The 112285-nt window shown below is 70.7% G+C and carries 101 protein-coding genes, 1 tRNA gene and 5 pseudogenes (2 of these 107 running past the window's edge); 58 read left to right on the top strand and 49 right to left on the bottom strand.

What is annotated here, in order from left to right; translation table 11 throughout:
- From ACQEV8_RS11210 to qcrB, 3 genes are all read left to right on the top strand, one after another.
- A protein-coding gene (locus ACQEV8_RS11210) for an ABC transporter ATP-binding protein (protein WP_432959437.1) crosses the window boundary here: on the top strand, positions 1-20 show its final stretch. It extends 712 nt beyond the left edge of the window; the window shows 20 of its 732 coding nt (coding positions 713-732); the start codon falls outside the window, past its left edge; it ends in the stop codon at positions 18-20.
- Between the two features lie 31 nt (positions 21-51).
- Positions 52-777 carry a vWA domain-containing protein gene (locus ACQEV8_RS11205; protein ID WP_432959436.1) on the top strand — a complete coding sequence of 242 codons (726 nt, stop codon included), beginning with the start codon at positions 52-54 and terminating at the stop codon, positions 775-777.
- A 121-nt stretch (positions 778-898) separates the two neighbouring features.
- Positions 899-2557, top strand: a complete 1659-nt coding sequence (qcrB, locus tag ACQEV8_RS11200) for a cytochrome bc1 complex cytochrome b subunit (protein ID WP_432959435.1) — start codon at positions 899-901, stop codon at positions 2555-2557.
- On the opposite strand, the gene ACQEV8_RS11195 is transcribed toward qcrB, so the two are convergent.
- Both ACQEV8_RS11195 and ACQEV8_RS11190 read right to left on the bottom strand, forming a co-directional pair.
- Positions 2529-3623: an acyl-CoA dehydrogenase family protein gene (locus ACQEV8_RS11195; protein WP_432959434.1), complete on the bottom strand. Its 1095-nt coding sequence runs from the start codon at positions 3621-3623 to the stop codon at positions 2529-2531. The two genes, qcrB and ACQEV8_RS11195, sit on opposite strands and share 29 nt — an antisense overlap.
- Positions 3624-3754: 131 nt before the next feature.
- Entirely contained in the window at positions 3755-4894 is a 1140-nt protein-coding gene (locus ACQEV8_RS11190) for an acyl-CoA dehydrogenase family protein (RefSeq protein WP_432959433.1), read from the bottom strand.
- 47 nt (positions 4895-4941) lie between these two features.
- Between ACQEV8_RS11190 and ACQEV8_RS11185 the strand changes: the two genes are divergently transcribed.
- From ACQEV8_RS11185 to ACQEV8_RS11175, 3 genes and pseudogenes are all read left to right on the top strand, one after another.
- The gene (locus ACQEV8_RS11185) at positions 4942-5730 is read left to right on the top strand and encodes an SDR family oxidoreductase (protein WP_432959432.1); all 789 of its coding nucleotides are present in this window, start codon (positions 4942-4944) and stop codon (positions 5728-5730) included.
- Positions 5731-5745: 15 nt separating this feature from the next.
- Positions 5746-6383: pseudogene (locus ACQEV8_RS11180) on the top strand (TetR/AcrR family transcriptional regulator).
- Positions 6384-6406: 23 nt separating this feature from the next.
- Positions 6407-7564: an acetyl-CoA C-acetyltransferase gene (locus ACQEV8_RS11175; RefSeq protein WP_432959430.1), complete on the top strand. Its 1158-nt coding sequence runs from the start codon at positions 6407-6409 to the stop codon at positions 7562-7564.
- 4 nt (positions 7565-7568) lie between these two features.
- On the opposite strand, the gene ACQEV8_RS11170 is transcribed toward ACQEV8_RS11175, so the two are convergent.
- The 4 genes from ACQEV8_RS11170 to ACQEV8_RS11155 are packed head-to-tail and all read right to left on the bottom strand — an operon-like array spanning position 7569 to position 10958.
- On the bottom strand, positions 7569-8621 hold the full coding sequence (locus ACQEV8_RS11170) for an NAD(P)H-dependent flavin oxidoreductase (protein WP_432959428.1): 1053 nt from the start codon (positions 8619-8621) through the stop codon (positions 7569-7571).
- A complete protein-coding gene (locus ACQEV8_RS11165; RefSeq protein WP_432959427.1) occupies positions 8618-9337 on the bottom strand; it encodes a CoA-transferase subunit beta in 720 nt (239 codons plus the stop codon). The genes ACQEV8_RS11170 and ACQEV8_RS11165 overlap by 4 nt, the downstream gene beginning before the upstream one ends.
- A complete protein-coding gene (locus tag ACQEV8_RS11160) occupies positions 9334-10188 on the bottom strand; it encodes a CoA transferase subunit A (RefSeq protein WP_432959425.1) in 855 nt (284 codons plus the stop codon). Before ACQEV8_RS11160 ends, ACQEV8_RS11165 begins: the two co-directional genes overlap by 4 nt.
- Positions 10185-10958, bottom strand: coding sequence for an enoyl-CoA hydratase family protein (locus ACQEV8_RS11155; protein ID WP_432959424.1), 774 nt, complete (start codon positions 10956-10958; stop codon positions 10185-10187). Before ACQEV8_RS11155 ends, ACQEV8_RS11160 begins: the two co-directional genes overlap by 4 nt.
- A gap of 55 nt (positions 10959-11013) precedes the next feature.
- Here ACQEV8_RS11155 and ACQEV8_RS11150 point away from each other — a divergent pair, with 55 nt between their 5' ends.
- Entirely contained in the window at positions 11014-11754 is a 741-nt protein-coding gene (locus ACQEV8_RS11150) for an SDR family oxidoreductase (protein ID WP_432959423.1), read from the top strand.
- 1 nt (position 11755) lies between these two features.
- The gene (locus tag ACQEV8_RS11145) at positions 11756-12679 is read left to right on the top strand and encodes an SDR family oxidoreductase (protein WP_432959422.1); all 924 of its coding nucleotides are present in this window, start codon (positions 11756-11758) and stop codon (positions 12677-12679) included.
- A 97-nt stretch (positions 12680-12776) separates the two neighbouring features.
- On the opposite strand, the gene ACQEV8_RS11140 is transcribed toward ACQEV8_RS11145, so the two are convergent.
- Positions 12777-13667 carry a hypothetical protein gene (locus tag ACQEV8_RS11140; protein ID WP_432959420.1) on the bottom strand — a complete coding sequence of 297 codons (891 nt, stop codon included), beginning with the start codon at positions 13665-13667 and terminating at the stop codon, positions 12777-12779.
- A 142-nt stretch (positions 13668-13809) separates the two neighbouring features.
- Between ACQEV8_RS11140 and ACQEV8_RS11135 the strand changes: the two genes are divergently transcribed.
- From ACQEV8_RS11135 to ACQEV8_RS11110, 6 genes are all read left to right on the top strand, one after another.
- A complete protein-coding gene (locus ACQEV8_RS11135) occupies positions 13810-14262 on the top strand; it encodes a GNAT family N-acetyltransferase (protein ID WP_432959419.1) in 453 nt (150 codons plus the stop codon).
- A 45-nt stretch (positions 14263-14307) separates the two neighbouring features.
- Positions 14308-14658 (top strand): chorismate mutase, encoded by a 351-nt coding sequence (locus ACQEV8_RS11130; RefSeq protein ID WP_432959418.1) that lies wholly within the window; start codon positions 14308-14310, stop codon positions 14656-14658.
- A gap of 165 nt (positions 14659-14823) precedes the next feature.
- Positions 14824-15375 (top strand): response regulator, encoded by a 552-nt coding sequence (locus tag ACQEV8_RS11125; protein ID WP_432959417.1) that lies wholly within the window; start codon positions 14824-14826, stop codon positions 15373-15375.
- Between the two features lie 67 nt (positions 15376-15442).
- Positions 15443-17935, top strand: coding sequence for an aminopeptidase N (gene pepN / locus ACQEV8_RS11120; protein ID WP_432959416.1), 2493 nt, complete (start codon positions 15443-15445; stop codon positions 17933-17935).
- Between the two features lie 152 nt (positions 17936-18087).
- Positions 18088-19500, top strand: a complete 1413-nt coding sequence (locus ACQEV8_RS11115) for a pyridoxal phosphate-dependent decarboxylase family protein (RefSeq protein ID WP_432959415.1) — start codon at positions 18088-18090, stop codon at positions 19498-19500.
- The gene (locus ACQEV8_RS11110) at positions 19497-20930 is read left to right on the top strand and encodes a lysine N(6)-hydroxylase/L-ornithine N(5)-oxygenase family protein (RefSeq protein WP_432959414.1); all 1434 of its coding nucleotides are present in this window, start codon (positions 19497-19499) and stop codon (positions 20928-20930) included. The genes ACQEV8_RS11115 and ACQEV8_RS11110 overlap by 4 nt, the downstream gene beginning before the upstream one ends.
- A gap of 15 nt (positions 20931-20945) precedes the next feature.
- On the opposite strand, the gene ACQEV8_RS11105 is transcribed toward ACQEV8_RS11110, so the two are convergent.
- Positions 20946-22754: a bifunctional metallophosphatase/5'-nucleotidase gene (locus tag ACQEV8_RS11105; protein ID WP_432959413.1), complete on the bottom strand. Its 1809-nt coding sequence runs from the start codon at positions 22752-22754 to the stop codon at positions 20946-20948.
- 163 nt (positions 22755-22917) lie between these two features.
- Between ACQEV8_RS11105 and ACQEV8_RS11100 the strand changes: the two genes are divergently transcribed.
- Together ACQEV8_RS11100 and pyk are read left to right on the top strand one after the other, a co-directional pair.
- Positions 22918-23637, top strand: a complete 720-nt coding sequence (locus ACQEV8_RS11100; RefSeq protein WP_432959412.1) for an SIMPL domain-containing protein — start codon at positions 22918-22920, stop codon at positions 23635-23637.
- A gap of 174 nt (positions 23638-23811) precedes the next feature.
- Positions 23812-25233 carry a pyruvate kinase gene (gene pyk / locus ACQEV8_RS11095; protein ID WP_432959411.1) on the top strand — a complete coding sequence of 474 codons (1422 nt, stop codon included), beginning with the start codon at positions 23812-23814 and terminating at the stop codon, positions 25231-25233.
- Positions 25234-25236: 3 nt separating this feature from the next.
- Here the strand turns inward: pyk and ACQEV8_RS11090 are convergent.
- From ACQEV8_RS11090 to ACQEV8_RS11080, 3 genes and pseudogenes are all read right to left on the bottom strand, one after another.
- Positions 25237-25985: pseudogene (locus ACQEV8_RS11090) on the bottom strand (transcriptional regulator).
- A protein-coding gene (locus ACQEV8_RS11085; RefSeq protein ID WP_432959410.1) for an IS5 family transposase occupies positions 25943-26874 on the bottom strand; the annotation gives its coding sequence in 2 pieces (ribosomal slippage) (positions 25943-26467 and positions 26470-26874; 930 coding nt in all). The pseudogene ACQEV8_RS11090 and the gene ACQEV8_RS11085 overlap by 43 nt, the downstream one beginning before the upstream one ends.
- 208 nt (positions 26875-27082) lie before the next feature.
- Positions 27083-27157, bottom strand: a tRNA-Leu gene (locus ACQEV8_RS11080).
- Between the two features lie 103 nt (positions 27158-27260).
- Here ACQEV8_RS11080 and ACQEV8_RS11075 point away from each other — a divergent pair.
- Positions 27261-27917, top strand: coding sequence for an ANTAR domain-containing response regulator (locus tag ACQEV8_RS11075; RefSeq protein ID WP_189728894.1), 657 nt, complete (start codon positions 27261-27263; stop codon positions 27915-27917).
- A gap of 66 nt (positions 27918-27983) precedes the next feature.
- Here ACQEV8_RS11075 and ACQEV8_RS11070 read toward each other — a convergent pair whose 3' ends face one another.
- The 7 genes from ACQEV8_RS11070 to ACQEV8_RS11040 all read right to left on the bottom strand — a co-directional run bounded on the left by ACQEV8_RS11070 (position 27984) and on the right by ACQEV8_RS11040 (position 37095).
- On the bottom strand, positions 27984-28700 hold the full coding sequence (locus ACQEV8_RS11070; RefSeq protein WP_432959409.1) for an ABC transporter ATP-binding protein: 717 nt from the start codon (positions 28698-28700) through the stop codon (positions 27984-27986).
- On the bottom strand, positions 28697-29563 hold the full coding sequence (locus ACQEV8_RS11065; protein ID WP_432959408.1) for an ABC transporter ATP-binding protein: 867 nt from the start codon (positions 29561-29563) through the stop codon (positions 28697-28699). The genes ACQEV8_RS11070 and ACQEV8_RS11065 overlap by 4 nt, the downstream gene beginning before the upstream one ends.
- A gap of 4 nt (positions 29564-29567) precedes the next feature.
- Entirely contained in the window at positions 29568-31379 is a 1812-nt protein-coding gene (locus tag ACQEV8_RS11060; protein ID WP_432959407.1) for a branched-chain amino acid ABC transporter permease, read from the bottom strand.
- Positions 31380-31383: 4 nt separating this feature from the next.
- Positions 31384-32313: a branched-chain amino acid ABC transporter permease gene (locus tag ACQEV8_RS11055; protein ID WP_432959406.1), complete on the bottom strand. Its 930-nt coding sequence runs from the start codon at positions 32311-32313 to the stop codon at positions 31384-31386.
- 137 nt (positions 32314-32450) lie between these two features.
- Positions 32451-33677: a branched-chain amino acid ABC transporter substrate-binding protein gene (locus tag ACQEV8_RS11050; protein ID WP_432972607.1), complete on the bottom strand. Its 1227-nt coding sequence runs from the start codon at positions 33675-33677 to the stop codon at positions 32451-32453.
- 592 nt (positions 33678-34269) lie between these two features.
- On the bottom strand, positions 34270-34758 hold the full coding sequence (locus ACQEV8_RS11045) for a PaaI family thioesterase (RefSeq protein ID WP_432959405.1): 489 nt from the start codon (positions 34756-34758) through the stop codon (positions 34270-34272).
- 57 nt (positions 34759-34815) lie between these two features.
- A complete protein-coding gene (locus ACQEV8_RS11040; protein WP_432959404.1) occupies positions 34816-37095 on the bottom strand; it encodes an FdhF/YdeP family oxidoreductase in 2280 nt (759 codons plus the stop codon).
- Between the two features lie 156 nt (positions 37096-37251).
- Here ACQEV8_RS11040 and polA point away from each other — a divergent pair, with 156 nt between their 5' ends.
- Positions 37252-39978 carry a DNA polymerase I gene (polA, locus tag ACQEV8_RS11035; RefSeq protein ID WP_432959403.1) on the top strand — a complete coding sequence of 909 codons (2727 nt, stop codon included), beginning with the start codon at positions 37252-37254 and terminating at the stop codon, positions 39976-39978.
- A gap of 277 nt (positions 39979-40255) precedes the next feature.
- Positions 40256-40735, top strand: a complete 480-nt coding sequence (locus tag ACQEV8_RS11030; protein ID WP_432959402.1) for a hypothetical protein — start codon at positions 40256-40258, stop codon at positions 40733-40735.
- On the opposite strand, the gene ACQEV8_RS11025 is transcribed toward ACQEV8_RS11030, so the two are convergent.
- Positions 40653-41510, bottom strand: a complete 858-nt coding sequence (locus ACQEV8_RS11025; RefSeq protein ID WP_432959401.1) for a DUF4184 family protein — start codon at positions 41508-41510, stop codon at positions 40653-40655. The genes ACQEV8_RS11030 and ACQEV8_RS11025 overlap by 83 nt on opposite strands.
- Positions 41511-41824: 314 nt before the next feature.
- Between ACQEV8_RS11025 and ACQEV8_RS11020 the strand changes: the two genes are divergently transcribed.
- The 3 genes from ACQEV8_RS11020 (at position 41825) to ACQEV8_RS11010 (ending at position 44864) form a co-directional block, all read left to right on the top strand.
- Positions 41825-43573, top strand: a complete 1749-nt coding sequence (locus ACQEV8_RS11020) for a lytic transglycosylase domain-containing protein (RefSeq protein ID WP_432959400.1) — start codon at positions 41825-41827, stop codon at positions 43571-43573.
- 138 nt (positions 43574-43711) lie between these two features.
- A complete protein-coding gene (locus tag ACQEV8_RS11015) occupies positions 43712-43846 on the top strand; it encodes an SPW_0924 family protein (RefSeq protein ID WP_279542307.1) in 135 nt (44 codons plus the stop codon).
- 25 nt (positions 43847-43871) lie between these two features.
- Positions 43872-44864: a DUF3068 domain-containing protein gene (locus tag ACQEV8_RS11010; protein ID WP_432959399.1), complete on the top strand. Its 993-nt coding sequence runs from the start codon at positions 43872-43874 to the stop codon at positions 44862-44864.
- On the opposite strand, the pseudogene hrpB reads toward ACQEV8_RS11010, so the two are convergent.
- A pseudogene (gene hrpB / locus ACQEV8_RS11005) lies at positions 44854-47414 on the bottom strand (ATP-dependent helicase HrpB). The gene ACQEV8_RS11010 and the pseudogene hrpB sit on opposite strands and share 11 nt — an antisense overlap.
- Positions 47415-47430: 16 nt before the next feature.
- Positions 47431-48285: a class I SAM-dependent methyltransferase gene (locus ACQEV8_RS11000; protein WP_432959398.1), complete on the bottom strand. Its 855-nt coding sequence runs from the start codon at positions 48283-48285 to the stop codon at positions 47431-47433.
- A gap of 359 nt (positions 48286-48644) precedes the next feature.
- Here ACQEV8_RS11000 and rpsA point away from each other — a divergent pair, with 359 nt between their 5' ends.
- From rpsA to ACQEV8_RS10980, 4 genes are all read left to right on the top strand, one after another.
- Positions 48645-50153: a 30S ribosomal protein S1 gene (rpsA, locus tag ACQEV8_RS10995; RefSeq protein WP_432959397.1), complete on the top strand. Its 1509-nt coding sequence runs from the start codon at positions 48645-48647 to the stop codon at positions 50151-50153.
- Positions 50154-50326: 173 nt separating this feature from the next.
- Positions 50327-51265 carry a PAC2 family protein gene (locus ACQEV8_RS10990; protein WP_432959395.1) on the top strand — a complete coding sequence of 313 codons (939 nt, stop codon included), beginning with the start codon at positions 50327-50329 and terminating at the stop codon, positions 51263-51265.
- Positions 51266-51382: 117 nt separating this feature from the next.
- Entirely contained in the window at positions 51383-52000 is a 618-nt protein-coding gene (coaE, locus tag ACQEV8_RS10985) for a dephospho-CoA kinase (RefSeq protein ID WP_432959394.1), read from the top strand.
- 125 nt (positions 52001-52125) lie between these two features.
- Positions 52126-52506: a tetratricopeptide repeat protein gene (locus ACQEV8_RS10980; protein WP_189728861.1), complete on the top strand. Its 381-nt coding sequence runs from the start codon at positions 52126-52128 to the stop codon at positions 52504-52506.
- A 46-nt stretch (positions 52507-52552) separates the two neighbouring features.
- Here the strand turns inward: ACQEV8_RS10980 and ACQEV8_RS10975 are convergent, their stop codons facing one another.
- Entirely contained in the window at positions 52553-52816 is a 264-nt protein-coding gene (locus ACQEV8_RS10975) for a DUF6343 family protein (protein WP_432959392.1), read from the bottom strand.
- Positions 52817-52956: 140 nt separating this feature from the next.
- Between ACQEV8_RS10975 and ACQEV8_RS10970 the strand changes: the two genes are divergently transcribed.
- From ACQEV8_RS10970 to ACQEV8_RS10960, 3 genes are all read left to right on the top strand, one after another.
- Positions 52957-53649 (top strand): class I SAM-dependent methyltransferase, encoded by a 693-nt coding sequence (locus tag ACQEV8_RS10970; RefSeq protein ID WP_432972604.1) that lies wholly within the window; start codon positions 52957-52959, stop codon positions 53647-53649.
- A gap of 9 nt (positions 53650-53658) precedes the next feature.
- Positions 53659-54720: a protein kinase family protein gene (locus ACQEV8_RS10965; protein WP_432959391.1), complete on the top strand. Its 1062-nt coding sequence runs from the start codon at positions 53659-53661 to the stop codon at positions 54718-54720.
- A 136-nt stretch (positions 54721-54856) separates the two neighbouring features.
- Entirely contained in the window at positions 54857-55318 is a 462-nt protein-coding gene (locus ACQEV8_RS10960) for a DoxX family protein (protein ID WP_432959390.1), read from the top strand.
- A gap of 178 nt (positions 55319-55496) precedes the next feature.
- On the opposite strand, the gene ACQEV8_RS10955 is transcribed toward ACQEV8_RS10960, so the two are convergent.
- Positions 55497-56048, bottom strand: coding sequence for an RNA-binding S4 domain-containing protein (locus tag ACQEV8_RS10955; RefSeq protein WP_432959388.1), 552 nt, complete (start codon positions 56046-56048; stop codon positions 55497-55499).
- A gap of 123 nt (positions 56049-56171) precedes the next feature.
- Between ACQEV8_RS10955 and ACQEV8_RS10950 the strand changes: the two genes are divergently transcribed.
- The 3 genes from ACQEV8_RS10950 to ACQEV8_RS10940 are packed head-to-tail and all read left to right on the top strand — an operon-like array spanning position 56172 to position 58926.
- Entirely contained in the window at positions 56172-56864 is a 693-nt protein-coding gene (locus tag ACQEV8_RS10950; protein ID WP_432959386.1) for a helix-turn-helix domain-containing protein, read from the top strand.
- Positions 56861-58225: an MFS transporter gene (locus tag ACQEV8_RS10945; RefSeq protein ID WP_432959384.1), complete on the top strand. Its 1365-nt coding sequence runs from the start codon at positions 56861-56863 to the stop codon at positions 58223-58225. The genes ACQEV8_RS10950 and ACQEV8_RS10945 overlap by 4 nt, the downstream gene beginning before the upstream one ends.
- The gene (locus tag ACQEV8_RS10940; RefSeq protein ID WP_432959383.1) at positions 58225-58926 is read left to right on the top strand and encodes a uracil-DNA glycosylase; all 702 of its coding nucleotides are present in this window, start codon (positions 58225-58227) and stop codon (positions 58924-58926) included. The genes ACQEV8_RS10945 and ACQEV8_RS10940 overlap by 1 nt, the downstream gene beginning before the upstream one ends.
- Before the next feature lie 28 nt (positions 58927-58954).
- Here ACQEV8_RS10940 and ACQEV8_RS10935 read toward each other — a convergent pair whose 3' ends face one another.
- Positions 58955-59608, bottom strand: a complete 654-nt coding sequence (locus ACQEV8_RS10935; RefSeq protein WP_432959381.1) for a GntR family transcriptional regulator — start codon at positions 59606-59608, stop codon at positions 58955-58957.
- Between the two features lie 179 nt (positions 59609-59787).
- Here ACQEV8_RS10935 and ACQEV8_RS10930 point away from each other — a divergent pair, with 179 nt between their 5' ends.
- Together ACQEV8_RS10930 and ACQEV8_RS10925 are read left to right on the top strand one after the other, a co-directional pair.
- Positions 59788-61263 (top strand): NCS1 family nucleobase:cation symporter-1, encoded by a 1476-nt coding sequence (locus ACQEV8_RS10930; RefSeq protein ID WP_432959380.1) that lies wholly within the window; start codon positions 59788-59790, stop codon positions 61261-61263.
- Between the two features lie 5 nt (positions 61264-61268).
- Positions 61269-61991: an aspartate/glutamate racemase family protein gene (locus tag ACQEV8_RS10925; RefSeq protein ID WP_432959379.1), complete on the top strand. Its 723-nt coding sequence runs from the start codon at positions 61269-61271 to the stop codon at positions 61989-61991.
- 1 nt (position 61992) lies between these two features.
- On the opposite strand, the gene ACQEV8_RS10920 is transcribed toward ACQEV8_RS10925, so the two are convergent.
- The gene (locus tag ACQEV8_RS10920; protein ID WP_432959377.1) at positions 61993-62598 is read right to left on the bottom strand and encodes a gamma carbonic anhydrase family protein; all 606 of its coding nucleotides are present in this window, start codon (positions 62596-62598) and stop codon (positions 61993-61995) included.
- A 9-nt stretch (positions 62599-62607) separates the two neighbouring features.
- Positions 62608-63021, bottom strand: coding sequence for a RidA family protein (locus ACQEV8_RS10915; RefSeq protein WP_432959375.1), 414 nt, complete (start codon positions 63019-63021; stop codon positions 62608-62610).
- Positions 63022-63161: 140 nt separating this feature from the next.
- On the opposite strand from ACQEV8_RS10915, the gene ACQEV8_RS10910 reads away from it, so the two are divergent.
- The 6 genes from ACQEV8_RS10910 to ACQEV8_RS10885 all read left to right on the top strand — a co-directional run bounded on the left by ACQEV8_RS10910 (position 63162) and on the right by ACQEV8_RS10885 (position 69689).
- A complete protein-coding gene (locus ACQEV8_RS10910; RefSeq protein WP_432959374.1) occupies positions 63162-63938 on the top strand; it encodes a nucleotidyltransferase domain-containing protein in 777 nt (258 codons plus the stop codon).
- Between the two features lie 154 nt (positions 63939-64092).
- Positions 64093-65991, top strand: coding sequence for an FUSC family protein (locus ACQEV8_RS10905; protein ID WP_432959372.1), 1899 nt, complete (start codon positions 64093-64095; stop codon positions 65989-65991).
- Positions 65992-66014: 23 nt separating this feature from the next.
- Positions 66015-67379 (top strand): amidohydrolase, encoded by a 1365-nt coding sequence (locus tag ACQEV8_RS10900; protein ID WP_432959370.1) that lies wholly within the window; start codon positions 66015-66017, stop codon positions 67377-67379.
- An 18-nt stretch (positions 67380-67397) separates the two neighbouring features.
- Positions 67398-68579, top strand: coding sequence for a cytochrome P450 family protein (locus ACQEV8_RS10895; RefSeq protein ID WP_432959368.1), 1182 nt, complete (start codon positions 67398-67400; stop codon positions 68577-68579).
- A gap of 79 nt (positions 68580-68658) precedes the next feature.
- Positions 68659-69348, top strand: coding sequence for a DUF899 domain-containing protein (locus ACQEV8_RS10890; protein ID WP_432959367.1), 690 nt, complete (start codon positions 68659-68661; stop codon positions 69346-69348).
- 158 nt (positions 69349-69506) lie between these two features.
- Positions 69507-69689, top strand: a complete 183-nt coding sequence (locus ACQEV8_RS10885) for a hypothetical protein (RefSeq protein ID WP_189728827.1) — start codon at positions 69507-69509, stop codon at positions 69687-69689.
- A 24-nt stretch (positions 69690-69713) separates the two neighbouring features.
- On the opposite strand, the gene ACQEV8_RS10880 is transcribed toward ACQEV8_RS10885, so the two are convergent.
- The 3 genes and pseudogenes from ACQEV8_RS10880 to ACQEV8_RS10870 form a co-directional block, all read right to left on the bottom strand.
- Complete coding sequence (locus ACQEV8_RS10880; RefSeq protein WP_432959365.1) at positions 69714-71696, bottom strand: ABC transporter ATP-binding protein; 1983 nt, start codon at positions 71694-71696, stop codon at positions 69714-69716.
- A gap of 442 nt (positions 71697-72138) precedes the next feature.
- Entirely contained in the window at positions 72139-72576 is a 438-nt protein-coding gene (locus ACQEV8_RS10875; protein WP_432959364.1) for a hypothetical protein, read from the bottom strand.
- Between the two features lie 4 nt (positions 72577-72580).
- A pseudogene (locus tag ACQEV8_RS10870) lies at positions 72581-73258 on the bottom strand (ATP-binding protein); the annotation flags it as partial.
- Positions 73259-73476: 218 nt separating this feature from the next.
- On the opposite strand from ACQEV8_RS10870, the gene ACQEV8_RS10865 reads away from it, so the two are divergent.
- The 3 genes from ACQEV8_RS10865 to ACQEV8_RS10855 all read left to right on the top strand — a co-directional run bounded on the left by ACQEV8_RS10865 (position 73477) and on the right by ACQEV8_RS10855 (position 75528).
- Positions 73477-74337 carry a helix-turn-helix domain-containing protein gene (locus tag ACQEV8_RS10865; protein ID WP_432959362.1) on the top strand — a complete coding sequence of 287 codons (861 nt, stop codon included), beginning with the start codon at positions 73477-73479 and terminating at the stop codon, positions 74335-74337.
- Positions 74338-74592 (top strand): DUF397 domain-containing protein, encoded by a 255-nt coding sequence (locus ACQEV8_RS10860; RefSeq protein WP_184596785.1) that lies wholly within the window; start codon positions 74338-74340, stop codon positions 74590-74592. It begins immediately after the preceding gene.
- 123 nt (positions 74593-74715) lie between these two features.
- Complete coding sequence (locus ACQEV8_RS10855) at positions 74716-75528, top strand: SAM-dependent methyltransferase (protein ID WP_432959360.1); 813 nt, start codon at positions 74716-74718, stop codon at positions 75526-75528.
- Positions 75529-75574: 46 nt separating this feature from the next.
- Here the strand turns inward: ACQEV8_RS10855 and ACQEV8_RS10850 are convergent, their stop codons facing one another.
- The 4 genes from ACQEV8_RS10850 to ACQEV8_RS10835 form a co-directional block, all read right to left on the bottom strand.
- Complete coding sequence (locus ACQEV8_RS10850) at positions 75575-75832, bottom strand: hypothetical protein (protein WP_432959358.1); 258 nt, start codon at positions 75830-75832, stop codon at positions 75575-75577.
- Complete coding sequence (locus tag ACQEV8_RS10845; protein ID WP_432959357.1) at positions 75825-76964, bottom strand: hypothetical protein; 1140 nt, start codon at positions 76962-76964, stop codon at positions 75825-75827. Before ACQEV8_RS10845 ends, ACQEV8_RS10850 begins: the two co-directional genes overlap by 8 nt.
- 16 nt (positions 76965-76980) lie before the next feature.
- Positions 76981-77910, bottom strand: a complete 930-nt coding sequence (locus tag ACQEV8_RS10840; protein WP_432959356.1) for a hypothetical protein — start codon at positions 77908-77910, stop codon at positions 76981-76983.
- Positions 77911-78435: 525 nt separating this feature from the next.
- Positions 78436-79869, bottom strand: a complete 1434-nt coding sequence (locus tag ACQEV8_RS10835) for a PLP-dependent aminotransferase family protein (RefSeq protein WP_432959355.1) — start codon at positions 79867-79869, stop codon at positions 78436-78438.
- A gap of 83 nt (positions 79870-79952) precedes the next feature.
- On the opposite strand from ACQEV8_RS10835, the gene ACQEV8_RS10830 reads away from it, so the two are divergent.
- Entirely contained in the window at positions 79953-80435 is a 483-nt protein-coding gene (locus ACQEV8_RS10830; protein WP_432972601.1) for a carboxymuconolactone decarboxylase family protein, read from the top strand.
- 47 nt (positions 80436-80482) lie between these two features.
- Here the strand turns inward: ACQEV8_RS10830 and ACQEV8_RS10825 are convergent.
- The 3 genes and pseudogenes from ACQEV8_RS10825 to ACQEV8_RS10815 form a co-directional block, all read right to left on the bottom strand.
- A pseudogene (locus ACQEV8_RS10825) lies at positions 80483-81972 on the bottom strand (glutamate synthase subunit beta).
- A gap of 118 nt (positions 81973-82090) precedes the next feature.
- A complete protein-coding gene (locus ACQEV8_RS10820; protein WP_432959354.1) occupies positions 82091-82570 on the bottom strand; it encodes a DUF1772 domain-containing protein in 480 nt (159 codons plus the stop codon).
- A 304-nt stretch (positions 82571-82874) separates the two neighbouring features.
- Complete coding sequence (locus ACQEV8_RS10815; protein WP_432959353.1) at positions 82875-83558, bottom strand: DUF2293 domain-containing protein; 684 nt, start codon at positions 83556-83558, stop codon at positions 82875-82877.
- Positions 83559-83720: 162 nt separating this feature from the next.
- Between ACQEV8_RS10815 and ACQEV8_RS10810 the strand changes: the two genes are divergently transcribed.
- Both ACQEV8_RS10810 and ACQEV8_RS10805 read left to right on the top strand, forming a co-directional pair.
- A complete protein-coding gene (locus ACQEV8_RS10810) occupies positions 83721-84362 on the top strand; it encodes a uridine kinase (RefSeq protein ID WP_432972598.1) in 642 nt (213 codons plus the stop codon).
- Between the two features lie 218 nt (positions 84363-84580).
- Positions 84581-85006 (top strand): CBS domain-containing protein, encoded by a 426-nt coding sequence (locus tag ACQEV8_RS10805; protein WP_432959352.1) that lies wholly within the window; start codon positions 84581-84583, stop codon positions 85004-85006.
- 34 nt (positions 85007-85040) lie between these two features.
- Here the strand turns inward: ACQEV8_RS10805 and ACQEV8_RS10800 are convergent, their stop codons facing one another.
- The gene (locus ACQEV8_RS10800) at positions 85041-86168 is read right to left on the bottom strand and encodes a magnesium and cobalt transport protein CorA (protein WP_432959351.1); all 1128 of its coding nucleotides are present in this window, start codon (positions 86166-86168) and stop codon (positions 85041-85043) included.
- Positions 86169-86410: 242 nt separating this feature from the next.
- Here ACQEV8_RS10800 and ACQEV8_RS10795 point away from each other — a divergent pair, with 242 nt between their 5' ends.
- Entirely contained in the window at positions 86411-87205 is a 795-nt protein-coding gene (locus ACQEV8_RS10795; protein ID WP_432959350.1) for a methyltransferase domain-containing protein, read from the top strand.
- Positions 87206-87316: 111 nt separating this feature from the next.
- On the opposite strand, the gene ACQEV8_RS10790 is transcribed toward ACQEV8_RS10795, so the two are convergent.
- Positions 87317-88222 (bottom strand): carbohydrate kinase family protein, encoded by a 906-nt coding sequence (locus ACQEV8_RS10790; protein ID WP_432972595.1) that lies wholly within the window; start codon positions 88220-88222, stop codon positions 87317-87319.
- 80 nt (positions 88223-88302) lie between these two features.
- Positions 88303-89208, bottom strand: coding sequence for a pseudouridine-5'-phosphate glycosidase (locus tag ACQEV8_RS10785; RefSeq protein WP_432972592.1), 906 nt, complete (start codon positions 89206-89208; stop codon positions 88303-88305).
- Positions 89209-89310: 102 nt separating this feature from the next.
- On the opposite strand from ACQEV8_RS10785, the gene ACQEV8_RS10780 reads away from it, so the two are divergent.
- On the top strand, positions 89311-89739 hold the full coding sequence (locus tag ACQEV8_RS10780; RefSeq protein WP_432959349.1) for a VOC family protein: 429 nt from the start codon (positions 89311-89313) through the stop codon (positions 89737-89739).
- A gap of 14 nt (positions 89740-89753) precedes the next feature.
- Here ACQEV8_RS10780 and ACQEV8_RS10775 read toward each other — a convergent pair whose 3' ends face one another.
- Entirely contained in the window at positions 89754-90308 is a 555-nt protein-coding gene (locus ACQEV8_RS10775) for a methylated-DNA--[protein]-cysteine S-methyltransferase (protein ID WP_432959348.1), read from the bottom strand.
- A gap of 97 nt (positions 90309-90405) precedes the next feature.
- Complete coding sequence (locus ACQEV8_RS10770) at positions 90406-91278, bottom strand: glycerophosphodiester phosphodiesterase (protein WP_432959347.1); 873 nt, start codon at positions 91276-91278, stop codon at positions 90406-90408.
- 287 nt (positions 91279-91565) lie between these two features.
- On the opposite strand from ACQEV8_RS10770, the gene ACQEV8_RS10765 reads away from it, so the two are divergent.
- The 7 genes from ACQEV8_RS10765 (at position 91566) to ACQEV8_RS10735 (ending at position 100260) form a co-directional block, all read left to right on the top strand.
- Positions 91566-92438: an MHYT domain-containing protein gene (locus ACQEV8_RS10765; protein ID WP_432959346.1), complete on the top strand. Its 873-nt coding sequence runs from the start codon at positions 91566-91568 to the stop codon at positions 92436-92438.
- A gap of 40 nt (positions 92439-92478) precedes the next feature.
- Positions 92479-94626 (top strand): excinuclease ABC subunit UvrB, encoded by a 2148-nt coding sequence (uvrB, locus tag ACQEV8_RS10760; RefSeq protein WP_432959345.1) that lies wholly within the window; start codon positions 92479-92481, stop codon positions 94624-94626.
- A gap of 139 nt (positions 94627-94765) precedes the next feature.
- On the top strand, positions 94766-95344 hold the full coding sequence (locus ACQEV8_RS10755) for a TerD family protein (protein ID WP_432959344.1): 579 nt from the start codon (positions 94766-94768) through the stop codon (positions 95342-95344).
- 77 nt (positions 95345-95421) lie between these two features.
- Positions 95422-97437 (top strand): TerD family protein, encoded by a 2016-nt coding sequence (locus tag ACQEV8_RS10750; protein WP_432959342.1) that lies wholly within the window; start codon positions 95422-95424, stop codon positions 97435-97437.
- A 224-nt stretch (positions 97438-97661) separates the two neighbouring features.
- Positions 97662-98663: a TerC/Alx family metal homeostasis membrane protein gene (locus tag ACQEV8_RS10745; RefSeq protein WP_432959340.1), complete on the top strand. Its 1002-nt coding sequence runs from the start codon at positions 97662-97664 to the stop codon at positions 98661-98663.
- Between the two features lie 130 nt (positions 98664-98793).
- The gene (locus ACQEV8_RS10740) at positions 98794-99096 is read left to right on the top strand and encodes a hypothetical protein (RefSeq protein WP_432959338.1); all 303 of its coding nucleotides are present in this window, start codon (positions 98794-98796) and stop codon (positions 99094-99096) included.
- Positions 99097-99159: 63 nt separating this feature from the next.
- The gene (locus tag ACQEV8_RS10735; RefSeq protein WP_432959336.1) at positions 99160-100260 is read left to right on the top strand and encodes a calcium:proton antiporter; all 1101 of its coding nucleotides are present in this window, start codon (positions 99160-99162) and stop codon (positions 100258-100260) included.
- On the opposite strand, the gene ACQEV8_RS10730 is transcribed toward ACQEV8_RS10735, so the two are convergent.
- The gene (locus tag ACQEV8_RS10730; RefSeq protein ID WP_432959334.1) at positions 100250-101548 is read right to left on the bottom strand and encodes an MFS transporter; all 1299 of its coding nucleotides are present in this window, start codon (positions 101546-101548) and stop codon (positions 100250-100252) included. The two genes, ACQEV8_RS10735 and ACQEV8_RS10730, sit on opposite strands and share 11 nt — an antisense overlap.
- Before the next feature lie 93 nt (positions 101549-101641).
- Complete coding sequence (locus ACQEV8_RS10725; RefSeq protein WP_432959332.1) at positions 101642-102688, bottom strand: S66 family peptidase; 1047 nt, start codon at positions 102686-102688, stop codon at positions 101642-101644.
- 103 nt (positions 102689-102791) lie between these two features.
- Here ACQEV8_RS10725 and aroQ point away from each other — a divergent pair, with 103 nt between their 5' ends.
- Positions 102792-103265, top strand: coding sequence for a type II 3-dehydroquinate dehydratase (gene aroQ / locus ACQEV8_RS10720; RefSeq protein WP_432959330.1), 474 nt, complete (start codon positions 102792-102794; stop codon positions 103263-103265).
- An 85-nt stretch (positions 103266-103350) separates the two neighbouring features.
- On the opposite strand, the gene ACQEV8_RS10715 is transcribed toward aroQ, so the two are convergent.
- The 5 genes from ACQEV8_RS10715 to ACQEV8_RS10695 form a co-directional block, all read right to left on the bottom strand.
- Entirely contained in the window at positions 103351-104103 is a 753-nt protein-coding gene (locus tag ACQEV8_RS10715; RefSeq protein ID WP_432959328.1) for an amino acid ABC transporter ATP-binding protein, read from the bottom strand.
- Entirely contained in the window at positions 104100-105005 is a 906-nt protein-coding gene (locus tag ACQEV8_RS10710; RefSeq protein ID WP_432959327.1) for an amino acid ABC transporter permease, read from the bottom strand. The genes ACQEV8_RS10715 and ACQEV8_RS10710 overlap by 4 nt, the downstream gene beginning before the upstream one ends.
- Positions 105002-105871: an ABC transporter substrate-binding protein gene (locus ACQEV8_RS10705; RefSeq protein WP_432959325.1), complete on the bottom strand. Its 870-nt coding sequence runs from the start codon at positions 105869-105871 to the stop codon at positions 105002-105004. The genes ACQEV8_RS10710 and ACQEV8_RS10705 overlap by 4 nt, the downstream gene beginning before the upstream one ends.
- 305 nt (positions 105872-106176) lie before the next feature.
- Positions 106177-106833: an MBL fold metallo-hydrolase gene (locus ACQEV8_RS10700; RefSeq protein ID WP_432959324.1), complete on the bottom strand. Its 657-nt coding sequence runs from the start codon at positions 106831-106833 to the stop codon at positions 106177-106179.
- Between the two features lie 35 nt (positions 106834-106868).
- Complete coding sequence (locus tag ACQEV8_RS10695) at positions 106869-107558, bottom strand: maleylpyruvate isomerase family mycothiol-dependent enzyme (RefSeq protein ID WP_432959322.1); 690 nt, start codon at positions 107556-107558, stop codon at positions 106869-106871.
- Between the two features lie 222 nt (positions 107559-107780).
- On the opposite strand from ACQEV8_RS10695, the gene uvrA reads away from it, so the two are divergent.
- On the top strand, positions 107781-110786 hold the full coding sequence (gene uvrA / locus ACQEV8_RS10690; RefSeq protein ID WP_432959320.1) for an excinuclease ABC subunit UvrA: 3006 nt from the start codon (positions 107781-107783) through the stop codon (positions 110784-110786).
- A gap of 85 nt (positions 110787-110871) precedes the next feature.
- Here the strand turns inward: uvrA and ACQEV8_RS10685 are convergent, their stop codons facing one another.
- Positions 110872-111435: a YceI family protein gene (locus ACQEV8_RS10685; protein ID WP_432959318.1), complete on the bottom strand. Its 564-nt coding sequence runs from the start codon at positions 111433-111435 to the stop codon at positions 110872-110874.
- Between the two features lie 101 nt (positions 111436-111536).
- Between ACQEV8_RS10685 and ACQEV8_RS10680 the strand changes: the two genes are divergently transcribed.
- Positions 111537-112285 carry the 5' portion of a helix-turn-helix domain-containing protein gene (locus tag ACQEV8_RS10680; protein ID WP_432959316.1) on the top strand. 115 nt of this gene lie beyond the right edge of the window, so only the first 749 of its 864 coding nucleotides appear in the window; the start codon lies at positions 111537-111539; the stop codon falls past the right edge of the window.

Here is a 112285-nt window from a genome sequence, read left to right as displayed (position 1 = left end):
GAGTGGTCGCCGAGGAGTGAGGCCTTCCGCCAGGAGTGGGAGGGTAGGGCCATGGTCGCGATCAGTCTGAGCAAGGTCCAGGAGACCGCTCCCGCGCTGGTGAACCTCTACAAGAGCGCCGGCGTGTCCCTCACGAAGCACGGTCTCGACGGGCTGCGCGCCGCGGTCTACCTCGTGGTGGACCACTCCGGCTCGATGAAGCCGTACTACAAGGACGGCAGTGTGCAGGCGCTCGCCGACCGGGTGCTCGGACTGTCGGCGCACCTGGACGACGACGGCACCGTGCCGGTCGTGTTCTTCTCCACCGACATCGACGCCGAGACAACGATCGACCTGGCCGGCCACCAGGGGCGGATCGAACGGATCGTGGCCGGGCTCGGGCACATGGGCAGGACCAGCTACCACCTGGCCATGGACGCCGTCATCGACCACTACCTCGACAGCGGCGCGACGGAGCCCGCCCTCGTGATCTTCCAGACCGACGGCGGCCCCATCAACAAGCTCGCCGCCGAGCGGTACCTGTGCAAGGCGGCGAGGCTTCCGCTGTTCTGGCAGTTCATCGGCTTCGGCGACCCGGACAGCAAGCAGTTCGACTTCCTGCGCAAGCTGGACGAGCTGGCCGTGCCGGGCAAGCGGAACGTCGACAACGCCGGGTTCTTCCACGCGGGTGAAAACCCACGCGGGGTTCCGGACGCCGAGCTGTACGACCGGCTGGTGGGCGAGTTCCCGAAGTGGCTGGTGGCCGCGCGGGCCCAGGGCATCGTGCGGCCGGCCTGAGGAGTTGCCGGCCCGGCCCGGTCACCCGCTCGTCCCCTTGGCCTATCCGTTATTACGCCCCATTTGCACCGCTGCGATGCCGTGCCACGCTGGGAAGGATCCGACGGGGAGGCGACGACGTATGGGCGACGACGGCGCACGACGGGTGTACGGGACGGCCTCCGCTCGCAGGAGACCACCCGCCGGCAAGGGCGAGCAGCTCGCCGACTGGGCGGACGGGCGGCTCGGGCTCTTCGGGCTGGCCAAGGCCAACATGCGCAAGGTCTTCCCCGACCACTGGTCCTTCATGCTGGGCGAGGTCACCCTCTACAGCTTCATCGTGCTGATCCTCACGGGCGTCTACCTCACCCTGTTCTTCGAGCCGAGCATGCAGGAGGTCGTCTACAACGGCTCCTACACCGAGCTCAACGGCGTGCTCATGTCCAGGGCCTTCGAGTCCACCCTGGACATCAGCTTCGACGTGCGCGGCGGGCTGCTGATCCGGCAGATCCACCACTGGGCGGCGCTGGTCTTCATCACCGGCATGCTGGTGCACATGATGCGGGTGTTCTTCACGGGCGCCTTCCGCAAGCCGCGCGAGCTCAACTGGCTCTTCGGCTGGACCCTGCTGATGCTCGGCATCATCACCGGCCTGACCGGCTACTCGCTCCCCGACGACCTGCTCTCCGGCACCGGCATCCGCTTCGCGCAGGGCGCGATCCTGTCGATCCCGATCGTCGGGACGTATCTGTCGTTCTTCCTCTTCGGCGGGGAGTTCCCGGGCGAGGACATCATCTCCAGGCTGTACCCGGTCCACATCCTGCTGCTGCCCGGAATCATGCTGGGCCTGGTCACCGCCCATCTGATCCTGGTCTTCTACCACAAGCACACCCAGTTCCCGGGCCCCGGACGCAAGGAGCGGTCGGTCGTAGGGATGCCCTTCCTGCCGGTCTACATGGCCAAGGCGGGCGGCTTCTTCTTCCTCGTCTTCGGCGTCCTGACGGTGATGGGCGCGATCGCCCAGATCAACCCCGTGTGGGCCTTCGGCCCCTACCGCCCCGACCTCGTCACCACGGGCGCCCAGCCCGACTGGTACCTCGGGTTCTCCGAGGGCCTGATCCGGGTGATGCCGGGATGGGAGATCAACCTCTGGGGGCACACGCTCGTCCTCGGCGTGTTCATCCCCTTCTCGCTCTTCCCGCTGATCCTGCTCGCCCTCGGCCTCTATCCCTTCATCGAGGCGTGGATCACCGGCGACAAGCGCGAGCACCACATCCTGGACCGGCCGCGCAACGCGCCCGTGCGCACCGGCCTGGGCGTGGCCTGGCTGACCCTGTACGCGGTGCTGCTGATCGGCGGCGGCAACGACATCGTGGCCACCCATCTGCATCTGTCCATCAACGTGATCACCTGGTTCGTGCGGATCGGCGTGTTCGTGCTGCCGGTCGTCGCCTTCATCGTCACGAAGAAGATCTGCATGGGCCTCCAGCGCCGCGACCGCGCCAAGGTGCTGCACGGCAGGGAGACGGGCACGATCAAACGGCTGACGAACGGCGAGTACATCGAGTTGCACGAGCCCCTCGCGCAGAGCGAGCTGTTCACCCTCACCCAGCACGAGCAGATCCCGCCGTACGAGATCGGGGCCGAGGTCGACGCCGGCGGGGTCCGCCGCAAGGTCAGACGGTCCGAGCGGCTGCGGGCCCGGCTCGCCAAGGCCATGTTCGGGCCCGACGCGCGGATCGAGAAGCCGACGGTGGAGGAGTACCGGGAGATCACCAGCGGCGATCACCGGCCGCACTGACGACCAGGGCCCGGCACTCCCCGGGGTCGCCCCAGGCGGTGCGCAGGGCCCGGGCCTTGGTCAGCCACAGCGACAGGTCGCACTCCGCCGTGTAGCCGATCGCGCCGTGCAACTGCAGCGCGGTACGGGCGGTGCCGTACGCCGCCTCGCACGCGGCGGCCTTGGCGGCGGCGACATCGGCCGGCCGCATGGTCAGCGCGGCGCCGAACACCAGCGGGCGCGCGAACTCCAGGGCGATCTTCGCGTCCGCCAGCCGGTGCCCGACCGCCTGGAACGAGCCGACGGGTACCCCGAACTGGCTGCGCTGCTTGACGTACGCGACGGTTCTGTCGAGGAGGGCGAGGCCTACGCCGAGGGCCTGGGCGGCGGTGGCGAGCCGGGCCCAGGGGAGGGCCTGGTCCGTGGCGGTGCCGATGACCTCGCCGCCAGGGGTGAGGGGGGTGAGGCGACGGGCGGGGTCGAGGGAGGGGCGGACGGGGCCGTGGCCGGGGGAGAGGCGGATGCCGTCGGGTCCCCAGGAGAGCCGGAGGGTGGCCGCGTCGCCGTCCAGGGCGTACGGGCCCTGCGGGGGCTGTGACCGGGGAGGCTTGTGAGGTTCATGCGACGCATGCGGTCCATGCCTGCGCTTCGGCTGGGGGTCGTGAGTCCCCTGCGGTCCGGGCTCGCCGTGCCGCCCTCGTGGCGCGCCCGGGCCGGGCGGGGCCACCGTCGCCATCGTCCCGCCGGACGCCAGTGCCGGCAGCAGCCGCTCGGCGGGGCCCGGGCCGGCTCCCGTGAGGAGTACCGCCGCCGTGATCGTCTCGACCAGCGGTCCCGGTACCGCGTGGCGGCCCAGCTCCACGAACGCGACGGCCAGTTCGACGGGGCGCGGCCCCAGCCCCTCGTGCGCCTCCGGGACCGCCAGTGCGAACACCCCCGCCTCCGCGACCCGGGACCACAGCGCCCGCCCGTTCGCATGGTCGCCCCGGCTCCAGTCCCGCACCACCGCCGGTGTGTCGGCGTGAGTGAGCAGGGCGTCCAGCGACGCGGCGAAGGCGCGTTGCTCGGGATCGAGGAGGAAGCGCACAGGAGCCCCTTCGGTGTCAGCCGGATCAGCGGAATCAGCCGGGTCAGCCGCTCCGGTAAAGGCTCGCGGCCCCTCCGGTGCCCTCGGCGTCGGCGTCGGCGCGGTCCTCGGCCCCGGCGGAGCCCCCGGCATCAGCGGCGCCCTTTCGGCAGGCCGAGCAGGCGCTCGGCGATGATGTCGCGCTGGATCTCGTTCGTGCCCGCGTAGATCGGCCCCGCGAGCGCGAAGACGTACCGCTCCGCCCAGTCGGTGTCCGCCATCTCGCCCTCCGGGCCGAGGAGATCGAGGGCCGTCTCCTGAAGCGCGATGTCCAGCTCGGACCAGAAGACCTTGTTGAGGCTCGACTCCGGGCCGACTGCCTCGCCGTCCAGGAAACGGGAGGCCGCCGCGTACGTGAAGAGCTGGTAGGCACGCGCGCCGATCAGGGCGTCGGCCACCCGGTCCCGCGCGGACACCGGGGCACCCCGCTCCCGCCACAGCCCGTCCAGCCGTCGCGCGGCGGCGAGGAAGCGGCCGGGGGAGCGGAGCATCAGCCCGCGTTCGTTGCCCGCCGTCGACATCGCGATCCGCCAGCCCTGGCCGGGGGCGCCGATCACGTCCTCGTCGGGCACGAAGACGTCGTCCAGGAACAGCTCCGCGAAGGCCGGCTTGCCGTCGAGCCGGGCGATCGGGCGGACCGTGACACCGGGGGCGCGCAGGCCGAACATGAGATACGTCAGGCCCTGGTGGGGTCTCGGGGCCTGTGGGTCGCTGCGGAACAGGCCGAACGCGCGGTCGGCGAACGCGGCGCGCGAGGACCAGGTCTTCTGCCCGCTCAGCAACCAGCCGCCGTCCGTGCGCACGGCCCTGGCCCGCAGCGACGCCAGGTCCGAACCGGCCTCGGGCTCCGACCAGGCCTGCGCCCAGATCACCTCGCCGGAGGCCATCGCGGGCAGCACCCGGGCCCGCTGCGCCTCGCTGCCGTGGTCGAGGAGGGTCGGGGCGAGCAGATGGATGCCGTTCTGACTGACGCGCCCGGGGGCGTCCGCCGCGTGGTACTCCTCCTCGAAGAGAAGCCACCGCAGCAGACCGGAGTCCCGGCCGCCGTACACCGACGGCCAGTTGACCACCGACCAGCGGTCCGCCGCCAGCTCCGCCTCCCACGCGCGGTGCGCGGCGAAACCCTCCGACGTCTCCAGCGAGGGCAGCGGCTCGCGCGGCACATGCGTGTGCAGCCACTCCCGCACCTCGCTGCGGAACTCCTCGTCCGCAGGGGGCAACGCGAGGTCCATGACCGCCCTCCTTCCCTAACAAGTGTTTGGTAGGTTAGCGTGAGCCCATGACAGACGTCGAGAGTCCGACGTACGTGCCCGGTCACGGCCTGCTGGCGGGCCGGACCGCCGTCGTCACCGCGGCGGCCGGCGCGGGGATCGGCGGGGCCACGGCACGGCGCCTCCTGGAGGAGGGCGCGCGCGTGCTGATCAGCGACGCGCACGTACGGCGGCTCAAGGAGCACGAGGCGGAGCTGGCCGCCGAGTTCGGCACCGCGTCGGTCGCCGCCGTGCCCTGCGACGTCACCGACGAGGCACAGGTGCGCGCGCTCTTCGAGACGGCCGTGCGGGCGCACGGGCGCCTCGACGTCGTGGTCAACAACGCCGGTCTCGGCGGGACCGCGCAGCTCGTCGACATGACCGACGACCAGTGGTCCCGCGTCCTGGACGTGACGCTGAACGGCACCTTCCGGTGCGTGCGGGCCGCCCTCCGCCATATGAGGGAGACCCAGGGCGGTGTGATCGTCAACAACGCCTCCGTCGTCGGCTGGCGCGCCCAGGCCGGACAGGCCCACTACGCCGCCGCCAAGGCCGGCGTGATGGCGCTGACCCGCTGCGCGGCGGTCGAGGCGGCCGGCTACGGGGTCCGGGTCAACGCCGTGGCACCCAGCCTCGCCCTGCATCCGCACCTGGTGAAGGTGACCACGCCCGAACTGCTCGCCGAACTGACCGCACGCGAGGCCTACGGGAGGTACGCCGAGCCCTGGGAGGTGGCCAACGTGATCGTGTTCCTGGCCTCCGGCTACTCCTCGTACATGACCGGAGAAGTGGTGTCCGTCAGCAGCCGGCACGCCTAGGACGACAATGGACCCGTGCCTCCTACGAAGAAGAAGCCCCAGGTGACCGCCGAAGAGCCCCCGCGACCGCCGCCGCTCGCGACCGCCGTGGCGAACTCCTCGGCACCGCCGCCGAGGTCTTCGCCGAGCAGGGCTACAACGCCACCACCGTCCGCAAGATCGCGGACCACGCGGGCATGCTCGCGGGCAGCCTCTACTACCACTTCGACTCCAAGGAGTCGATGCTGGAGGAGATCCTGCGCACCTTCCTCGACGAGCTCTGGTACGGCTACGACGCCGTCCTGGACGCCGGGCTCGGCCCCCGAGAGACGCTTCAGGCCCTGGTCACCGAGTCGTTCCGGGAGATCGACCGGCATCGCCCGGCCGTCGCGATCTACCAGAAGGAGAGCAAGCAGCTCGTGGCGCAGGAGCGGTTCGCGTTCCTCGCCGAGTCACAGCGCCGATTCGAGAAGGCGTGGCTGTCCACCCTGGAGCGCGGCGTCGCCGAGCGGGTCTTCCGCGCCGACCTCGACGTCCGGCTCGCCTACCGGTTCGTGCGCGACACGGTCTGGGTCGCCGCGTCCTGGTACCGCCCGGGCGGACAGCACAGCCCGGAGGAGATCGCCCGGCAGTACCTGTCGATGGTGCTGGACGGGATCGCCGTACGCGAATAGCCATTGTCTGTGAGGGAGTCATCATGGCCGAGGCCTACATCGTCGAAGCGGTGCGGACGCCCGTAGGGCGGCGCGGGGGAGGACTGAGCGCGGTCCACCCGGCCGACCTCGGCGCGCACGCCCTGGGGGAGCTGATGCGCCGCTCGGGCGTCGACCCGGCCGCCGTGGAGGACGTCGTCCTCGGCTGTCTGGACACCGTGGGGCCGCAGGCCGGGGACATCGCGCGGACCTGCTGGCTGGCGGCCGGGCTGCCCGAGGAGGTGCCGGGCGTGACCGTCGACCGGCAGTGCGGCTCCTCGCAGCAGGCCGTGCACTTCGCGGCACAGGCCGTGCTGTCCGGCACCCAGGACCTGGTGGTCGCCGGCGGTGTGCAGAACATGTCGATGATCCCCATCGCCTTCGCCACCCGGCAGGCGGCCGAGCCGTTGGGGCTGACTCAGGGGCCGTTCGCGGGCAGCGCGGGCTGGCGGGCGCGGTACGGGGACAAGCCCGTGAACCAGTTCGTGGGCGCCGAGATGATCGCCGCGAAGTGGGGGATCAGCAGGCGGGACCAGGAGGAGTTCGCGCTGCGGTCCCATCAGCGGGCGGCGCGGGCGATCGACGGGGGCCGCTTCGGCCGCGAGACCGTGCCGTACGGGGAGGTCACGGCCGACGAGGGGCCCCGTCGGGACACCTCTCTGGAGAAGATGGCCGGACTCAAGCCGGTTCTCGACGGCGGCACGGTCACCGCCGCCTGCTCCTCGCAGGTCTCCGACGGGGCGGCCGCGATGCTGCTGGCCTCCGAGCGGGCCGTGCGCGACCACGGGCTCACACCACGCGCGCGCGTGCACCATCTCTCGGTGCGTGGCGAGGACCCGATCCGGATGCTCACCGCCCCGATCCCGGCCACCGCGTACGCCCTGAAGAAGACCGGCATGGCGATCGACGACATCGACCTCGTCGAGATCAACGAGGCCTTCGCCCCGGTCGTCCTGGCCTGGCTCAAGGAGACCGGCGCGGACCCGGACAAGGTCAACGTCAACGGCGGTGCCATCGCCCTGGGGCATCCGCTGGGCGCCACGGGCGTGAAGCTGATGACCACCCTGCTGCACGAACTGGAGCGCACCGGCGGCCGGTTCGGCCTGCAGACCATGTGCGAGGGCGGCGGACAGGCCAACGTGACGATCATCGAGAGGCTGTGAGCCGTCATCGAGGGGTGGTGAGCCGTCGGCAGGCGTCCTCGGCCTCCTTCACGATCCGCTCCACCAGCTCCGCGCAGGACGGCAGGTCGTCGATCACCCCGGCGACCTGTCCCGACGCCATCACCCCCAGATCCGTACGGCCGTCCACCATGGACGCCTTGAGCAGCATCGGGGTGTTCGCGGCCAGCAGGACCTGGCCCCAGGTCAGCTCCTTGCCGTGCCGGAGCGCACGGCCGTCCCGGAGCATCCGGCGCCAGCTCGTGCCGGACAGCCTCCGGTAGCCCGCCGCTCTGCGGACCGCGTGGAAAGCACCCCGCACCCGGCCCGAGCGCTCCAGCGCGTCGACCAGTTCCGTCCGCAGCATGCGGTGCGGAAGCCCGTCCACGGCCCGGGTGACCGTCACATCCCGTACGGTCGCCGCCAGATACCGTGCCTTCACCGCGTCCGGCACGGTCGAGTCCGAGGTGAGCAGGAACCGCGTGCCCATCGCCACACCCGCCGCGCCATAGGCGAGGGCCGCGACCAGCCCGCGCCCGTCGAAGAACCCGCCCGCCGCCACCACCGGTATGTCCACGGCGTCGACCACCTGCGGCAGCAGCACCGTCGTCGCCACCTCCCCGGTGTGCCCGCCGCCCTCCGTGCCCTGCACGAGCACGGCGTCCGCGCCCCACGCCGCCACCTTCTCGGCGTGCCGCCGCGCCCCCACGGTCGGCATGACGACCACTCCGGCCTCCTTGAGCTCGCCGATCAGCTCCCGGGACGGGGCCAGGGCGAAGGAGGCGACCCGCACACCCTCCTCGACCAGGATCCGGACGCGGTCGCCCGCGTCCGCCGCGTCGGCGCGCAGGTTCACCCCGAACGGCGCGTCGGTACGGGCCCGGACCTCCCGTACGGCCGTGCGCAGCTGGTCGAGCGTCATCGTCGCGGAGGCCAGGATGCCGAGGGCACCCGCGTTCGCCGTGGCGCTGACCAGGCGCGGGCCCGCCACCCAGCCCATCCCGGTCTGCACGATCGGATGGCGGACGCCGGTCAGCCGGGTCAGTGCCGTCTCCCTCACGAGGCGACCTCCCGGGCGCGGGTGCCGGCCGGGTCGACGACCTCGCGGATCAGCCGCAGCTCCTCGGCGGTCGGTTCACGGGTCGGCGGCACCTCGTCCGGGACGGCCGGCTCGAAGCCCGTCGCCTCCCTGACCTCCTCCACCGTGACACCCGGGTGCAGCGAGGCCAGCCGCATCGAGCGGTCGGGGGTGGCGAAGTCGAAGACGCCCAGGTCGGAGACGACCCGTGGGATGCGGTGGTGCCGCGCTCCGGCCGCACGGTCGTACCCGACGCCGCAGACCATGTCGACCCGCTCGACGAAGACCCGCCGGGAGTGCCTCGGGATCCAGTAACTCGTCGGGTTGTTGAGCGTGTTGACCGGCGCGCCGCGCACCCCGAGCAGCTGCCGCCTCGGCCGCTGCCAGTCGCCGATGCAGGAGATGTTCTGGTTGCCGAACCGGTCGATCTGGCTCGCGCCCATCATCACGTGCCGCCGCCCGCCGGTGACCAGGGCCAGATGCTGCCGGTACGGCAACCAGCCCTCCGCCGTCCCGTCCGGGCGGACGAGCAGCGCCTCGCCGTCGGTCAGCAGCAGGTCGGGCGCGAAGGTGAGCCGGGCCAGCCGGGCGCCCACGGAGGGGATCAGCCCCATGGGGCTGGCGAGCACCTCGCCGTCGCCCCGCCAGGCCTCGGCGCAGGCGATCACGCAGTACTCGGCGCGGGTGACCTCCTTCATGCCCCCTCCTCTCCAGCCTCTACGGCCTCCACGGCCGACCGGTACGCCTGCTCGTCCCCGGCGAGGAAGCGGGCCGCGAACTCCGGCCAGGGTGTGGTCGCGTAGGTCTTCTGGAAGGCCTCGTCCCGGCCGTAGTCGGGCGCGCAGGAGGTGAAATGCGCGCCGTGCGGGGCCTCGACGACCCCGGTGACCGTGTGACGCTTGATCAGCAGGCTCTGAGGCGGGCCCGCCTTGGTCAGCTCGGCCGTGTCGACGATCCGTTCGCAGCTGACGTACGCCGTGTCGGCCGCCTCGCAGAACAGGTCGTCGAAGTAGGGGTCGGGGCCCAGGTACTGGCCGTTTCCCGACCGGTCCGCGCGGTTGACGTGCACCAGGGCCGAGTCCAACCGCAGGGCGGGCATCGCGACGAACGTCTCCCCGTCCTCGTACGGCGAAGTGACCGTCCGCAAGTCCGGGTTGACCCGCATCACGTCCGAACCGAGCCCGGCCCGCACCGGCAGGAACGGCAGCCGGTTCGCCGCCGCGCGCAGCCCCCACATGAACATCGCCTCGTCGACCTCCGCCAATTCGAAGGCCCCCCGCTCGCGGGCCGCCCGGTAGTGCGGCTCCAGGGGGATCGAGTCGAGGGTGACGAAGGCCGTGACCAGCTTTTGGATCCGCCCGGCGGCGGCCAGCACGCCCACGTCCGGGCCGCCGTACGAGACGACGGTGAGATCGGTGATCCCGGACCGCAGCAGCGCTCTGACCAGGGCCATCGGCTTGCGGCGCGAGCCCCAGCCGCCGATGCCGAGGGTCATGCCGCTGTGCAGACGGGAGACGACCTCGTCGGCGGTCATCGTCTTGTCGCTCACGGTGTCCCCTCCTTCCCGGTGTCCTTCCCGGCGCCTCCGAAGGCGCCGCGCACCCGCGCACTCACACCACTGAGGCCCGCCTCGAAGGTGAAGCCCTGCTCGAAGCGGTAGCTGCGGCGCACGTCGACGGGGTCGATGCCGTTGAGCGCGGCCTTGGCCAGGCGCAGCAGCCTTCCGTCCTTGGCGGCGATCTCCCGGGCCAGCTCCGACGCCGCCGCCCGCAGGGCGTCACGCGGCACCACCCGCCACACCGAGCCGTGTGCGTGCAGCTCGGCCGCGCTCGCCGTGCGCGAGGTGTAGTACAGGGCGCGCATCAGGTGCTGCGGGACCAGCCGGGCCAGATGCGTGGCCGCGCCCAGGGCGCCCCGGTCCAGCTCGGGCAGGCCGAACACCGCGTCCTCGCTCGCCACGATCGCGTCCGCGTTCCCCACGAGGCCGATGCCGCCGCCCAGGCAGAAGCCCTGTACGACCGCCACGACCGGTACCTCGCACTCGTACACCGCCGCGAAGGCCTCGGCGCAGCCGCTGTTCGCGCCGATCAGCGCCCCGTGCAGTTCGTCGTCCGCCTGCAACTCCTTGATGTCCACACCCGCGTTGAACCCCCGCCCCTCGGCCGTCAGCAGCACGCACCGGACTTCTGGGTCGCGCCCGGCCGCCCGCACCGCCTCGGCCAGCGCGAACCAGCCGGCCACCGGCAGGGCGTTCACCGGCGGGAAGTCGACCGTGACAACGGCTATGCCCTTTTCCGCGCACGAGGTGGAGACACCCATGGCCGCATCAGCTACCTTTCCACCAAACGTTTGTTAGGTGGAAAGGTAGCAGCGCATGGAGCTGGACGGGAAGGTCGCCGTCGTCACGGGTGGCACCCGGGGCGTCGGTGCCGGCGTCGCGCGTGCCTTCGTGCGGGCCGGTGCGAAGGTCGTGGTCTGTGCCCGCCGGGCCCCGGAAGTGCCGCAGCCCGGGACCGAGTTCGTGCCGCTGGACGTACGTGACCCCGAGGCGGTCCGCCGTGTTCTCGCCGGCCTGCCCCGGGTGGACGTCCTGGTCAACAACGCGGGCGGCGCACCGCACCGGTTGCTCACCGCGGCCGACGCCGAGCGGCACGCGCGCGTGGTGGAGCTCAACCTGGTGGCCCCCCTGACCGTGTCCCTCGCCGCGTACGACCACCTGCGGCGCGCCAAGGGCTCGATCGTCATGATCGGCAGTGTCAGCGGGAGCCGCCCCTCGCCCGGCACCGCCGCCTACGGTGCCGCCAAGGCGGGCCTGGAGAGCCTCGCCCGCTCGATGGCCGTGGAGTGGGCGCCCGGCATCCGGGTCAACACCCTCGTCGTCGGCATGGTCCGCACCGAGCTGTCCCACCTCCACTACGGCGACCGGGACGGCATCGCCGCCGTCTCCCGCACCGTCCCGCTCGGCCGTCTCGCCGAGCCGTCCGACGTCGGCGCGGCCGCGGTGTTCCTCGCCTCCGACGCGGCCGCCTACATCAGTGGGGCGAGCCTGCACGTCCACGGGGGCGGAGAGCACCCCGCGTTCCTGGACGCCGCGACCGCGAACAAGGAGCTGTGAGATGAACGCACTCTGCGACGGCCGGGTCGTCGTCGTCACCGGCGCCGGACGGGGACTCGGCCGCGCGCACGCCCTCGCGTTCGCCGCCGAGGGCGCCCGCCTCGTCGTCAACGACCTCGGCGTCGGCCTCGACGGCACCCCCGGAGCCGACGGCACACCCGGCCCCGGCAGCCCGGCCGCCCTGGTAGCCGAGGAGATCCGCGCGGCGGGCGGCGAGGCCGTGCCGCACGCCGGCGACATCGCCACGACCGAGGGCGCCGCCTCCTTGATCCGAACCGCCCTGGAGGCGTACGGCCGGCTCGACACCCTCGTCAACAACGCGGGCTTCCTGCGCGACCGGATGCTGGTCAACCTCGACGAGGACGACTTCGACGCCGTCATACGCGTCCACCTCAAGGGCCACTTCCTGCCCCTGAGGCACGCCGCCGCCCACTGGCGGGCCGAGGCCAAGGCGGGCCGCCGCCCCGAGGCCCGCATCGTCAACACCAGCAGCGGCGCCGGTCTGCTGGGCTCCGTCGGACAGGGCAACTACAGCGCCGCGAAGGCCGGGACCGTCGCCCTGACGCTGGTCGCGGCGGCCGAACTGCACCGCTACGGCGTCCAGGCCAACGCGATCGCCCCCGCCGCCCGGACCCGGATGACGGAGCGCACCTTCGCCGACACCATGACGGCACCCGACTCCGGCTTCGACACGATGGCCCCGGAGAACGTCTCCCCCCTGGTCGTCTGGCTCGGCTCAGCCGCGAGCGCCGGGGTGACGGGCCGCGTCTTCGAGGCGGAGGGCGGCCGGATCACGGTGATGGAGGGCTGGAGGCCGGGGCCCAGCGCGGACAAGGGCGGGCGGTGGAGCCCGGCCGAGGCGGGGGAGGCGGCACGGAAGCTGCTGGCAGCGGCGGGAGAGCCCGCGGCCGTCTACGGGGCGTAGGAAAGGCGAGGGTTCTTCTCGCCCAACCGATTCGGACGGCGGGTGGGCGTAGGCCCCAGGTCTGGGGGCGGAGCCCCCAGCGCACACCCGCGCACACCTACGTGTCGCACTCCAACACACTCCGGCACAACGCACACCGCGCCCGAACCCGCCCCCGCACCGGCACCCGAATCCGCTGATGACACGTAGGACACGGAAACGACACCCGCAACCTCCCACCCCCATCAGGAGAGAACCGGTACCGCACACCCGGCTGCGGCGGCGCCCCCGCCGGCGCGTGCCGCCGGTCCCGGGCGTACCGCCGCCGCCCCGCCCACCCCGCCGCCGTCAGCGGCGGCTGCTGCTCATCGCGCCGGGCCAGCTCCATGCCCTTCACATACGCCGTGTACGCCTGTGCGCTGGTGAACCACACCGACGGGTCCTCCCCGAAGACCAGCGCCCGCTTGGCCAGCACGTACCCGAACTCCTCGGGCGTCAGATACCCCAGCTTCTGAGACGACGCCCCGTCCTCCCGGAACGCGTCCAGCAGCAGCCAGCCCGCCCCCAGATACGTCGTCGCCGTGTCCGTCAGGATCTCGTTGTCCCTCACGCCCGGGAAGGACAGGTCCAGGCGGTGCAGGTACACATGCATCACCTCGTGCGCGAGCGCCGCCCCGATGTCCCGCCGATGCGTACGGAACCGGTCGTTCAGCTCCACGAAGTACTCCGGCCCGGCCGCTAGCTCGACGTTCGCCGCGTGCCGCATCTCCCGGAAGCTCACGATCAGCCGGGCGTCCGGGAGCCGGTAGTGCCGCACCAGCTCGTGCGCAACCCGCTGCGCCCCCAGATACAGGTCGTCGGTGTCGCAGAACGCCACATCGGCCGGGACCACGCTGGTCTCGAACGTCTGGATCGTGTCGTACGACAGACGCTTGTACAACGCCGTGATGGCGGCCCGCACCGTCTCCAGATGCGGGTAGCCGTGCTCGACCGGCCCGTCGTTCGCCACGCCTCACCCCCAAGACGCCCCACAACCAGGTTCCACTGTTCGAAAGCCGGTTCCACTGTACGAAAGTGTGACGCCCCGGGCCCGCCCCGCCGCCGCGAAAACCGGTCGTCCCGCCCGGACGCCGCCTGGCAGAATCCGGGCCGTGAGCAGCGAACAGCGCACCGTCGCCGCCGAGCTCCGGGTGGGCGGCCAGGACGACGACCTCGAAACACGGCTCGACGAGGAGCTGACCGCCTTCAACACCGCCGCCGCCGACGGGGCCGTCACAGAGCCCCTCTCCGTCCGCGTCACCGACGGGACCGGCGAGCTGATCGGCGGCCTCACCGCCTGGACCTGGGGCAGCCTGTGCTCCGTGGACATGCTCTGGGTGCGGGAGGACCAGCGGCACGCCGGCTGGGGCGGCCGGCTGATACGCGCGGCGGAGGCCGAAGCGGCCTGGCGCGGCTGCACCGACATGATCGTCTCCACATACAGCTTCCAGGCGCCCGGCTTCTACCCTCGGCTCGGCTACCGGGAACGGGCCCGCATCCAGGGCATGCCCGGCGGACACGAGGACGTCTACTTCCACAAGCGGCTCGACGCCGCCGAGGCATGAGACGGCGTGCGGCGGCTCAGCCTCCTCCCCGTAGGCTGACGCACCATGACCACCAGCAACACCGGAACCGGTGACGTCGACGCCGCCGTCCGCGAGGAGCTCGCCCGGCTGCGCGACAGCATCGACAACATCGACGCGGCCGTCGTCCACATGCTCGCCGAGCGCTTCAAGTGCACCCAGCAGGTCGGCCACCTCAAGGCCAGGCACCAGCTGCCGCCCGCCGACCCGGCCCGCGAGTCCCGCCAGATCGACCGGCTGCGCACACTCGCCGAGAACGCCAAACTGGACCCGGCCTTCGCTGAGAAGTTCCTGAACTTCATCGTCGCCGAGGTCATCCGCCACCACGAGCGCATCGCCGACGAGACCCTCAACGGCTCCGCCTCCGGCGGCAACTGACCTCGGACGACGTCCGGCGGCAACTGACCACGGACGACCGCTCCCAAAGGAGTGACACGGCGGCCCGCGCGGGGCATGCTGCGTGCACAGCATGTCAGCTGACGAGCACTGCGCGTCAGTGTCCCGGACTTACTCTGGTCCTCCACGAGGGAGGGGCGTCGGGCCATGCCGTCGGATACCAGGATCCTCATCGTCGACGACCACGAGGACACGCTCTACGCACTGGAAAGCGCCCTGGCCCCGCTGGGCTATCTCCTCGGCCGGGCCACCAGCGGCGACGAGGCGCTCAAGCAGGTGCTCCGCGGCCAGGTCGGCCTGCTGCTGCTCGACGTGCGCATGCCCGGCGTCAGCGGCCTCGAAGTGGTCCGCTACATGCGACGCGTCGAACAGACCCAGCACATCCCCGTGCTCCTGCTGACCGGCTTCGGCGCCGACCACGAACTGACCACCGCCGCCTTCCGCCTGGGCGTCGCCGACCTCGTCATGAAACCCGTGGACCCCTGGGCCCTGCGCACCAAGGTCCGCTACCTCTACGACGCCCAGCAGCGGCACCTCGCCCTGGAACGGGAAGTGCGCCGACTGCGCGCCCTCGTACGGGAGCACACCGAGGCCGCCGTACACCCCCCACGCCCCGCACTGCCACATCCTGACGCGCACGTACCGACCCAACGACCCTTGGGGGCGCACGCCGGGGAGCTGGAAAAGGACCGCACCTAGACCGGACATTGGGCACGTACCGATCCGCCCCTGTGCCTTGCCAGTGCCATCAGGCAGCATGTCACGCATGTCCGTACTGACGCGCGACGAAGCGCAGACCCGAGCAGAGCTCCTCGACGTGCACCGCTACACGATCGAACTCGACCTGACCACCGGCGACGAGACCTTCGACTCCCGCACCCTGATCAGGTTCAGCGCCCGCACCCACGGAGACAGCTTCGTCGAGGTCAGGCCGGACGAGCTGCGCTCCGTCACCCTCGACGGACACTCTCTGGACCCGGAAGCCCTGGACGGCAACCGGCTCCCGCTGAAGAACCTCACCCCCGGCGAGCACGAACTGCGCGTACACGCGCGCATGCGCTACTCCCGCACCGGCGAGGGCATGCACCGCTTCACCGACCCCACCGACGGCGAGACGTACGTCTACACCCAGCTGTTCCTCGACGACGTCCAGCGCGTCTTCGCCGCCTTCGACCAGCCCGACCTCAAGGCCGCCTTCGAGCTGTCCGTCCGGGCCCCCGAAGGCTGGACCGTCCTCGCCAACGGCATCACCGAACAGACCGACGGCGTATGGAAGGCGGCCCCCACACCGCTGATCTCCACCTACCTCGTCGCCGTCGCCGCCGGCCCCTGGCACTCCGTGCGCACCGAGCACCGAGGCCTGCCCTTCGGCCTGCACTGCCGCCGCTCCCTCGCCCCCTACCTGGACGCCGACGCCGACGAACTCCTCGACGTCACGCGCGCGTGCTACGACCGCTACCACGAGAAGTTCGACGAGCCCTACCCCTTCGACTCCTACGACCAGGCCTTCGTCCCCGAGTTCAACGCGGGAGCCATGGAGAACCCCGGCCTCGTCACCTTCCGCGACGAGTTCGTCTACCGCTCCGCCGTCACCGACACCGAACGCCAGACCCGCGCCATGGTCATCGCCCACGAGATGGCCCACATGTGGTTCGGCGACCTCGTCACCCTCAAGTGGTGGGACGACATCTGGCTGAACGAGTCCTTCGCCGAGTACATGGGCTACCAGACCCTCACCGAGGCCACACGCTTCACCGACACCTGGACCGACTTCGGCGTCAACCGCAAGGCCTGGGGCTACGACGCCGACCAGCGCCCCTCCACCCACCCCGTCGCCCCCGAGGCCGTCGACGACACCGCCTCCGCCCTGCTCAACTTCGACGGCATCTCCTACGCCAAGGGCGCCAGCGCCCTGCGGCAGCTGGTCGCCTGGCTCGGCGACAAGGACTTCCTCGCCGGCATCAACACCCACTTCGCCCGGCACAGGTTCGGCAACGCCACCCTCGCCGACTTCATCGACTCCCTCGCCGGCGCCACCGAACGCGACGTCCACGCCTGGGCCGACGCCTGGCTGCGCACCACCGGCGTCGACACCCTCACCCCCCAGATCGCCCCCGGCGACAACGGCACCTGCTCCCTCACCGTTGACCACGCCGGCAGCCGCCCGCACCACATCGCCGTCGGCCTGTACGACCGGGACCTCGGCGACGACGGCGGGCACCTCGCCCTGCGCGAACGCCTCCACCTGGACCTGCCGCGCAACGAAGCCCACCCCATCGGCAAACGCCCGGCCCTGCTCCTCCTCAACGACGGCGACCAGACCTACGCCAAGGTCCGCTTCGACCCCGAGTCCTTCGAGACCATCCGCAAGGAACTGTCCGGCCTTCCCGAACCACTCACCCGCGCAGTCGTCTGGAACGCCCTGCGCGACGCCGTCCGCGACGGCGAACTGGCCCCCGCCGCCTACCTGGAGACGGCCCGGGCCCACCTCCCGCTCGAGACGGACCTCGCCGTCGTCCAAGGCGTGCTCGCCTTCGCCTCCACCTACATCGCCGACCACTACCTCACCCCCGAGGAGCGGCCCGCCGCGCTCGCCACCCTCTCCGACCTGTGCCGCGACCTCATCCGCCGCACCGAGGACGGCGACAACCCCGGCCTGCGCCTGATCGCCGTACGCCACCGCATCGACGTCGCGGCCCACCCCGACACCATCGCCGCCTGGCTCGCCGACGGCACCGTCCCCGGCGGCCCCGAGCTCGACCCCGAGCTGCGCTGGCGCGTCCTCGCCCGGCTCGCCGTCCTCGGCGCCACCGACGAGGCCGCCATCGCCGCCGAGCTGGAACGCGACCCCAGCGCCACCGGCCAGGAGGGCGCCGCCCACTGCCGGGCCGCGCTGCCCGACCCGGAGGCCAAAGCCCGCGCCTGGCAGACGATGTTCGGCACCGACGACCTGTCCAACTACCTCTTCACCGCCACCGCCGCGGGCTTCTGGCAGCCCGAACAGGCCGATCTGGTACGCGCGTACGTGCCGCGCTACTACACCGACGCGGTGACCGTCGCCGGCCGCCGCGGCCCCGCCATCGCCACGGCCGTCGGCCGTTCGGCCTTCCCCGCCCACGCGGTCGACGCGGAGCACCTCCGCCTGGGCCAGGAGTCCCTGCGCGACGCCGAACCGATCCCGGCGCTGCACCGCAAGCTCGTCGACCAACTGGACGACCTGGCCCGGGCCTTGCGGGTGCGGCAGGTCCCGCGGACGTAGGGCCGTCGGCGCCGGGCACATCCCCGGCGCCCCACTCCTCCCAGGGCTGAGACGGCCGGACCCCAACAGGTTCTCCCCACACGGAAGTACCTCCACCCGGGTCCGGTCGTTGGGCATCCCGGGCGCGTCGCCCCGCTCCCCGGAGGACGCCCATGAGCACGCCGCCCCTCGCCTCAGGTCCCGAAGGCCCACGCGCCCTGCGGCCGTTGCTCGACACCGTGCTCGAAGCCCTGGACACCGGCGCCCGCGCGCGCGGCGGACCGCTGCCGGCGGGCGGCCCGGAGGCGGTCGCGGCCCGCGTGCGTGAGACAGCGGGAGAGATCCTCCCCGACCAGGGCGACCCACACGCCCTGCGCACCCTCGTCCACGCCATCGCCGAAGGCGCCGCCGACCCCGCACACCCCCTGTGCGCCGCCCACCTCCACTGCCCACCCCTGGCCGTAGCCACCGCCGCAGACCTGGCCGCCTCCGCCCTCAACCCCTCCCTCGACTCCTGGGACCAGGCCCCCGCGGCATCGGAACTGGAGACACTGGTCGCGAGGGCACTGGCCAGGGAGATCTACAGCGACGGCCGCCCGCACGAAGCGCCCGAAGACCCCGACTCCCTCGTCACCACCGGCGGTACCGAGTCCAACCAGCTCGCCCTCCTCCTCGCCCGGGAGGCGTACGGCGGAACCGTGCGGCTGGTGTGCGGAACCAACGCCCACCACTCACTCACCCGGGCCGCCTGGCTGCTCGGACTGCCCGAACCCGCAGTCGTGCCCGCCCCGGCCGGCACACTCGACCCCGCCGCGCTCGACGAAACCCTCACCCGCCTGCCCGGCCCGCTGCTCGTAGCCGCCACCGCCGGCACCACCGACGCCGGCCTCATCGACCCGCTGCCCGAGATCGCCGCCCGCTGCGCGGCCCACGGCGCCCGGCTGCACATCGACGCCGCCTACGGCGGAGGCCTCCTGTTCAGCACCCGCCACCGCGCCCAGCTCACCGGACTCCACGCCGCCGACACCGTCACCCTCGACCTGCACAAACTCGGCTGGCAGCCGATCGCCGCAGGCCTCCTCGCCGTCAAGGACCCCCGCGACCTCACCGCCCTGCGACAGCGCGCCGACTACCTCAATGCCACCGACGACACCGAGGCCGGCCTCCCGGACCTGCTCGGCCGGTCCCTGCGCACCACCCGCCGCCCCGACGCCCTCAAACTCGCCGTCACCCTCAAGACCCTCGGCCGCGCCGGCCTCGGCACACTCGTCGACCAGACCTGCGCCCGAGCCCGGGAGTTCGCCGCCCTCGTCCACGACCACCCCGGCTTCACACTCCACGCGCCGCCCGTCATCAGCACGGTGCTGTTCCGGCCCGAAGGCGCCACCGACGCCGACGTGGCCGCCGTACGCCGCGCGCTCCTCACCGACGGCCGCGCCGTCCTCGGCCGGACCCGTCTCGACGGCCGGCTCTGGCTCAAGGCCACCCTCCTCAACCCCGCCACCGGGCCCGACGACCTCGCCGCCCTGCTGCACCACGTGGCAACGCGCCGAGCCACACTCGTGGAAGGACACACCCCCCGATGAACCCCGCACCCACCCCCGACCCGACGCCCCACCCGCACCACCAGCCCGACGCCCCCCGCGACCTCGTCGGCATCGGCATCGGCCCCGCCAACCTCTCCCTCGCCGCCCTCGCCCACCCGCTCGGCGAACTCGACACCGTCTTCTACGACCAACGCCCCGCCTTCGGCTGGCACTCCGGCCTGCTCATCGAAGGCGCGACCATCCAAGTCCCCTTCCTCGCCGACCTGGTGAGCCTCGCCGACCCCACCAGCCCCTGGACCTTCCTCAACTACCTCAGGTCCCGCGAGCGGCTCTTCCCCTTCTACTTCGCCGAGCGCTTCCACATCCAGCGCGCCGAGTACGACGCCTACTGCCGCTGGGTCGGCGAGAGCCTCCCCGGCCTCCACCTCGGCCACCAGGTCGACGCCGTCCGCTGGAACCCCGAACGCGACCTCTTCGAAGTCGACTTCACCCAACTCGACGCCGACGGAGAAGCCGAAGCCCTCGGCCGCACCTACACCCGCAACGTCGTCCTCGGCATCGGCACCGAGCCCCACGTCCCCGAACCCCTCAAGCCTCTCGCCCAGGCACCCGGCGTCCCCGTCGTACACGCCGCCGACTACCTCGACCACCGGGCCACCCTCCTCGCCGCCGAGCACGTCACAGTCGTCGGCATCGGACAGTCCGGCGCCGAGATCTTCCTCGACCTGCTCCGGAACAGGCCGCCCGGCCAGGAGAAACTCCACTGGCTCGGCCGCACCGAAGCCTTCGCCCCCATGGAGTACTCCAAGCTCGGCCTGGAACACTTCACCCCCGACCACACCCGCTACTTCCACGCCCTGCCCGAAACCGCCCGCGACCGGCTCATCACCGGCCAGTGGCAACTCCACAAAGGCATCGACACCGCCACCGTCACCGCCATCCACGACGAGCTCTACCGCCGCACCCTGCACGGCGGCTGGCCCGACGCCGTCCTCACCCCCGGCGTCCACGTCCGCACCGCCGGCCGCGTCGCCACGACCAAAGTGGAACTCCACCTGGAGCACAGCACGCAGGACAGCCGCTCCCGGCTCACCACCGACGCCGTCGTCCTCGCCACCGGCTACCGCGAACGCCCCCTCGACCGCGTCCTCGCCGGCCTCGACCCCTACCTGCGCCGCGACAGCCGGGAACGCCCACGCATCGACGAGGAGTACCGCCTCGTCCTCGACCCGTCCGTCACCGGCACGGCATACGTCCAGAACGCCGAAACCCACACCCACGGCGTCGGCGCCCCCGACCTCGGCCTCGCCGCCTGGCGCAGCGCCATCATCCTCAACTCCCTGACGGGCAGGGAGGCGTACGCCCTGCCGCGCCGCACCGCCTTCACCACCTTCGGCCTCACACAACGCCAGCAGGTGCCGCCGCCCCGGGAAGCACCGGCACTGACCCCGCTCGTGGACCGAAGGTGATGACGCTCAAAGCGCTCAGAAGACGGGCGAGCCGTTCCGCGTGAGCTTCCAGTCCACCGCCGCGAACTCGGCCGGATCGACGGCCCCCTTCGCCTTCACCCAGGCGATCATGGTGTTGCGGATCTCGTCCGAGTTCGACCACAGCAGCTGCGAAGCGGCGACATGCGGGAAGTTCCCGCCGCCGTTGGCCCGGTAGTTGTTCACCGCGAACACGAACTTCGCGTCGTCCGCGAGCGGCTGCCCGCCGAACGTCACATTCGTCACCCGCGAACCGGCCGGCCTGGCGATGTCGATCTCATACGCCAGCCCGCTCACCACGTCGTAGTTGTAGTCCGGCGTGCCGTTCGCGTTCGTCAGCTTCGCCGGATCCACCTGCGCGTCCGGCGCCGTCTGCACGAAATAGTTCGCCGAGAACTCCAGATACGCCTTCATCTGCGCACCCGTCATCAGACGCGCCTCCAGCGTGTTCTCGAAGACATACAGACCCGCCACATCCCGGATCGTCACCTCACCCGCCGGGATCCGCGCACTGCGCGAGAAACACGCCGCCTGCGACAGCACCGGCAGCGAGGCGTGCGCCGTGCCCGCCAGCGCCTGCTTCACCGTGTCCGCCTGAATGTGGTTGATCAGGTCGATGATCGGCACATCCTTGTACGGCGCCTCCGCCGACGTCATCTCCGCCGCGTTCGTCCCGATGACCTGATTGACGTACGCCACGACCTTCTCGTGCTCGTCCGACAGCAGCCGCACGATCTTCCGGTCCTCCTCCACCGTGTTGGAGTTCAGGACCTTCGCGCCCACCTTCTCGACCTTCCAGCAGCCCTTCGCCCACACCAGCTCGAAGTCGAACAGCGTCAGCCGCTGCCCCCACTTCAGCGGCTCCGACAGCACGACCTGCTTGCCGGTCTTCTTGTTGGTCACGAAGTACTCGGCGATCTCCGTGTGCGCGTGCCCGACCAGGATCGCGTCGATCCCCGGCACCTGCTCCGCCACCAGACCCGCCGCGTTCTCGATGTACGGCAACTGGTCACCGTAGGACGACGTCCCCGACGAACCACTGTGCGCCGACACGATGACGACGTCCGCGCCCATCGACCGCAGCCTCGGCACCCACTTCGCCGCCTGCTCCTCCAGACCCGGGAACGTCATCTTCCCCTGCACGTTCGCCTTGTCCCAGATCGCGATCCCCGGGTTGGTCAGACCCAGCACCGCCACCTTCACATCCCGCCCGAACGGCGTACGCAGCCGGTGCATGCTGTACGGCGCGAAAGCCGGCCGCAGCGTCTTCGCGTCGAGCGCGTTCGCGCCCAGCAGCGGGAAACGGCACTGCTGCTCGAACTTCCGCAGCACCGGAATGCCGTAGTTGAACTCGTGGTTGCCCAGCGCCGCCGCGTCGTAGTCCATGGCGTTCATGGCCTGCGCCATCGGGTGCACCGGACCGCCCTTGGCGGTGATCGGGTCGACCTTGGCGTAGTAATACGACAACTGCGTGCCCTGGATCGTGTCGCCCGCGTCGATGAGCAGCGTGTTGCGGCGGCCCCTCTCCTCACGGATCCGGTTCACCAGAGTGGAGACCTTCGCCAGACCGATGTCGTTGTGGTCCTTGTCGTCGAACTCCTTGTCCGTGAAGTAGTCCCAGTTGAAGACGTTGCCGTGCAGGTCCGTCGTCCCCATCACGGTGAACGCGTACCGCTTCACGCCCCGCTTCGTCTCACCACGCGCCTCGGCCGCCTGCGCACCCGGCGCCGAGACCGCACCGGCCAGTGCCACCCCCGCCCCGGTCACGGCGGACTTCCCCAGGAACTTCCGGCGGTTCAACGGCATGTCTGGCTCCCCTTGCGGAATCTGTGAACGACGCGCGTAGATAACGCGCGTAGATTCTGACCCGCTCATGACCGGCCGCAACAGCCCCGGCAGGTTGCGATCTGATGACTCAGTCCACCGACTCCACGCCTCCGGCCAGCCACAACATGACAGAGTGGGGCGTATGACCGCGCCCACCGGAGACGCCTCCCAGCCCGCAGTCCCCTACGGAACACCCGACGCCCCCCGCATCGCCGTCCGCGGCGAGGCCCGCCTCGAAGTCGACCCGGAAATCGCCCGCATCGGCATCACCGTCGCCGCCCGAGGCCGCGACCGCCGCTCCGCCCTCGACGACCTCACCCGCCGCAACGCGGGCGTGCTCGACCTCGTCAAGTCCTACGGCGACGCCGTCGAACGCCTCGAGACCGGCGCCTTCTCCATCACACCCGAACTCACCAAACACGGGCGCGGCGAACGCATCCGCACCTACCACGGCCGCGTCCACGTCACCGCCGAACTCACCGACTTCACCGCCCTCGGCGAACTCACCACCCGCCTCGCCGACCTCGAACTCACCCGCGTCGACGGCCCCTGGTGGGCCCTGCGCCCCGACTCACCCGCCCACCGCGAAGCCAGGAAGAAGGCCGTACGAGAAGCCGTCCAACGCGCCCGCGAATACGCCGAAGCACTCGACACCACCCTCTCCGCCCTGGTCGAACTCGCCGACATCGGCGCGGAGGCCTCCCCACCGCCCTATCCCCAGGCCCCCGGCCGCATGCGCTCCGCGGCCTACGGCGGCGCCGCCGAGGACACCGCCGCGGCCCCCCTCGACCTCGAACCCCAACGCCAGCGGGTCCACGCCCAGATCAACGCCCGCTTCACGATGGTGCCGCCACGGCTGTAAGCCCCAGAAGCGCCAGGGGGCTATTTTCGAAAGCGCGACCGAATTTCTTCGACGTGCTCATCGGAGCACCCCTCCGCACAATTCAACACTTGTCAATAACGTTTCACGCAAAGTCTGTTGGACGGTCATGCTCGACCAATTCCCTACCAGCCGGTAACTCATAGGCTCACCCCTATGCGCCGAGCAAAGATCGTCTGCACACTGGGCCCCGCCACCGACTCGTACGACCAGATCAAAGACCTGGTCGACGCCGGAATGGACGTCGCCCGATTCAATCTCAGCCACGGCGACCACGCCGAACACGAGGAGCGCTACCACCGGGTACGGAAGGCCGCCGACGAGACCGGCCGCAGCGTCGGCGTCCTCGCCGACCTTCAAGGCCCGAAAATCCGGCTCGGCCGCTTCACCGAAGGCCCCGTACTCCTTGAACGCGGCGACACCTTCACCATCACCGTCGAAGACGGCGCCCAAGGCGACGGCCGCATGTGCGGCACCACCTACGCCGGCCTCGCCACCGACGTCACCCCCGGCGAACGCATCCTCGTCGACGACGGCAAAGTCTGCCTGGAAGTCACCGCAGTCGACGGCCCCCGCGTCCACACGAAAGTCCTCGAAGGCGGCGTGATCTCCGACCACAAAGGCCTCAACCTCCCCGGCGTCGCCGTCTCCGTCCCCGCCCTCTCCAAGAAGGACGAAGACGACCTCCGATGGGCCCTGCGCACCGGCGCCGACATCATCGCCCTCTCCTTCGTCCGCAGCGGCCGCGACATCCAGGACGTCCACCGCATCATGGACGAGGAAGGCCGCCGCCTCCCCGTCATCGCCAAGATCGAAAAACCGCAAGCCGTCGAGAACACCGAAGAAATCGTCGCGGCATTCGACGGCATCATGGTCGCCCGCGGAGACCTCGGCGTCGAAATGCCACTCGAACAGGTCCCCATCGTCCAGAAACGCGCGATCAAACTGGCCAAGCGCAACGCCAAACCCGTCATCGTCGCCACGCAAATGCTCGACTCGATGATCGACAACGCCCGCCCCACGCGTGCGGAGGCATCAGACGTCGCCAACGCCGTCATCGACGGCACCGACGCGGTGATGCTGTCCGGCGAAACGAGCGTCGGCAAGCACCCCGTCGAAACGGTCCGCACGATGGCCCGCATCGTCGAAGCGGCGGAGGAGGACATCCTGGCCAAAGGCCTCCCGCCGCTCACCGAACGCAACAAACCCCGCACCCAGGGCGGAGCGGTGGCCCGGGCGGCGGCGGAGATGGGCGACTTCCTCGGCGCCAAATTCCTCGTCGCCTTCACCCAGTCCGGCGACACCGCCCGCCGCCTCTCCCGCTACCGCTCCCCGATCCCCCTCCTCGCCTTCACCCCCGACCAGGCGACGCGTTCCCAGCTCAGCCTGACGTGGGGCGTGGAAACGTTCCTCGGCCCCTGCGTGGACTCCACGGACGCGATGGTCGACCAGGTCGACGAGTTGCTGCTGCGTTACGGCCGCTGCCGCAAGGGCGACACGGTCGTCATCACGGCAGGCTCCCCGCCCGGTGTCTCCGGCTCGACGAACCTGGTCCGGGTCCACCACATCGCCGAGTAACTCTCAGTACTTGGCCCCGACGTTGGCGTCCATGAGGGCTACGGAGGCTTTGCGGGCGACGGAGATGTTGCGCCTGTTTGCCATCTTCCATTCGACGCCCACGTAGTCGAGTGCTGCGGTGAAGAGGCGGATGATGTCAGACGAGAGGTTGGTGAGGAAGTACCGGGGATATTCGTAGCGCTTCTGCTCACCGGCAACGGTGCGGGTCGTCCAGTTGGTGATTCGGCAGCCGTCGGAGTGGATGAGACCGCGGATGAACTCCCAGGGGTGCGCATCGACGATGGCTTGCTGCCAGGGTTCGAGGGCGATCCGGCGTTCGTGCTTCTTGCCGGGCCCGTGCTGGGGAAGAGGTGTGGCCAGTGCCTGCTGTAGCTGACCACTGAGACGTATCCCTGCGCCTGAGTACGAGAGGCGCAGCCGGTCGGGTTGATGGCGCGCATGGCAATTTCGCACGCTTCGATCAGACCGGGCCATGAGTTTGCGCACGCGATTCTCAGGTAGTAGCCGGTGCCGCGCGGGTGGCCGCTGATGCAGCCATCGCCGAGATAAAGGCCCAGCAGGTAGGCGTACTTGCACTCGTCGGCGGGCGGTCCAGGGTTCGGGGGCGCCATACGGGGCAGTGGCTCAATTCGGCCCTGCCAAGAGCGGATCGCAGCCCGTGAGATGCCTGTCTCGCGGCTCACGGAATTCAGGCTGCGGCCCTGGGCCACTAGGCCGTTTCTGACGGCTCTTGGACGGTGTCTCGAAGCCAGATGACGATCGCGGTGACGGTGAGGGTGCCGTTGAAGATGTAGTCGCGTTTGTCGTACCGGGTGGCCACCGCGCGGAACTGTTTCCACTTGTTGATGCACCGCTCGACTGCGTTGCGGCTGCGGTACTGAGTTTTGTCGAAGGCTGGGGCCCGGCCACCAAAGCGTCCGCGGCGCTTCCGGTGGGCCCGCTGGTCATCGGGCTGCGCGATGGTGGCCTTGATCCCGCGCCGCCGCAGGTAGGCGCGGTTGTCGCGGCTGGAGTACGCCTTGTCGCCGCGCACCCGGTCCGGCCGGCTGCGCGGGCGGCCCATACCGCGCCGCTGGATGCGCAGGCCGTCCAGCACCGGGGCGAACATCGGGCTGTCACCCCGCTGACCGGGCGAGGTCAGCCAGTGCAGCGGGCGGGCCCGGTCGTCGGAGAGCAGATGGACCTTGCTGGTCAGCCCGCCCCGTGAGCGTCCCAACGCCTCCCGCCCATCTGCCTCCTCACGCGCCCCGCCCCCTTTTGCGGGTAGTCGGCCGGGGGCTTGCGCGGTGCCCCGGCTGCGTGCTGATGCGCCCGGCAGGAAGTCGAGTCGATGTTCACCGCCCACTCTTGTCGGGCAAGCGCCCCGTCCGGGTCGCCGGCATCCGCCTCGATCTGTAACTCGCGCAGGATCGCCCTCCAGGTGCCGTCGGCCGACCAGCGGCGATGACGCTCGTAGACGGTTTGCCAGGGACCGTACCGTTCCGGCAGGTCCGGCCAGGGCACCCCCGTCCGGGCCCGGAACAGCACCCCATTGATCACCCTGCGGTGATCCGCCCACTGCCCACCCGGCCTGCCGTTACCGGGCAGGAGAGCTTCGATCTTCCGCCACTGCGCGTCCGTGAGCTCGTGTCGCCGCACCATACGAGCGTCCTGCCCGGCTGACCACGAGATCCACCCAGCCAACAAGAGCCATCAGAAACGGCCTAGTGCGAGTGCTCGCTTGCGTGTGCTGAGGTCGTACATGGGGCCACTGTGGAACTGTGATCACGTCGCCACGCAGCAAAAAGCGGATGTTCACGAGAACGTGGACATCCGCTTCGAATTAGTGACCTTGGAAACCAAGGAAAAGTGCCCCGGGTCGGACTCGAACCGACACTGTATGGGTTTTGAATCCATTGCCTGCTGCCAATTGGGCTACCGGGGCCCGGTGAATCCAAGGTTGACCTCGACCCACTGCCTGACCACCATACCGCAGCTAGGTACGCTCTTGGGAGCAGTACCGGCCTGCCCCGTACCAAGGAGCCCACGTGAGCGCCCCCGAGTCGCCCCAGCCTGTTGACGTGCCCGATGACGACAAGTCGCACGTGCCTCCGCTGACGACCCGTGTCGTCATCGCCGAGGACGAGGCCCTGATCCGGCTCGATCTCAAGGAGATGCTGGAGGAGGAGGGCTACACCGTCGTCGGTGAGGCCGGTGACGGTGAGCAGGCCGTGGAGCTGGCCCGTGAGCACCGGCCGGACCTCGTGATTCTCGATGTGAAGATGCCGAAGATGGACGGCATCTCCGCCGCTGAGAAGATCGCCGAGGAGAGCATCGCGCCGGTGCTGATGCTGACCGCCTTCTCGCAGCGGGACCTGGTGGAGCGTGCGCGGGACGCCGGTGCCATGGCCTACCTGGTGAAGCCGTTCAGCAAGACAGACGTAGTACCGGCGATCGAGATGGCCGTGTCTCGCTTCACGGAGCTGAAGGAGCTGGAGAAGGAGGTCGCGGACCTCACGCTGCGGCTGGAGACGCGGAAGCTGGTGGACCGGGCGAAGTCGATTCTTCAGACGGAGTACGGGCTGACGGAGCCGAACGCGTTCCGGTGGATCCAGAAGACGTCGATGGACCGGCGGATGTCGATGCAGCAGGTCGCGGAGGCGGTCATCGAGGACGCCGAGGAGAAGAAGTCCAACAAGGGCTGATCACCACATATGACGAGGCCCGCGCCCCGACAGGGGGAGCGGGCCTCGTCGTGTGACCAGCCTGTGTCAGTCCTCGCCGAGGTAGGCCTTGCGGACGGACTCGTCGTGCAGCAGGTCCTGTCCCGTGCCGGAGAGGACGATGTTGCCGACCTCCATGACGTGGCCGTGGTCGGCCAGGGAGAGTGCCGCCTGGGCGTTCTGCTCGACGAGGAGGATCGTCGTGCCCTGGGACTTGAGCTCGGAGATGGTCGCCATGATCTTCTGCATCATGATCGGGGAGAGGCCCATGGAGGGCTCGTCGAGCATGAGCAGCTTGGGCTGGGACATCAGGGCGCGGCCCATGGCGAGCATCTGTTGTTCGCCGCCGGAGAGGGTTCCGGCGGCCTGCTTGCGGCGCTCTCCGAGGATGGGGAAGAGGTCGTAGGCCCGCTGGATGTCCTTCTCGATCCCGTCTTTGTCCTTGCGGAGGAACGCTCCGAGCTGGAGGTTCTCGGCGATGGTGAGGCGGGGGAAGATGTGCCGGCCTTCGGGGGAGTGGGCGAGGCCGAGTGCGACGATCTTGTGGGCGGGGACTCCGCTCAACGGTTTGCCGTCGAAGAGGACTTTCCCGGATGTCGGCTTCAGCAGTCCCGAGAGGGTGCGCAGTGTGGTGGTCTTGCCGGCGCCGTTGGTGCCGATGAGGGTGACGACCTGGCCGGCTTCGACGCTGAAGGAGATGCCTTTGACGGCTTCGATCTTGCCGTAGGAGACCCGGAGGTCTTCGACCTCGAGGAGTGCGGTCACTTGGCTTCTCCCTTGGTGCTGCTGGTGGTGCTGGGTGTTGCTTCCGCGGCGGCTTCGGCGGCTTCGACCTCGGCGGCTTCGGCTTCGCCGGGGTCGCCTTCGAAGGGTTCGCCGAGGTAGGCGGCGATGACGCGTTCGTCGGCCTGGACGACCTCGGAGGTGCCTTCGACGAGTTTTTCGCCCTGGACGAGGACGGCGACGCGGTCGCTGAGGTTGAAGACGAAGCGCATGTCGTGCTCGATGAGGAGGACGGCGATGCCCTTGTCGCGGATGGCGAAGACCAGTTCTTCGGTGGCCCGGGTTTCCTGGGGGTTCATGCCGGCGGTCGGCTCGTCGAGCAGCAGCAGGCCCGGCTCGCTTGCCATGGCTCGTGCGATTTCCAGCTTGCGCTGTTCGCCGTACGGCAGATTCCGCGCCAGGTGATCCCGCTTGTGGGGGAGGCCGATGAACTCGAGGAGTTCCATGGCGCGTTCCTCGCTGGCGCGTTCGGCCTTCTTGAAGCCGGGGCCGCGCAGCAGGGCGGACCACAGGCCCTCCTTCGTCCGCGTGTGGCGGCCGACGAGGACGTTTTCCAGGACCGTCATGTTGGCGAAGAGCCGGATGTTCTGGAAGGTGCGGGCGATGCCGGCCTGGGTGACCAGGTGGGGCTTGGGTGGCAGGACTGTGCCCTTGTAGGAGACGGTGCCTTCGGTGGGGACGTAGAGGCCGGTCAGGCAGTTGAAGAAGGTGGTCTTGCCGGCGCCGTTGGGGCCGATGAGTCCGACGATCTCGCCGGCGTTGACGGTGAAGTCGACGGAGCGGACGGCGGTGAGGCCGCCGAAGCGCATCGTGACGTCGCGTGCTTCGAGTACAGGTGTGGTCATGGTTTTACGCCCCCGCCTTGGTGACGGCCGGTTCGTCGGTCAGCGTGGTCTGTTTGGGTACGTCGAGTTGGCCGGTCTCGTGGAATTCGAGTTGGCGTCGGCGGTTGGCGATGATGCCTTCGGGGCGGAAGCGCATCAGCAGGATGAGCGCGACGCCGAAGGCGAGGAGCGACTTGTCCTGGAGGAATACCAGTTTCTCGGGCAGCAGGTAGAGCAGGGCCGCGCCGAGGAGGGGGCCGGCGACGGTGCCCATGCCGCCGAGGACGACTGCGGCCAGGAGGAACGCGGAGTTGGGTGGGGTGGAGCCGGCGAACTGGTATGGGGTGGGGACCACGCTGTAGGTGACGTGGGCGCTGACCGTGCCGGCCAGTCCGGCCAGGGACGCGCCGAGGGCGAAGGCGATGAGCTTGACGCGGAAGCCGTTGATGCCCATGGCGGTGGCGGCGGTCTCGTCCTCGCGGATGGCGATCCAGGAGCGGCCGATGCGGGAGTCCGCGGCACGTGTGTAGACCAGGACCACGATGGCCATGATCAGCACCATGAGCAGGTAGTAGTTGGCGAAGCGGCCGAGGGTGAATCCGCCGATGTCGTGGGCTTGGCCGAAGTTGAATCCGAAGAGGTTCAGGTCGGGGATGGAGGGGATGCCGTTGGGGCCGTTGGTGACGTCGGGTCCGGAGTCGCCGTCCATGTTGTTGACGGCGATGCGGAAGATCTCTCCGAAGCCGAGGGTGACGATGGCGAGGTAGTCGCCGCGCAGGCGCAGGGTCGGGGCGCCGATGAGGACGCCGAAGATCAGGGAGGCGGCGGCGCCGGCCAGGGCGGAGGCCCAGAACGGCAGGTGGACGCCGGAGATGGTGGAGAACTCGGAGCCGGAGACGAGGGCGGCGGTGTAGGCGCCGACGCCGAGGAAGGCGACGTATCCGAGGTCGAGGAGGCCGGCGAGGCCGACGACGATGTTCAGGCCGAGGGCGACGGTCCCGAAGATCAGGATGTTGACGCCGATGTTGGCGTAGTGGTCGTCGGTCTGGGTGAAGGGGAAGGCGATGGCCGCGGCGAAGCCCATGGCGAGGGTGAAGCTGCGGTTGGCCGCCACCAGTGCGGAGAAGCGGTCCATGAGGCCGGCGGTGTGTACGGCCCACATGGCGAAGGTGACGACGAAGAGGTAGCCGATGAAGAGTTCGCCGTACTCGGTGTCGATGCCGTAGGTGAAGACGCCGAGGCCGATGATCGTGACGACCGTGATGACCGCCCGCTGGACCCAGGGCGCGGTGGCCTCGGGGGCGGGGATGCGGTCGGGTTTGGCGATGTAGGCCTTGAGGGCTGCCTTGGTGCCGTCGGCGCCGGTTTTCTCCTGGGGGAGGGCGAAGGCGCCGAGGACGGGCAGGAGGGAGGCGATGGCCGCGATCCAGCCGCCGGGTTCGAGGTTGACGACGCCGCCGAGCTTGGTGCTGATGGCGATGACGGTGAACCAGGTGGCGGTGAAGCCGCCGAGGGCGGTGAGGACCAGCGGTGCGTTGTTGCGGGCGGGCAGCAGCCAGCCGAGTCCGCGCGGCCCGTAGGAGGCGAGGGCGAAGAGGGCGGTGAGGACGCCGGCGGTGAAGGTGAGCCACTGCAGGCCGCCGGGGTAGCCGTTGATGGTGAGGTCGCCGGGGAATTCGGCGGTCCAGGTCCAGGCGAGGAACGCGGAGGCCGCGGTGGCTATGCCGCCGGCGAGCAGCAGGGCGCGGGCGGCCGCTGCGGGCAGCGGGATGAGGCCGCGCAGTACGGGCGGGGCGGGGACGGCGTCCGGGGCGGGGGTCTTGGTCGTCTCGGTCATGTCGTCACGCCCTGTCCGCGACGCGCTCGCCGAGCAGGCCTTGTGGCCTGAAGAGGAGCACGAGGATGAGGAGGCAGAAGGCCCAGACGTTGGCCCAGCTCTGACCGCCGAGCTGTCCCATGCCGGGGATCTCGTCGATGTAGGCGGAGGCGAGGGTCTCGGCGATGCCGAGGACGACGCCGCCGAGCATGGCGCCGTAGATGTTGCCGATGCCGCCGAGGACGGCCGCGGTGAAGGCCTTGAGGCCCATCAGGAAGCCCATGCGGTAGTCGACGTTGCCGTATTTGAGTCCGTAGGCGACGGCTGCGACGGCGGCGAAGAAGCCGCCGATGGCGAAGGCGATGACGATGATGCGGTTGGTGTCGATGCCCATGAGCTGCGCGGTGTCGGGGTCCTGCGCGGTGGCCTGCATGGCGCGGCCGGTGCGGCTGCGGCGCACGAAGATCGCGAGGGCGGCCATGCAGACGATGGCGGCGAGGATGAGGAAGATGTCGGCGTCCTTGATGGTGACGGAGCCGATGTTGTGGGTGGCGTCGAGGCCGGGGAAGGCGCGGGCGCGGTCGGCGCCGGGGTAGAAGTTGCGGACGACTTCCTGGAGGGCCAGGGAGAGGCCGATGGCGGTGATGAGCGGTGCCAGGCGTGGTGCTCCGCGCAGTGGTCGGTAGGCGAACCGTTCCGCCCCGACGGCGATGAGGATGGCCACGAGGGCGCCGCCGAGGAGCATGAGCGGTACGGCGATGGCCATCGAGGTGCCGTCGGGCAGGATGTAGAAGTAGACCGTGAGGGCGCCGAAGGCCCCGGTCATGAAGATCTCGCCGTGCGCGAAGTTGATGAGCTGGACGATGCCGTACACCATCGTGTAGCCGATGGCGATCAGCCCGTACATCGAGCCGAGTAGCAGCCCGTTGGCCAGCTGCTGCGGCAGGGTGTTCACCGCATGGCCTCCATGTCGCTGGTGGTCGTGTGCACTGGATGTGTGCGTGGTCGTGTGCTGTGGGGGGTGTGGAAACGGGCCGCGCGGTCGGGGTCTTCCTTCCGCGCGGCCCGTGGTGCGGCGTTGTGGCGGGCCGATTACTTCAGGTCGGCGGTGCCGGTCTCCACGTCCTTCCAGGCACCCTTCTCGACCTGGTAGACCGTCAGCTGCTTGTTGGTGGTGTCGCCGTACTGGTCGAAGGAGATCTTGCCGGTGAGGCCTTCGAAGTCGGACTTCTGGACACCGTCGACGACCTTGGAGCGCAGGTCGTTGATGTCGGTGGGCACCTTGCCGCCGTTGGCGTCGGCCGCGGCCTTGACGGCCTTGATGATGGCGGTGGTGGCGTCGTAGGCGTAGGCGCCGTAGGCGCCGTAGTCGCCCTTGTAGCCCTTGTCCTTGTACGTCTGGATGAACTGCTTGGCGGCGGGCAGGGTGTCGGCGGGGACACCGATGGCCGTGGCGAGGTCGCCCTCGGAGGACTTGCCGGCGGCCTCGATGTAGGTGGAGGCGAACATGCCGTCGCCGCCGAACAGCGGGATCTTGGCGCCGGTGTCCTTGAGCTGCTTGGTGATCAGCGCGGACTCGTCGTACTGGCCGCCGTAGTAGACCAGGTCGGCGCCGGAGTTCTTGATCTTCGTGGCGAGCGAACCGAAGTCCTTGTCGCCGGTGTTGACGTGGTCGGTCGCGACGACCTGGCCGCCCATCTTCTTGTACTGCTGGGCGAAGATCTTCGCGAGGCCGGCGCCGTAGGTCTGCTTGTCGTCGACGACGAAGGCCTTCTTCTTCTTGAGGCCGTTGTACGCGTAGCCGGCGGCGAAGCTGCCCTGCAGTTCGTCGGTGGTGGCGGTGCGGAAGTACGTCTTGTAGGGACGCTTCTTGTCCGTCTGCCAGTTCTTGCCCTGGGTCAGCTCGGGGTTGGTGTTGGCCGGGGAGATCTGGACCATGTTGGCTGAGGCGAACACCTGCTGCATCGTCTGGGCGACGCCGGAGTTCAGGGGGCCGACGGCGCCGACTGCGGTTTTGTCGCCGACGATGCTGGTGGCGTTGGACTGGCCGGTGGCGGGCTGCGCCTTGTCGTCCAGGGCCTTGAGCTTGAACTTCACGCCGGGGACCCAGTTGTTCTTGTTGGCGTCGTCGACGGCTATCTGGGCGCCGTACTGGATGCCGAGGCCGGTGGTGGAGTTCTCACCGGACAGGGGTGCGTCGACGCCGATGGTCAGCGTGGTGCCGCCGCCGTCTGCGCTCTTGTCGCCGCTGTCGTCTCGGGACCCGCAGGCGGTGAGAGTCAGAGCTCCGGTCGTCAGAACGGAGGTAAGAATCACCAAGGAACGCTGTCGCACGATCAGTCCTTTCACAGGCAGGCCCGCCCTTGGTCGGGGGGTAGTGCCGCGCTGGTACCGAACTCCCGATGGAGCGGTGACTGGCCGTGACTCTAAGCCCGGTGTGGAGGCAGGGGCAGCGGCGTGGGGCGGCTTGTGACTTTCTTGTTATGACGTGGTGGATGCCCGGCTTCTCCGGTGGGTCCTCTCGGTGGGTTTGGCCGCTTTTCTCCGAAGTCCGCATTCTGAGAACCCGCACTTCCGGTTGGCCATGGCCGAGATCGTGCGGTCGGCGTGGCGCAGGTGGCGGGGGCGGGATCGGAGAGGTCCCTGGGGGTGGGCGCGGTCGAAGAGGGGGTCGCGGTGTTGTATTGCGCGCGTGTCACGGAGCGTTACGCCAAGATAGGGGTGGCCCGTGTCCAGGGGGAGTTCCGAACAATTGGAAACAGTTAATTCCACCGTAATGCCGCGGTGAACCGGAACCTGCCTGTTTCGGCGGGGGAGTTGAGAGGTCCGGTTGTGTGTCTACGCGCGCGGACGCCGCCGCTCGGGTGTTCCCTCGCGGCGGCGTCGAGCCGGAATGTGTGGTGCGGCCGGATCAGCGCGCGGCGCGGATCAGTTCCTCGTCGCCCGGGTTCACGTCGCGCAGCATGCAGGTGAGCCGGGCGGTGCATACCCTTTTGTCGTTTTCGTCCGTGATGACGATTTCGTAGGTGGCGGTCGAGCGTCCCCGGTGCACGGGCGTGGCCACGCCGGTGACGAGCCCGGAGCGTGCCCCGCGGTGGTGGGTGCAGTTCAGGTCGACGCCCACGGCGATCTTGGAGCTGCCACCGTGCAGCATGGAACCGACCGAGCCGAGCGTCTCGGCCAGCACCGCGGAGGCTCCGCCGTGCAGCAGTCCGTAGGGCTGGGTGTTGCCCTCCACCGGCATCGTCCCGACGACCCGGTCCGCCGACGCCTCGATGATCTCAACGCCCATCCGGGTCCCGAGGTGGCCCGCGGAGAACAGGGCCAGGAGGTCCACGCCGAGTGCGGCATATTCGTCGATGACCTCTTGCGGGAACTTCACATGCTGCTGCTCACCCATGGGGCCGGGCTCCGTTCGTCCTGGTCACTACGGCTACCTCTGTGACTGAGCAAACGCTCAGTCGGTGGCCGATTGTTCCAGACGCACCACGACGGACTTGCTGGCCGGGGTGTTGCTGGTGTCAGCGGTGGCGTCCAGCGGCACCAGCACGTTGGTCTCCGGGTAGTACGCGGCGGCGCAGCCCCGGGCCGTCGGATAGTGCACGACCCGGAAGCCCGGCGCCCGGCGCTCCACGCCGTCCTTCCACTCACTGACCAGGTCGACGTAGGAGCCGTCCGCCAGCTGCAGCGTCCGCGCGTCCTCGGGGTTGACCAGCACCACCCGGCGGCCGTTCTTGATGCCCCGGTAGCGGTCGTCGAGGCCGTAGATCGTGGTGTTGTACTGGTCGTGCGAGCGCAGCGTCTGGAGCAGCAGACGCCCCTCGGGCAGCTCCGGGTACTCCACGGGCGCGGCGGTGAAGTTGGCCTTGCCGGTGGCGGTGGGGAAGCGGCGCTCGTCACGCGGGGCGTGGGGGAGCGTGAAGCCTCCCGGGCGGGCCACGCGCGCGTTGAAGTCCTCGAAGCCGGGGATCACGCGCGCGATCCGGTCCCGGATCGTCGCGTAGTCCTTCTCGAACTCCTCCCAGGGCGTGGGGCTGTTCTCGCCCAGCACGCCGCGGGCCAGACGGCAGACGATGGCCGGCTCGGACAGCAGGTGCGTGCTCGCGGGCTCCAGCCGGCCCCGGGAGGCGTGCACCATGCCCATCGAGTCCTCGACCGTCACGAACTGCTCGCCGCTGCCCTGGAGGTCGAGTTCGGTACGGCCCAGAGTCGGCAGGATCAGGGCACGCGCGCCTGTGATCACGTGCGAGCGGTTCAGCTTCGTCGACACGTGCACGGTCAGCCGGGCCCGCCGCATCGCCGCCTCGGTGACCTCCGTGTCGGGGGAAGCCGAGACGAAGTTGCCGCCCATGGCGAAGAAGACCTTCGCCTCACCGTCGCGCAGGGCGCGGATGGCCCGTACGACGTCGTAGCCGTGCTCGCGCGGCGGGGCGAAGCCGAACTCCTTCTCCAAGGCGTCCAGGAACGCGGGGGCGGGGCGCTCGAAGATGCCCATCGTGCGGTCGCCCTGCACGTTCGAATGGCCGCGCACCGGGCAGACGCCCGCGCCCGGGCGGCCGATGTTGCCGCGCAGGAGGAGGAAGTTGACCACTTCCCTGATGGTGGGGACCGAGTGCTTGTGCTGCGTGAGGCCCATCGCCCAGCACACGATGGTGCGTTCGGAGGCGAGGATCATGCGCAGGGCGTCCTCGATCTCCTTCCGGGTCAGCCCGGTGGCCGCGAGCGTCTCGTCCCAGTCCGCGGCGCGGGCGGCCTCGGCGAACTCCTCGTAGCCGTGCGTGTGCTCCCCGACGAACGCCTCGTCGACCGCGCCCTCCGTGTCGAGGATCAGCTTGTTGAGGAGACGGAAGAGGGCCTGGTCGCCGCCGATGCGGATCTGCAGGAACAGGTCGGTGAGGGCGGAGCCGGTGGTGAGGCCCTTGGGGGTCTGCGGGTTCTTGAAACGCTCCAGGCCCGCCTCGGGCAGCGGGTTGACGCTGATGATCTTCGCGCCGCCCGCCTTGGCGTTCTCCAGGGCGGACAGCATGCGCGGGTGGTTCGTCCCCGGGTTCTGTCCCGCGACGATGATCAGGTCGGCCTTGTGCAGGTCCTCCAGCATGACGCTGCCCTTGCCGATGCCGATCGTCTCCGACAGCGCCGAACCGGACGACTCGTGGCACATGTTCGAGCAGTCGGGGAGGTTGTTCGTGCCGAGCTCGCGGGCGAACAGCTGGTACAGGAACGCGGCCTCGTTGCTGGTGCGCCCCGAGGTGTAGAAGACGGCCTCGTCCGGGGAGGCGAGGGCGGTGACCTCCTCGGCGATGATGCCGAAGGCGCGCTCCCAGGTGACCGGCTCGTAGTGCGTGCCCCCCTCGGGGAGGTACATGGGGTGGGTGAGGCGGCCCTGCTGGCCCAGCCAGTAGCCGCTGCGGCCGAAGAGGTCGGCGACCGGGTGCGCGGCGAAGAACTCGGGCGTGACCCGGCGCAGCGTGGCCTCCTCGGCGACCGCCTTCGCGCCGTTCTCGCAGAACTCCGCCTTGTGCCGGTGCTCCGGCTCCGGCCAGGCGCAGCCCGGGCAGTCGAAGCCCTCCTTCTGGTTCACGCTCAGCAGCGTCAGCGCGGTGCGCTTCACACCCATCTGCTGCTGGGCCATGCGCAGTGTGTGCCCGATCGCGGGGAGGCCCGCTGCCGCGTGCTTCGGCCCGGTGACCTGCGGCGCGTCCTGAACCGGATCACTCTTGGGCGGCTTCGTGGCCATCGCACGCTCCCCTTCCACTGCGCTGTGAGCTACCTCTCTGATCCTCGCACGCGGTGGTGACATCCCGTGCGGGCGGGCTCGGGGAGAAGCCCTCCCCGGAGCCCGCGCGGTCGGGGGCGGGGCCGAGTGTCAGTGGGGCGTGGCAGGATCGGGGGCGTGGCAGAGACAGCATCGAAGACGACCGACAAGACCTCCGGCGGCAGCCGCCCGCGACTGATGCTCATGGACGGGCACTCGCTGGCCTACCGCGCGTTCTTCGCGCTGCCCGCGGAGAACTTCACCACCGCGACGGGCCAGCCGACGAACGCGATCTACGGCTTCGCGTCGATGCTGGCCAACACGCTGCGCGACGAGGAGCCCACGCACTTCGCGGTCGCCTTCGACGTCTCCCGCAAGACCTGGCGGTCCCAGGAGTTCACGGAGTACAAGGCGAACCGCTCCAAGACCCCGGACGAGTTCAAGGGCCAGGTCGAGCTGATCGGCGAGCTCCTCGACGCGATGGGCGCCGCCCGCTTCGCGGTGGACGGCTTCGAGGCGGACGATGTCATCGCCACTCTCGCCACCCAGGCCGAGGCCGAGGGCTTCGAGGTGCTGATCGTCACCGGCGACCGTGACTCCTTCCAGCTGGTCAGCGAGCACACCACGGTGCTGTACCCGACCAAGGGCGTCTCCGAGCTGACCCGCTTCACCCCGGAAAAGGTATTCGAGAAGTACGGGTTGACGCCCGCGCAGTACCCCGACTTCGCGGCCCTGCGCGGCGACCCCTCGGACAACCTCCCCGGCATCCCCGGCGTCGGCGAGAAGACCGCCGCGAAGTGGATCAATCAGTTCGGCTCCTTCGCCGACCTCGTCGAGCGCGTCGAGGAGGTCAAGGGCAAGGCCGGCCAGAATCTCCGCGACCACCTCGAAGCGGTCAAGCTCAACCGCCGGCTCACCGAGCTGGAGCGCCAGGTGGAGCTCCCCAAGGGCGTCACCGACCTGGAGCGAGCCGCCTACGACCGCACGGCCGTCGCGGTGGTCCTGGACACCCTGGAGATCCGCAACCCCTCGCTGCGCGAGCGGCTCTTCGCCGTCGACCCCGGCGCCGAGGAGGCCGAGACCACCCCGGTCAGCACGGAGGGCGTGCAGCTGGACGGCACGGTGCTCGGCACCGGCGAGCTGACCGGCTGGCTCACCGAGCACGGCACGCAGCCCCTGGGGATCGCCACGGTCGACACCTGGGCGCTCGGCACCGGCTCGGTCGCCGAGGTCGCGCTCGCCGCGCCCGGCGGACCGGCCGCGTGGTTCGACCCCTCCCAGCTGGACGAGGCCGACGAGAAGGCCTTCGCCGCCTGGCTCGCCGACGCCGGCCGGACCAAGACCTTCCACAACGCCAAGGGCGCCATGCGGGTCTTCGCCGAGCACGGCTGGAGCGTCGAGGGCGTCTCCATGGACACCGCGCTCGCCGCCTACCTGGTCAAGCCGGGCCGCCGCTCCTTCGACCTGGACGCGCTGTCCCTTGAGTACCTGCACCGTGAGCTGACCCCCGCCGCCACCGCCGACGGCCAGCTCGCCTTCGGCGCGGACGAAGGCGCCGAGGCCGAGGCCCTGATGATCCAGGCCCGCGCCGTCCTCGACCTGGGCGAGGTCTTCGAGGGCCGCCTGGAGGAGGTCGGCGCCGCCGATCTCCTGCGCGACATGGAGCTGCCCACGTCAGCGCTGCTGGCCCGCATGGAGCGGCACGGCATCGCGGCCGACCGGGCCCATCTGGAGGCCATGGAGCAGATGTTCGCCGGCGCCGTCCAGCAGGCGGTGAAGGAGGCCCACGCGGCGGCCGGGCACGAGTTCAACCTGGGCTCTCCCAAGCAGCTCCAGGAAGTCCTCTTCGGAGAGCTGGCCCTGCCCAAGACCAAGCGCACGAAGACCGGCTACACCACGGACGCCGACGCCCTCGCCTGGCTCGCCGGCCAGACGGACAACGAGCTTCCGGTGATCATGCTCCGCCACCGCGAGCAGGCCAAGCTCCGCGTCACCGTCGAGGGCCTGATCAAGACCATCGCCGCGGACGGCCGGATCCACACCACCTTCAACCAGACGGTCGCCGCCACCGGCCGGCTGTCCTCGACGGACCCGAACCTGCAGAACATCCCGGTCCGCACCGACGAGGGCCGCGCCATCCGCCGCGGCTTCGTCGTCGGCGAGGGCTTCGAGTCCCTGATGACGGCCGACTACAGCCAGATCGAGCTGCGCGTGATGGCCCACCTCTCCGAGGACGAGGGCCTGATCGAGGCCTTCACCTCGGGCGAGGACCTGCACACCACGGCCGCCTCCCAGGTCTTCGCGGTCGAGGCGACAGCGGTGGACGCCGAGATGCGCCGCAAGATCAAGGCCATGTCGTACGGCCTGGCCTACGGACTGTCCGCCTTCGGCCTCTCCCAGCAGCTGAACATCGAGGCGGCGGAGGCCCGCGCCCTGATGGACGCGTACTTCGAGCGGTTCGGCGGCGTCCGGGACTATCTGCGCCGCGCGGTCGACGAGGCCCGGGCGACGGGCTACACGGCGACGCTCTTCGGGCGCCGCCGCTACCTCCCCGACCTCAACAGCGACAACCGCCAGCGTCGCGAGGCAGCGGAGCGGATGGCGCTCAACGCGCCCATCCAGGGCACGGCTGCCGACATCGTGAAGATCGCCATGCTCAAGGTGGGCGGCGCGCTGAAGGAGGCCGGGCTGGAGTCCCGGATGCTGCTCCAGGTGCACGACGAAATCGTGCTGGAGATCGCCCCGGGCGAGCGCGCGGCCGCCGAGGAACTCGTCCGCCGCGAGATGGCGAACGCCGTCCACCTCCGTGTCCCGCTGGGCGTCTCGGTGGGCGCGGGGGCGGACTGGGAGTCGGCGGCGCACTAGACGCTGCGCTGCTTGGGCCGGCCCGGGCTGGGCCGGCCCAGCCCAGCCCAGCCCGGGCCGGGCCGGGGGCGGGGTGGTGCCTCGGGCCGGGGTTCGTCGGGTGGCCGGAGTAAAGCCGCCACAGCTCCGTCCCCCTCCGCCGAGGTACCGGCCCTGGCCCGGTCCCATCCGGGCACCCGCCCCAGCCGGGCGCGGCCGCACTGGGCCCCCACCGAACCATCACTCGCGTGGCCCCCGTGAAGGCGCCCCCGCCCCCGACCGTCGTAAAGATGCGGGCATGGGTATACGCACGCTCCTCGGCCGCACGGCACCAGGCGTGGCACTTCCGCCGGTCCGGGTCTACGCGGCCGACGCAAGCACGCTCCGCGTCCCCGCGAACCTCGCCACGGCACTGCGCCGGACGACGGCGGATCTCCGTGACCGCCTGCCCTTCGGACGCAACCCCACCCTCTCCGCCGACCCCGGCGGCCTGCCCGCCACCGGCCCCACCAGGCCCTCGGGGACCGGCGACCTGCCCGGCAGTCCCGAGACACCCGGTGAAACCGGCAGAGCCACACCCCGCCGGGCCTGGGCCGACCGGGCGCGCGGCTATCTGACCCTCGTCCTCACCCTGCTCCCGCGGCCGCGCCCCGCGCACACCACCATCACGGTGTACATCGCGACCGGCGAGCCCCTCAGCGAGCGGCCGGACGGCTCGGCTCCGTATCGCCGGCACGGTCAGAACCGCCGGGGGCCGGAACCGGGCGCCGCGCCCTGACCACCACGGCGTACGACAACAGCGCCGGGACGAGCCCGGCCCCCGCGCCGAAGCACACCGTCGGAATGATCTCCCACGGCTTCGCGGCCGAACCCCAGTAGGCCCACCACCGTGCCGCCCGCTGCACCGCCCCCACCAGCGCGAAGCCGCCGATCACGGCACCGGCCGCCCAGCGGTCCCGTACCGCCAGCACCGGGACCCCCACCGGTTCGCTTGCGGGCATCCGCCGCAACGCGCGCACCACGAACACGGCGATCACCACAGCGGCCACCGCCGAACCGCCGTACTGCAGGTACCAGTACAGCGGCGAGCCCGCGACCTCACGGCCCAGCACGGGAAACAGCCGCATCCCCCACCGGTCGAGATGCGTGAACGCGTCCCACACGACGTGCGTCAGCGCGCCGAGTACGGCGGACACGTACCACCGCACCACCAGGGAGGGCGTCACACGCGCGCGTGGCGCCCCGCATCGCACCAGGGCCGCCACCCGCCCCTGCCGAGCCCGCGGCAGCAACGCCACCAGCGGCTCGCGCATCAAAAGCCACAGCCCCACCAGCGCCCAGGCGATGAGCACATCGACCGTGAACACCCCCCAGAACGCGTGCGTGACGTCACCGAACTCCATCGCCCCGGACAGCACACTCGCCGCGTAGTAGGTCATGTCGGGCGCGAAGGAACCCGCCACGAGGACGGATGGCACCAGCGGGCCCCGGCCAGTCCCGTCGGTGCGTACGGCGGGCAGTACGGCTGCCGCGTGGCTCAGTGTGAACGGCAACTCTGCTCCTGGTGACGGTCGTTGTCAGGTGACAGGACGGCCCAGTATGCGGGATGCCGGACACCGGCCGCCCGCCACGCCCGCCACATGACCAACCGGTGAAAACCGGGCACGAACGGGTGCCCGAGCAAAGCAAGTTGCCGTAGGGTCGCCAGGGTCACCGTGCCAGGGCGAGAGACATGACAGTCGGAGGGCAACCACTCGGGCCGGTCGATCGTCACAACAGAGCGAACGCAACAGAAGAGCGCTGACGCAACAGAAGTGCGCGACAGGCAGAGACGGGCGCTGGGGCGTCCATGGGAGGGGTTCACTCTATGGCGGCGCAATTCGGCAGGAGGCTGCGCAAGGGGGCGGCAACCACCGCCGTGGCCGCGGTAGCGGTCGCGGCACTGTCCGCCTCCCAGGCTCCGGGCGTGAACGACCACGGCAGACAGACCGCGGCGGACGCCACGCCCTCACCCGACGCGAGTGCCTCCGACGGCAGCGCCACCGGCAATTCGCCGTACTACACGGACCTGCCGCCGCTCAAGAGCCCGAACCCGTCCCCGAGCACCGGCACCGGCCCCGCGGCCCCCGGCACCAGCGAGGCGGGCATCCCCGCGACCGTCCTCGACGCCTACAAGAAGGCCGAGACCGCGCTGAACGAGGCCAAGCCGGGTTGCAACCTGCCCTGGCAACTCCTCGCCGCCATCGGCAAGGTGGAGTCGGGCCAGGCCCGCGGCGGCCGTGTCGCCGCCGACGGCAAGACCCTCTCGCCCATCCTCGGCCCGCAGCTCGACGGCAACGGCTTCGCTCTCATCAGGGACACCGACGACGGCGCCTACGACGGCAACAGCTCCTACGACCAGGCCGTCGGCCCCATGCAGTTCATCCCGTCCACCTGGGCGTGGGCGGGCCGCGACGGCAACGCCGACGGCAAGAAGGACCCCAACAACATCTACGACGCGGCACTCGCCGCCGGGCACTACCTGTGCCGCTTCGACTGGGACCTGTCCGACCAGGATGACCTCGACCGCGCGATCCTCAGTTACAACAACTCGCGGGAGTACCTGAACCTGGTCATGCGCTGGGTGGAGTACTACCGCAAGGGCACGCACGAGATCCCCGACGGCACCGGCACACTGCCCGACAACCGCAGCGACGACGGAGCCGGGGCGAGCCCTTCGCCCTCCACTCCGAGCACCCCGAGCACCCCGAACACACCGACCACGCCGGCTCCGGGCAGCTCGAAGCCCAGCCCCAAGCCCGACAAGCCCGGCGGCGGCACGACGACCCCGAAGCCGCCCACCGACCCCGGCGGCACCCCGACCCCGCCCCCCTCGACGCCTCCCACGAACACCGACACGGTGGACCACCTTGAGGACGCCGGCACCGCGAAGCTCACCGCCATGGCGGGCGACGCGTTCACCAAGCGGATCAGCACCCGCGCCGAGACGAAGGCCGGCAAGGCCGTCGGCAAGGTCAGGGTCCGCTTCACGATCATCGGCAGCACGGACACCACCTTCACCGGCGGCGAGAACGTGGCCACGGTCGCCACCAACAGCTCCGGCGTCGCCGTCGCTCCCGCCCTGCGGGCGGGGGAGAAGACGGGTGAGGTCACCGTCCGCGCCACCGTCGTGGGCCGCACGGTCGCCGGCCTCGACTACACGGCCACCGTCACCGAACGCGCCGCCGACGCCCTCGCCCGCACCGGTGACGCCGCGCTGACCTGCGCCCCGGGCGGCGAGTTCGCCACCCAGGTCGAGGTGAAGGCCACGTACAAGGGCGCCGTCGCCGACGGCGTCGCGGCCACCGCCACGCTGATCAAGTCGGCGGACGACCCGACCGCCACCGACAAGGGCCCCTACTTCAAGGACGCCGACGGCAAGGCCGTCCGCACCCTGAAGGCACTGAAGACGGACTCGAAGGGCCTGCTGAAGCTGCCGAAGCTGTACGCGGACGACACCACCGGCACGTTCCTGCTCCGCATCAGCACCGCGGGCGGAGCGACCCTCACCGTCGAACTGACCGTGGCGGCGGCCGAGACGTCCTCGCCGAGCCCGTCGGCGAGCCCCAGCGCGTAGTTCTCAAGTAGTACGGACGACGCCCCTCTTACAGGAGGGGCGTCGTTGTGTGTGCAACGTGTTCTCATCTCAGCCGCGCGTTGCTACGGTGCGGACAAACCTGACGGTGTATCAGTTCAACCGTGGGGAGGCCCCCGTATGCGCACCCTCGTCGCCGCCGCCACCGGTCTCGCCGTCGCGTTCGCCGTGGTCCTGACGCTGACCGCCCTCGGCACCCCCTCGGGCGGGACGTCCCCGAAGCCGCTGCTGACGACGGTTCCCGCACACCCCTGACCGCCCGCCCGGGACGGAGGCCGAGATGCGCCGCAAGGCCGCTCTGATCCTGCTCGCCCTCGCCGTGTTCTTCACGGCACTGTCCCCGCTGCTGCGCTGGTACGCCTTCCCGCGCCTCGCCAAGGTCCCCGCGAACCAGTACCAGGACATGGTCCTGGAGGCCCGCGACGCCACCCTCCTGGACTACGGCACCATGCGGGCGAAGAAAGTCCCCAAGGTCACCATCGTCCAGACCCTCAAGGGCAACGTCGAGGCCTCCGAGAGGATCGAGGAGTCGGCGGGCCGGGACGTCGTCGTCTGGGACGGCCTGTCCTACGTCGTCGGCCCCGACGGCGAGATGGTGTCGAAGATCCCCGAGCGCTACATCTTCGACGCCCACACCCAGGAGCCCGTCCACGCCACCGGCGAGTCGGTCGACGGCGACCCGGTGCGCCGCGAGGGCCTCGAGTTCAAATGGCCCTTCCTCACGGAGAAACGGGCCTACCAGTACTTCGACGCCCAGGCCCGCGTCACAGCCCCCATCCACTACCAGGACACCCGCACCTTCCGCGGCCTGGAGGTCTACTACTTCGAGCAGACCATCCCCTGGACCAAAGTGAAGATCCCCAAGACGCTGCCCGTGGAGGGCCTCACCCCCGAGTCGGTAGCCCAGACCGGCACGACCCGCTGGTACACCACGGTCCGCAAGTTCTGGGTCGAGCCCCTCACCGGCGCTCCCGTCTACGGCGAGGAGATCCACAAGGAGGAACTGCGCGGCGGCGCCCTCCTCGGCGACCGTGAGAAGGTCACCGCGTTCGCCGGCCACGTGAAGATGCGCGAGGACTACATCACGCACACGGTCGACCTGGTGAAGTCCCAGCGCCTCATCATCCTGCTGCTGACGTCCTACCTGCCGTGGGGCTTCCTCACCCTCGGCGTCCTCCTGCTGGCCCTCGCGCTGTACCTGGAGGCCCGCGGTCGCCGTCCCTCCGGCCCGGCCCCGACAGCGGCCGAGGAGCCGTCACAGGTCACCGCCTGAGCCGGGCGTTGGTGTACCGGGTCGGCTCCGCAACCGCCGGGTCCTCGGGCCACGGATGCTTGGGATACCGCCCGCGCAGCTCCGCCCGTACGCCCTTGTAGCCGTCCCGCCAGAACGAGGCGAGGTCGGCGGTGACGGCGGCCGGCCGCCCTGCCGGGGACAGCAGATGCACGAGCAGCGGCACCCCGGCGACCCGGGGCGACTCCTGCAGCCCGAACATCTCCTGCAACTTCACCGCGAGCACGGGCTGCTCGGGCCGGGAGTAGTCGATGCGGATCCTCGACCCGCTCGGTACGGCCATCCGCTCCGGGGCGAGCTCGTCGAGCCGCCCGGCCTCCCCGGAGGCCCAGGGCAGCAGCCGGGCGAGCGCCTGACCGGCATCGATCCGAGCCAGATCGGCCCGCCGCCGCGCCCGGCCCAGCTCCGGCTCCAGCCACTCCTCCACGCGCGCGTGGAGCGCGTCGTCGCGGACATCGGGCCAGGGCTCACCGAGGTGCAGCCGCAGAAAGGCGAGCCGCTGCCGCAGGACCTCGGCATCCGCCGACCACCGCAGCAGCCCGAGCCCTTCCCGCCGTAGCCCGTCCAGCAGCGCACCCCGTACGAGCCCGGGAACAACGTCCTTCAGCGACCGCACCGCCAACTCCACGGCCCCCAGCCGCTCCACCCGCCGCGCCACGACGTCCCCGTCGTCCCAGCGCACCTCGTCCCGCTCGTCCAGCAGCGCCCCTGCCGCGAGCCGGGCGATCCCCTCGTCGACCACGGCGCCTGACCGCACGCGCGCGTGCCCCTTGCCGACGGGCCGGTCCGCCACGGCGACGGCGACCCAGTCCGCCCCTCGCAGCGCACTGCCCTCGCTCATCTCGGCCCGGGTCCCGGACACCATGAGGCACGACCCACCGTCGGCCCTGGCGACGCGCTCGGGAAAGGCGAAAGCGGCGACGAGCCCGACCTGCCGGTCTTCGGTGGCATCCGTCCACCCCTCGGCCTCTGTCCCTGCCTTCGCCTTCAGCGGGGAGTTACGGGCTGGTGGGTGGGAGATCTCAGAACCGACGGCCCGCAGCCGCCGAACCTCGCGACGCCACCGCGTGGCATAGGCGTCACCCTCACGCCGAGCACGACGCAACGCACCCGTTAGATCATCGCCGTACTCCCGAGGCGCCTCCTCGCTCAACAAGGCGACCACCTCCGAGGCCCGCTCGACCCCCACGAACGGCACGGAGTCGAGCAGGGCCCGCCCCAGCCGCGGATGCAGTCCCAGCCGAGACAGCGCGACTCCCCGCTCGGTCGCCCGCCCGACGGAGTCGACGGCCCCGACAACGCCCAGCACGTCCCGAGCCGCCGCCATACCCCCGGAGGGCGGCGCATCCAGCAACGCCAGCCCCGACGCCTCAGGATCCCCCAGCACGCCACCTGCAATGCGAACGCCGTCAGGTCGGCCACCTTGATCTCCGGCGAAGGGAAAGGCGGCAGCCGCGCGTCCTCGGCCTCCGTCCAGCAGCGGTACACCGCCCCCGGCGCCTCACGCCCGGCCCGCCCCGCCCGCTGCCGCCCGGCCGCCTGTGACGCCCGTACCGTCGTCAGCGCGCTCAGCCCGCGCGCGTGGTCGACCCGCGGCTCGCGAGCCAGCCCCGAGTCCACGACGACCCGCACCCCCGGCACCGTCAACGACGACTCCGCCACGGACGTGGCCAGCACCACTCGCCGCCGGTCACCGGGGGCGAGCACCGCGTCCTGCACGGCGGCCGGCGCCCGCCCGTGGACCTGCAGCACATCGACGTCCCCGGGCCCCGCGAGGTCCCCGAGCTGCCCGGCCACCCGGGCGATCTCGCCCACGCCCGGCAGAAAACACAGCACGTCCCCGTCCCGCTCGGCCAGCGCCCGCCGCACCACCGACGCCACATGCGTCAGCAGCGCCGGATCGACACGCATCCCGTGCGGCGGCCGCAGGGGCCGCGCCGGCGGCGCCCACACCACCTCCACCGGATACGCCGCACCCCGGGCCTCCACCACGGGCGCCCCGCCCAGCAACTCCGCCCACCCCCGCGCGTCGGTCGTCGCCGAGGCGGCCACCAGCCGCAGCTCGGGCCGCAGGGTCTGCCGTACGTCCCACAGGAACGCCGCCGCCGTGTCGGCGTCCAGATGACGCTCGTGGCACTCGTCGAGCACCACCACGTCGACACCGGTCAGCTCCTGGTCCCGCTGCACCCGCTGCACCAGCACACCGGTCGTGACGACCTCCACGCGCGTGTGCCGCCCGACGACCCGTTCTCCGCGCACGGTGTAGCCGACGCTCCCGCCGGGCCTCTCACCCAGCAGCCACGCCATCCGCCGCGCCGCCGCCCGGGCCGCGATCCGCCGCGGCTCGGCCACGATCACTCGCCGCTCAGGGCCTCCCCCGAGAAGTCCTGCGAGGGCCAGTGGCACCAGGGTCGTCTTGCCGGTGCCGGGCGGCGCCACGAGGACGGCGGTGCCGTGCCCCTCCAGAGCGTCCTCCAGGGCGGGCAGGGCACCACGTACGGGCAGGGCGTCCAGGGCGTCGTAACGGATCACGCGCTCAGTCTCTCCCTCAGCCTCCGGCCGGGGGTGCCCCCATCTCGCTTCGCTCGCACACGAAGATGGCCGTCCCCGGGATCAGGTTCCCTCGCAGGGGCGACCAGCCGCCCCACTCGGAGGTGTTCCAGGCCGGCCACTCCGGCTCCACGAGGTCCACCAGGCGCAAGCCCGACGTCACGACGTCCCGGACCCGGTCGCCGAGCGTCCGGTGGTGCTCGACGTACACGGCGCGGCCCTCGTCGTCCTGCTCCACATAGGGCGTGCGGTCGAAGTACGACCCCGACAACGACAAACCCTCCGGCCCCGGCTCGTCCGGGAAGGCCCAGCGGATCGGATGCGTCACCGAGAAGACGAGGCGGCCCCCGGGCCGCAGCACCCGGCGCACCTCCCGCAGGACCAGGCGCGGGTCGGCCACGAAGGGCAGCGCCCCGTACGCCGAGCAGACCAGGTCGAACGAGCCGTCCGCGAAGGGCAGCGCACCGGCGTCGGCGCACACCAGGGGGAACGGTCCGCCGATACGCAGCGCGTGCTGCAACTGCCGGTGCGAGATGTCCAGGGCGACCGGCCGGGCACCCTGGCCGGCCAGCCAGCGCGAGCACTGCGCCGCGCCCGCGCCGATCTCCAGCACGTCCTTGCCCTTGAGCTCCTCCGGTGGGCCGAGCAGCTCGGCCTCCACCTCGTCGAGGCCCTCGGGCCCCCACACGAAACGGTCGTCCCCGAGGAACGTGCCGTGCTCGACCTGGTACTCGTCCGCGTTACGGTCCCACCAGCCACGATTGGCGCGGGAGCTCTCCGTGACCCCGGCGGCACGCCGGGTCGCCTCGGGTTCGGACGCTTCGAACTCTTGGATGATCGGCTCCCTCGTCATACTCTTCCGTCCAGCCTGTCCCGGTGGTGTCGTGAAGGGCGCCGCGAAGGGCGCCGCACGGCGCGCGTGGCCTCGGGAGACAGGACTTGTGCCGGTTATGGGGCGATCCGTCCCCGGTGGGCGGCTTCGCGCATTGACCCTGCCCGGCTGCCCCCGTATGCTACAAGTTGCGCTGCGAGCCTGCGTACCTCAGACGTAGCAGGTTGCGCTCGCATCTGTATGTATGTCCCCTCGGTTGTCGAGGCGCCACCAGTTGTTCATGTGGCGCTTCCTAGGCTGTCCGGCTTCTGCAGAGCGAAACGGGCTCCCGGCGTAGCAGTACCTACGACTTCAATGTCCGTACCGGAGCCCTTTCCCACATGACGAGCAGCACCGAGACCACCGCAACGACCCCGCAGGTTGCGGTCAACGACATCGGTAACGAGGAAGCCTTCCTCGCCGCGATCGACGAGACGATCAAGTACTTCAACGACGGCGACATCGTCGACGGCGTCATCGTGAAGGTCGACCGGGACGAGGTCCTGCTCGACATCGGTTACAAGACCGAAGGCGTTATCCCGAGCCGCGAGCTCTCGATCAAGCACGACGTCGACCCCAACGAGGTCGTCGCCGTCGGTGACGAGATCGAAGCCCTTGTTCTCCAGAAGGAGGACAAGGAAGGCCGCCTGATCCTCTCGAAGAAGCGCGCCCAGTACGAGCGTGCCTGGGGCACCATCGAGAAGATCAAGGAAGAGGACGGGATCGTCACCGGTACCGTCATCGAGGTCGTCAAGGGTGGTCTCATCCTCGACATCGGCCTCCGTGGCTTCCTCCCGGCCTCCCTGGTCGAGATGCGCCGCGTTCGCGACCTCCAGCCCTACGTGGGCAAGGAGCTCGAGGCCAAGATCATCGAGCTGGACAAGAACCGCAACAACGTGGTCCTGTCCCGCCGTGCCTGGCTGGAGCAGACCCAGTCCGAGGTCCGCCAGACGTTCCTCACGACCCTCCAGAAGGGTCAGGTCCGTTCCGGCGTCGTCTCCTCGATCGTCAACTTCGGTGCCTTCGTGGACCTGGGTGGCGTCGACGGTCTGGTTCACGTCTCCGAGCTCTCCTGGAAGCACATCGACCACCCGTCCGAGGTTGTCGAGGTCGGCCAGGAAGTCACCGTCGAGGTTCTCGACGTCGACATGGACCGCGAGCGTGTCTCCCTGTCGCTGAAGGCGACGCAGGAAGACCCGTGGCAGCAGTTCGCCCGCACCCACCAGATCGGCCAGGTCGTACCCGGCAAGGTCACGAAGCTGGTTCCGTTCGGTGCGTTCGTCCGTGTGGACGAGGGCATCGAGGGTCTGGTCCACATCTCCGAGCTGGCCGAGCGCCACGTGGAGATCCCGGAGCAGGTCGTCCAGGTCAACGACGAGATCTTCGTCAAGGTCATCGACATCGACCTCGAGCGTCGCCGCATCAGCCTCTCGCTGAAGCAGGCCAACGAGGCCTTCGGTGCCGACCCGGCCACGGTCGAGTTCGACCCGACCCTGTACGGCATGGCCGCGTCCTACGACGACCAGGGCAACTACATCTACCCCGAGGGCTTCGACCCCGAGACCAACGACTGGCTCGAGGGCTACGAGACCCAGCGCGAGGCGTGGGAGGGCCAGTACGCCGAGGCGCAGACGCGCTTCGAGCAGCACCAGGCCCAGGTCATCAAGTCCCGCGAGGCCGACGCCGCTGCCGCGGCCGAGGGCGGCGACACGGCGGGTGCGGCTCCGGCCGCGTCCGGTGGTGGTGGCGGCGGTTCGTACTCCTCCGAGGGCCCGGACAACTCCGGTGCGCTGGCTTCGGACGAGGCGCTTGCCGCGCTGCGCGAGAAGCTGGCCGGTGGGCAGAGCTGAACGCCCACTGAGCTGTAGCTCCTGACTGAGGGGCCGTACCTTTCGAGGTGCGGCCCCTTGGCGTTGCCCCTGCAGAGGGCTCTGCATCCTGACAAGATCAATAGTCACCTCCTCGGGAATGCCTGCCCCCGTAAGGGTGTTGTGCCGTATGAACACGAGGAGGAGCGGTCACTGTGCTTGATCCGCAGGGTTTGTACGCATGGGAGCCGAAGGGGCTTGCTGCCGTCGACATGGCGCTCGCCCAGGAGTCGGCCGGTCTTGTCATGCTCTACCACTTCGACGGATACATCGACGCGGGGGAGGCGGGCGACCAGATCGTCGACCGGCTGCTCGACTCGCTGCCCCATCAGGTCGTCGCCCGCTTCGACCACGACCGGCTCGTGGACTACCGGGCCCGCCGCCCGCTGCTGACGTTCAAGCGCGATCGCTGGAGCGACTACGAGGACCCCGCCATCGAGGTGCGGCTCGTGCAGGACGCCACCGGAGCGCCCTTCCTGCTGCTGTCCGGCCCCGAGCCGGATGTGGAGTGGGAGCGCTTCGCCGCAGCCGTGAAGCAGATCGTGGAGCGGCTCGGCGTCCGCCTGTCCGTGAACTTCCACGGCATCCCCATGGGCGTCCCGCACACCCGTCCCGTCGGCCTCACCCCGCACGGCAACCGCACCGACCTGGTCCCGGGCCACCGCAGCCCGTTCGAGGAGGCGCAGGTGCCCGGCAGCGCCGAGTCCCTCATCGAGTACCGCCTGCTTCAGGCCGGGCACGACGTCCTCGGTGTCGCCGCACATGTCCCGCACTACATCGCCCGCTCCCCTTATCCGGACGCGGCCCTGACGGTCCTGGAGGCCATCACGGCGGCGACCGGACTGGTGCTGCCCGGTATCGCCCACGCCCTGCGCTCCGACGCTCACCGCACCCAGACGGAGATCGACCGGCAGATCCGCGAGGGCGACGACGACCTCACCGCCCTCATCGAGGGCCTAGAGCACCAGTACGACGCCGTCGCGGGTGCCGAGACCCGCGGCAACATGCTCGCCGAGCCGGTGGACATCCCGTCGGCCGACGAGATCGGCAAGGAGTTCGAACGCTTCCTGGCGGAACGAGAGGGCGACAGCTGACACGCCCCGCAAGGGGCGCGGGGAACCGCGCGACCAGCCCTCGACGGCCCGCGCTGTCCACACCGCGTTCGACACGGCCCCAACCGTTCCCCGAGCGGAGCGTCTAGGCTTCCAGGCATGTTGAAGGTGGGCCTGACCGGCGGCATCGGTGCCGGCAAGAGTGAGGTGTCACGGCTGCTCGTCGAGAGCGGGGCCGTGCTGATCGACGCGGACCGCATCGCGCGGGAGGTCGTCGCGCCGGGGACCCCGGGTCTCGCCGCGGTCGTGGAGGCCTTCGGCGAGCAGGTGCTCGCCCCCGACGGCAGCCTCGACCGTCCCAAGCTCGGCTCCATCGTCTTCGCCGACGCGGCGAAACTCGCCACCCTCAACTCGATCGTGCACCCGCTGGTGGGCGCCCGCTCCCGCGAGCTGGAGGAGGCCGCCGCCGAGGACGCGGTCGTCGTCCACGATGTCCCGCTGCTCACGGAGAACGGCCTCGCACCGCTGTACGACCTCGTCATCGTCGTCGACGCGGCCCCCGAGACCCAACTCGACCGGCTCGTACGGCTGCGCGGCATGACCGAAGAGGACGCGCACGCGCGGATGGCCGCCCAGGCGACGCGCGAGCAGCGCCGGGAGATCGCGGACGTCGTCGTCGACAACGACGTCCCGCTGGAGGAACTGGAGCGCCGCGTGAAGGACGTGTGGACCGAGCTGACGCGCAGGTCCCACGCGTCCCGGCCGGCCTCTCAATGACGACCGGCCCCTCAATGACGACCGGCCCCTGAGTGACTTCCGGCCCCCGAGTGACGACCGGCCCCTCAGGAATAGCGGCACCCCGAGGGGGCGTTGAACCCTTCCAGTGAGGGAAGGACTGTGCCGTGCCCGAGACCAGCGGTTCCACCGGACGTACCCCGGAGACGCACGTCATCGACTTCCGTGCCGCCGAGCAATTGCTCGCCGCGCGGGATCCCCGGGGCGCGGTGAAGCTGCTCGACGGAGTCATCGCCGCGCACCCGGAGAACACCGCCGCGCGACTGCTGCGCGCACGTGCCTTCTTCGCGGCGGCGCAGCTGCGGCCGGCCGAGCTCGAGTTCTCGATCGTCCTGGAGCGGGAGCCGGACAACGCGTTCGCGCACTTCGCGCTCGCCCGCACCTATGAGCGGCAGAACCGCCCTGACCAGGCGAAACGCCATTTCCGTCTGGCGGCCGCGCTGGACCCGAACCCGCAGTTCCAGAAAGCCGCCCGCTTCGACTCGTGAGCGGCCGTCCCCGCGTGCCTCGTCTGCCTCGTCTGCCTCGTCTGCCTCAGGGATGGTCCTCGGGCGGCCGGTAGGGCGGGATGTCAGGGCCCGGCTGCCAGTGCGGGCCCTGGCGGATGTGCCTGAGGACCACGGCCAGGTCGATCGTGACCACCAGCAGCAGCACACCGCAGGCGATGGCCCAGCCGGGCCGCCCGGCGAGCATGAACGCGACCGTCCCGAAGAGCGCCCAGACCAGCCCCCACACACCCAGCCAGAAGCGCGCCCGCAGGGCACTGCGCGCGGTCGTCGGTTCACTGCCTGTACGCATCGCGATCTCCACTCCCTGCTTGCAACGTACTCTCCGCCGCGGATGCGGACCACCAGGGGGAGCCGCGGGCATCGTTCACCCGGTCGGGTGAAGGCGGCCGGGAGAGGAACTGGCGTGCGGGTGTGGCCCGTTGGACCGGCATGGAGATGAAAATGCGTGAGGGGTACGAGGGGACGGGACCCGGGGCCATCACCCCGGACGGCTGTGCGGTGGAGCTCTACTCACGACTGCCCGTCGGGGACGAACCGGACATCATCGCCGCGGCGGTGCCCAAGGGCGCGCACATCCTGGAGCTGGGCAGCGGGGTCGGTCGCATGACCCATGCCCTGCTGGAGCGTGGTTTCACGGTCACAGCGGTGGACGAGTCCGCCGAGATGCTGGAGCGCGTGCGCGGGCCGCGGACGATATGCGGCCCCATCGAGGATCTGGACCTGGGTGAGACCTTCGACGTGGTGCTGCTCGCGTCGTTCCTCGTACACGCGGGGGACGTGGAGGTGGGGCGGGGCCTGCTGCGCACCTGTGTGCGCCATGTCGCGGAGGGCGGCAGCGTGCTGATCCAGAGGGAGGGGGCGGACTACCACACGAACCTGCCGCGCGAGCGCGTGGACCCCAGCGGATTCACCGTGCGGATCGTGTCGGCGGAGCCGGTCGGCGACGGGGTCAACTCGGTGCGTGCGGAGTACGAGTTCCCGGACGCGGTCTGGACGCAGACGTTCCGCGCGCGACCGCTGACCGAGGAGCAGTTCGAGGAGGCGCTGGAGGAGGCAGGGCTGAAGGTGGACCGGTATCTGACGGACGATGGGACATGGGTGAGGACGGTGCGGGCGGCCTAGGCGACCCAGGTGCGTGAGAGAGCGTGCGGGGTGGCGGAGCCCGGGCGTCTGATCGGCTACGACTCGGTCTCGACGTCCCTGGCGCTGTGCGGGGACGCCGAACTGCGCGAGCTGGTGGACGCAGCCGTGCCGCTTGGCACCGGCATCGGAGGGAAGTCGGCCCGGCTGGACGTGTCCGGTACGCCGGTCTTCGTGAAGCGGGTGCCCCTGACGGACCTGGAGCGGCAGACGCAACACCTCCGGTCCACGGCCAACGTGTTCGGGCTGCCGATGGTCTGCCAGTACGGCGTCGGCGGGCCCGCGTTCGGGGCGTGGCGGGAGGTCGCCGTCCACACCATGACCACGAACTGGGTGCTCTCCGGGCAGTTCCAGGGCTTTCCGCTGATGTACCACTGGCGGGTGTTGCCGGACGAGGTACCCAATCTGGCGGAGGAGCTCGATGATGTGGAAAAGGTCGTGGCCTACTGGGGAGGGAGTGCCGGCGTACGACGGCGAGTCGAGGCCCTGCGGCAGTCTTCGGCGAGCGTCGCACTGTTCTTGGAATACATCCCCCAGACCCTGCACGCGTGGCTCACCGCACAGGTGCGGGCCGGTGACGAGACTCTCGACCGGGCGTGCGCACTGGTGGAGAGAGAGCTGGCGGTCGGCACGTCCTTCATGAACAGCCGCGGCCTGCTCCACTTCGACGCCCACTTCGAGAACATCCTCACCGACGGCCGCCGCCTGTACTTCGCCGATTACGGCCTCGCCCTGTCCAACCGCTTCGACCTCTCTCGTGCCGAGGTCGACTTCTTCGACCGGCACAGCACCTACGACCGTTGCTACACGGCCAGTTGGCTCGTGAACTGGCTGATCACCGCCTTGTACAGCGGCGACTGGGAGAAACGCGGGGCACTGATACAGGCATGGGCCGGAGGGCGGCAGCCCACCGGAGCGCCACCCGGGACGGCGGAGATCCTCAGCCGCCACGCCCCGGTCGCCGCAGTGATGACGGACTTCTACCGTCGAGTCCAGGGGGTGAGCAGGACGACGCCCTACCCGGGGGAGAGGCTCCGGCGGCTCTGCCTGTGACGGGCGAGGCCGAGCGGGCTGGGAGGTGAGGCCGGGCTGGAAGGGCAGAAAATCCGCTGGACGGCGATGAGTTCGAGGGTGGGCGCCGGTCTACCTCTTCGACACGACCACGGACCGCTTCCCACAGGAGACCTTCATGTCCGAGACCACCGCTCCCGTCACTGCCGTCTCCGCTCCTGCCGGCGCCGGCGTCGCCGAGTCAACGACCACTCGCGGGCGCGCCGCCCGGATCGCCCTGCGCGGTCTGCAGGTGCTCCTCGCTCTCTTCTACGCGATCCCGAGCGCCCTGCCCAAGCTGATCGCGCACCCGTCTGCCGCCGAGTCCTTCGAGAAGCTCGGCTGGGGCAGCGCGGGGATGTACATCATCGGGGTGCTCGAACTGGCCGGAGCGGTGGCCCTGTTGATCCCGGTGCTCCAGTCGGTGGCGGCGATGGCGCTGAGCGCGTTGATGGTGGGTGCGTTCGTCGTGCAGATAGCCGTGTTCGACGGGCAGTACGCGGCGACTCCGCTCATCCTGATCGTGCCGCTCGCCCTCATAGCCTGGGCGCGGCGGGCGCACAACGCGGATCTGATGCGGCTGCTGCGGCGCCGGGCGTGACCGGGTGACACCATGTCGCGTGCGATGCCGGCGGCGTCCGGGCGGGCCGAAGGGCTCGCCCCGGGCGCTGCTCGCTGTGTCCGGCGGGAGTGTGCCCATCAGGGCTTGCCCGGGGCGGAATCGGTCTGCCGGGGCAGGGTCCGAGTCCTTCAGGTCCCTGTCCGTCGCGACGGTCTTCTCACGGCGTGGGTTTGCCGATGTCCTTGGCGATGTCGCTGCCGAGACCGTCGTCGTCGCCGGGGGTCGGCAGTCCGCGCAGGCGTTCCATTTCGCGGCGGTCCCGCTTGGTGGGGCGGCCCGCGCCGCGGTCGCGGATGCCGGCCGGGGCGACGGCCTCGCGGGGCGGGGGCGGCGGGGAGTCGTCGATGTAGCAGTGGGCGGCAACGGGGGCGCCGACCCGCTTGCGGATCAGTCGCGTGACGACGACGACTCGCTCCCGGCCGTCGTGCCGCAGGCGTACCTCGTCACCAACGCGTACGGCGTGTGCGGGTTTCACGCGGTCGCCGTTGACGCGGACGTGCCCGCCGCGACAGGCGGTGGCTCCCATGGAACGGGTCTTGACGAGACGTACGGACCAGATCCAGCTGTCGACGCGGACGGTCTCGCCGCTCTGCGGCCCCGCCGCGTCGGCGGCGGCGATCGCCTCGGCGACCTTGGGGTCGAGGGCCTTCGCGTCGAGGGCCTTCGCCTCTCCGTCGCCGGAGTTGTTCGCCGTGCCTTGTGAAGCCATGTCCCCGACCTTAGTCCTCCAGGTGGTCCGATCAGGCGGGAAATCGCCTCCGCTCCGCATCTGCAAAACAAGTTTTGCAAAATGTCTTTTGCTTAATGGTCGCGGCGGCTTACGCTCCCCGGCATGGAGAGCGACGAGCACAAGCGCGTACTCGACCCCGAGCACGACACCGCGGCCCTGAAGGCCCTCACCCACCCCCTGCGTATTCGGCTGCTCGGGCTGCTGCGGCAGGACGGGCCCGCCACCGCCAGTGAGCTCGCCGTGCGGACGGGGGAGTCGTCGGCGTCGGCCAGTTACCACCTGCGGGTGCTGGCGAAGTACGCCTTCATCGCAGAGGCGGAGCATCGTGACGGGCGGGAACGGCGCTGGCGGGCGCTGCACACCCTGACGTCCTGGAGCAACGAGGCGATGGAGTCCTCCGCGGCAGGCCGGGCTTTCGTCAGTCTGGCGCGGCGGCGGCAGCTGGAGCACCTGGAGTCGTCCCTCGCCCGGTATGAGGCGGACATGGCTGACGGGCGGCTCGGCCAGGAGTGGGTGGAGGCGTCCGGGATCAGCGACCTCATGCCCCGTCTGACGCCCGGGTCGCTCAACGAGCTCTGGGAAACGATCGCCGGGAAGCTGGAGGAGCTGACCGCCCGGGACTCCGACGACCCACGCGCCGAACATGTCGTGTTCCTCACCGCCGGCCTGCCGCTCGCGCCGCGGAACCGCGAGGACGGTGCTCGCGAGGGCGCCGGCAGTGAGGGTGTCGACCGCGAGGACGGCGATCGTGAGGACGGCGATCGCGACGGCGCCGGCAGCAAGGGCATCTCATGACGCACCGCACGGACATGCGGCGCCGCGCGGACGGGGAGCCCGGTATGCGGACCGTCCGCCGCCGTTATGTCATCATCTGCGCTCTTTTATCGCTGCCGCCTGGTCTCGGCCTCGCCTCGATGGTCCTGCTGCTCGGCGAGCGCGGGATGTCCCTGGCCGCGATCGCGGGACTCTTCGCCACCCACTCACTGACCGTGGCCGCGCTGGAGCTCCCCACCGGCGGCCTCTCCGACGTTCTCGGGCGGCGGCCGGTCCTGGCCACGGCCGGTGCGCTCAACATGGTCGCCTGTTGTCTGGTCGGCCTCGGCACCACCGTCTGGTTGCTCGCCGCCGGCATGGTCCTCATGGGGATGTCCCGCGCGCTGGCCAGCGGTAGCGCCGAGGCCTGGTACGTCGACACCGTCCAGGCGAGTGCGGGACCCGACGCCGAGCTGCGGACCGGACTGGCCCGGGGTGGCACCGCGACCTCCGCCGCCCTCGCGGCCGGCCTCCTGCTCGGCGGGGCTCTGCCCTGGCTGCTCGGCACGGGCACGGGCACGGGTACCGGCCCCGGTGCCGGGCTGAGCGAGGCGACGTCCGGGGTGGTGCTGCCCCTGTCCGTTCCCTTGCTGCTGGGAGCCGCCCTCAGGGTCGTGCTCGTCGCCTACGTGCTGGCCGTCCTGCGGGAGCCGCCGCGCCCCCGGGCCACCCTGCGTTCCGTGCTGCGCGGCGTCCCGGTCACCGTCCTGGACGGGTTGCGGCTGGGCGGACGGGACGCGCTGGTCCGCCGGCTGATGCTCAGCGCGGCCGCGGCCGGAGGCGCCCTGGGCGTCGTCGAGTTGCTCATGCCCGGCCGTACCGTCGAGCTGACCGGGGCGAGCGACTCCGGGGCGCTGGCCTATGCGGCCCTCGCCTGCGCGGGCTTCGTCTGCTGCGGTGTCGGCAGCCATCTCGCCCCGCTCGCCGCCCGGGTCGCGGGCGGCGGGGAGCGGGCGGTGCTGATCTGTCTCGGAACAGCGGTGACCGGCCTGCTGCTGCTCGCGGTCACCGCATCCTCCACCCAGCTGCTCGCCGCCACCGTGGGGGTCACCGGCTTCTGCGTCTTCTACGTCGGCATCGGCGCCGTGACCCCGAACGAGAACGCCCTGCTGCACCGCCGCGTCTCCAGCGCCGGGCGCGCCACCGCCCTGTCCGTGCAGTCCCTCGCCCTGCAACTGGTCGGTGCGCTCACCGGCCTGGTGGTCGGGGTGATGCGGCCGGGCCCGCTGCCCTGGCTGCTGACGAGTGCCGTGCTGCTGTCCGGGGCGTTGCTGTGGCTCCGCCGTGGAGAGGGGCGGACCGCGCAGGTCACCACCTCCCGCCCCGCCCCTACCGTGGAGTGATGGACACCAGCGGCCTTCCTCTCCTCGACCGGCGTATCGCGGACTGCCGGGCCTGTCCGCGGCTGGTCTCCTGGCGTGAGGAGGTGGCCCGTGCCAAGCGGGCCGCCTACGCGGACTGGACGTACTGGGGCCGGCCGGTGCCGGGGTTCGGGCCGGAGGACGCCCGGCTGCTGATCGTGGGGCTCGCCCCCGCCGCCCACGGTGGCAACCGCACCGGCCGGATGTTCACCGGCGACCGCTCCGGGGACGTCCTGTACGAGGCGCTGTACGACGTGGGTCTCGCCTCCCAGCCCACCGCCGAGCACGCCCACGACGGCCTGGAGCTGTACGGCGTACGTGTCACCTCGCCCGTGCACTGCGCCCCGCCGGCCAACAAGCCCACCCCCGAGGAGCGGGACACGTGCCGCCCCTGGCTCGTGCGGGAACTGGGACTGCTGCGTCCGACGCTGCGGGCCGTCGTCGTGCTCGGCGCCTTCGGCTGGCAGGCCGCGCTGCCGGCGTTCGCCGAGGCTGGCTGGTCAGTGCCCCGGCCGCGCCCCGCCTTCGCCCATGGGGCCCGTTACGACCTCGACGGTCTGGAGCTCTTCGGCTGCTTCCACGTCAGCCAGCGCAACACCTTCACCGGCAGGCTCACACCCGCGATGCTGCGCGACGTACTGCGGACGGCCGCGCGGGCGGCGGAGCTGCCGACGGCCGGCTAGGCCGACTCCAGGGAGCGTCCTCCCCGCTCTAGGGAGCGTCCTCCCCGAACAGGTGCCGCACCGTCGATCGGTAATTGGTCCGTACGTGCGTGAGCGCGTGCGCGCGGGCCCGGTCCGGGTCGCCCGAGGCGATCGCCTCGTACAGCTCGCGGTGCTCGACGAGGAGCTGAGGCCACTCCTCGTTGCGCCGGGTCATCCAGCGCAGCCGGCCGGCGACCGGTTCCAGGGCCTCGGTCAGCAGGCTGTTGCCCGCCATCGCCATGATGCGGTCGTGCAGCCGGCTGTTGACGTCGGTGATCACCTCGGCGTCCCCGGCCTCGGTCGCGGTGGCCGCGCGGTCGATGAGTTCCTTGACCTCGGCAAGGTCCTCCGGCGTCGCCCGGGAAGCGGCGAGTCCGGCGGCGTAGACCTCCAGGGCTTCTCGCAGTTCGAACAGTTCCTTGACGTCGGTAGGGGTGAGGCGGCGTACTACCGTGCGACGGGGTGTCTCGAAATGGACGAAGCCCTCGGCGACCAGGGCCCGGATCGCCTCACGTACCGGAACGCGTGAGACACCGAAACGCTCCGCGAGCTCGCGTTCCACCAGGCGGTCGCCGGGACGGAGGCTGCCCGCGATGATCTCCTGGCGCAGATCGGCCGTGACGCGTTCGCGTACCGCTCCGAGGGGTTCGATCTTCGTCATGCAGCCCATCTTCGTCGACGCGAGGTCTCTTTTACGCGGCGTTAACAAGAGCGACATCGGTCAGAACGGTTGACGGGGAGACCATGGCGCAGTTTGGTATACCAAACACATCGCAGGGCGCCCCCCACCGCAGTCCTGCGGAGCAGTCCTCCGTCGTCCCCTTGCTCATGGAGGCCCCCGTGTCACTCGCCGACCGTGCCGCAGAGACCGGCACCCCAGCGTTCGTCCCCGATCCACGGCTCACCAACGAAGACCTGGCGCCCGCCAAGAAGCGCAACTGGAAGGTCTTCGACCTCTTCGCCATGTGGATGTCCGACGTCCACAACCTCGGCAACTACACCTTCGCCGCCGGACTGCTCTTCCTCGGCATGAACGTCTGGCAGATCTTCACGTCCCTGCTCGTCGGCTTCGTGATCATCTATATCGGCATGAACTGGATGGGGAAGATCGGACAACGTCACGGCGTCCCCTTCCCGGTGGTCAGCCGGATCGCCTTCGGTGTCTGGGGCGCCAACATCCCGGCGCTGATCAGGGCCGTGATCGCCATCATGTGGTACGGCATCCAGACCTACCTGGCCTCCGTAGCCGTCAACGTGATGCTGCTCGCGGCCTGGCCGAGCCTGGAGTCGTGGACGCACAACTCCTTCCTGGGCCTCGACGCACTCGGCTGGGTCTCCTTCATCGCCCTGTGGCTGGTGCAGGCGGCGATCATCAGCCGGGGCATGGAATCGGTCCGGAAGTTCCAGGACTTCTGCGGTCCGGCGATCTGGCTCGTGATGATCGCGCTGGCCGGGTGGATCCTCTACAAGGCCGGCTGGACGATCTCCCTCACCTCCACCCCGCACCCGGTCTCCGTCGGCGAGCAGTGGCGTCAGTGGTTCGGCGCGATCGGCCTGGTCCTCGCCACCTACGGCACGCTGATGCTCAACTTCTGCGACTTCTCCCGCTTCGCCCCCGACTACAAGTCGGTCAAGCGCGGAAACTTCTGGGGACTGCCCATCAACTCCACGGCCTTCGTGATCGTGTCGGTCATCGTCACCGCCGGCGCCTTCGAGGTCTTCGGGAAGGAGATCACCGACCCGGCCTACCTGGTCGCCGAGATCGGCAACACCTGGGTGCTGGTGGTGGGCGCGCTGACCTTCGCCATCGCCACCATGGGCGTCAACATCGTCGCCAACTTCGTCTCACCGGCGTACGACCTGGCCAATGTCTGGCCGCAGAAGATCACCTTCAAGATCGGCGGCATGATCAGCACGGTCGCCGCGCTGCTCGTCACCCCCTGGAACCTCTTCTCCAACCCGACCGTCGTCAACTACTTCCTCGGCGGCCTCGGTGCGTTCCTCGGCCCGCTGTTCGGCGTGATCATGGTCGACTACTACTGGGTCAAGCGCGGCCGTGTGAACGTGGAGGAACTGTTCGACGCGACCCCCGGCTCCCGCTTCCACTACCGCAAGGGCTTCAACCCCAAGGCGCTGTGGGCGTTCCTGCCCGCGGCCGGTGTCGCCGCCGTCCTCGCGCTGGTGAAGACCTTCAGCGATGTGGCGCCGTACTCCTGGTTCATCGGCACGGCCCTCGCGGCCGGGCTGTACACCGTCCTGTGCCGTAGCGAACGCGCTGCCGGACACACCGCCGAGCGCCCTGCCATGGAGGTCTGAGAGACGTGCGGATCGTCGTCACCAACTGCAACACCACGCAGGAGATGACCGAGGAGATCGTACGAGGTGCCCGGGCCGCCGCAGGCCCGGGCACCACCGTGACCGGGCTGACCCCCGCCTGGGGGCCCGAGTCCGCGGAGGGCTGGCTCGACAGCTACCTGTCCGCCGCGGCCGTCCTGGACACACTGCGGACCTACGACGGGCCGCCGTACGACGCCGTGGTCATGGCCGGATTCGGGGAGCACGGGCGGGAGGGCGTGCGGGAGCTGGTGGACGTACCCGTCGTCGACATCACCGAGGCCGCCGCACATCTCGCCTGCCTGCTGGGCCGCCGCTACGGGGTCGTCACCACGCTGGAGCGGTCGCGCGGCCAGATCGAGGACAGCCTGGAGACCGCGGGCGTGGCGCGGAACTGCGCCGCGATCGTCGGCACGGGCCTGAATGTGCTCGACCTCGGCGACGAGGAGCGCACGGAGACGGCGTTCCTCGCCGCCGCCGAGCGGGCCTGTGCGGCCGGGGCGGAGGTGCTGGTGCTCGGCTGCGCCGGGATGACCGGGTTGCAGCGGGCGGTCGGGGAGAAGCTGGGCCTGCCGGTCGTCGACGGGGTCGCCGCTGCGGTCAAACTGGCGGAGTCGCTGGTGGCGCTGGGGCTGGCGACGAGCCGCACGGGCAGCTACGCGGAGGCGCTGCCGAAGCGGAGGGTGTGGGGGAGGCCCGAACGGCGGTAGCTCATGACGGGCCGTCGAGGGTGACGTCGTCGCCATGGGCCCCGTAGAACGCCGCCTGGCGGGCCATGACCTCCCTCATCGACGTGCCGCGCGGGATGCCGTACACCGTGCCGGGGAAGTCCAGCGCCTCCTGGACCTGCCACAGTTCGTCGTGCTCCCCGGGGGCGAAGAGCCGGGCCCGGGGAGCCCCCGCCGCGATCCAGCCGATGGGCAGGACCGTGCCGGGCGGCAGTACGGAGTTGACGTGCAGCACGCTGTGGATCCGCAGCTCCGAGCCGGTGCTCGCGACGGCCCCCGGGAAGACGCAGGCGCCGGTCGCCACGAAGACCTCGTCCTCGAGGGTCGCCCCGTTGACATGGGCGTGCGGGCCGACGAGCACGGCGTCACCGATCACGGCGGGGTGCCCGGCCCGCCCCCGCACCAGCGCGTTCTCCATCACCACGACGTCAGAGCCCACCCGCACCTCCCCGTCCTCGGCGGTGAGCACCGCCCCGTGCAGCACACGGCTGCGCTCCCCGAGGAGCACGGCCCCGCACAGGACGGCCGTAGGAGCGACATACGCGGACTCGGGGACGACAGGACGCCGCCCGCGGTGCTCGATCAGCATGGAGTCTCCTCAGGTCGGCGCCCCGTCGGGCACGACGGCTGTCGCCGTAATCTCCACCAGCTGCCCCGTGTACCCGAGGCACGCCACGCCGATCAGCGTCGACGAGTGCGGACCGGCACTGAGCCCGGAGGCCTCGACGACCTCCCACACGGCGGACAGCACGGCCGTCTCACCGCTCACGACGTACACGTCCGTCGCCACGACGTGCGGCAAGTCGCTGCCGACGGCCTGCAATTGCTCCCGCAGGTTGGCGATCACCTGCTCGGCCTGCCGTACGGGGTCTCCGGGACCGACGAGTTCGCCGCCGGCGTCGAGCGGCACGGACCCGGCGAGGAACGCCAGCCGTGTGCCGGCTTCGACGACGGAGGCATGGGAGTAGGTGGGCGGCGGGAAGAGGCTCGGGACGGTGACGCGGCGGATCACGGGGTCTCCGATCTGAAGGGGCGACAGAACAACCCACCGATCATGCGAGGCCTCGCGCCCGAACGCACCCGTATTTCGTTTCCCGCCGTCCGGGCGGGCCCCCTACCCTTCCCTGGACCCCGACTGCCCAGGAGCCCGCCGTGCCCACCCTCCCGGACCAGGCATTCCTCGACACCACCGCCGACCGCCTCGCCGCCCTCCCCACGGTCGAGGCCGTCACCCTCGGCGGCTCCCGGGCCCAGGGCACCGAGCGCCCCGACAGCGACTGGGACCTGGCCGTCTACTACCGCGGCGCCTTCGACCCGGCCGATCTCCGCGCGGTCGGCTGGCAGGGCGAGGTGTCCGAGATCGGCGCGTGGGGCGGAGGTGTCTTCAACGGAGGTGCCTGGCTGACGATCGACGGCAGGCGCGTGGACGTCCACTACCGCGATCTGGACGTCGTCGAACACGAGCGGGCGGAGGCCGAGGCGGGCCGCTTCCGCGTCGAGCCGCTGATGTTCCATCTGGCGGGCATCCCGACGTATCTGCTCGTCGCCGAACTCGCGATCAACAGGGTCCTGCGAGGTGAGCTGCCGTGTCCCGCCTCCTACCCGCACGCCCTGCGCGAGCGTGCCCCCGGCCACTGGTACGGCATGGCCACCGCCACCCTCGCCTACGCCAAGGCGGGACACGCCCCGAAGGGCGCGGTCGCCCAGACGGCGGGCGCGATCGCCCTCGCCGCGACACAGACCGCGCATGCGGTGCTGGCGGCGCGCGGCGAGTGGGTCACCAACGAGAAGGGGCTCGTCGCGCGGGCCGGGCTGGGCGAAGCGGATGCACTGGTCACGCACATGACGGCGGGACCTGACTCCCTGGCCCGGGCGGTCGGCGACGCGGAGGCACTCTTCGCGCAGGCTGTGGACATGGTCCGCTCCTGACGATTGCGTTCATAAAGAACGCGGCTCTCCCGAGGTCCGTCACGTTCCGGAAACCTCTTTTCCAGGAACCCCGCCTACCGTGGACACCCACACCCCGCCCGGCCACCGTCGCCCGAAGGCCCACCCCTGCCCTCGATGAGACGACAGGAGCCCCGTGTCCCGGTCCCGCCGTTTTTCCCTCGTGCCACCGCCCTGGCTCGCGCACGCCCTGCGCGCCCAGCGGGGGCCGGTGCCCTGGAGCGCGGTGACGCGGGGAGCCCTGTCCGCCGGGCCGCTGCTGCTGGTGGCCGTGCAGACGGGGCGTACCGCGCTCGGTGTCGTCGCCGCCATCGCCGCCATGCTCGCCGGGATCAACGACCGGCCCGGGAGCCGACGGGTTTCCGTCAAGCGGCTCGGGGTGCCCGCGCTGGGCGGTGCCCTGGGGCTGGTGATCGGGACGTATACCGGGGACGAGACCGGCGCTGTCGTGCTGACCGTGGTCCTCACGGTCGTCGGGCTCGTCGCCGGGGGGATGAGCGCCGTGGGGCCCGTCGCGTCCGCCTCCGGGACGCAGTTGCTCGTCGGCGCGGCGATCGGCGCGGGCATGCCCCTGCCCGAGGCCGGGTGGCAGCGCGCGCTCGCCTTCCTCGCCGGGGCGGGCTGGCTGCTCGTGCTCCGGCTCGTGCTGCCCACGCCCGGCTCCCTCGCCGGTGACTTCCGGTTCGACGGGGAGCGGGCGGCCGTGGCCGGTGTGTACGACGCCGTCGCCGCGCTCCTCGACGCCGTCGGCGGGCCGGACGCCATCCGCCGCCGTGCCGCGCTCACCGCCGCCCTCGACCACGCCCAGGACGCCCTCGCCGGGCCCCGGCTGCGGCGGTACGCCTCCTCCTCCACCGAGCGGCGGCTGCACGCGCAGTACGCCGCCGCGCTGCCCCTCGCCGAGGCCGCCACCGCGCTGGCCTGGGCCGAAGAGGCCATTTCCGAACGGGCCTCCGAAGGCCCTCGGCGGCTCGCCGCAGCCGTACGCGACAACACCCACACCGGGCCGCTGCCCGCCCCCTCCCGCTCGGTGCCCGCCCTGCGCGCCCTCGACGACGCCCTCCTGCAGGCCGCCGAGGTGTTCGACCAGGGCGAGGGCGGTGATCTGCACACCCGGCCCCGTACCGCCAGGGACCGGCTGCGCGCCGCTTTCGGTACCGCCGGACGCGAGTACGGACTGCGCGTCGCCCTCTGCTTCGGGGCCAGTTCGGCGGTCGCCCAGGCACTGCACCGGACCCAGTGGTACGGGGAGCACGAGCACTGGTACTGGCTGCCCGCCACCGCCGTCTTCCTCGTCAAGCCCGACCTGGGGCCGCTGGCGTCACGGGTGCTGAACCGGGCCGCCGGGACCGTCCTCGGCGCTCTCCTCTTCGCCGGGTTCGCCGCCGTCCTGCCCCGCCCGGAAGGGCTGATCGCGCTCGTCGCCCTCAGCGGGGCGCTGATACCCGTCGCCACCCGGCACTTCGCCGCCCAGACCGCCGTCGTCACCGTCCTCGTCCTCGCCCTGGTCATGGTCGGCGGCGAGGCACAGGCCTCCGCGGGCCGGATCGGCGAGACACTGCTGGCCTGCGCGATCGTGCTGATCGTCGGGCACCTGCCGATGCCCGGACAGCGCGGCGGGGGAGTACGCGCCCGGCTCGCGGCGGCCGGCCGAGCCGCGTACGCCTACCTCACCCACGTCCTCGACGAGGCCGACGCCCCACGCATCGGCGGCTCCGGCACCCCCTCCGACCACCGCGCCACCCGCTGGACCCTGCGCCGCGAGGCCTACCGCACCCTCGCCGAGGCCCGCACGGCCATCTCCCTCTCCGCGCACGAACTGCCCGCCCTCGCCCGGCACACCGAAGGCGCGGACGAGGTGGCCGACCTCCTCGAACGCCTCGTCGACACCACGACCGCCTGCGCCGTGCACCTCGACGACACGGGCCGGATCGGCCCCCGCCACACGGAACGCCTCGCCGAAATCCTCGACGAACTCACCGGACCCGGGGAGCGGGTGGGGCTGCGACTGCCCCGGACACCCCTCGCCGGATAGCGCCCACGTCGTACGTTGGCGTGATGACGCCTTCTGACGCGGACCGACCCGCCGACCTGATCATCAGCGCCTGTACTGTCCTCGTGCACGACGACCAGGAGCGGATCGGCTTCGAGGAGGACGCCGCGATCGTCGTACGGAACGGGATCGTCGAGGCCGTCACGAGCACCTCCGCGGCCGCGGACCTGGCCGCCGCCGAGCGGCTCGACGCCCGGGGCCAAGTCGCTCTGCCCGGCCTGATCAACTGTCACACGCACGCGCCGATGGTCGCCCTGCGCGGCCTCGCCGAGGACCTGCCCACCGAGGAGTGGTTCAACGACGTCGTCTGGCCCGTCGAGTCCAACCTGACGGCGAAGGACGTCGAGCTGGGCGCGCGGCTCGCCTGCGCCGAGATGATCCGCGCCGGCGTCACCTGCTTCGCCGACCACTACTTCGCCATGGACGAGGTCGCCGCCGTGGTCGCCGAGTGCGGCATGCGGGCGCTGCTGGGCGAGGCCTACTTCTCCTCGCAGGGCCCCGAGGGCCGGGAGCGGTCACTGGAGTTCGCGCTGCGGCACCGCGGCTCGGCCAACGGCCGTGTCACCACCGCGCTCGCGCCCCACGCCCCCTACACGGTCGACGACACCGATCTCGCCGCCACCGCCGAGCTCGCCCGCGCGCACGGCCTGCCCGTGCACCTCCACGCCGCGGAGAACCGGGGCCAGACGGACACCAGCCTCGCCCGCCACGGAGTCACCCCGGTCGAGGTCCTGGCCCGCACCGGCATCCTCGACACGGACGTGCTCCTCGCGCACGGCACCGGCATCACCGACCGCGACCTGCCCGTCCTGGAACGGGCGGACGGTCGTACGGCCGTCGCCACCGCGCCCCGCGGCTACCTCAAGTTCGCCTGGCCCGACTCCACACCCGTCCGCGCCCTGCGCGACATCGGCGTCCCCGTCGGGCTCGCCACCGACGGCGCCGCCTCCAACAACTCCCTCGACGTATGGGAGTCCATGGCCCTCACCTCACTCGTCCAGAAGCAGGCCGAGGGCGACCCCCGCTGGCTGACCTCCCGCCAGGCCCTGCACCACGCCACCCTGCAGAGTGCCCGTGCCGTGGGGATGGGGGACAGCGTCGGCAGCATCGCGCCGGGCCGGAGGGCGGACATCGTCCTGGTCGATCTCACCGGCCCGCACACCCGGCCCGTCCACGACCTCGCCGCCACCCTCGTGCACAGCGCCCGCTCGGCCGATGTCCGCACCACGATCGTCGACGGACGGATCCTGATGCGCGACCGGGAGCTGCTGACCATCGATGTTCCCGCGGTGGCGGGGGAGTTGGAGGAGCGCCTGCCCGCGCTGGTGGACCGAGGTCACGGCCGGCGCATCCAGGAGTACGACACCTGATTCCATAAGCTGGTCCGCATGGATCCAGCCCACGGCCTCCTCGAACACCCCCACGACGTGTACCGGCGACTGCGCGAGAGCGCCCCGGTGCACCGCACGGCCGGGCCCGACGGCAGCCCCGCCTGGCTCGTGACCAGGTATGAGGACGTCCGCGCGGCCCTCGCCGATCCGCGGCTGTCCCTGGACAAGGCGCACGCGAAGGAGGGGAGCTACCGGGGGCTCTCCCTGCCGCCGGCCCTGGACGCCAACCTCCTCAACATGGACCCGCCGGACCATGCCCGCATCCGCCGCCTGGTCGCACGGGCCTTCACCACGCGCCGCGTCGAACACCTCCGCGCCCCCATACGCCGGACCGCTGACCGCCTCCTCGACGCGCTCGGCCCGCACGGCACCAGCGACCTGATCGCCGCCTACGCAGCGCCCCTGCCGATCACCGTCATCTGCGACCTCCTCGGTGTCCCCGACGACCACCGCCGGGACTTCCGCGCCTGGACCGACGCGCTCGTCGCCCCCGACCCGGCCCGCCCGGCGGCCGCCAAGGAGGCGGTCGTGGCGATGCTCGGCTTCTTCACCGGGCTGATCGCGGCCAAGCGCGCGGAGCCCGCCGACGACCTGCTCTCCGACCTGATCGCGGTCCGCGACGAGGGCGACCGGCTCACCGAGGACGAGCTGATGTCCCTGGCCTTCCTCATCCTCGTCGCCGGGTACGAGAACACCGTCCAGCTCATCGGCAACGCCGTGCTGGGCCTGCTTGAGCACCCGGGACAGCTCGCCGCCCTGCGTACCGACCCCGCGCGCATCCCTGCGGCAGTCGAGGAGTTCGCCCGCTACGAGGGGCCCGCCCTGCTCGCCATCCGGCGCTTCCCGACCGAGGACATGGCGATCGGGGACGTCACCGTGCCCGCCGGCGAGACCGTCCTGCTGTCCCTGGCCGCCGCCAACCGCGACCCGGCCCGTTTCCCCGACCCCGACCGGCTCGACCTCGGCCGGGACGCTTCGGGTCATCTCGCCCTCGGCCACGGCATCCACCACTGCCTGGGCGCGCCGCTGGCCCGTGCCGAGACCGAAATCGCCCTGGCCGCGCTGCTGGAGCGGTTCCCGGACCTCGCGCTCGCGTCCGACGCCCTGCGGTGGCGCCCCTCCCTGCGCGCCCGGGGTCTGGTCGCGCTGCCGGTGACGTACGCGGAAAAAACTTCCTGAGCCGGCGATGAGTTCCGCCCCTCCCACCGGTCACCACCCCGGACGGAGCGTTGCCGCAGGAAGGGTACGGGAGGGGTTCATGTCGTTTCCGGAGATCGTCTCGCGCGACCGGTGGCGCGCGGCGCGCGCGGAACTGCTGGTGAAGGAGAAGGCCGCCACCCGCGCGCGGGACGCGCTGGGCGCCGAGCGGCGCGGACTGCCCATGGTGGCGGTCGACGAGGAGTACGTGTTCGAGGGCGGGGACGGCAAGGCCACCCTGCTCGACCTGTTCGAGGGGCGGCACCAGCTCGTCGTCTACCACTTCATGTTCGCGCCCGAGTGGGACGCCGGCTGCCGAAGCTGCTCGGGGTTCCTGGATCAAATAGGGCATCTCGCCCATCTCGAGGCCCGTGACACGTCGTTCGCGGCCGTCTCCCGGGCGCCATTCCCGAAGATTCTGCCCTTCAAGGCCCGGATGGGCTGGACGGTGCCCTGGTACTCGTCGCACGGCAGTGACTTCAACCGCGACTTCGAGGTGACGCTCGAACGTGAGGGGGAGCTCTCCGAGCGGCCCGGCCTCAGCTGCTTCCTGCGGGACCGTGACCGGGTCTTCCACACCTACTCGACGTACGGGCGCGGTCTCGACGGCCTCGGCTCGACCACCAGCCTGCTGGACCTCACCGCGCTGGGCAGGCAGGAGGCGTGGGAGGAGCCCAAGGGGCGGGCGTCGGCTCTTGAGGCGCCTGCGGGAAGCGAGCGCGTCCGCTATCACGACGAGTACGACGGCTGACACGCAAAGTGAGCACATCCGCCAAGAGGCTGAGAGGTTGGTCACACTTGGCGGTGAACGAGTGTCAACTACGTCTCAGAACCGTCACTTCGCGAGCCGTTCACCCCATCGTTGGCGTTTAACTCTACGAGTACAGCGCGACATGGAGGTGCAGGGTGGTGAACGGGCGAACGGTGCTCGAGCGCTTTCCCGCCGGTGGGCCGCGTGGCTCCTGGCCGGCGGAGGAGTTCGCGCAGGCGCGGCGTCTGGAAGGCCTGCCTGCCGAGGTTGTCATGGACCTCGCGACGGACATGTTCCTGGTGATCGTGCGCAGCGGGGACAGCGCCGACGCCACGGCCTGACGGACGGCCCGGGCAAGGCGCGGCTCAGCCCGCCTTCGGGGCCGGCACCTTCGTGACCGGCGGGGCGGTCGGGGGCGGCGTGACCGTTGTGGGCGGCTGGGTGAACTGCTCCGCCTGGAGCGCGTACAGCTCGGCGTAGAGCCCCCCGGTGGCCAGCAGCTCGTCCGGCGTCCCGGACTCCACCAGCCGGCCCTGGTCCAGGACGTGCACCAGATCGGCATGGCGCACGGATGCCAGCCGGTGCGTGATCAGTACGACCGTCTGGCCGCTGTCGGCCAGGGCGCGGATCCGCTCGAACACCTCCAGCTCCGCCCGTGCGTCCAGGGCCGCCGTCGGCTCGTCCACGATCAGGATGCGGCCCCTGCGATAGGCCGCCCGGGCGATGCCCAGCCGTTGCCACTGGCCGCCCGACAGTTCGTGCCCGCCGCTGAAGTTGCGGGCGAGCAGCGTGTCGAGGCCGTGCGGCAGGTCCGCGACCACCGTCTCCGCTCCGGCCTCGGCGATCGACGCGGCCAGCCGGTCCTCGCACACGGGCGCCGACGTACGCCCCAGGGCGACGTTCACCCGGGCCGTGAACGGCCACCGCTTGAAGTCCTGCGCCACCATCGCGATCCGCTCGGCCAGCAGATGCCGGTCGGCGGTCGCCGCGTCCACGCCGTCCCACAGGATCCGCCCTCGCTCCGGGGTGTACAGCCCGGCGAGCAGCTTCACCAGGGTCGTCTTGCCGGAGCCGTTCTCGCCGACCAGTGCCACGATCCGGCCCAGCGGCAGGGTGAGCGTCACGTCGTCGAGAGCGGGGCGGGCCGAGTCGCCCGGGTAGCGGAACGTGACGCTCTCGAAGCGGATCTCGCGCGGATCCTCCGGCAGCGCCCGGCCTCCCGCCGGGATCGCGCGCTGAGCCGCCTCCGTGTACAGCCGATGCAGGTCGCCGACGAAGAGGGCCTCCTCGTGCAGCGCGTTGACCTCCACCACGAGTGTGTCGAGGCTCTGCGAGCCGGTCCGGATCGCGATCACGGCCGTACCCGCCACCGACAGGGCCATGGAACCCGCCAGCAGCAGTCCGCCGAGCGTCGCGTACGTCGCCACTGTCGCCAGGCCCGTCAACGCCGCCGCGATCAGGCCGGTACGGGCGGCCAGCCCGGCCAGACGGGCCTGCTCGGCCTCGGCCGTCTCCGACATCGCGCGGAAGTGCCGCAGCAGGAACGCGCCCACGCCGTGCACCCGGATCTCCGGGGCCGCCTCGGGTTCGATCAGCAGATTGCCCAGCAGCCGGCCCGCGCGGGCATGCTGCACCCAGGCGTGGAAGGACTCGTAGCGCCGCCGGGCCACGGTCAGCGCGCTCCAGGCGCTCGGCAGCGTCATGGTCACCAGCAATGGCAGCAGCGCCGGATGCAACACGGTCAGTACGCCGGCCGCCGCGACCAGGGAGATCATCGCGTTGATCACACGCGTCCCGTACATGATCATCCGGCGGGCGGAGGCGGCGCCGTACTGTGCGGTGTCCAGCAGCTTGTGGAAGGCGTGGTCCTCGATCGCGGCCAGTTCCACGCTCGCCGCCCGCTCCAGGTACCGCTCGGTCGCCACCCGCTCCACCTTGGGCTCCAAGCGGCCGGTGGCGTAGGTGCTCGCGGCCCGCAGCAGCGCCGCGAGCAGCATCACGAGGGCCACCGTGACCAGCGCGGGGACGGCTCCGCGCAGCCGCTCGTCGATCGGCCCGCCGCCCATCAGCCGGGCCAGGACGCTGTTGACCGCGAGGAGGCTCACCGCCTGTGCGACGCCCCGGCCCGCCTCGGAGGCCAGCACGATCCGCGCGGCGCTCCGGTCGGCCTGCCGGGCGAGCCGGAGGCTGGACGCCAGCAGGGACGGCAACCTTGTGATCATGGCGCGGAAGTTCAGTTCCAGGAACGCGTCGGCGTGCTGGCTCCAGCCCATGTCGTAGCGCAGCGGCCCGCCGAAGAGCAGCCGCTCCGACTCGGACACCTCCGGCGCGGTCCGCTTCTTCCCCACCGTCGACCGACCTCCCCGCTCAGGCCCCGCTCGTGAACGAACGGCCACTATCGCGGGGCGGAGCCCACCCGGGCAGGGCGCAGCCCGGGGCGCCGGATGCGCGCGGGCGCACGACCGGACCGGGGGAGTTGTGGGGCGGCGCGGGGTGGCGGGGGTGGTGCGTGAGCTTCGGCTGGGATGTGCTTCGGGGGGCCTACGCGCCGGAGGGGTCATGCAGGGGTGGGCGTGCGCGGCGGAGGGGTCATGCAGGGCCTGGCACTAGCGCCGACCCGGGGCGTGCTCGGCGGGTCCTGCGCGCGCCGACCGGGGCGTGCTCGGCGGGTTCTGTGTGTCGGCCGGGACGTGCAGGGCCAGGCGTGCGCGCCGGCCGGGGTCTGGCTTGACGAGTGCTGCGTGCCGGCTGAGCGGCGCTCGGCCCCACCCTGGCCCCGCTCGGCAAGTCCTACGCGCTGACCGGCCGTGACCACGCCGGAGCCGTCCCCGTCACGCGGCACAGGGCCAGGTACAGCGGTATCGGCGGGGTGTACGGGAGCTTGCCGTCCGGGCGGTGGATCAGCGCGGGGAGCTCCGGGGTGTCCGGGAGGACCGCGCACGGGGCGTACCGCGCGGGTGCGGGCCACTCCAGGGCGTGGTCGGAGTCGGCCGGAACCAGCCACCACCAGTGCGTGCCGTCGGCGTAGACACAGCCCGCGCGGGGCAGCCGGGGCATGACCAGCCGGCCGAAAGGGACGGGAACAGCGACCGCGTCGCAGCCGAGCGGCGCGGTCATGCCGTCGGGCACGGGCAGGCGCAGGGCCGGGCCCGGCGGTGTACGCAGCCCGCGCCGGAGGCGGGCCAGGGTGTCCAGGTTCCGGACGCGGCCACCGTGCGCGGACGTCATGCCGCCCCTGCTCTCGGTGTCGCCGCTGCGCGGGGACCTCCGGGGCGCTCCTCGTGTGTCGCGCCTGGTGGGCTCCGTCCCCGTCGTCCGAGTCGTCGGAAGGACCCGGCTTCGGGCGAGCGCCCCAGCCCAGGTCGTTCCGCGGCTCCGACGGGTCATGGAGAGTGTCCGCCGTGCGCGGCAGCTCGGCCCAGACCAGCAGCCCGGGGCCGCGCTCATGGGCACCCCAGGCTTCGCAGAGGGCGTCGACGAGAAGCAGTCCCCTCCCGTGCTCCTCCTCGGGCCGCGCCCGGCCGGCCGCGTGGGGCTGGCCAGGAGCGCAGCCCTCGTCACGCACCGCTATCCGCACCAGGTCGTCGCCGTCGTGGAGTTCGCACACTATGTGCGTGCTCGCCGTGTGCACGATGGCGTTGGTGACCAGTTCGGAAACCACCAGGGCCGCGCTGTCGCACGTGTCCTCGCACACCGACCAGCCGGTCAGCCGGGCCCGCGTCAGGCGTCTGGCCTGTGCGGGGGAACCCGGATGTGCGGCCAGCTCGAAACGGAACCGGCGCTCGGCAGCGGCCCCGTCGGGGCCGACTCCGGCGGTACCGAGGCCGAGAGGGCCTGCGGCGGCGTCTGTTCCTAAGGGCGCGGACGGAATCACGCTTGCCACTATCGCCCCGCCGTGAACACTTGGCAAGTGTCACTCTGAAAATTGCAGAGTGCGCTGTGACGGTCTGGAAGGCCGTGGCACACTGCATCGCAACAGCTCTTCGCGCGGCGCCAGTTGAGATCATCGAAGGTTCGTTCGAAACATCGGTTCGGATCAGCTCTTCGAAAGGGTCTTCGCATGGCGCCGCCGGGCTGTCAGCGTTCTTTTCGTGGCCGGCTCGTCAGAACTCTTCATGGAGGTGGAGCGTGAGCGAACCGCGGTCCGCGCCGACGGTCGGCCAGGTCGTCCTCGGCCGACGCCTGTTGGACCTGCGGGAACGCGCCGGGATGAAGCGCGAGGAGGCTGCCCGCATCCTCCGCGTCGCCCCTGCCACGGTCCGCCGTATGGAGATGGCCGAGGTCGCGCTCAAGATCCCGTACCTGCAACTGCTCCTGAAGGCCTACGGAATCTCCGACGAGGAGGCCGACGCTTTCGTCCAGCTGGCCGAGGACGCGAACAAGCCCGGCTGGTGGCAGCGTTTTCACGACATCCTGCCCGGCTGGTTCTCAATGTATGTGAGCCTGGAGGGCGCGGCCGACGTCATCCGCAGCTACGAACCCCATTTCGTCCCCGGCCTGTTGCAGACCGAGGACTACGCGCGCGGAGTGCTCCGCTCCGGCGCCATCGGACAGACCCGGCCCGACGACATCGAGCGTCATGTCGCCCTGCGCATGCAGCGCCAGGACCTGCTCACCCGTGAGGACGCGCCCCGGCTGTGGGTCGTGATGGACGAGACCGCGCTGCGGCGCCCGGTCGGCGGCCCGGAGGTGATGCGTGCCCAGATCGACAGACTGCTCGAGGCCACGAAGCTGCCCAACGTGACGCTCCAGGTCGCCCCGTTCGCCAATGGGCCGCACCCGGGCACGTACGGGCCGTTCGTGCTGTTCCGATTCGCCATGCCCGAACTTCCGGACATGGTCTACAGCGAGTACCTGACCGGCGCGGTCTATCTCGACGCGCGCGCCGAGGTGGCGACCCACCTCGAGGTCATGGACCGCATGGCGGCGCAGGCCGCTACGGCACATCGCACGAAGGAGATCCTCCGGGATCTCCGCAAGGAGCTGTGAATGGATCGCATCAAGCCGCGCAAACAGGTCTACAACGGCATGCCCGCGCGTGACTTGGGCAGCGAAGGCTGGCACAAACCGTGGAGCGGCGGGAACGGCGGGAACTGCCTGGAGGCGATGAAGCTCGCCGACGGCCGGATCGCCGTCCGTCAGTCCACCGACCCCGACGGTCCGGCGCTGATCTACACCACCGACGAGATGACGGCCTTCATCGAGGGCGCGAAGGCGGGGAAGGCGGACTTCCTGCTGTCCTGACGTGATCGCCTTTGCTGACGCTCGATTCTCCGACGTTCGACTCTCTGCCGCTCGACTTCCTGATGCTGAACTTAGCGACGTTGGTGTTGAATTGACCACCCTTTGTGCCTTACGGAGTGCCTCATGACCGGGCAGGACCCCACGACGGCCGTACAGATCGACACGACCAGACCCCACCCCGCGCGGATGTACGACTGGTACCTCGGCGGGAAGGACAACTACTCGGTCGACGAGGAGATGGGCCGTCAGATGCTGGCCCTCGACCCGAGGGTGCCGGTGATGGCGCGCGTCAACCGCGCCTTCATGCACCGGGCCACCCGCTGGCTGGCCCGGAACGGCGTACGGCAGTTCCTGGACATCGGCACCGGCATACCGACCGAACCCAACCTCCACCAGGTCGCACAGGAGGTCGCCCCGGGCGCCCGGGTCGTCTACTGCGACAACGACCCCATCGTCCTGGCCCACGCGGCGGCCCTGCTGCGCGGCACGGACGAGGGCGTCACCGAGTACCTCCAGGCCGACGTCCGCGACCCGGACGCCATCCTGGAGGGCGCGCGGAAGGTACTGGACTTCAGCCGGCCCGTCGCGCTGTCGCTCATCGCGCTGCTGCACTTCGTCTCGGACGAGGACGGCGGGCACGAGCTGGTCCGCCGGCTGCTCGCCGAACTGCCCTCCGGCAGCTACCTGGTGATCACCCACGCCACGGCCGACTTCACACCGGAGGAGTCCAGGGCGGCGACCGAGAAGCTCCGCGCCGCCGGCGTCACCCTGGCCCTGCGCTCCCGCGAGGAGTTCACCCGCTTCTTCGACGGCATCGACCTCGTCGAACCCGGTGTCGAGGTGCCCCACCACTGGCACCCCGAGCTGGGCGAGCCCGTGCCGGGGCAGGACGACGGGGTGATTCCGGGGTACGGGGCGGTGGCGCGCAAGCCGTAGCTCTCCGCGTGGATGCGTCCCGCATCTCCTGTGTCGGCCCCGCGGCCTACCCCTCGTCGTCGCGGAAGGGATTGGGGAACGTCACCCACTTGACTCCGTCAGCCGCGGCGGCAGTGGTGTCCGGGTCCGAGGGAGACGGGGAGTCGGACAGCTCCAGGAGGTCCGTGAGTTCGGTGGGGAGTTGTGCGGGAACCTCCACAGGTGCCCAGTGCGCTTCCTGGCCGAAGTCGATGTCCGGCGACACTGATTCAGCGTCGCCGAGATCGAGCAACAGTTCATCGAGCATCGCGAAGATGTCATCCATCCGTGCCTCCGCCCGGTGGCAGGGACGGTGGGGTCCGAGGCTTGTCGGTCACCTGCCTGGCAGCCGAGATGCGCTGCGTCACGTTTTCGTGGACGCGTTTCACAGCCTGGTTGGCGTCGGCGTACGCGGTGAGGGCCTTGGTCTTCTGCAGCGCATAGACGCTCTTGGCGATTTCCTTGGTCTGCGGGTCGATTCCGGCGTAACAGGTGAGGTCTTCCTGCGCGACGTGGGAAAGAGCCTCCAGATACGCATGGTGGCGTGCCTTGGCGGTTGCCAGTTCCGGGTCCTCGTAAATCAGGTCGCTGAGCGTCAGCCAGCCGAGAGAGAAGTCGTCGTCGATCGCGGCCTGGGCGGAGGACCGCGCGTTCTCCTTGTCTCCCAAGGCCTGATAGGCCCTGCTCATGGTGTAGAAGATCGGTCCGCTTTCCCCAGGGGCGTCGTCTCGGCAGACACCCAGCAGGGCCGGCTTCAGGCATCCCTGCGGATTGCGCTTCGCGAGGTAGACGCGGGAGATGATGTGGAGCGACGCCGGCTCGCCGGGTTGCGTGCGCAGCCGGGTCATCGCCATGCCGTAGGCCCGCTTCAGCAGCTTGTCGACCAGGGGTAATTCATTCGCCCTGTTCAACGCGCTCGCGGTCTTCATGCTTTCTCTCATCAGCAGGGCCACGGGAGACATGGTGACCGCGGTGCGCACGGCTGTCAGGGTCAGCAGCTCCCGCTGCATGCGGGAGATCGATTCCGCGAGGACCAGATTGACGAAGGGGTCGTCAGGAGATTCCTGCAACCTCTCCGCGAGGCGGTTGATGCCGTTTCGCTCGTTGAAGACATCCGAAGGCAGAGAGAGCACGGGAAGCGTGCTCATGGCGCTTCCCAGCTTCGCCGCGCCGCGCCCCGTGGCCGTACCCATAGAGGTGGCGGCGAAGCGCAGTGTCAACTCGCCGCGTTTGCGCGAAGCCGTGCGGCCGAGTTCTTTGGCGCGCTGAGCGGCCTTGGCGCGTGCGTCCTTCATGCGCCCCACGTATTCCGGATTCGCCGTCTCCGCACGGGACATCCCGGCCGAGACGGCATCACTCGTCAGCTTGCGCGCTTCACGCCAGGCAGCGCCCAGCGAGTGCTTTCGATGTGCCGCCATGATCCTCTTCCGGGCTTCAGGACTGCTGCGTTCCGGGCTCGACCGCACCGCTGGCCGGGTCGTGCGGACTCGCCTTTCCCATCAGATCCCACATCTGGAAACCGAGTTCGTCCAGCCGGCCGGAGACATCCTGGGGAAATCCGGAGACGGCGGCCAGGTTCGCGTTCGTGACCACTTTCTCGTAGCCGCCGCTGCGGAGCTTTTCGGCCGCGGCGCCATACATCTCCTGCTCGACGGCCGGCCGCGCGGGATCGTTCGCGTAGGTATCGAAAAGCTCGGCCATGGACTGCGTGTTCGCCGTCAGGTTCTTGTCCAGGGCACTCACGGAACTGACATTGCGCCAGCCCTCCAGCGCTTTGTTGTCCACCAGAAAGAGCTGTCCGTCCTTCTGGACGACGATATCGATTCCCCCCTGATTCGTGCCCGCGATATCAGGTTTGTAGTACAGGACGTCGTATCCCTCGGATGCCAAGGCCTCAGCAGCGGCCTTCTCTCCCGCCAGTCCCTTGGCGAGCCGCTGAGTGGTCTCGTACGCGGACTGTTCTGCCGTTCCGTTCCGGTCCCACTCGGTGAAAGCGCGATCCACTTCCAGGTCCTGCCGGCGCGCCGCGTCCGCGGCCTGGTCGTCCAGCCGCTGTTGCTGCAGGAGGTCCGCGGTCGCGTTGGCCTCGATGACGGCCTTGTCCGCCTGGGCCGCGGCGGCCAGTTCATTGGCCGCGGTGGCTCCTTGCCCTGCGGCTGTACCCAGTTGCTGCTCCACTCGTTGTGCTTCGTCCCGCGCGTCGAGCGCCGCTTTGTCTCCCGGATCCGGCTGTTGCGGCGGATCAGGAGCCTTCGCCGGCTCCGGAGGTTCCCAGGCGTCCGGAGGTTCCCAGGTGTCGGCGACCGGGGCGGCCGGTTCACTGACCGGATACGGGAGGTCCGCGACGGGCGGCGGATCGGGCATCCGGGGCGGCTCCGGCAGCGGGGCAGGCGCCGGCTGAGGAGGATCCGGCAGGGGAAGGGGAGGCGGCGGAGGGGGTGGTGGTGGAGGTGGTGGGTCAGGCGGGTCAGGTGGGTCAAAAGCAAAGTCCGTCACCGATGTCCCCCCGGCTTCACGACCGAACCAAGCCGCAGGCCGACGCCTTTGTCGCCGTGATCCCGCGGTTCCGAACAGCAAGCAGGATTCCGTTGCCGGTAACCCGTGGCAAGGCGAATCCTCCCTTTCTCAGGAGTGCTCGGGGTGCGTGCTCACCGGCGTACGACTCCTGCGGAACGCCCGGACGACCGGCGTTGGCGCGATGCCCTGCGCACTTCGCCGACGTCGAGGGCCTGACGGCTCGACCCGCCCGCGGGCGGACGCGGGCCGGTCCGCGACGGCAATACGACTCTCAGTACGCCTCCGTACTCGCCCGCGGAATCGCGGATGACCAAGGGGCGGGGGCATGCTGCCGCACGCGCCCGCGTCCGTCGCCGTAGGCGGGCTCGGCGCTCAGGGCCTCGCATCCCCCGTCGACGGCGGCGGCAGCGCACCGCACAGCGCCTCGACGGCCGGCCCGTAGGCATGCTCGGTGGGAGTCGCGTATCCCACGACGAGGCCGTCGCTCACCGCCATGTCCGTGTCCGGGTGCCGGAACGCGCCGAGGCCGTCGAGGGCGATGCCCCGCCAGACGGCGGCCTTGACCGCGGACGCCTCGGTGCCGGGCGGCAGCCGCAGCACGGCGTGCAGCCCGGCCGCGACGCCCGTGACCTCGACCTGCGGGGCGTGCTCGGCGAGTGCCGCGACGAGCCGGTCCCGGCGGCTCCGGTACCGCTGCCGCATCCGCCGTACATGACGGTCGTACGACCCGGAGACGATGAAGTCGGCGAGGCTCAGCTGGTCGAGGACGCTCACCCATGCCTCACGCTCGCCCTTCACGGCGAGTACGTCCTCGACGTACCGCTCCGGGAGCACCATCCAGCCCAGCCGCACCGCCGGTGACAGGCTCTTGCTGACCGAGCCGATGTGGATCACGCGCTCGGGGTCGAGCCCCTGGACGGCGCCGACCGGCCGGCGGTCGTAGCGGAACTCCCCGTCGTAGTCGTCCTCCAGAATCAGCCCGCCACGCGCGCGTGCCCAGTCGATCACGGCGGCACGGCGCGCGGGGTGCAGCGGTCCGCCGGTCGGGAACTGGTGCGCCGGCGTGAGCAGCACGGCACGCTCGCGCCCCAACCGGTCGACCCGGGCGCCGTGTTCGTCGAGGGGGAGCGGCACGGTACGCATCCCGGCGCCCGCGAGGACCTCCCGGTGGAATCCGAGCCCGTACGCCTCCACCGCCAGGGGCCCGCGTAGGACGCCGCCTCCGAACAGCAGCCGCAGCGCGTGCGCGAAGCCGGAGCAGATCACGATCCGGCCGGGCTCGGTCCGTACGCCCCGTGCGCGGGCCAGGTACTCCGTGAGCGACTCCCGCAGTTCGGCCCGACCGGCGGGGTCGCCCGGGCCGAACACCTCGTTGGGCGCCTGCTGGAGGGCTTTCCGGTAGGAGGCCAGCCAGGCCGCGCGCGGGAACGCCGAGACGTCCGGCGTGCCCTGCAGCAGGTTGTGCCGGGGGCCACGCGCGCGTGGAGGTGCCTTCTTGGGCACGCGAGGGGCGGCACGCAGCGGCTCGGCCCGCTCCGCCACCCGGGTGCCCGAGCCCTGACGGGCGGTGAGCCAGCCCTCCGCGACGAGTTCCGCGTACGCGTCGGCCACCGTGTTGCGGGCGACCCCGAGGTCCGCCGCGAGCGAGCGGTACGGCGGCAGCCGCGTGCCCGGCGCGAGCCGCCCGTCGCGTACGGCCTCGCGCAGCGCCCGGATCAGCGCCGCGCGCCGGCCGCCCGGCCCGGACAGCTCCAGATGCAGGTCGGACCCGATCCGCTCCGCGGAATTGACCCACGAATTCGCCATGGAAATGCACCCTACATTGGGTCTTTGCGCCTCGTAGATTGAGGGACATGACGACGAACGCGCACACGACGAACGCACACACGATGAACTCGCACTCGACGCGGACGCATTCGACGGGCACGGACCGGCTGGAGTTCGCGCAGTCCGCCCCGAAGGCCTTCCGGGCCCTCATCGCCTTCGACGCCGCCGCCCGCGAGGGCCTCGACCCGGCCCTCGTCGAACTGATCCAGATCCGCGCCTCGCACCTCAACCACTGCGCGTACTGCCTCCACATGCACACCAACGACGCCCGCAAGGCCGGCGAGAGCGAGGACCGGCTGCACATGGTCGCCGTGTGGCGCGAGGCCCGCCACTTCTTCACCGAGCGGGAACAGGCGGCCCTCGCCCTCACGGAGGCGATGACCCTGGTCGCCGACGCCGGCGTCCCCGACGATGTCTACGCGCAGGCCGCGTCCCTCTTCGATGAACGGGAACTGGCCCAGGTCATGGCCCTGATCTGCACCATCAACACCTGGAACCGGGTGGCACTGTCCACGGCGAAGGTGGCGGGCACGGACGAGCGGTGACCGCCTCCAGCGCGGTCGTCGCTCTGGAACACCCTGGATCGGTCGTACTAGACCACCATGGGCCGGTCGTAGGGCCCGATCGGTGACGGCAGCCGCGAACTGCCCGTCAGGTGACGGTCGACCGCGGACGCCACCGCCCGCCCCTCGGCGATCGCCCAGACGATGAGCGACTGTCCCCGGGCGGCGTCGCCCGCGGCGAACACCCCGGGCACGTTCGTGGCGAAACCGGCGTCACGCGAGACGGTCCCCCGGGGCTCCATCGCCAGCCCCAGCTGGTCTACGAGCCCGTCCTGCCGGTCGGGTCCCGAGAAGCCGAGGGCGAGCAGCACGAGGTCGGCGGGGAGCGTCCGCCCGGTGCCTTCCACCGGGCGGCGCCGCGCGTCCACCTCGACCAGGTGCAAAGACCGCACATGTCCCTCCGCGTCCCCGTCGAAGCGCAGCGTGGACGCCGCGAACAGCCGCGCGTCCGCGTCGGCGACCGGAGCGGTCCGCAGATCACGGGCCTCCTCGTGAGCGGCGGACAGCCGGTAGATCCGCATCGGAAACGTCGGCCAGGGCTCGGCGTCCTCGTCGCGCTGCGCCTCCGGCAGCGCGTAGATGTCCAGCTGGGTCACCGACGCGGCACCCTCCCGGACGGCCGTGCCCAGGCAGTCCGCCCCGGTGTCGCCGCCGCCGACAATGACGACGTGCTTCCCGGCGGCCGCCAGCGGGGAGGCCTCCAGATCGCCCGCGCACACCCGGTTGGAAAGCGGAAGGTACTCCATCGCCTGGTGAACCCCCGTCAGTTCCCGCCCCGGCACCGTCAGTTCACGCCACGCGGTCGCACCCGTGGCGAGCACCACGGCGTCGTAGCGAGTCCGAAGCTCAGCGGCCCCGATGTCCTGCCCGACCGACGTCGACGTACGGAACTTGGTCCCCTCGGCCCGCATCTGCTCCAGCCGCCGCTCCAGATGGTGCTTCTCCATCTTGAACTCGGGGATGCCGTACCGCATCAGCCCGCCGGGCCGGTCGGCCCTCTCGTACACCGCGACCGTGTGCCCGGCCCGGGTCAGCTGCTGGGCCGCGGCCAGCCCGGTGGGCCCCGAACCGATCACCGCGACCGTCTTGCCGGACAGCCGCTCCGGCGGCCTCGGCGGCGCGAAGCCCTCCTCCCACACCCGGTCGGCGATCGCGCACTCGACGTTCTTGATGGTGACGGCCGGCTGGTTGATCGCCAGCACACACCCCGCCTCGCACGGCGCCGGGCACAACCGGCCGGTGAACTCCGGGAAATTGTTCGTGGCGTGCAGCCGGTCGGCGGCCGCCCGCCAGTCCTCCCTCGACACCAGGTCGTTCCACTCGGGGATCAGGTTGCCCAGCGGGCAGGCCTCGTGGCAGAAGGGGATGCCGCAGTCCATGCAGCGATCCGCCTGCTTGCTGATGATCGGCAGCAGCGCGCCGGGGACGTAGACCTCGTCCCAGTCCCGCACCCGCTCCTCGACCGGCCGCCGCGGCCAGTCCTGGCGGGGGTGGTCATGAAACCCTTGGGATCGGCCATGGCCGTCTTCCTTGCGTGCGCGTGTGGCAGGCCGTGCGTCGTCGGGCGGTACTCCTCCGGCCACGATACGTCCGCGTCCGGGGCGCTGCCCGTCGCCACAGCCGTCAGGTGAGCGCCGTCAGGTGAGCGCCAGCACGTACGCCAGCGCCGCCCCGGCCGAGGCGACCGTGCGGACGTGGTTCCACATCGTCCACTCGCGCACATACGCCGGCCAGTACGCGGCCGCCTCCGGCGTTCCCGGCTCCAGCCTGAGGAGCGCGTCGTTGCGCGGCACGTTCGCGACCATGGTGAGCCCGAACGAACCGAACAGATACAGCGCGCTGCCCAAGAGCAGTTCCACCGTCCCCTCCTCCGGCCACAGCACGAACGTCACCACGGCGATCACCGCGCACAGCACCGCCGACCCGAGGAACACGACCATGAAGGGCGGCGTCACCGCGGCCACGTTGATCGCGTTCATCGCGGCGACCCCCTGCGCGGGCGGCAACGTGGCGAGGCCCCGCATGACGAAGGTCGAGAAGCCGCAGAACACCCCGGCCACCAGGCCGGTCCCGAGCACACCCAGCACCGTCAGCACGAAGTACGGTCCGTCGATCATGTCAGCCTCTCCCGCCCGTCGAGCCGGGATCCTGCCCGGCACCCTTACTCACCACAAGTGAATTCCCGTACGAGCACAGTGACCACGGCCGAGCGGCGCGGGGCCATAAGCGAGCGTCCACGATCCCCCGAACGGCCGTGCCCACCGGACGACACCGGGCCGTCTGCCGTCTGCCGTCTGCGGTCTGCGGTCTGCGGTCTGCGGTCTGCGGTCTGCGGTCTGCGGTCTGTCGTGTGCCGTCGCGGCGGCCCGTCGAGGAGGCGAAACGCCGGCCTTGCCCGGCGCCCGCCGACGCCCGGCCGGATCACCCGGCGGAACCGAGCCCCGCCTCGGCCCATCCCCTGAGCACCGTCTCCACCACCACCGCGATCCGCCGCCGCGCCTCGTGTCGCGGCACCCCGCTCATCAGCAGCCGGTCGTACGGCGTGTCCAGATGCCGTACTGAGGCCACGACCGCCGAGGCCACCGCGGCCTCGGTCAGCGCACGCCCCGCCGCACTGCGGCCCACCCGCCCGCTGCCACGCTCCGAGGCGTGTGCGGCGATGGCCTGTGCCCGGTCGGCGGGACATCCGGGATACAGCCGCCGTATCTCCGCCGCGAACGCCAGAGCGAACCGCTCGTCCTGGGCCGCCCGCCGCCGCGCGTCCCGCACCCGGCGCCGCCGCCGTGCCTCGGCGTCCGCGAGACATCGCTGCTCGGCCCTCGCCAGCGCCGCCTCCTCGACCAACACGCCCTGCCGTTCATAGCGGCTCTTGCGCCGGTTGAACCGCACGACCACCGCCGACAGCGTGCTCTCCTCCCGCGATCTGCGCGTCAGCGCGGTGTCGCCGCTGGGCAGGAACACCAGATGCCCGAGGTCGGCACAGTCGAGGCAGCGCGGGGTGCGCTCCTCCAGGACGAGCAGGGGCAGCGGCCCTCGCCGGCACTCGGCGCAGTACCGGCCCTTGAGAGGCTGGAAGACGAGGAGCCCGGTGAGGGGCGGAAGCATCGCGCGCGGGACCATACATGGTTCATTCCCCCTGACGACGGGACGAACTACGCCGTCCACGACCGACCCCGGCCGTGTCGACGCCGCCTCCCTGCGGCCTGCCCCTTCCCGGTGTCCGAGGAGCCGACGGGCGTGACAGCTCCTGCCGCGGCCTGACGCATGATGGGCCGTGTGCGACTCGAAGCGATCACCTGGGACCGGCTCGGCGACCTGCTCGCCGAGCGCCTCCTCGACCTGAAGCCCGCCGACGGCGCTCACTGGCCGCGCATCGCCTTCGACGGCGCCCCGGCCGCCCGCCCGGGAGATCTCGCTCAGCGTGTCTCCGAGGCACTGCGCATACGCGGCCGCTCGTCGCTCGTCGTGGGCACGGAGGGTTTCCTGCGCCCCGCATCGGTGCGGCTGGAGTACGGCCACCGGGACGTGGAGGCCTATTACAACGGCTGGTACGACACCGGCGCCCTGTGGCGCGAGGTGTTCGACCCCCTCGAAACCGGCGGCGACGGCCGCGTCCTGCCTGACCTGTGGGACCCGGTCGCCGACCGCGCCACCCGCAGCCCCTACGTCGAACTCCCGTCCGGTGGTGCCCTGTTGCTGCACGGGCCCTTCCTCCTTCGGCACTGGTTCCCCTTCGACCTGAGTGTTCACGTCCTGCTCTCTCCCGGCGCCCTGCGCCGTCGCACGCCCGAGGCCGAGCACTGGACCCTCCCGGCCTTCGAGCGCTACGAGCACGAGACGGACCCGGCCGGCACGGCCGACGTCCTGGTGCGGGCCGACGATCCGCGCCATCCCGCGTGGAGCGGTTGAGGGGCTGCTCGCGGTTGCGTGGGCGCGGAGGGTTCCATGTGCGGGCATCCGGCGGGCGGCTTCCGTGTGCGGGCATCTGGCGGGCGGGTTCCGTGTGCGGGCTTCTGGCGGATGGGGTTTCCATGTGCGGGCATCCGGTGGCGCGGCGAGAATGAAGGGCGTCGGGACTCGCGGTGCGTTCCGCGCCGCGCCGGCCGTCCGGCATCGGGAGGTACTTCATGACCACCGCCGGAGACATCATGCACCGCGGCGCCCAGTGGATCCCCGCCCACGAAACCCTCGACCGCGCCGCCCAGCTCATGCGCGAACTGAACGTGGGCGCCCTGCCCATCAGCGACGAGAACGAGCGGCTCTGCGGCATCCTCACCGACCGCGACATCGTCGTCGGCTGCGTCGCCATCGGGCACGACCCCGCCAGGATCACCGCCGGTGAGATGGCCAAGGGCACCCCGCGCTGGATCGACGCGAACGCCGATGTCGGCGACGTGCTCCGAGAGATGCGGGAGCACCAGATCCGCAGGCTGCCCGTGATCCAGGACAAGCGCCTGGTCGGCATGATCAGCGAAGCCGACCTGGCCCGGCACCTGGCGGACGACCAGATCGCCTCCTGGGCCGAGAGCGTCTACTCCACCACCACCCGCTGACCCCTGTGGGTCACCCCCCGCGTCATGGCCCGGGTCAGAGCCAGCCGCTGCGCCGGAAGGCCCGGTACAGCGTCACGCACGCGACGGATATGACGCCGAGGACCATGCCGTAGCCGTACCGCCAGTGCAGCTCCGGCATGTGCTCGAAATTCATGCCGTACACGCCGCAGACCATCGTCGGCACGGCGATGATCGCGGCCCATGCCGTGATCTTCCGCATGTCCTCGTTCTGCGCGACCGTGACCTGCGCGAGGTGTGCCTGCAGGATGGAGTTGAGCAGTTCGTCGAAGGCGGCGATCTGCTCCCTCGCCCGCAGCAGATGGTCCGAGACGTCGCGGAAGTACGCCTGTATCTCCGGGTCGACCGCTCGGATCGGCCGGGTGGCGAGATCCTCCAGCGGGCGGCTGAGCGGCACCACGGCCCGCTTCAGCTCGAGCAGTTCACGCTTGAGCTGGTAGATGCGCCCCGGGTCCGCTCGCGCACCGGTCTCCGCGAAGACGTCCGTCTCGACCTGGTCGATGTCCGCCTGCATCGAGTCCGTGACGGTCAGGTAGTCATCGACCACATGGTCCGCGATCGCGTGCAGCACCGCGGAGGGGCCCTTGGCCAGCTGGCCGGGATCGGACTCCAGTTCCTCGCGCAGCGGACCCAGCGAGCCGTGCCGGCCGTGCCGGACCGTGATCACGAAATCCCCGCCGACGAACACCATGATCTCGCCGGTGTTCACCACTTCGCTGGTGGCAGTCAGTTCCTCGTGCTCGACGTAGCAGACCGTCTTGAACACCGCGAAGAGCGTTTCTCCGTACCGCTCCAGCTTGGGGCGCTGGTGGGCCTCGACGGCGTCCTCGACGGCCAGCGGGTGCAGGTCGAAGAGTTCGGCGATGCCCGCGAACTCCCGGTCGGTCGGCTCGTGCAGGCCGAGCCAGACGAAGCCCTCCCGGCTCTTGCGCACCCGCTCCACGACATCCACCAGATCGCCGCGCGCGGGGGTGCGGACACCGTCCCGGTACGTCACGCAGTTCACCACCGAGGAGCCCAGCGGGGAGCGGGCCGGGTGACTCAGGTCGACGCGGGGGCGCCGCCTGGCCAGCCGAGCCACCTTGCGAAGGCCACCGACCCCGCCGAGGCTCGTGACCTTCCGCAGATTCCCTGCCATGGACATCCGGATCTCCTTGCGTGGAACTCCTCGCGCCGTTCCTGCGCCTTGGCGCGTCAGTCTGCCAGGCCCACGTGAGCTGCGGGTAAGCCTGTGGAAACGACCCATTCCGCTTTGTTCCCGGCTGTGGACGAACGACTCGCCGGTGCCGCCGCTCTGAGACATCGACGCGGGCCGGTGCGGGTGCGGTTCTCCTTACCGGAGCGTCGACGAATAAGAACAAGTCAGACAAATGGGATGATCGCGGCATGACGCGAACCGATGGGCACCTCCTCGACAACCGGCAGACCGAGGCGGCCGAGCACTTCAGCGCCTTCGCCGCGCTCTTCGACCCCACGACGTTCCGGCATCTCGAAGCACTCGGCGTCGGATCCGGCTGGCGGTGCTGGGAGGTCGGCGCCGGCGGTCCGTCCGTGGTGTCCTGGCTGGCCAAGAAGGTCGGCCCGACCGGACGCGTCGTCGCGACCACCACCGACACCTCACGGCTCGCCCGGGGCGCCCGGCCGCCCGTCGAGGCCCGCGTCCACGACCTAGGCACCCAGGACCCGCCGGGGGAGGGCTTCGACCTGGTGCACGCCCGCCTCGCCCTCGTCCACGTCACCGACCGGAAAAGGGCGTTGCGGTCCATGGCCGACTCTCTGCGCCCCGGCGGGCGCCTCCTCGTCGAGGACGTCGACCCCGCACTGCAGCCCCTGCTCTGTCCCGACGAGTACGGCCCCGAGCAGCAGCTCGCGAACCGGCTGCGGCACAGCTTCCGCAAGCTGCTCGCCGACCGCGGGACCGACCTCCCCTGCGGCCGCACCCTCCCGCGCCTGCTCCGGGAGGCCGGACTGACCCGAGTCCAAGCCGACGCCTACTTCCCCATCGCCTCACCGGCCTGTGCGGCCCTGGAGTCCGCCACGGTCCGCCAGATCCGCGACCAGCTGGTCACCGCGGGCCTCGCCACGGACCAGGACATCCAGCGGCACCTCATGAACGTCACGTCCGACGCGCTCGACCTCACGACGCCACCGATGATCTCGGCGTGGGGACGCAAGCAGTAGCCAGGGGTGGTGCGGGCGTGGGACAGCAGCCGGGCAAGGAGGCCCTGCTCCACCTCAGCCTGGCTGAGGCGCCTGCCCCTCCTCAGCCAGGCAGGGGCGGTCCGCCCTGCCTCAGCCGGGCAGAGGCGGTCTCCCGCCCACCCGCTCCACTGCCCGCGCACCCGCCCGGCAGCCCTCCTCCGCCGCCTCCTTCGGCCCGGCACCCGCGAGCAGGGCGCCGAGGAACGTGCCGGTGAAGGCGTCACCGGCGCCCGTGGTGTCCTGCGGCGTCGCCGGGGTGGCGGGAACGCGGGCGCACACCTTCCCCGAGCGGGCCACGAGTGCTCCCTCGCGCCCCTGCTTGGCGACGACCAGTGGGATGCGCAGGCTCAGCTCGGCCGCGGCGTCGTCCGCGTCGGCCAGCCCCGTCAGCAGGCACGCCTCGTCCCGGCTGGGCAGCAGTACGTCCACGCCCTCGACGAGCGCCAGGAAGCGCTCGACGCCCAGCCCTTTGAGGAACCCGGCCGACGCCGGGTCCAGGCTCACCGGTACGCCACGCGCGTGTGCGGCCTTCAGAGCCACCCTCGCCAGGGCACGACCCGTTTCGGAGAACAGGAGGTAGCCCGACAGATGCAGCCGGGCCACCCCGTCGAGCAGCGCTTCCGACCAGTCGGCGGGGTCGAGCCGTGACGAAGCGCCGCTGTCGGTGAGGAAAGTCCGCTCCGCCGAGGCGTCCCGGTCCACCAGGCAGATCACCATGCCGGTCGGCGCCCGCGGGTCGACCACGAGCTGCGGGCGGACGCCGTGGGCCGCCAGTTCACGCTCGTGCCAGTCGGCCGCGTCCGCGCCCACGCGCCCGAACAGCCGAACCTCAGCCCCACCCCGGTGTGCCGCCCAGCACGCCACATTGGCGCCCGCCCCGCCGGGCACCGTCCGGATCGAGGCAACCGTGTCCGTGCCCGCCGCGAGCGACCCCCGGTGCCGCGCGACGACATCGGTGATGACATCCCCGACGACCAGCAGCGCCGTACCTTCCACGGACCGCTCTTCACGTCCCGTGGAGTGACCGGCCTCGGCCCCGCCCCCGGCCTCGGCGTCGGCACCGCCCCCGGCTCCGGTCACCCCCGGGCCCAAGCCGTCGCGATCCGCGCCGCCAGGCGCACATTGCCGCGGACCGCCGCAAGGTTGGCGCTCAGCGAGGCCCCGTCGGTGTGCCGCACCAGATGGTCGAGCAGGAACGGCGTGACCGCCTGGCCGGTGACCCCCTCCTCCTCGCACGCGTGCAGCGCGTCCGCGAGCACACGCGCGTGCAGCTCCGGCTCGAGCTGCTCCTCCTCGGGGACGGGGTTGGCGACGATCAGGGCTGACTCCGGCTCGCCGAGCGCGTCCTGGGCCCGCATGACGCCCGCCACCTGCTCCGGCGTCCGCAGCGTCCAGTCCACCGGATGTCCCGAGTCGGACAAGTAGAAGCCCGGGAACCGGTCGGTGCCGTACCCGGCCACCGCGACCCCCAGCGTCTCCAGGCGCTGCAGGGTCGCCGGCACGTCCAGGATCGACTTCACCCCGGCGCACACCACGGTGATCCGCTTCCGCGCCAGCAGTCCCAGATCGGCCGACTCGTCCTGCGTGGCCGTCCATTCCCTGTGCACCCCGCCGAGCCCACCGGTCGCGAACACCCGGACCCCCGCCAGGGCCGCCAGCAGCGCGGTGGCCGAGACCGTGGTCGCCCCGCTCGTCCCGGAGGCCACCGCGAGCGGCAGATCGCGATGGCCCAGCTTGCGGATCCCGTCCTCGTTGGCGACCCGCTCCAGCTGCTCCTTGTCCAGTCCGACATGGGGCCGCCCGTCCAGCACGGCGATCGTCGCGGGCACGGCCCCCTCCTGCCGCACGACGGCCTCCAGCTCCAGGGCCACCTGAAGGTTGCGCGGCCGAGGCAGCCCGTGGGCGATGATCGTGGACTCCAGGGCCACCACGGGCTGCCGCGCCTCGAGCGCCGCCCGTACCTCTTCCGACATCACCAGCACCACGCGCCTGCCTCCTGTCAGTCGGTCCTCCCTCATCTCTGGCGGGCGGCGCGCCGGGCCAAACCCTTGCGGGCTGTCACGGAGGTCACGAGCCTGGGGTGCATGACTGACCACACAGCACGTCTCGACCACGTCGTCCTCTGGGTGCGCGACCCGGTCGCCGCCGCCGACTTCTACGAGAAGGCCGTCGGCATGGAGCCGCTCAGGCTCACCGAGTTCGCCGCGGGCCAGGTGCCGTTCCCCTCCGTGCGCGTCAACGACGAGACCATCCTCGACCTCATGCCGCTGACCTTCGCGGAACGCATGACCATGCTGCCCGGCGCCGCCGACAGTGCGGGCCACCCCGTCAACCACGTTTGCCTGTCCCTGCCCCGCGGCGACTTCGACGCCCTTCTCAGCCGACTCGAAGAACGCTCCGTACCGATGTCGGACCTCTCGTTCGACTCCTTCGGAGCCCGCGGCAAGGCCACTCGCAGCTTCTATTTCAGGGATCCGGACGGCAACGTCTTCGAGGCGCGGCACTACGGCTGACCAGGCCCGGGACCTCAGAAGAGAGGCTCGGGCAGCACCCCTTCCAGGGCGAGCAGCTTCCGCTTGGTCTCCAGGCCGCCCCCGAAACCGCCGATACCGCCGCCGCTCTCGACGACCCGGTGGCAGGGCACCACCACCGGCAGCGGATTGGCGCCCATCGCCATGCCCACGGCCTGAGCGGCGCCCGGCTGGCCGACCCGCCCGGCCAGCTCGCCGTACCCCACGACCGTGCCGTACGGCACACCCGAGGCCAGTTCGCGCAGGACCTCGCGGTTGAAGCCGGAGATCAGCGACCAGTCCAGGGGCAGGTCGAAGTCGCGTCGCTCACCCGCGAAGTACGCCGTGACCTGGCGTATCGCCTCGGTCAGCAGAGGGGAGCCGGGATCCTCGACGGGCTCGGCACCGAGGCGCGACGCCAGCCGCTCGACCGCCCGGTCCCGCACCGCGTCCGTGGCATGGAACACGACGCTGACCAGACCCTCGCGGGTAGCGGCCAGCAGCAACGGACCGATGCCGCTGTCGACGACACCCCACACGACCCGCTGCTCAACCTGCCCATGGCTGTCCATGCGCCCACCGTACGACCCACCACTGACAACGCCGCCGCGGCGGGAAGACCGGCACGCGGCAACCGGCTACCGGCCTTCCCGCCGCCGGGGCGACGGATCACCCGCCCACGGCCTCCCGCACCACGTCCGGCTTGTTCGTGATGATCCCGTCGACGCCGTATCGGGCGACCCGCTGTGCCGTGGCCGCGTCGTCGACCGTCCAGGTGAAGACCTCCAAGGGCGTGCCGTGCGGTCCGTCGAACGCCTGGACGGCGGAGACGTACGCCGTGGAGATCGAGCCGTACGACGGGTTGATCTGGTCGGCGAAGCCGGCGTAGGCGGACAGCTCCGACACCGGGGGTGTCCCCAGGAAGCCGGTCCTCACACCGGGCTTCAGCTCGTGGACCGTCCGGACGCTGTCCGCGCTGAAGCTCTGCACGATCAGCCGGCCCGCCAGATGCGACTGGTCGAGCCAGCCTTCGTTGCTGAGCACCTTGAGCGTCTGGCGCTCTATCCCCGGATACAGCTCCGGGTTCTTGATCTCCAGGAGGAGCTTCTGGTGGTGCCGCTCGACGCGGTCCACGAACTGCTCCAGCGTCGGCACGCGCGCACCCGCGTAGTCGGGACCGAACCAACTGCCCGCGTCGAGACGGGCGATCTCGGCGGCGGTGAAGTCCTTCACCTTCCAGGGGGCCCGCCCGGGGAAGACCTCCTCGGCATCGGTGGTGCGCCGCAGGTTGTCGTCGTGGACGACGACGAGCTCTCCGTCCCTGGTCTCCTGGACGTCGTTCTCCACCCAGGGGATGCCCAGCTCGGCCGCCTTGTCCACGGCTGCCAGCGTGTTCTCGGGCGCGTACGCGGAAGCGCCCCGATGGGCGATGACCTGCGGCGCCACCTCGGCGTCGGCGGCCCCGGCGGGGGAGACGGGGACGAGGAGAGCGACGGTCCCCAGGAGTGCGGTGGTGGAGGCGGCAACGGCGCGCGCGTGCATGCGTACTCCTCGCGTGAGCGTTCGGCGACATCACAGACACATCAACTGTGACAGCAGAGGGTCAACGCGAGAGGGGTGCAGGATGGCCACAGGTTGAACGCAGATGACCCAACTCCGGTCACTGGTGCCGCACAACTGAGGCAGAGCCGTGTTTCTTTGCCGGAAAGTCGTTCGACCATTCCGGTGGGAGTCATACTCTCTGCGTCAACCCTGACCGCTCATGCGGTCCTGGGAGGGGGCGCACATCAGGAATTCCGGGACGCAAAGGGCGGGAAGGGCAGCCGCGCATGCAGGGCACGGTCGACGGATTCAGTTACGGCCTGGTCACACCCCTGGTGGCCTACCTCATGGCCTGCCTCGGCGGCGCCCTGGGGTTGCGGTGCACCACCAGATCCATGCTCGTCGCCCAGTCGTGGCGCCCCGGCTGGCTCGCCCTCGGCTCGGCCGCCATCGGCTCCGGCATATGGACCATGCACTTCGTGGCGATGATGGGATTCACGGTCCAGGAGACCCCGATCCACTACGACAAGGCGATGACCTTCGCGAGCCTCGCCGTGGCCGTCGTCATGGTGGGTGTCGGGGTCTTCATCGTGGGCTACAAGGGCGCCCGGGGAACAGCCCTGTTCACCGGGGGCACCATCACCGGTCTGGGCATCGCGTCGATGCACTACCTCGGCATGGCCAGCATGCGCCTGGACGGGAAGCTGGAGTACAACACCTTCACCGTCGGCATCTCCGTCGCGATCGCCATGTGTGCCGCCACCGCCGCGCTGTGGGCGGCCGGCCAGGTCCGGGGATTCCTGTGGAGCGTGGGTGCCAGCCTCGTCATGGGGCTTGCCGTCAGCGGCATGCACTACACCGGCATGGCAGCCCTGGACGTCCACCTCCACGGCACCGCCGCACCCACCTCGGGAGAGTCGCCGGCGGCCCTGCTCGCGCCCATGCTGATAGGCCCGCTCGCCTTCCTCCTGCTCGCGGGTGTCGTGGTCATGTTCGACCCGCTGATGGTCATGGGGAAGCCCGCCGTCGCCCCCGTCGAGCAGAAGCCCGGCATCCCCGCCCACACCCACAGCGCCGTCCGCCACTCGGTGCACCGACTGCGGTTCCGCCCCCGCCGCCCCGTGGAGCACAGCCGCTCCAGGACCCCGCAGAAGCGCTGATCGGAGCCCGTTGTCAGTGCGGGGTCGTACGGTGGATTCCATGCGGCCCGTTTCCCAGATCGAACGCACGGTGGCGCCCTTCGAGGTCGTCAGCCCCTACCAGCCGAACGGCGATCAGCCGACGGCCATCGCCGATCTCGCCCGGCGCGTCCAGGCAGGCGAGAAGGATGTCGTCCTGCTCGGCGCGACCGGCACCGGCAAGTCCGCCACCACCGCGTGGATGATCGAGAAGCTCCAGCGCCCCACCCTCGTGATGGCGCCGAACAAGACACTGGCCGCCCAGCTGGCGAACGAGTTCCGCGAGCTGCTCCCGAACAACGCCGTCGAGTACTTCGTCTCGTACTACGACTACTACCAGCCCGAGGCGTACGTCCCGCAGTCGGACACCTACATCGAGAAGGACTCCTCGATCAACGAGGAGGTCGAGCGCCTGCGCCACTCCGCGACCAACTCGCTGCTCACCCGCCGCGACGTCGTGGTGGTCGCCTCGGTCTCCTGCATCTACGGCCTCGGTACACCGCAGGAGTACGTGGACCGCATGGTCCCCCTCAGGGTCGGCGACGAGTTCGACCGGGACGAGCTGCTGCGCCGCTTCGTGGACATCCAGTACACGCGCAACGACATGGCCTTCACCCGCGGCACCTTCCGCGTCCGCGGCGACACCATCGAGATCTTCCCGGTCTACGAGGAGCTGGCCGTCCGCATCGAGATGTTCGGCGACGAGATCGAGGCGCTGTCCACCCTCCACCCGCTCACCGGCGAGATCATCAGCGACGACCAGCAGCTGTACGTCTTCCCGGCCTCCCACTACGTCGCGGGACCCGAGCGCCTGGAGCGGGCGGTCAACGACATCGAGAAGGAGCTGGGCGAGCGACTCTCGGAGCTGGAGAAGCAGGGCAAGCTCCTGGAGGCCCAGCGCCTCAGGATGCGCACCACGTACGACATCGAGATGCTCCGCCAGATCGGCTCCTGCTCCGGCGTCGAGAACTACTCGATGCACTTCGACGGCCGCCTGCCCGGCTCCCCGCCCAACACCCTGCTGGACTACTTCCCGGACGACTTCCTCCTCGTCATCGACGAGTCGCACGTCACGGTGCCCCAGATCGGCGCCATGTACGAGGGCGACGCCTCCCGCAAGCGCACCCTCGTCGACCACGGCTTCCGGCTGCCCTCCGCCCTGGACAACCGCCCCCTGAAGTGGGAGGAGTTCCAGGAACGCATCGACCAGACGGTCTACCTGTCGGCGACCCCAGGAAAATACGAGCTCTCCCGCGGGGACGGCTTCGTCGAGCAGATCATCCGCCCCACCGGCCTGGTCGACCCGGAGGTCGTCGTCAAGCCCACCGAGGGCCAGATCGACGACCTGGTGCACGAGATCCGGACGCGTACCGACAAGGACGAGCGCGTCCTGGTCACCACGCTCACCAAGAAGATGGCCGAGGACCTCACGGACTACTTCCTGGAGCTGGGCATCCAGGTGCGCTATCTGCACAGCGACGTCGACACCCTGCGCCGTGTCGAGCTGCTGCGTGAGCTGCGCGCGGGCGAGTACGACGTGCTTGTCGGCATCAACCTCCTGCGGGAGGGTCTCGACCTGCCCGAGGTGTCCCTGGTAGCGATCCTGGACGCCGACAAGGAGGGCTTCCTGCGCTCCGGCACCTCCCTGATCCAGACCATCGGCCGCGCCGCGCGCAACGTCTCGGGCCAGGTCCACATGTACGCCGACAAGATCACCCCGGCGATGGAGAAGGCCATCGACGAGACCAACCGGCGCCGGGAGAAGCAGATCGCGTACAACACGGAACAGGGCATCGACCCCCAGCCCCTCCGCAAGAAGATCAACGACATCGTCGCCCAGATCGCCCGCGAGGACATCGACACCGAGCAGCTGCTCGGCTCGGGCTACCGCAAGGGGCGCAAGGACGGCGAGGGCGCCAAGGCGCCCGTGCCCTCCCTGGGCGGCAAGGCCACCGACGGGACCAAGCCCGCCAAGGGCAAGGGCAAGGCCAAGGAGACGGTACCGACCGACCGCCCCGCGGCCGAACTCACCGAGCAGATCGAGGAACTCACCACGCGCATGCGGGCCGCCGCCGCGGACCTCCAGTTCGAGATCGCGGCCCGGCTGCGCGACGAGGTCTCGGAGATGAAGAAGGAACTGCGCCAGATGAAGGAGGCGGGTCTGGCCTGACAGCGGACCGTGTACGCGCAGTGTTGCAAGACCGACACAAAGCGCGGACCGGACTACGTCGCTGTCAGTGCCCCTGCGTAGGGTTCTGGGCAACCGCGAATGCGCGGCAACAGGGGACGTTCGAGAGGGGAATCAGCGCGTGACCGTCAACATGACCAAAGGTCAGGCCATCAGTCTGCAGAAGAACGACGGCGGCAGCCTGACATCGGTGCGGATGGGTCTCGGCTGGCAGGCGGCTCCCCGGCGCGGCCTGTTCGGCTCCCGGACGCGCGAGATCGACCTCGACGCCTCCGCCGTCCTGTTCGCGGACAAGCAGCCGGTCGACGTCGTCTTCTTCCGCCACCTGGTGAGCGACGACGGCTCGGTGCGCCACACCGGCGACAACCTCGTCGGAGGTGTCGGCCAGGGCGGCGACGACGAGGCCATCCTCGTCGACCTCTCCCGGGTCCCGGTCCACATCGACCAGATCGTCTTCACCGTGAACTCCTTCACGGGCCAGACGTTCCAGGAGGTGCAGAACGCGTTCTGCCGCCTGGTCGACGAGACCAACGGCCAGGAGCTCGCCCGCTACACGCTGGCCGGCGGCGGCCAGTACACGGCCCAGATCATGGCGAAGGTGCACCGCTCGGGCCCGGGCTGGTCGATGACGGCCCTGGGCAACCCGGCCAACGGCCGTACCTTCCAGGACCTCATGCCGACGATCCTGCCCGTCCTCTAGGGCCCCAGGGCCACCGCTCGGGGGCGGGCCGGCGAGCGGCACACGACACCACACAACGACACAGGGGGACGAAGGCGATGACGGCCGAGCTGGTGCGGGGGCAGAACCACCCGCTCTCCCAGGCCCGTCTCGAGATCCGGGTCTCAGCCGGCACACCGATCGTGGCCGCGGCCGCGCTCAGCGACGAGACCGGCAGGATCCACGGCGTGGAATGGGTGGCCCATCCGGGCGCACCCACCCGGCCCGGTCTCGAGGTCTCCCGGCAGGCCGCCGCCGACCACCGCCTCGCGGTGGACCTGGACGCCCTGCCGGAGGCCGTCCACCGTGTCGGTGTGCTGCTCGCCCTGCCCGCCGGCGGGGCGGGTCCGCTCCGCTTCGGCGCCGTCGCCGCCCCGTTCGTCGCCGTCACCGGCCTCGACGGCGGCGAGATCGCCAGTTACACCCTCACCGGCCTGGACTCCGAGTCGGCCGTGGTCGCCCTGGAGCTCTACCGCCGACAGGGCGCCTGGAAGGTGCGCGCGGTCGGCCAGGGCTATGCGGGTGGCCTCGCCGAACTCCTCACCGACCAGGGGCTGCCCCAGGCCGGGCAGCTCGCGGGCAGCATCGACGAGGCGGTGTCCCAGGGACTGGCCCGCTCGGTGCAGGCACCCCCGCCGCGCACCGCGGGCGGCGACCGTTCCCGCCGGACAGCGGCCCCGGCCCTGGGCCCGGACCAGGGCGGCACCGCACCTCAGCCCGGCCCGGCACCACCGATGTCCCCGTACCGTGGGCAGACGCCGGGCGGGCCGGGGCAGTCCGGACCGCAGCCGTCGGCGTGCCCCGGCACCGCGCCCGACCCCTCCGTTTCGCAGTCGTCCGCTCCCGCCCCGGGCGGCCCGATCAACTACAGCCACCCCGGTCGCCAGAACGCCGCCCCGCCGCCGCCTCCGCCCACCGCACCCCCGGCCGCGCCCGGGCAGCCCGCCCGGCCCGTGGCGGGCGACGCGACCGGCTGGTCCATGGAGGAGCGGCTCTACAACCAGGTGTGGGGCATGTTCGAGGACCTGGCCCGCACCACCGCCGCCTACCGCAGCGCCGTCGACTTCGCCGAGTCCCGGATGGACAAGGAGCTCGAGCAGGTCCTGTCCGACCCGCGCAGCCGGCTCGGCGGGCAGGGGGACGCCGCCCGTGAGGCGGCCCGCGCCCGGCACGCACAGCTCGTCGCCCAGGCCAGGGAGGCCCTCGACCGGGACCTCTCCCAGCTCACGGCCGAGGCCGACGTCGTCGAACCGGCCCTGCCACCGGCGTACGCCCGCTGGGACAACCCCGTGTGGCATGCCTACCGGCCGCCGATGGAGATCCCCATGGCGCTGCGCCTGGGCGACCTCCATCTCCCGGAGGCTGAGGGGATCCGCATCCCGATGCTGGTCCGGCTGCCGCTGGAGCGCGGTCTGTGGATCGACAGCGGCCGCACCGGATCGTCCGATGGTTCGTTCACCGACTCGCACGCCATGGGACGTCTCGCCATGGAGACGGCGGTCGCGCACGCGGCGCGGCTGCTCGCCGTCCACCCGGCGGGCGAGTTCACCGTGAATGTCATCGACCCGGCCGGCTCGGGGGCGCAGCCGCTGGCGCCCCTCGTGCGGACCGGTGTGCTCGCGGCTCCGCCCGCGCTCGGCGCCGCGGGCGTGGCGGACGTGCTGGAGCGGCTCACCCAGCGGGTCGATCTGGTGCAGATGGCGGTGCGGGGAGGCGCCGCCGACTCCCTGCCTCCCGGCTTCGACACCTCGCAGCAACTGCTGATCGTCAACGACTTCCCGCACGGCTTCGACGACCGTGCCGTGAACCAGCTGCGCTACCTCGCCGATGAGGGCCCCGCCTTCGGCGTCCATCTGATGATGGTGGCCGACCGTGCGGAGTCCTCCGGATACGGGCCTTTGCTCGATCCGCTGTGGCGTTCGCTGCTGCGACTGACACCGGTGTCCGACGACCACCTCGCCGACCCGTGGGTCGGTCACGCCTGGACGTACGAGCCGTCGCTGGTGCCGCCCGGCAGCCAGGTCCTCCAGCAGGTGCTCAGCCAGGTCGCGGCGGCCCGCACCAAGTACTTGTAAAGCCCGCTGACCTGCGATTTTGATCGTTCTTTTGCCAAGCGCTTTACCTTTTCTTGGTGATTGTTGTACTGTTATCGGCACGGAGGGGAGTACTCCCTGTCTGCTGCGGCGTACCCGTCAATACGGATCAGGCCAGATCCCGGGGCGTCGGCCCATCCTTGGGTGGAAGAGACCTCCGGCAGCGACGACGCTGACATTTGCCGTTAACGACTGCCGGAGGCGCAGTGGATGTTTCCGTGACCCTATGGGTCCTGACGATCGTGGGCCTCGCCGCCCTGATCGCGGTCGACTTCTTCATCGGCCGCAAACCGCACGACGTATCGATCAAGGAAGCCGGGATCTGGACGATCGTCTGGATCGTGCTCGCGGCACTCTTCGGCCTCGGTCTGCTGGTGTTCGGCGGCGGCCAGCCCGCCGGTGAGTTCTTCGCCGGCTTCATCACCGAGAAGTCGCTGAGCGTCGACAACCTCTTCGTCTTCGTCCTGATCATGGCGAAGTTCGCGGTGCCCTCGCAGTACCAGCAGCGTGTTCTCCTGATCGGTGTCCTCATCGCCCTGGTCCTGCGGGCCATCTTCATCGCCGCCGGCGCGGCGATCCTCGCCAGCTTCGCCTGGGTGTTCTACATCTTCGGCGCCTTCCTCATCTACACCGCCTGGAAGCTCATCCAGGAGGCCCGGGCCGACGAGGAGGACGAGGAGTTCGAGGAGAACAAGCTCCTCAAGGCCGCCGAGCGCCGCTTCGGCGTGGCGGACCGGTACCACGGCACCAAGCTGTGGATCGAGGAGAACGGCAAGCGGGTCATGACCCCGATGCTGGTCGTGATGCTCGCGATCGGCACGACCGATGTCCTGTTCGCCCTCGACTCCATCCCCGCGATCTTCGGCCTGACGCAGGACCCGTACATCGTCTTCACGGCCAACGCGTTCGCCCTGATGGGCCTGCGGCAGCTGTACTTCCTCATAGGCGGCCTGCTGAAGAAGCTGGTCCACCTGAGCTACGGCCTGTCGATCATCCTGGGCTTCATCGGCGTGAAGCTGGTGCTGCACGCGCTGCACGAGTCCGGGGTGCACGTCCCCGAGATCAGCATTCCGGTCTCGCTCGGCGTGATCTGTGCCGTCCTGATCGTCACCACGATCACCAGCCTGCGGGCTTCCAAGAAGCAGGCGGCGGCCGAGGCGGCGCAGGTGGACGGCGGAAGCGCTCCGAAGGACAGCATCGACGTCTGACCGCGTCGGACATAGGAACAAACATCACCGGGACCGGTGGTCGGCGAATTGCCGACTGCCGGTCCCGGTGCTTGCTTGTTTTCTGAGCGTGTTCCCCGGTCCGGGGGCGCCGTGGCCGGCTGGAGGTGCCATGAAGTTCGTGCAGATCATCGACTTCGAGACCGAGCGCTTGGACGAGATGGAACAGATTTTCGAGGACGCGGAGCGGCGCTTCGCCGGCCGGACGGGCGGCCCCAGCCACCGCACGCTCCTGAAGGACCGCGACAACCCCCGCCGCTATCTGGCGCTGATCGAGTTCGAGTCGTTCGACGAGGCCATGCGCAACAGCGAAGACCCCGAGACCAGCAGGATGGCGGAACGACTGGGCGCGCTCTGCATCGGCGAGCGGGTCTACACCAACTGCGACCTCCTGGACGCGAGCGAGCTCAAGTAGCCCCCGGCTCGGGCACCGCGCGACCGGAGTGCGGGGCCCGAGCACCTCTGCGACGATCACTGCATGATCGCTCGGCGCAGGCCGCTCACGGCACAGTGGACGACCCTGGTGCCGGTGCTCGCGGCCGTGCTGCTGGTCCTCACCTGGGGGCGCGATCTGCCCGCCGCTGTCGTCGCGCTGGTGACCCTGGTCCTGGCGGGAGCCGTTCTGTCCGCCGTCCACCACGCCGAGGTGGTGGCGCACCGGGTCGGTGAGCCGTTCGGCTCCCTCGTTCTCGCCGTCGCCGTCACGATCATCGAGGTCGCCCTCATCGTCACCCTGATGGTCGACGGCGGGGACAAGAGCGCGACACTGGCCCGCGACACGGTCTTCGCAGCCGTGATGATCACCTGCAACGGCATCGTCGGCCTGTGCCTCCTGGTCGCCTCACTGCGGCACGGCACGGCCGTCTTCAACCCCGAAGGCACCGGCGCGGCACTCGCGACTGTCGCGACCCTGGCCACGCTCAGCCTGGTGCTGCCGACATTCACCACGAGCAAGCCGGGCCCGGAGTTCTCCACCGTCCAGCTGACCTTCGCGGCGCTCTCCTCGCTGATTCTGTACGGCCTCTTCGTCGCGACGCAGACCGTGCGGCACCGGGACTACTTCCTGCCGATCACCCGGCAGGGCGACGTGATCACCGCCGAGGAGCACGCCGCGGCGCCGACCGCCCGCACCGCCCAGATCAGCCTGGGACTGCTGGGCCTGGCACTGATCGGTGTGGTCGGCCTGGCCAAGGGCGTCTCGCCCACCATCGAGTCCGGGGTGGAGGCCGCCGGGCTGCACCACGCCGTGGTCGGCGTGATCATCGCGCTGCTCGTACTGCTCCCGGAGACCATCGCCGCGCTGCGCTCCGCACGCCGCGACCGGGTGCAGACCAGCCTGAACCTCGCCCTCGGCTCGGCCATGGCCAGCATCGGCCTGACCATCCCCGCCGTCGCCCTCGCGTCCGTGTGGCTGTCCGGCCCGCTCGTGCTCGGCCTCGGCGCCACACACATGGTGCTGCTCGCCCTGACCGTGGTGGTGGCCTCCCTGACGGTGGTCCCGGGCCGGGCCACACCGCTCCAGGGCGGGGTCCATCTGGTGCTGTTCGCGGCGTACCTGGAACTGGCGATCAACCCGTAGGCGCCTCAGCTCCAGTCCCCGCCTCCGCTTCAACCTTCGCCTTCGCCCCCGCCGGGCGCGTCTCCGGCAGCAGCGCGAAGCACCCCAGGCTGAACAGCGCGATCGCCGTCAGATAGGCGGCCACGCCCCAGGGCACCCGCCCGCCCTGCTCGGCGAGCGCCGTCGCCACGATCGGCGTGAGCGCGCCTCCGAGGACACCGCCGAGGTTGTAGCCGACGGCGGCGCCGGTGCAGCGCACCCGCGGCTCGTACAGCTCCGGCAGATACGCGGCGATCACGGCGAACATCGTGATGAACGAGAGCATCGCCCCGAGGAAGCCCAGGAACATCGGCAGCGGCGTGCCGGTGGCGAGGAGCGCGACCATCGGGAACATCCACAGGGCGGCCGCCGCGCACCCGGCCAGGCACATGGGCCGGCGGCCGTAGCGGTCCCCGAGCATCGCCACCAGCGGCGTGAGCGCGCCCTTCACCACCACCGCGCCCATGATGCAGGTCAGCATGACGCTGCGGCTCACGCCGAGCCGTTCCGTCCCGTAGGCGAGGGACCAGGTCGTCACCGCGTAGAAGATCGCGTAGCCGATCGCGAGCGCTCCGCCGGTCAGCAGGAGGAGACGCCAGTGGTCGCGCACGACCTCGGCGATGGGCACGCGTGCGTGGTCGTCGAGTTCGAGGAAGCTGGGGCTCTCGGCTAGCGACGAGCGCAGCCACAGCCCCACGATCGCCAGCACCCCCGCCGCCCAGAACGGCACCCGCCACCCCCACGCGGCGAACTGCGCCTCGGACAGCGTCGCCGACAGCCCCAGCACCACACCGTTGGCGAGCAGGAACCCCAGGGCGGGCCCGACCTGCGGGAAGCTCGACCACAGCCCGCGCCGATCGGCGGGCGCGTGCTCCACCGTGAGGAGCACCGCCCCGCCCCACTCCCCGCCGAGCCCCAGGCCTTGCAGGAAGCGCAGCACCAGGAGCAGCAGGGGAGCGAGCACGCCGATCGTGTCGTACGTGGGCACACAGCCGACCGCGACCGTGGAGGCGCCGGTGAGCAGCAGGGAGGCGACGAGGACCGGGCGTCGTCCGCGCCGGTCGCCGATGTGCCCGAACAGCACCGACCCCAGCGGCCGCGCCACGAAGCCCACGCCGAACGTGGCGAAGGCGGCCAGCGTCCCCGCCACCGGCGAGAAGGTCGGGAAGAACAGCGGCCCCAGGATGAGGGCCGCCGCGGTCCCGTAGACGAAGAAGTCGTAGAACTCGATGGCCGTGCCGGCGAGCGAGGCGGCCGCGAGACGCGGCATGGAGGGTGCCCTTACGGTGCGTACGTCGTGCATGCCGCGTCAACTACCCACGGTGACGGCCGGTTACGGGGGTGCGCGGGGGCTCGGGGGCCTTCAGTAGGTGACCGTGATGCGCTGGTCCGGTCCGTCCACGCGCACCACGCCCCCGTACGGGATCACCAGTTGCGGATCGGTGTGCCCGAAGTCCACGTCGAAGACGATCGTGGTGTCGGGCGCGTAGGCCCGCATGGCGCGCAGCACCGCCTCACGCTGGTCTGAGGCGTAACGAGCAGCCTCCTCCGGGGCGTTGGGGCGTTCGAAGGACCAGGCTTTCGGGCGGCCCATCAGCAGCGCCGAGAAGCGCTGGAGCAGCCCGCGCTCGCCCATGTTGCGCAGTGTGCTGAAGACCTCCGTCGCGCTCGGCATGTCCTCCGAGGTCTCCAGCAGCAGCACCCCGCCCTCGTACGTGGACAGGTCCTGCGCGATCTCGCGGTCGGCCATCAGCAGCCAGCCGAGGATCTCCAGGCAGCCGCCCCAACTGCGGCCCTCCACCACCCGGTCGGCGTTGACCCAGGTCCAGCCGGTCCCGGGCCGGGTCTCCGGCTCGGCGTCGAAGGTCGCCGGATCCGCCCAGTCCCGGTCGACGTCACGCCACCGCTCGGCGGGCTTCAGCTCGTACGGGCCGGAGCTGAACAACGCCGCCCGCAGGGACTCGGCGGTCTGCGGGTGCATGGCACCAGGACGGCCCAGCTCGCACATGACGCTCCCGCCGTGGTAGCCGACGATGCCGGTGTTGTGCAGGAAGGCGAGCAGGTTGGTGTTGTCGCTCATTCCGAAGAAAGGCTTCGGGGTCGCCCGGATCAACTCCCGGTCCAGCAGCGGCAGCACGGTGATCTGGTCGTCCCCGCCGATCGAAGCGATGACCGCCTTGATGTCCGGGTCGGAGAAGGCGGCGTGGATGTCGTCGGCCCGTTCCCGGGGAGTCGAGCCCATCTTGCGCGTCGCCGGGTACTCGACCGGCTCCAGCCTGTACTCCTTGCGCAGCCGCTCCAGCCCCAGCTCGTAGGGGAGCGGGAGGAGCCCCGGCAAGCCGGAGGAGGGAGAGATCACGGCGATGCGGTCACCGGGAGACGGCTTGGGCGGGTAGGAGAGGCTCGTCATGCCGGGAGGCTACGGCCCGGCGCGCTGTCGGCGCACCGTGATAAACCGGGTCCGAGCAGCGGTCCGTCACGGGCCGCCCGACCCTGAACGGACCGGAGGAACCGTGCCCCGCACCCTGGCCAACGCCCCGATCATGATCCTCAACGGCCCCAACCTGAACCTGCTCGGCCAGCGTCAGCCGGAGATCTACGGCTCCGACACGCTCGCCGACGTGGAGGCCCTGTGCGCCAAGGCGGCGGCCGCCCACGGCGGTACGGTCGACCTCCGCCAGTCCAACCACGAGGGCGAGCTGGTGGACTGGATCCACGAGGCGCGGTTGAACCACTGCGGCATCGTGATCAACCCGGGTGCCTACTCGCACACCTCCGTCGCCATCCTGGACGCCCTCAACACCTGTGACGGCCTGCCGGTGTTGGAGGTCCACATCTCCAACATCCACAAGCGCGAGTCGTTCCGGCACCACTCCTACGTCTCGCTGCGCGCCGACGGGGTCATCGCGGGCTGCGGCGTACAGGGCTACGTGTTCGGGGTGGAGCGCGTCGCGGCGCTGGCGGGGGCGGGGCAGGCGGACACTTAGACCCTGCCCGCGATGCGCGATGTAAGCCCCGACGGCCATGGCGGGCGCCCCTTACAGCATCCTCGCCGCGCCCGCCTCGCCCCGACTACAGCCGGCCCGCCTCCACGATCCGCCGCAGGAAGCGCCGGGTGCGCTCCTGCCGCGGTTCCCCGAAGACCTGCTCGGCGGTGCCGCGTTCCAGCACCACGCCGCCCTCCAGGAAGCACACCTGGTCGGCGACCTCCCGCGCGAAGCCCATCTCGTGCGTGGCCAGCACCATGGTCATGCCTTCGCCCTTCAGGTCGCGGACGACGGTGAGGACCTCGCCCACCAGCTCGGGATCGAGGGCGGCGGTGATCTCGTCGAGCAGCAGCAGCCGGGGGCGTACGGCCAGGGCGCGCACGATCGCCACCCGCTGCTGCTGGCCGCCGCTCAGCCGGTCCGGGTACTCGCCCGCCTTCCCGCCCAGCCCCAGCCGCTCCAGCAGCTCACGCGCGCGTTCCTCGGCCTCGGCGCGGGGCAGGCCGTGCACCCGGCGCGGAGCGAGCGTGATGTTCTCCAGCACCGTCATGTGCGGGAAGAGGTTGTACGACTGGAAGACCACGCCGATCCGGCGGCGCACGGCGTCCTGGTCGACGCGCGGGTCGGTGATCTCCTCACCGTCCAGCCAGATCGCCCCGTCGTCGATCTCCTCCAGCAGGTTCGCGCACCGCAGCAGCGTGGACTTGCCGGAGCCCGAGGCGCCGATCAGCGCGGTGACCGTGTGCGGGGCCACCTCCAGGTCGACGTCCCGCAGGACGACCGAGCCGCCGAAGGTCTTGCGGACGGACTCCATGCGCAGCACAGGCGTCTCGCTCATGTGGTTCCTCCCTGGGCCCGCCGGCGGTCCATCCGTGCCGTCACCCAGTCCGTGAAGCGGGTCATGGGGATGGTCAGCGCGACGAAGACCAGCCCCGCGACGATGTACGGCGTGTAGTTGAGGCTGCGGCCGACGATGATGTCGGCGGCCCGTACGGCGTCCACCGCACCGCCGATCGAGACCAGCCCGGTGTCCTTCTGCAGCGACACCAGGTCGTTCAGCAGCGGCGGCACCTGGCGGCGCACGGCCTGGGGCAGCACCACGTGGCGCAGCGCCTGCCGGTTGCTGAGCCCGAGCGAGCGGGCCGCGGCGCGCTGCGAGGGATGCACGGACTCGATGCCGGCGCGGAAGACCTCGGCGACGTACGCCGAGTACGTCAGGGTGAGCGCGGTGCCGCCGAGGAGGACCGGGTCGACGGTCACCCCCTGGAGCCGCAGCGCCGGGACGCCGAGGACCACGATCATCAGGTTGATGATGAGCGGCAGCCCCCGGAAGAAGTCCGTGTAGGCGGCGGCCAGGGCGCGCAGCGGGAAGAACACCGGGCCGCGCAGAGTCCGCGCGACGGCGATCAGCATGCCGAGGACGAGCACCGCGGCGCCGCAGATCAGCAGCAGCCGGACGTTCAGCCACAGCCCTTCGAGGACCTTCGGGAACGCCTCGCGCGCGTACCCCCAGTCGAAGAAGGTCTCCTTGGTGCGCGGCCAGCCCGGCGCGTTGACGACGACCAGGTAGAGGACCGCTCCGGTGACGAGGGTCGAGAGCGCGCCGATCGCGGTGGCACGCCGCGCGCGGGCGCGCTGGTAGCGCTCGCGGTCCAGGCGCCGCTGCGAGGGGACGTAGCCGCCGTCCCGCTCCTCGTGCTCGGCGGAGCCCTCCGCGGCCTGTGCCTTGTCCACCGTCACTTGAGCACCGGCGCGTCGACGGCGTCCGACAGCCACCGCTGCTCGAGCTTCGCGAGCGTGCCGTCCTCGCGCAGCGCGTCCACGGCCCGCGAGACGCAGGGGGTGAGTGCGCTGCCCTTGTCGAGCACGAGGCCGAACTGCTCCGGCGTACCGCCCTGGTTCTCGAACTGGCCGACGATCGTGGCGTCGGTGATCTCGGCCCCGGTGATGTAGAAGGCGGTGGGCAGGTCCACGACGATGGCGCCGACCTGGCCGTTCTTCAGTGCGGACTTGGCCTGGTCGTTCTTGCCGAATACGGCCGCAGCCTGCTCCGGCTTCACCACGTCGTCGATGTAGTCGAGGCTGGTGGTGCCGACCTGGGCGCCCAGCTTCACCTCCTTCAGGTCCGCGATGCTCTTCGCCTTCGCGGCCTTGGAGCCCTTCAGCGCGACGACGGCCTGGCGTACGTCGTAGTAGCCGGACGAGAAGTCCACGGCCTTTCTGCGCTCCTCGCTGACGGAGACCTGGTTGATGTCGAAGTCGAAGGTCTTCTCGCCGGGAGCGAAGGCCTTGTTGAAGGGGACGGTCTGCCAGGAGACCTTGTCCTTGCCGTACCCGAGTTGCCCGGCGACGGCGTACGCGACCGCCGACTCGAAGCCCTTGCCACTGGCGGGGTCGTCGTCCTTGAACCAGGGCTCGTAGGCGGGTTCGTCGGTGGCGATGGTCAGCTTGCCCGAGTTCTCGGTGGCCAGCTTGCCCTTCTCGCAGGTGTCTCCGCCGGACGCCGACGGCCGGTCCGATGCCTCCGGCTGCGGAGCACAGCTCACGGCGGCGAGAAGGGCGACGACGGCGGCAGCGCGGCACAGGGCGCGCGGGGCAGGATGCATGGCGGGAGATTGGCAGCCGGCGGACCCGATTGTCGAGGTCACGGCGACATGTTCCGCATGGTGGGAACGGGTGTTGCAATCTCGTGAACAGCCGGGGCCGCCGGCCGAGGGCGGGGATCGACAGGCCGGCGACCCATCCGCCCAGGAGCCGTCATCCTGCGCGGGGCTCCCACCAGTTGACTGCGCAACTATGCGCACCGGGAGCGCGCGCACGACACCGGCGTGTGTGAAGCGTTCACACGGGGCGCGTACGCGGCTTGTTGCTGCGAACTCGTGCCCCGGTTCGGCTTCTCACCACCCGCTTTTCACCACCCGCGCGCGTGCCACTCCGGAAGCTGCGGGCGTTCCGTGCCCAGCGTCGTGTCGTTGCCGTGCCCCGGGTAGACCCATGTCTCGTCCGGGAGGACGTCGAAGATCCTGGTCTCGACATCGTGGAGAAGGCTGGCGAACGCCTTGGGGTCCTTGTGGGTGTTGCCCACACCACCGGGGAACAGGCAGTCCCCGGTGAACACATGGGGATGCCCGTGCGGGTCGTCGTAGACGAGGGCGATCGAGCCGGGCGTGTGCCCGACCAGGTGGCGCGCGGTGAGTTCCACGCGCCCCACCCGGATGGTGTCGCCGTCGTCGACCGGCACGTCGGTCCGTACGGGGATGCCGTCGGCGTCGTCCCGGCCCGCGTACGTGCGGGCGCCGGTGGCCGCCACGACCTCGGCGAGCGCCTGCCAGTGGTCGCCGTGCTGATGGGTGGTGACGACGGACGCGATGCCGTCGCCACCGATCATGCCGAGCAGTGTGTCCGCCTCGTTCGCGGCGTCGATCAGCAACTGCTCGTCCGTGGCCCGGCAGCGCAGCAGATAGGCGTTGTTGTTCATCGGACCGACCGCGATCTTGGTGATCATCAGGTCCTTGAGCTCGTGCACGTCGGCGGGCCCGCCGACCGTCACCTCTCCGCTGTACGTCATGTCCGCCAGCCTATAGCGGGGGAGCGGCCCGGGTCCTAGAGCGGGGGCAGCGCCGGAAGTGGGCCGTCGGCCACCTCCAGGGCGGATCCGGCACGGCGGCCGGCGAGCCAGCCCAGCAGATCGGCCGGGGGGCCGGTGACGGTCAGCTCGGGGTCGTCACCCGCCTCCCGTCCCGTGCTCCACGCGCGCGTGCCGTCCGTGAGGCGCGTGGGCGGTACGTCGGGATGCCCGGCGAACCGGTCGGCCAGGAAGACGATCTCCCGCTCGGCGAACTCGGCCGGCAGATCCTCCAGCTCGTAGCCGATCCCCAGGTCCACGTGATGCAGCTCCACCTCCACCCAGCGCCGGAACGGCACCCGGGACGCGGAGTCCGTGACCCCGCCCCGCAGCTCCACCGTGCGCGACCAGTCCGCCGGAGCGGCCGCGGTCTCCTGGAAGCGGGCCGCGCTCTCGCGCAGGTCGGCGAGCTGGACATCGAGGGCGCGCGGGGCGTCCCGCTCGATGTCGGCGTCCCGGGCCTCGCCGGAGACGTACATGGGCCGCCCTTCGAGCACGTTCACGAGGGCGTCCGCGTTCCGGGCGAGGTGGGCGAGGACGTGGCCGCGGCTCCAGCCGGGCAGCCGTGACGGCTCCGTCACAGACGCGTTGTCCAGTTTGCCGACTGCGGTCAGCAGCCGCTCCGTCGCGTCACGTACAGACGCCAGGTCATGAGCGTGATCAATCATGGTGCTGACCCTAGCTCCGCCACTCCTTCGGGTGAAGGTGGTGAAGCAGTGCCGTAAATCGAAAGCGCGTGCTATATGGTCGGACGTGGCGTCGGGCATGCTGGAGAGCCGGGGTTTGTTGGCAACCCGTGAATCCGACCGGCGTTGTCAGTGGCTCCCCCTAGTCTGAGAAAGACGGGGGCCCCGCCCCTGTCACTTCTCTCAAGAAAGGTGCGGACCGGCGTGGCCGACCGTCTCATCGTTCGTGGAGCGCGCGAGCACAACCTCAAGAACGTCTCGCTCGACCTCCCGCGCGACTCGCTCATCGTCTTCACGGGCCTGTCGGGGTCGGGCAAGTCCTCGCTGGCCTTCGACACCATCTTCGCCGAGGGACAGCGGCGCTACGTGGAGTCGCTCTCCTCGTACGCCCGCCAGTTCCTCGGCCAGATGGACAAGCCGGACGTCGACTTCATCGAGGGCCTCTCCCCGGCCGTCTCCATCGACCAGAAGTCGACCTCGCGCAACCCGCGCTCCACGGTCGGCACCATCACCGAGGTCTACGACTACCTGCGTCTGCTCTTCGCGCGCATCGGCAAGCCGCACTGTCCCGAATGCCGCCGCCCGATCTCGCGCCAGTCGCCGCAGGCCATCGTCGACAAGGTCCTGGAGCTGCCGGAGGGCAGCCGCTTCCAGGTGCTGTCGCCGCTGGTGCGCGAGCGCAAGGGCGAGTTCGTCGATCTCTTCGCCGAGCTCCAGACCAAGGGCTACTCCCGCGCACGCGTCGACGGCGAGACGATCCAGCTGTCGAACCCGCCCACGCTGAAGAAGCAGGAGAAGCACACCATCGAGGTGGTCGTCGACCGCCTCACGGTCAAGGAGGGCGCCAAGCGCCGCCTCACCGACTCCGTGGAGACCGCCCTCGGCCTGTCCGGCGGCATGGTCGTGCTCGACTTCGTCGACCTCCCCGAGGACGACCCCGAGCGCGAGCGCATGTACTCCGAGCACCTGTACTGCCCGTACGACGACCTCTCCTTCGAGGAGCTCGAGCCCCGCTCCTTCTCCTTCAACTCGCCCTTCGGCGCCTGCCCGGACTGCTCCGGCATCGGCACGCGCATGGAGGTCGACGCGGAGCTGATCGTCCCGGACGAGGACAAGAGCCTCGACGAGGGCGCGATCCACCCCTGGTCGCACGGCCACACCAAGGACTACTTCGGCCGCCTGATCGGCGCGCTCGCCGACGCGCTGGGCTTCCGCACGGACATCCCCTTCGGGGGCCTGCCGCAGCGCGCCAAGAAGGCCCTGCTCCACGGCCACAAGACCCAGGTCGAGGTCCGTTACCGCAATCGCTACGGGCGCGAGCGCCGGTACACCACGGCCTTCGAGGGCGCCATCCCCTTCGTGAAGCGCCGGCACAGCGAGGCCGAGAGCGACTCCAGCCGTGAGCGCTTCGAGGGCTACATGCGCGAGGTGCCCTGCCCCACCTGTGAGGGCACGCGTCTGAAGCCGATCGTCCTCGCGGTCACGATCATGGACAAGTCCATTGCCGAGGTCTCCGCGATGTCGATCAGCGACTGCGCGGACTTCCTGGGCGAGCTGAAGCTCACCGCCCGCGACAAGAAGATCGCCGAGCGCGTGCTGAAGGAGGTCAACGAACGGCTGCGGTTCCTGGTCGACGTCGGCCTGGACTACCTCTCGCTGAACCGCGCGGCCGGCACCCTCTCCGGCGGCGAGGCCCAGCGCATCCGCCTGGCGACCCAGATCGGCTCCGGCCTGGTCGGCGTCCTGTACGTCCTCGACGAGCCGTCCATCGGTCTGCACCAGCGTGACAACCACCGCCTGATCGAGACCCTGGTCCGGCTGCGCGACATGGGCAACACGCTCATCGTCGTCGAGCACGACGAGGACACCATCAAGACCGCCGACTGGATCGTCGACATCGGCCCCGGCGCCGGCGAGCACGGCGGCAAGGTCGTGCACAGCGGCTCCCTGAAGGAACTGCTCGCCAACGCCGAGTCGCAGACCGGTCAGTATCTGTCCGGCAAGAAGGCCATCCCGCTGCCCGACATCCGGCGCCCGCTGGACCCGTCCCGGCAGCTCACGGTGCACGGTGCCCGGGAGAACAACCTCCAGGACATCGACGTGTCCTTCCCGCTGGGCGTGCTCACCGCTGTCACCGGCGTGTCCGGCTCCGGCAAGTCGACCCTGGTCAACGACATCCTGTACACGCACCTGGCCCGCGAGCTCAACGGCGCCCGGAGCGTGCCCGGGCGGCACACGCGCGTGGACGGCGACGACCTCGTCGACAAGGTCGTGCACGTCGACCAGTCGCCCATCGGCCGCACCCCGCGTTCCAACCCGGCCACCTACACCGGCGTCTTCGACCACATCCGCAAGCTGTTCGCCGAGACCACCGAGGCGAAGGTCCGCGGCTACCTGCCCGGCCGCTTCTCCTTCAACGTCAAGGGCGGCCGCTGCGAGAACTGCTCGGGCGACGGCACCATCAAGATCGAGATGAACTTCCTCCCGGACGTGTACGTCCCGTGCGAGGTCTGCCACGGCGCCCGGTACAACCGGGAGACCCTGGAGGTCCACTACAAGGGCAAGTCCATTGCCGACGTCCTGAACATGCCGATCGAGGAGGCCACGGAGTTCTTCGAGGCGGTCCCCGCGATCTCCCGCCATATGAAGACCCTGAAGGACGTCGGCCTCGGCTACGTCCGGCTCGGCCAGTCCGCGACCACCCTGTCCGGCGGTGAGGCCCAGCGCGTCAAGCTCGCCAGCGAGCTCCAGCGCCGCTCCACCGGCCGCACGGTCTACGTCCTGGACGAGCCGACCACCGGTCTGCACTTCGAGGACATCAGCAAGCTGCTGACGGTCCTGTCCGGACTGGTCGACAAGGGCAACACGGTCATCGTCATCGAGCACAACCTCGACGTGATCAAGACGGCCGACTGGATCGTCGACATGGGGCCCGAGGGCGGAGCCGGCGGCGGCCTGGTCGTCGCGGAGGGCACGCCCGAGGAGGTCGCCGCGGTCCCGACCAGCCACACCGGCAAGTTCCTCCAGGAGGTCCTGGGCGCCGACCGCATCAGCGACGCGTCCTCGGTGCGGGCACCGCGCAAGGCGGCGGCGAAGACGACGGCGGCGAAGAAGGCGGCGGCGGCGAAGACGGTCCCGGCGCAGGCCAGGTCGAAGAAGACTGCGACGAAGACCGCCGCGAAGAAGACGACGCGGACCAGCAAGAGCTGAGGACCGAGCCGAGGCGCTGTGCGCCCACGGGATCATCGGTGACGATCTCCCGCGGGGCACGGCGCCTTGGCTGTCCTCAAGCCGTTCAGTCGTTCTTCGGCTCCACGAACTGCATATCGAGCTGGATCTTCACCACTTCCCCGAGCAGCCCCGGAGCGAAGTCGAGCCCGAACTCGCTGCGCCGGATCTCGCCCGTCGCCTCGAACCCGGCATGCCGGCTGCCGTCCATGGGCACCTCGACCAGCCCGCCGAACTCCACGGCCAGCGTCACCGGCCGGGTCATTCCGCCGATCGTCAGCTCACCCTCCATCGTCCAGTCCTCACCCTCACCCGACACCCGCGTCGAGCGGTATGTCATCGTCGGGCGCTTCTCGACGTCGAGCAGGTCGGAGGCGCGTACATGCGCGTCCCGATCGGCGTTGCCGGTGTCGATCGAGGCCAGGTCGACGGTCGCGGAGACCCGCACGTCCTCGACCCGTTCCCCGACGGACAGTTCGGCCTCCAGCCGCTCGAAGCGTCCCCGCACCTTGGCGATGCCCAGGTGACGGATGGTGAAGTTCACGGAGGAGTGGAACGGGTCCAGGGCCCAGTTCCCCGGAGTCAGCGGCAGGGCGGTGGCGGAAGCGGCGGCGGCGATGTCATTCGTCATGTGCTCCACCCTGAGGGCCGGGTGGCCCAGGAGGGAGACCGTCCTGAGCCTGGTAGTGGCAGGGCCACGATCCGCGCCCGCGCGCGTTGTACGTTCGGCGGGTGAGCGACAACGAGTTGGGCACGTACCTGCGCACCTGGCGTGAAGCCGTCAGCCCCGCCGAGGCCGGTCTGCCCACGGGGCCCCGGCGCCGCACCCCGGGCCTGCGACGCGCCGAACTGGCCACGCTCGCCGACATCAGCGTCGAGTACCTCACCCGGCTGGAACAGGGACGCGACCGCAACCCCTCCGCCCAGGTGCTCGGTGCCCTCGCCGACGCCCTGCAGCTGTCGCTCAGCGACCGGATGCTGCTCCGCCGCCTGACCAAGGAGGCGGACGGCGGCGACCCGCTGGTCTGCGCGGCGGCCCCGTCGCTGGGCTACTCGGTGCGCCCCACCGTCCGGTCGGTGCTCGATCGACTGGAGCCGACCCCCGCGCTGGTGGTCAACTGGATCGGCGACATCCTCGCCCACACCGCGGGGTACGAGCGGCTGGCCGGCCCCCTCGGCCTGCTCGACGACGAGCGGCCCAACCTGCTCCGGTACCTGTTCACCGACGAGCGTGCCCGCGACGCATACCGCGACTGGGACCGGGTGGCCGACGACCTCGTCGCCCGGCTCCGGCACGGGGCCCCGCTCCGGGACCCCTACGTCGCCGAGCTGGCCGACGAGCTGACGGTGACGGCGGGGGCGGACTTCGCCGACCGGTTCGCCGACCTGGCCGTGGCGCCGCGGCGGACGGGTTCCCAGCAGATCGAGCACCCGGAGGCCGGATCGCTGCGACTGGTGCACGAGACGCTCGTGCTGCCCGA

Source organism: Streptomyces sp. CA-179760 (genome assembly GCF_050937045.1).
In the GTDB taxonomy this organism is placed as follows: Bacteria; Actinomycetota; Actinomycetes; order Streptomycetales; family Streptomycetaceae; genus Streptomyces.
Note: the sequence above shows the minus strand (reverse complement) of the source record. Positions and strands in the feature narration are given on the sequence as shown.

Bases quoted from the DNA above. Each gene is read 5' to 3' on its own strand.
- ACQEV8_RS11185 (WP_432959432.1), top strand. From the start codon at position 4,942: ATGACAGACGTCGAGAGTCCGACGTACGTGCCCGGTCACGGCCTGCTG.
- ACQEV8_RS11105 (WP_432959413.1), bottom strand. From the start codon at position 22,754: ATGCCGTTGAACCGCCGGAAGTTCCTGGGGAAGTCCGCCGTGACCGGG.
- ACQEV8_RS11130 (WP_432959418.1), top strand. From the start codon at position 14,308: ATGACCACCAGCAACACCGGAACCGGTGACGTCGACGCCGCCGTCCGC.
- ACQEV8_RS11175 (WP_432959430.1), top strand. From the start codon at position 6,407: ATGGCCGAGGCCTACATCGTCGAAGCGGTGCGGACGCCCGTAGGGCGG.
- ACQEV8_RS11060 (WP_432959407.1), bottom strand. From the start codon at position 31,379: ATGACCGAGACGACCAAGACCCCCGCCCCGGACGCCGTCCCCGCCCCG.
- ACQEV8_RS10845 (WP_432959357.1), bottom strand. From the start codon at position 76,964: ATGGCGGCACATCGAAAGCACTCGCTGGGCGCTGCCTGGCGTGAAGCG.
- qcrB (WP_432959435.1), top strand. From the start codon at position 899: ATGGGCGACGACGGCGCACGACGGGTGTACGGGACGGCCTCCGCTCGC.
- coaE (WP_432959394.1), top strand. From the start codon at position 51,383: ATGTTGAAGGTGGGCCTGACCGGCGGCATCGGTGCCGGCAAGAGTGAG.
- ACQEV8_RS10895 (WP_432959368.1), top strand. From the start codon at position 67,398: ATGGATCCAGCCCACGGCCTCCTCGAACACCCCCACGACGTGTACCGG.
- ACQEV8_RS10840 (WP_432959356.1), bottom strand. From the start codon at position 77,910: ATGCCCGATCCGCCGCCCGTCGCGGACCTCCCGTATCCGGTCAGTGAA.
- ACQEV8_RS10800 (WP_432959351.1), bottom strand. From the start codon at position 86,168: ATGTCCATGGCAGGGAATCTGCGGAAGGTCACGAGCCTCGGCGGGGTC.
- ACQEV8_RS10750 (WP_432959342.1), top strand. From the start codon at position 95,422: ATGACGGCCGAGCTGGTGCGGGGGCAGAACCACCCGCTCTCCCAGGCC.
- ACQEV8_RS10705 (WP_432959325.1), bottom strand. From the start codon at position 105,871: ATGCATCCTGCCCCGCGCGCCCTGTGCCGCGCTGCCGCCGTCGTCGCC.
- ACQEV8_RS10835 (WP_432959355.1), bottom strand. From the start codon at position 79,869: ATGGCGAATTCGTGGGTCAATTCCGCGGAGCGGATCGGGTCCGACCTG.
- ACQEV8_RS10815 (WP_432959353.1), bottom strand. From the start codon at position 83,558: ATGCTTCCGCCCCTCACCGGGCTCCTCGTCTTCCAGCCTCTCAAGGGC.
- ACQEV8_RS10900 (WP_432959370.1), top strand. From the start codon at position 66,015: ATGACGCCTTCTGACGCGGACCGACCCGCCGACCTGATCATCAGCGCC.
- ACQEV8_RS11150 (WP_432959423.1), top strand. From the start codon at position 11,014: ATGGAGCTGGACGGGAAGGTCGCCGTCGTCACGGGTGGCACCCGGGGC.
- ACQEV8_RS10975 (WP_432959392.1), bottom strand. From the start codon at position 52,816: ATGCGTACAGGCAGTGAACCGACGACCGCGCGCAGTGCCCTGCGGGCG.
- ACQEV8_RS11155 (WP_432959424.1), bottom strand. From the start codon at position 10,958: ATGGGTGTCTCCACCTCGTGCGCGGAAAAGGGCATAGCCGTTGTCACG.
- ACQEV8_RS10920 (WP_432959377.1), bottom strand. From the start codon at position 62,598: ATGCTGATCGAGCACCGCGGGCGGCGTCCTGTCGTCCCCGAGTCCGCG.
- ACQEV8_RS11015 (WP_279542307.1), top strand. From the start codon at position 43,712: ATGCGCACCCTCGTCGCCGCCGCCACCGGTCTCGCCGTCGCGTTCGCC.
- ACQEV8_RS11010 (WP_432959399.1), top strand. From the start codon at position 43,872: ATGCGCCGCAAGGCCGCTCTGATCCTGCTCGCCCTCGCCGTGTTCTTC.
- ACQEV8_RS10860 (WP_184596785.1), top strand. From the start codon at position 74,338: ATGGATCGCATCAAGCCGCGCAAACAGGTCTACAACGGCATGCCCGCG.
- ACQEV8_RS11110 (WP_432959414.1), top strand. From the start codon at position 19,497: ATGAACCCCGCACCCACCCCCGACCCGACGCCCCACCCGCACCACCAG.
- ACQEV8_RS10735 (WP_432959336.1), top strand. From the start codon at position 99,160: ATGATCGCTCGGCGCAGGCCGCTCACGGCACAGTGGACGACCCTGGTG.
- ACQEV8_RS10730 (WP_432959334.1), bottom strand. From the start codon at position 101,548: ATGCCGCGTCTCGCGGCCGCCTCGCTCGCCGGCACGGCCATCGAGTTC.
- ACQEV8_RS10850 (WP_432959358.1), bottom strand. From the start codon at position 75,832: ATGGATGACATCTTCGCGATGCTCGATGAACTGTTGCTCGATCTCGGC.
- ACQEV8_RS11100 (WP_432959412.1), top strand. From the start codon at position 22,918: ATGACCGCGCCCACCGGAGACGCCTCCCAGCCCGCAGTCCCCTACGGA.
- ACQEV8_RS11040 (WP_432959404.1), bottom strand. From the start codon at position 37,095: ATGGCCACGAAGCCGCCCAAGAGTGATCCGGTTCAGGACGCGCCGCAG.
- ACQEV8_RS10945 (WP_432959384.1), top strand. From the start codon at position 56,861: ATGACGCACCGCACGGACATGCGGCGCCGCGCGGACGGGGAGCCCGGT.
- pepN (WP_432959416.1), top strand. From the start codon at position 15,443: ATGTCCGTACTGACGCGCGACGAAGCGCAGACCCGAGCAGAGCTCCTC.
- ACQEV8_RS10725 (WP_432959332.1), bottom strand. From the start codon at position 102,688: ATGACGAGCCTCTCCTACCCGCCCAAGCCGTCTCCCGGTGACCGCATC.
- ACQEV8_RS10765 (WP_432959346.1), top strand. From the start codon at position 91,566: ATGCAGGGCACGGTCGACGGATTCAGTTACGGCCTGGTCACACCCCTG.
- ACQEV8_RS10890 (WP_432959367.1), top strand. From the start codon at position 68,659: ATGTCGTTTCCGGAGATCGTCTCGCGCGACCGGTGGCGCGCGGCGCGC.
- pyk (WP_432959411.1), top strand. From the start codon at position 23,812: ATGCGCCGAGCAAAGATCGTCTGCACACTGGGCCCCGCCACCGACTCG.
- ACQEV8_RS10695 (WP_432959322.1), bottom strand. From the start codon at position 107,558: ATGATTGATCACGCTCATGACCTGGCGTCTGTACGTGACGCGACGGAG.
- uvrB (WP_432959345.1), top strand. From the start codon at position 92,479: ATGCGGCCCGTTTCCCAGATCGAACGCACGGTGGCGCCCTTCGAGGTC.
- ACQEV8_RS10940 (WP_432959383.1), top strand. From the start codon at position 58,225: ATGGACACCAGCGGCCTTCCTCTCCTCGACCGGCGTATCGCGGACTGC.
- ACQEV8_RS10700 (WP_432959324.1), bottom strand. From the start codon at position 106,833: ATGACGTACAGCGGAGAGGTGACGGTCGGCGGGCCCGCCGACGTGCAC.
- ACQEV8_RS11125 (WP_432959417.1), top strand. From the start codon at position 14,824: ATGCCGTCGGATACCAGGATCCTCATCGTCGACGACCACGAGGACACG.
- ACQEV8_RS10810 (WP_432972598.1), top strand. From the start codon at position 83,721: ATGGGCCGTGTGCGACTCGAAGCGATCACCTGGGACCGGCTCGGCGAC.
- ACQEV8_RS10830 (WP_432972601.1), top strand. From the start codon at position 79,953: ATGAACTCGCACTCGACGCGGACGCATTCGACGGGCACGGACCGGCTG.
- ACQEV8_RS10950 (WP_432959386.1), top strand. From the start codon at position 56,172: ATGGAGAGCGACGAGCACAAGCGCGTACTCGACCCCGAGCACGACACC.
- rpsA (WP_432959397.1), top strand. From the start codon at position 48,645: ATGACGAGCAGCACCGAGACCACCGCAACGACCCCGCAGGTTGCGGTC.
- ACQEV8_RS11145 (WP_432959422.1), top strand. From the start codon at position 11,756: ATGAACGCACTCTGCGACGGCCGGGTCGTCGTCGTCACCGGCGCCGGA.
- ACQEV8_RS10740 (WP_432959338.1), top strand. From the start codon at position 98,794: ATGAAGTTCGTGCAGATCATCGACTTCGAGACCGAGCGCTTGGACGAG.
- ACQEV8_RS10770 (WP_432959347.1), bottom strand. From the start codon at position 91,278: ATGCACGCGCGCGCCGTTGCCGCCTCCACCACCGCACTCCTGGGGACC.
- ACQEV8_RS10855 (WP_432959360.1), top strand. From the start codon at position 74,716: ATGACCGGGCAGGACCCCACGACGGCCGTACAGATCGACACGACCAGA.
- ACQEV8_RS11165 (WP_432959427.1), bottom strand. From the start codon at position 9,337: ATGAAGGAGGTCACCCGCGCCGAGTACTGCGTGATCGCCTGCGCCGAG.
- ACQEV8_RS10775 (WP_432959348.1), bottom strand. From the start codon at position 90,308: ATGGACAGCCATGGGCAGGTTGAGCAGCGGGTCGTGTGGGGTGTCGTC.
- ACQEV8_RS10805 (WP_432959352.1), top strand. From the start codon at position 84,581: ATGACCACCGCCGGAGACATCATGCACCGCGGCGCCCAGTGGATCCCC.
- ACQEV8_RS10780 (WP_432959349.1), top strand. From the start codon at position 89,311: ATGACTGACCACACAGCACGTCTCGACCACGTCGTCCTCTGGGTGCGC.
- ACQEV8_RS10960 (WP_432959390.1), top strand. From the start codon at position 54,857: ATGTCCGAGACCACCGCTCCCGTCACTGCCGTCTCCGCTCCTGCCGGC.
- ACQEV8_RS11000 (WP_432959398.1), bottom strand. From the start codon at position 48,285: ATGACGAGGGAGCCGATCATCCAAGAGTTCGAAGCGTCCGAACCCGAG.
- ACQEV8_RS11115 (WP_432959415.1), top strand. From the start codon at position 18,088: ATGAGCACGCCGCCCCTCGCCTCAGGTCCCGAAGGCCCACGCGCCCTG.
- ACQEV8_RS10935 (WP_432959381.1), bottom strand. From the start codon at position 59,608: ATGACGAAGATCGAACCCCTCGGAGCGGTACGCGAACGCGTCACGGCC.
- ACQEV8_RS11045 (WP_432959405.1), bottom strand. From the start codon at position 34,758: ATGGGTGAGCAGCAGCATGTGAAGTTCCCGCAAGAGGTCATCGACGAA.
- ACQEV8_RS10715 (WP_432959328.1), bottom strand. From the start codon at position 104,103: ATGAGCGAGACGCCTGTGCTGCGCATGGAGTCCGTCCGCAAGACCTTC.
- ACQEV8_RS11205 (WP_432959436.1), top strand. From the start codon at position 52: ATGGTCGCGATCAGTCTGAGCAAGGTCCAGGAGACCGCTCCCGCGCTG.
- ACQEV8_RS10875 (WP_432959364.1), bottom strand. From the start codon at position 72,576: ATGACGTCCGCGCACGGTGGCCGCGTCCGGAACCTGGACACCCTGGCC.
- ACQEV8_RS11190 (WP_432959433.1), bottom strand. From the start codon at position 4,894: ATGGACCTCGCGTTGCCCCCTGCGGACGAGGAGTTCCGCAGCGAGGTG.
- ACQEV8_RS10820 (WP_432959354.1), bottom strand. From the start codon at position 82,570: ATGATCGACGGACCGTACTTCGTGCTGACGGTGCTGGGTGTGCTCGGG.
- ACQEV8_RS10795 (WP_432959350.1), top strand. From the start codon at position 86,411: ATGACGCGAACCGATGGGCACCTCCTCGACAACCGGCAGACCGAGGCG.
- ACQEV8_RS11020 (WP_432959400.1), top strand. From the start codon at position 41,825: ATGGCGGCGCAATTCGGCAGGAGGCTGCGCAAGGGGGCGGCAACCACC.
- ACQEV8_RS10685 (WP_432959318.1), bottom strand. From the start codon at position 111,435: ATGACGAATGACATCGCCGCCGCCGCTTCCGCCACCGCCCTGCCGCTG.
- ACQEV8_RS10955 (WP_432959388.1), bottom strand. From the start codon at position 56,048: ATGGCTTCACAAGGCACGGCGAACAACTCCGGCGACGGAGAGGCGAAG.
- ACQEV8_RS10970 (WP_432972604.1), top strand. From the start codon at position 52,957: ATGGAGATGAAAATGCGTGAGGGGTACGAGGGGACGGGACCCGGGGCC.
- ACQEV8_RS11065 (WP_432959408.1), bottom strand. From the start codon at position 29,563: ATGACCACACCTGTACTCGAAGCACGCGACGTCACGATGCGCTTCGGC.
- ACQEV8_RS11030 (WP_432959402.1), top strand. From the start codon at position 40,256: ATGGGTATACGCACGCTCCTCGGCCGCACGGCACCAGGCGTGGCACTT.